This window comes from Pseudomonas sp. LBUM1673 (assembly GCF_059695645.1).
The window spans coordinates 3,777,036-3,892,378 of sequence record NZ_CP166780.1; the positions used below are offsets into that span (position 1 = coordinate 3,777,036).

At 59.1% G+C, this 115,343-nt stretch carries 91 protein-coding genes, 3 tRNA genes, 7 pseudogenes and 2 riboswitches (2 of these 103 cut by a window edge); of the genes and pseudogenes, 48 read left to right on the forward strand and 53 right to left on the reverse strand.

Annotated elements, in window-relative coordinates; all coding sequences use genetic code 11:
• From ACA044_RS17310 to ACA044_RS17325, 4 genes and pseudogenes are all read left to right on the forward strand, one after another.
• Positions 1 to 6,912, forward strand: partial view of a GH36-type glycosyl hydrolase domain-containing protein gene (locus tag ACA044_RS17310; RefSeq protein ID WP_497442499.1) — the 3' portion only. The gene continues 1,749 nt to the left of window position 1, outside the view; the window shows 6,912 of its 8,661 coding nt (coding positions 1,750-8,661); its start codon lies beyond the left edge, outside the window; it ends in the stop codon at positions 6,910 to 6,912.
• 76 nt (positions 6,913 to 6,988) lie between these two features.
• Positions 6,989 to 7,714 (forward strand): Crp/Fnr family transcriptional regulator, encoded by a 726-nt coding sequence (locus tag ACA044_RS17315; protein WP_497442500.1) that lies wholly within the window; start codon positions 6,989 to 6,991, stop codon positions 7,712 to 7,714.
• Positions 7,715 to 7,926: 212 nt separating this feature from the next.
• Positions 7,927 to 8,028, forward strand: a pseudogene (locus ACA044_RS17320) (type II toxin-antitoxin system ParD family antitoxin); the annotation flags it as partial.
• Between the two features lie 2 nt (positions 8,029 to 8,030).
• Positions 8,031 to 8,386 (forward strand): annotated as a pseudogene (locus ACA044_RS17325) (type II toxin-antitoxin system RelE/ParE family toxin).
• 301 nt (positions 8,387 to 8,687) lie between these two features.
• Here ACA044_RS17325 and ACA044_RS17330 read toward each other — a convergent pair.
• From ACA044_RS17330 to ACA044_RS17360, 7 genes are all read right to left on the reverse strand, one after another.
• Positions 8,688 to 8,987 (reverse strand): Arm DNA-binding domain-containing protein, encoded by a 300-nt coding sequence (locus tag ACA044_RS17330; RefSeq protein ID WP_497442501.1) that lies wholly within the window; start codon positions 8,985 to 8,987, stop codon positions 8,688 to 8,690.
• A 213-nt stretch (positions 8,988 to 9,200) separates the two neighbouring features.
• Positions 9,201 to 9,276 (reverse strand) — tRNA-Gly (locus ACA044_RS17335).
• Between the two features lie 63 nt (positions 9,277 to 9,339).
• On the reverse strand, positions 9,340 to 9,900 hold the full coding sequence (gene pgsA, locus ACA044_RS17340) for a CDP-diacylglycerol--glycerol-3-phosphate 3-phosphatidyltransferase (RefSeq protein WP_497442502.1): 561 nt from the start codon (positions 9,898 to 9,900) through the stop codon (positions 9,340 to 9,342).
• A 33-nt stretch (positions 9,901 to 9,933) separates the two neighbouring features.
• Complete coding sequence (gene uvrC, locus ACA044_RS17345) at positions 9,934 to 11,757, reverse strand: excinuclease ABC subunit UvrC (RefSeq protein ID WP_497442503.1); 1,824 nt, start codon at positions 11,755 to 11,757, stop codon at positions 9,934 to 9,936.
• 2 nt (positions 11,758 to 11,759) lie between these two features.
• Positions 11,760 to 12,401, reverse strand: a complete 642-nt coding sequence (gene gacA / locus ACA044_RS17350) for a response regulator transcription factor GacA (RefSeq protein ID WP_008015884.1) — start codon at positions 12,399 to 12,401, stop codon at positions 11,760 to 11,762.
• A gap of 127 nt (positions 12,402 to 12,528) precedes the next feature.
• Positions 12,529 to 12,972 carry a GNAT family N-acetyltransferase gene (locus ACA044_RS17355; protein ID WP_497442504.1) on the reverse strand — a complete coding sequence of 148 codons (444 nt, stop codon included), beginning with the start codon at positions 12,970 to 12,972 and terminating at the stop codon, positions 12,529 to 12,531.
• A complete protein-coding gene (locus ACA044_RS17360) occupies positions 12,973 to 13,731 on the reverse strand; it encodes a carbon-nitrogen hydrolase family protein (protein ID WP_497442505.1) in 759 nt (252 codons plus the stop codon).
• Positions 13,732 to 14,359: 628 nt separating this feature from the next.
• Between ACA044_RS17360 and ACA044_RS17365 the strand changes: the two genes are divergently transcribed.
• Positions 14,360 to 15,448, forward strand: a complete 1,089-nt coding sequence (locus ACA044_RS17365) for a 3-deoxy-7-phosphoheptulonate synthase (RefSeq protein ID WP_497442506.1) — start codon at positions 14,360 to 14,362, stop codon at positions 15,446 to 15,448.
• A 59-nt stretch (positions 15,449 to 15,507) separates the two neighbouring features.
• Here ACA044_RS17365 and ACA044_RS17370 read toward each other — a convergent pair whose 3' ends face one another.
• A complete protein-coding gene (locus ACA044_RS17370) occupies positions 15,508 to 16,560 on the reverse strand; it encodes a hypothetical protein (protein ID WP_497442507.1) in 1,053 nt (350 codons plus the stop codon).
• A 340-nt stretch (positions 16,561 to 16,900) separates the two neighbouring features.
• On the opposite strand from ACA044_RS17370, the gene ACA044_RS17375 reads away from it, so the two are divergent.
• From ACA044_RS17375 to ACA044_RS17420, 10 genes are all read left to right on the forward strand, one after another.
• Complete coding sequence (locus tag ACA044_RS17375; protein WP_497442508.1) at positions 16,901 to 17,782, forward strand: lipase family alpha/beta hydrolase; 882 nt, start codon at positions 16,901 to 16,903, stop codon at positions 17,780 to 17,782.
• 121 nt (positions 17,783 to 17,903) lie between these two features.
• Complete coding sequence (locus ACA044_RS17380) at positions 17,904 to 18,185, forward strand: peptidylprolyl isomerase (RefSeq protein WP_007984657.1); 282 nt, start codon at positions 17,904 to 17,906, stop codon at positions 18,183 to 18,185.
• A gap of 135 nt (positions 18,186 to 18,320) precedes the next feature.
• Entirely contained in the window at positions 18,321 to 20,189 is a 1,869-nt protein-coding gene (locus ACA044_RS17385; RefSeq protein ID WP_497442509.1) for an extracellular solute-binding protein, read from the forward strand.
• Positions 20,189 to 21,250: a microcin C ABC transporter permease YejB gene (locus ACA044_RS17390; RefSeq protein ID WP_497442510.1), complete on the forward strand. Its 1,062-nt coding sequence runs from the start codon at positions 20,189 to 20,191 to the stop codon at positions 21,248 to 21,250. The genes ACA044_RS17385 and ACA044_RS17390 overlap by 1 nt, the downstream gene beginning before the upstream one ends.
• On the forward strand, positions 21,250 to 22,272 hold the full coding sequence (locus ACA044_RS17395) for an ABC transporter permease (protein ID WP_497442511.1): 1,023 nt from the start codon (positions 21,250 to 21,252) through the stop codon (positions 22,270 to 22,272). Before ACA044_RS17390 ends, ACA044_RS17395 begins: the two co-directional genes overlap by 1 nt.
• A gap of 27 nt (positions 22,273 to 22,299) precedes the next feature.
• The gene (locus ACA044_RS17400) at positions 22,300 to 23,874 is read left to right on the forward strand and encodes an ABC transporter ATP-binding protein (protein ID WP_497442512.1); all 1,575 of its coding nucleotides are present in this window, start codon (positions 22,300 to 22,302) and stop codon (positions 23,872 to 23,874) included.
• Positions 23,875 to 24,015: 141 nt separating this feature from the next.
• Positions 24,016 to 25,431, forward strand: a complete 1,416-nt coding sequence (locus tag ACA044_RS17405) for a sigma-54 interaction domain-containing protein (protein ID WP_497447251.1) — start codon at positions 24,016 to 24,018, stop codon at positions 25,429 to 25,431.
• A gap of 287 nt (positions 25,432 to 25,718) precedes the next feature.
• Positions 25,719 to 27,110: a GntP family permease gene (locus tag ACA044_RS17410; protein ID WP_497442513.1), complete on the forward strand. Its 1,392-nt coding sequence runs from the start codon at positions 25,719 to 25,721 to the stop codon at positions 27,108 to 27,110.
• Between the two features lie 7 nt (positions 27,111 to 27,117).
• Entirely contained in the window at positions 27,118 to 27,891 is a 774-nt protein-coding gene (gene hbdH, locus ACA044_RS17415) for a 3-hydroxybutyrate dehydrogenase (protein WP_497442514.1), read from the forward strand.
• A gap of 148 nt (positions 27,892 to 28,039) precedes the next feature.
• Positions 28,040 to 29,995 (forward strand): acetoacetate--CoA ligase, encoded by a 1,956-nt coding sequence (locus tag ACA044_RS17420; RefSeq protein WP_497442515.1) that lies wholly within the window; start codon positions 28,040 to 28,042, stop codon positions 29,993 to 29,995.
• Positions 29,996 to 30,121: 126 nt separating this feature from the next.
• Here ACA044_RS17420 and ACA044_RS17425 read toward each other — a convergent pair whose 3' ends face one another.
• Positions 30,122 to 31,231: a PilT/PilU family type 4a pilus ATPase gene (locus ACA044_RS17425; RefSeq protein WP_497442516.1), complete on the reverse strand. Its 1,110-nt coding sequence runs from the start codon at positions 31,229 to 31,231 to the stop codon at positions 30,122 to 30,124.
• Between the two features lie 120 nt (positions 31,232 to 31,351).
• Here ACA044_RS17425 and ACA044_RS17430 point away from each other — a divergent pair, with 120 nt between their 5' ends.
• Both ACA044_RS17430 and ACA044_RS17435 read left to right on the forward strand, forming a co-directional pair.
• On the forward strand, positions 31,352 to 33,889 hold the full coding sequence (locus ACA044_RS17430) for a PAS domain-containing hybrid sensor histidine kinase/response regulator (protein ID WP_497442517.1): 2,538 nt from the start codon (positions 31,352 to 31,354) through the stop codon (positions 33,887 to 33,889).
• Between the two features lie 66 nt (positions 33,890 to 33,955).
• Positions 33,956 to 34,231, forward strand: coding sequence for a peptidylprolyl isomerase (locus ACA044_RS17435; protein ID WP_497442518.1), 276 nt, complete (start codon positions 33,956 to 33,958; stop codon positions 34,229 to 34,231).
• A 181-nt stretch (positions 34,232 to 34,412) separates the two neighbouring features.
• Here ACA044_RS17435 and ACA044_RS17440 read toward each other — a convergent pair whose 3' ends face one another.
• Both ACA044_RS17440 and ACA044_RS17445 read right to left on the reverse strand, forming a co-directional pair.
• On the reverse strand, positions 34,413 to 35,348 hold the full coding sequence (locus tag ACA044_RS17440; protein WP_497442519.1) for a sugar kinase: 936 nt from the start codon (positions 35,346 to 35,348) through the stop codon (positions 34,413 to 34,415).
• A gap of 132 nt (positions 35,349 to 35,480) precedes the next feature.
• Entirely contained in the window at positions 35,481 to 36,698 is a 1,218-nt protein-coding gene (locus tag ACA044_RS17445) for an amino acid deaminase (RefSeq protein WP_497442520.1), read from the reverse strand.
• Between the two features lie 198 nt (positions 36,699 to 36,896).
• Here ACA044_RS17445 and ACA044_RS17450 point away from each other — a divergent pair, with 198 nt between their 5' ends.
• Entirely contained in the window at positions 36,897 to 37,346 is a 450-nt protein-coding gene (locus ACA044_RS17450; protein ID WP_497442521.1) for a thioredoxin family protein, read from the forward strand.
• A gap of 180 nt (positions 37,347 to 37,526) precedes the next feature.
• On the opposite strand, the gene ACA044_RS17455 is transcribed toward ACA044_RS17450, so the two are convergent.
• Positions 37,527 to 37,601: transfer RNA gene (locus tag ACA044_RS17455), tRNA-Gln, on the reverse strand.
• Positions 37,602 to 37,911: 310 nt separating this feature from the next.
• Here ACA044_RS17455 and ACA044_RS17460 point away from each other — a divergent pair.
• From ACA044_RS17460 to ACA044_RS17475, 4 genes are all read left to right on the forward strand, one after another.
• Positions 37,912 to 38,718, forward strand: a complete 807-nt coding sequence (locus ACA044_RS17460) for a BtpA/SgcQ family protein (protein ID WP_497442522.1) — start codon at positions 37,912 to 37,914, stop codon at positions 38,716 to 38,718.
• Positions 38,719 to 38,747: 29 nt separating this feature from the next.
• Complete coding sequence (locus ACA044_RS17465; protein WP_497442523.1) at positions 38,748 to 40,340, forward strand: class I adenylate-forming enzyme family protein; 1,593 nt, start codon at positions 38,748 to 38,750, stop codon at positions 40,338 to 40,340.
• A 67-nt stretch (positions 40,341 to 40,407) separates the two neighbouring features.
• Positions 40,408 to 41,547 carry an SIS domain-containing protein gene (locus ACA044_RS17470; protein WP_497442524.1) on the forward strand — a complete coding sequence of 380 codons (1,140 nt, stop codon included), beginning with the start codon at positions 40,408 to 40,410 and terminating at the stop codon, positions 41,545 to 41,547.
• A gap of 186 nt (positions 41,548 to 41,733) precedes the next feature.
• Positions 41,734 to 42,549 (forward strand): hypothetical protein, encoded by an 816-nt coding sequence (locus ACA044_RS17475; protein ID WP_497442525.1) that lies wholly within the window; start codon positions 41,734 to 41,736, stop codon positions 42,547 to 42,549.
• Here ACA044_RS17475 and ACA044_RS17480 read toward each other — a convergent pair.
• The 12 genes from ACA044_RS17480 to ACA044_RS17535 form a co-directional block, all read right to left on the reverse strand.
• Complete coding sequence (locus ACA044_RS17480) at positions 42,527 to 43,546, reverse strand: aldose epimerase family protein (RefSeq protein ID WP_497442526.1); 1,020 nt, start codon at positions 43,544 to 43,546, stop codon at positions 42,527 to 42,529. The two genes, ACA044_RS17475 and ACA044_RS17480, sit on opposite strands and share 23 nt — an antisense overlap.
• A 10-nt stretch (positions 43,547 to 43,556) precedes the next feature.
• Positions 43,557 to 44,612, reverse strand: a complete 1,056-nt coding sequence (locus tag ACA044_RS17485) for an NAD-dependent epimerase/dehydratase family protein (protein ID WP_497442527.1) — start codon at positions 44,610 to 44,612, stop codon at positions 43,557 to 43,559.
• Between the two features lie 13 nt (positions 44,613 to 44,625).
• Complete coding sequence (locus ACA044_RS17490) at positions 44,626 to 44,898, reverse strand: phosphopantetheine-binding protein (protein WP_497442528.1); 273 nt, start codon at positions 44,896 to 44,898, stop codon at positions 44,626 to 44,628.
• Between the two features lie 134 nt (positions 44,899 to 45,032).
• Positions 45,033 to 47,489 (reverse strand): aminotransferase class I/II-fold pyridoxal phosphate-dependent enzyme, encoded by a 2,457-nt coding sequence (locus ACA044_RS17495; RefSeq protein ID WP_497442529.1) that lies wholly within the window; start codon positions 47,487 to 47,489, stop codon positions 45,033 to 45,035.
• 112 nt (positions 47,490 to 47,601) lie between these two features.
• Positions 47,602 to 48,120 carry a GNAT family N-acetyltransferase gene (locus ACA044_RS17500; RefSeq protein WP_497442530.1) on the reverse strand — a complete coding sequence of 173 codons (519 nt, stop codon included), beginning with the start codon at positions 48,118 to 48,120 and terminating at the stop codon, positions 47,602 to 47,604.
• 52 nt (positions 48,121 to 48,172) lie between these two features.
• Positions 48,173 to 49,264, reverse strand: a complete 1,092-nt coding sequence (locus tag ACA044_RS17505) for a GNAT family N-acetyltransferase (RefSeq protein WP_497442531.1) — start codon at positions 49,262 to 49,264, stop codon at positions 48,173 to 48,175.
• The gene (locus ACA044_RS17510) at positions 49,261 to 49,524 is read right to left on the reverse strand and encodes an acyl carrier protein (RefSeq protein ID WP_497442532.1); all 264 of its coding nucleotides are present in this window, start codon (positions 49,522 to 49,524) and stop codon (positions 49,261 to 49,263) included. The genes ACA044_RS17505 and ACA044_RS17510 overlap by 4 nt, the downstream gene beginning before the upstream one ends.
• Positions 49,517 to 51,088, reverse strand: coding sequence for an amino acid adenylation domain-containing protein (locus ACA044_RS17515; RefSeq protein WP_497442533.1), 1,572 nt, complete (start codon positions 51,086 to 51,088; stop codon positions 49,517 to 49,519). The genes ACA044_RS17510 and ACA044_RS17515 overlap by 8 nt, the downstream gene beginning before the upstream one ends.
• A gap of 90 nt (positions 51,089 to 51,178) precedes the next feature.
• Entirely contained in the window at positions 51,179 to 52,972 is a 1,794-nt protein-coding gene (locus tag ACA044_RS17520; protein WP_497442534.1) for a hypothetical protein, read from the reverse strand.
• Positions 52,973 to 53,409: 437 nt separating this feature from the next.
• Positions 53,410 to 53,619 (reverse strand): hypothetical protein, encoded by a 210-nt coding sequence (locus tag ACA044_RS17525; RefSeq protein WP_497442535.1) that lies wholly within the window; start codon positions 53,617 to 53,619, stop codon positions 53,410 to 53,412.
• Positions 53,620 to 53,855: 236 nt separating this feature from the next.
• Entirely contained in the window at positions 53,856 to 54,419 is a 564-nt protein-coding gene (locus tag ACA044_RS17530; protein ID WP_497442536.1) for a hypothetical protein, read from the reverse strand.
• Positions 54,420 to 54,432: 13 nt separating this feature from the next.
• On the reverse strand, positions 54,433 to 56,226 hold the full coding sequence (locus tag ACA044_RS17535; protein WP_497442537.1) for a glutamine--tRNA ligase/YqeY domain fusion protein: 1,794 nt from the start codon (positions 56,224 to 56,226) through the stop codon (positions 54,433 to 54,435).
• 127 nt (positions 56,227 to 56,353) lie between these two features.
• On the opposite strand from ACA044_RS17535, the pseudogene ACA044_RS17540 reads away from it, so the two are divergent.
• Positions 56,354 to 56,521: pseudogene (locus ACA044_RS17540) on the forward strand (hypothetical protein); the annotation flags it as partial.
• 159 nt (positions 56,522 to 56,680) lie between these two features.
• Here ACA044_RS17540 and ACA044_RS17545 read toward each other — a convergent pair.
• The 6 genes and pseudogenes from ACA044_RS17545 to cobW form a co-directional block, all read right to left on the reverse strand.
• Positions 56,681 to 56,842 (reverse strand): annotated as a pseudogene (locus tag ACA044_RS17545) (MerR family transcriptional regulator); the annotation flags it as partial.
• 24 nt (positions 56,843 to 56,866) lie between these two features.
• On the reverse strand, positions 56,867 to 58,513 hold the full coding sequence (locus ACA044_RS17550; protein WP_497442538.1) for a phospholipase D-like domain-containing protein: 1,647 nt from the start codon (positions 58,511 to 58,513) through the stop codon (positions 56,867 to 56,869).
• A gap of 185 nt (positions 58,514 to 58,698) precedes the next feature.
• Positions 58,699 to 59,244 carry a vWA domain-containing protein gene (locus ACA044_RS17555; protein ID WP_497442539.1) on the reverse strand — a complete coding sequence of 182 codons (546 nt, stop codon included), beginning with the start codon at positions 59,242 to 59,244 and terminating at the stop codon, positions 58,699 to 58,701.
• A gap of 119 nt (positions 59,245 to 59,363) precedes the next feature.
• A complete protein-coding gene (locus ACA044_RS17560; protein WP_497442540.1) occupies positions 59,364 to 60,371 on the reverse strand; it encodes a magnesium chelatase ATPase subunit I in 1,008 nt (335 codons plus the stop codon).
• Between the two features lie 154 nt (positions 60,372 to 60,525).
• Complete coding sequence (gene cobN, locus ACA044_RS17565) at positions 60,526 to 64,392, reverse strand: cobaltochelatase subunit CobN (RefSeq protein ID WP_497442541.1); 3,867 nt, start codon at positions 64,390 to 64,392, stop codon at positions 60,526 to 60,528.
• Positions 64,393 to 64,395: 3 nt separating this feature from the next.
• The gene (gene cobW, locus ACA044_RS17570; RefSeq protein WP_497442542.1) at positions 64,396 to 65,457 is read right to left on the reverse strand and encodes a cobalamin biosynthesis protein CobW; all 1,062 of its coding nucleotides are present in this window, start codon (positions 65,455 to 65,457) and stop codon (positions 64,396 to 64,398) included.
• 102 nt (positions 65,458 to 65,559) lie between these two features.
• Positions 65,560 to 65,774: riboswitch (cobalamin riboswitch) on the reverse strand.
• Positions 65,775 to 66,003: 229 nt separating this feature from the next.
• Positions 66,004 to 66,230: riboswitch (cobalamin riboswitch) on the forward strand.
• A gap of 122 nt (positions 66,231 to 66,352) precedes the next feature.
• Here cobW and ACA044_RS17575 point away from each other — a divergent pair.
• The 4 genes from ACA044_RS17575 (at position 66,353) to cobM (ending at position 68,508) form a co-directional block, all read left to right on the forward strand.
• Positions 66,353 to 66,556 (forward strand): CbtB domain-containing protein, encoded by a 204-nt coding sequence (locus ACA044_RS17575; RefSeq protein WP_497442543.1) that lies wholly within the window; start codon positions 66,353 to 66,355, stop codon positions 66,554 to 66,556.
• An 11-nt stretch (positions 66,557 to 66,567) separates the two neighbouring features.
• Positions 66,568 to 67,272, forward strand: a complete 705-nt coding sequence (locus tag ACA044_RS17580) for a CbtA family protein (RefSeq protein WP_497442544.1) — start codon at positions 66,568 to 66,570, stop codon at positions 67,270 to 67,272.
• A complete protein-coding gene (locus ACA044_RS17585) occupies positions 67,269 to 67,682 on the forward strand; it encodes a cobalamin biosynthesis protein (RefSeq protein WP_497442545.1) in 414 nt (137 codons plus the stop codon). Before ACA044_RS17580 ends, ACA044_RS17585 begins: the two co-directional genes overlap by 4 nt.
• A 79-nt stretch (positions 67,683 to 67,761) precedes the next feature.
• Positions 67,762 to 68,508 carry a precorrin-4 C(11)-methyltransferase gene (cobM, locus tag ACA044_RS17590; RefSeq protein WP_497442546.1) on the forward strand — a complete coding sequence of 249 codons (747 nt, stop codon included), beginning with the start codon at positions 67,762 to 67,764 and terminating at the stop codon, positions 68,506 to 68,508.
• Positions 68,509 to 68,713: 205 nt separating this feature from the next.
• Here the strand turns inward: cobM and nfuA are convergent, their stop codons facing one another.
• Both nfuA and ACA044_RS17600 read right to left on the reverse strand, forming a co-directional pair.
• Positions 68,714 to 69,298: a Fe-S biogenesis protein NfuA gene (nfuA, locus tag ACA044_RS17595; protein WP_007898222.1), complete on the reverse strand. Its 585-nt coding sequence runs from the start codon at positions 69,296 to 69,298 to the stop codon at positions 68,714 to 68,716.
• A 295-nt stretch (positions 69,299 to 69,593) separates the two neighbouring features.
• Complete coding sequence (locus tag ACA044_RS17600; RefSeq protein WP_497442547.1) at positions 69,594 to 71,879, reverse strand: fatty acid cis/trans isomerase; 2,286 nt, start codon at positions 71,877 to 71,879, stop codon at positions 69,594 to 69,596.
• A gap of 155 nt (positions 71,880 to 72,034) precedes the next feature.
• On the opposite strand from ACA044_RS17600, the gene metH reads away from it, so the two are divergent.
• Together metH and ACA044_RS17610 are read left to right on the forward strand one after the other, a co-directional pair.
• Positions 72,035 to 75,745 carry a methionine synthase gene (metH, locus tag ACA044_RS17605; RefSeq protein WP_497442548.1) on the forward strand — a complete coding sequence of 1,237 codons (3,711 nt, stop codon included), beginning with the start codon at positions 72,035 to 72,037 and terminating at the stop codon, positions 75,743 to 75,745.
• A gap of 156 nt (positions 75,746 to 75,901) precedes the next feature.
• A complete protein-coding gene (locus ACA044_RS17610) occupies positions 75,902 to 76,120 on the forward strand; it encodes a DUF2970 domain-containing protein (RefSeq protein WP_497442549.1) in 219 nt (72 codons plus the stop codon).
• A gap of 17 nt (positions 76,121 to 76,137) precedes the next feature.
• Here ACA044_RS17610 and ACA044_RS17615 read toward each other — a convergent pair whose 3' ends face one another.
• Positions 76,138 to 77,223 (reverse strand): ABC transporter substrate-binding protein, encoded by a 1,086-nt coding sequence (locus ACA044_RS17615; protein ID WP_497442550.1) that lies wholly within the window; start codon positions 77,221 to 77,223, stop codon positions 76,138 to 76,140.
• Between the two features lie 521 nt (positions 77,224 to 77,744).
• Here ACA044_RS17615 and ACA044_RS17620 point away from each other — a divergent pair.
• Together ACA044_RS17620 and ACA044_RS17625 are read left to right on the forward strand one after the other, a co-directional pair.
• A complete protein-coding gene (locus tag ACA044_RS17620; protein ID WP_497442551.1) occupies positions 77,745 to 79,403 on the forward strand; it encodes a nitrite/sulfite reductase in 1,659 nt (552 codons plus the stop codon).
• Complete coding sequence (locus ACA044_RS17625) at positions 79,387 to 79,881, forward strand: DUF934 domain-containing protein (RefSeq protein WP_497442552.1); 495 nt, start codon at positions 79,387 to 79,389, stop codon at positions 79,879 to 79,881. Before ACA044_RS17620 ends, ACA044_RS17625 begins: the two co-directional genes overlap by 17 nt.
• A gap of 69 nt (positions 79,882 to 79,950) precedes the next feature.
• Here ACA044_RS17625 and sohB read toward each other — a convergent pair whose 3' ends face one another.
• Positions 79,951 to 80,973, reverse strand: a complete 1,023-nt coding sequence (gene sohB / locus ACA044_RS17630) for a protease SohB (protein WP_497442553.1) — start codon at positions 80,971 to 80,973, stop codon at positions 79,951 to 79,953.
• 202 nt (positions 80,974 to 81,175) lie between these two features.
• Between sohB and ACA044_RS17635 the strand changes: the two genes are divergently transcribed.
• Complete coding sequence (locus tag ACA044_RS17635; RefSeq protein WP_497442554.1) at positions 81,176 to 81,886, forward strand: histidine phosphatase family protein; 711 nt, start codon at positions 81,176 to 81,178, stop codon at positions 81,884 to 81,886.
• Between the two features lie 64 nt (positions 81,887 to 81,950).
• Positions 81,951 to 82,265, forward strand: coding sequence for an SCP2 sterol-binding domain-containing protein (locus tag ACA044_RS17640; protein WP_123356684.1), 315 nt, complete (start codon positions 81,951 to 81,953; stop codon positions 82,263 to 82,265).
• A 79-nt stretch (positions 82,266 to 82,344) separates the two neighbouring features.
• Here ACA044_RS17640 and ACA044_RS17645 read toward each other — a convergent pair whose 3' ends face one another.
• Positions 82,345 to 82,941, reverse strand: coding sequence for a hypothetical protein (locus ACA044_RS17645; protein ID WP_497442555.1), 597 nt, complete (start codon positions 82,939 to 82,941; stop codon positions 82,345 to 82,347).
• A 322-nt stretch (positions 82,942 to 83,263) separates the two neighbouring features.
• On the opposite strand from ACA044_RS17645, the gene ACA044_RS17650 reads away from it, so the two are divergent.
• From ACA044_RS17650 to ACA044_RS17670, 5 genes are all read left to right on the forward strand, one after another.
• A complete protein-coding gene (locus ACA044_RS17650; RefSeq protein ID WP_497447252.1) occupies positions 83,264 to 85,111 on the forward strand; it encodes an amidohydrolase in 1,848 nt (615 codons plus the stop codon).
• A gap of 283 nt (positions 85,112 to 85,394) precedes the next feature.
• On the forward strand, positions 85,395 to 87,122 hold the full coding sequence (locus tag ACA044_RS17655; RefSeq protein ID WP_497442556.1) for a hydrogenase maturation protein: 1,728 nt from the start codon (positions 85,395 to 85,397) through the stop codon (positions 87,120 to 87,122).
• Positions 87,123 to 87,331: 209 nt separating this feature from the next.
• Positions 87,332 to 88,195 (forward strand): LysR family transcriptional regulator, encoded by an 864-nt coding sequence (locus ACA044_RS17660; protein ID WP_497442557.1) that lies wholly within the window; start codon positions 87,332 to 87,334, stop codon positions 88,193 to 88,195.
• Positions 88,196 to 88,309: 114 nt separating this feature from the next.
• On the forward strand, positions 88,310 to 89,455 hold the full coding sequence (locus tag ACA044_RS17665; protein ID WP_497442558.1) for a sterol desaturase/SRPBCC family protein: 1,146 nt from the start codon (positions 88,310 to 88,312) through the stop codon (positions 89,453 to 89,455).
• Complete coding sequence (locus ACA044_RS17670) at positions 89,452 to 90,549, forward strand: SMP-30/gluconolactonase/LRE family protein (RefSeq protein ID WP_497442559.1); 1,098 nt, start codon at positions 89,452 to 89,454, stop codon at positions 90,547 to 90,549. The genes ACA044_RS17665 and ACA044_RS17670 overlap by 4 nt, the downstream gene beginning before the upstream one ends.
• A 185-nt stretch (positions 90,550 to 90,734) precedes the next feature.
• Here ACA044_RS17670 and ACA044_RS17675 read toward each other — a convergent pair whose 3' ends face one another.
• Positions 90,735 to 90,977, reverse strand: coding sequence for a hypothetical protein (locus ACA044_RS17675; RefSeq protein ID WP_497442560.1), 243 nt, complete (start codon positions 90,975 to 90,977; stop codon positions 90,735 to 90,737).
• Positions 90,978 to 91,195: 218 nt separating this feature from the next.
• Here ACA044_RS17675 and ACA044_RS17680 point away from each other — a divergent pair, with 218 nt between their 5' ends.
• The gene (locus ACA044_RS17680) at positions 91,196 to 91,717 is read left to right on the forward strand and encodes a DUF4142 domain-containing protein (RefSeq protein ID WP_497442561.1); all 522 of its coding nucleotides are present in this window, start codon (positions 91,196 to 91,198) and stop codon (positions 91,715 to 91,717) included.
• Positions 91,718 to 91,858: 141 nt separating this feature from the next.
• On the opposite strand, the gene ACA044_RS17685 is transcribed toward ACA044_RS17680, so the two are convergent.
• The 8 genes from ACA044_RS17685 to lexA all read right to left on the reverse strand — a co-directional run bounded on the left by ACA044_RS17685 (position 91,859) and on the right by lexA (position 101,788).
• Positions 91,859 to 93,970, reverse strand: a complete 2,112-nt coding sequence (locus ACA044_RS17685) for a hybrid sensor histidine kinase/response regulator (protein ID WP_497442562.1) — start codon at positions 93,968 to 93,970, stop codon at positions 91,859 to 91,861.
• Between the two features lie 173 nt (positions 93,971 to 94,143).
• Positions 94,144 to 94,803, reverse strand: a complete 660-nt coding sequence (locus ACA044_RS17690) for a DUF799 domain-containing protein (protein ID WP_497442563.1) — start codon at positions 94,801 to 94,803, stop codon at positions 94,144 to 94,146.
• A complete protein-coding gene (locus tag ACA044_RS17695) occupies positions 94,800 to 95,171 on the reverse strand; it encodes a DUF4810 domain-containing protein (protein ID WP_497442564.1) in 372 nt (123 codons plus the stop codon). The genes ACA044_RS17690 and ACA044_RS17695 overlap by 4 nt, the downstream gene beginning before the upstream one ends.
• Before the next feature lie 30 nt (positions 95,172 to 95,201).
• Complete coding sequence (locus ACA044_RS17700; RefSeq protein WP_497447253.1) at positions 95,202 to 95,876, reverse strand: CsgG/HfaB family protein; 675 nt, start codon at positions 95,874 to 95,876, stop codon at positions 95,202 to 95,204.
• Between the two features lie 180 nt (positions 95,877 to 96,056).
• Positions 96,057 to 99,155 carry an error-prone DNA polymerase gene (locus tag ACA044_RS17705; protein WP_497442565.1) on the reverse strand — a complete coding sequence of 1,033 codons (3,099 nt, stop codon included), beginning with the start codon at positions 99,153 to 99,155 and terminating at the stop codon, positions 96,057 to 96,059.
• Positions 99,131 to 100,546 (reverse strand): Y-family DNA polymerase, encoded by a 1,416-nt coding sequence (locus ACA044_RS17710; RefSeq protein WP_497442566.1) that lies wholly within the window; start codon positions 100,544 to 100,546, stop codon positions 99,131 to 99,133. The genes ACA044_RS17705 and ACA044_RS17710 overlap by 25 nt, the downstream gene beginning before the upstream one ends.
• Positions 100,547 to 100,553: 7 nt before the next feature.
• A complete protein-coding gene (imuA, locus tag ACA044_RS17715; RefSeq protein ID WP_497442567.1) occupies positions 100,554 to 101,171 on the reverse strand; it encodes a translesion DNA synthesis-associated protein ImuA in 618 nt (205 codons plus the stop codon).
• A complete protein-coding gene (gene lexA, locus ACA044_RS17720) occupies positions 101,171 to 101,788 on the reverse strand; it encodes a transcriptional repressor LexA (protein WP_305412160.1) in 618 nt (205 codons plus the stop codon). Before lexA ends, imuA begins: the two co-directional genes overlap by 1 nt.
• A gap of 48 nt (positions 101,789 to 101,836) precedes the next feature.
• On the opposite strand from lexA, the pseudogene ACA044_RS17725 reads away from it, so the two are divergent.
• Positions 101,837 to 103,092, forward strand: a pseudogene (locus ACA044_RS17725) (amidohydrolase); the annotation flags it as partial.
• A 193-nt stretch (positions 103,093 to 103,285) separates the two neighbouring features.
• Here ACA044_RS17725 and ACA044_RS17730 read toward each other — a convergent pair.
• Together ACA044_RS17730 and ACA044_RS17735 are read right to left on the reverse strand one after the other, a co-directional pair.
• Positions 103,286 to 104,254 (reverse strand): Gfo/Idh/MocA family protein, encoded by a 969-nt coding sequence (locus ACA044_RS17730; protein ID WP_497442568.1) that lies wholly within the window; start codon positions 104,252 to 104,254, stop codon positions 103,286 to 103,288.
• A 17-nt stretch (positions 104,255 to 104,271) separates the two neighbouring features.
• Positions 104,272 to 105,159 (reverse strand): Dyp-type peroxidase, encoded by an 888-nt coding sequence (locus tag ACA044_RS17735; protein WP_497442569.1) that lies wholly within the window; start codon positions 105,157 to 105,159, stop codon positions 104,272 to 104,274.
• Between the two features lie 209 nt (positions 105,160 to 105,368).
• On the opposite strand from ACA044_RS17735, the gene ACA044_RS17740 reads away from it, so the two are divergent.
• Together ACA044_RS17740 and ACA044_RS17745 are read left to right on the forward strand one after the other, a co-directional pair.
• Positions 105,369 to 106,994 (forward strand): NADP-dependent glyceraldehyde-3-phosphate dehydrogenase, encoded by a 1,626-nt coding sequence (locus tag ACA044_RS17740; protein ID WP_497442570.1) that lies wholly within the window; start codon positions 105,369 to 105,371, stop codon positions 106,992 to 106,994.
• 68 nt (positions 106,995 to 107,062) lie between these two features.
• Entirely contained in the window at positions 107,063 to 108,082 is a 1,020-nt protein-coding gene (locus ACA044_RS17745) for an FUSC family protein (RefSeq protein ID WP_497447254.1), read from the forward strand.
• Between the two features lie 8 nt (positions 108,083 to 108,090).
• Here ACA044_RS17745 and ACA044_RS17750 read toward each other — a convergent pair whose 3' ends face one another.
• Positions 108,091 to 108,984 (reverse strand): DMT family transporter, encoded by an 894-nt coding sequence (locus ACA044_RS17750; RefSeq protein ID WP_497447255.1) that lies wholly within the window; start codon positions 108,982 to 108,984, stop codon positions 108,091 to 108,093.
• A 135-nt stretch (positions 108,985 to 109,119) separates the two neighbouring features.
• On the opposite strand from ACA044_RS17750, the gene ACA044_RS17755 reads away from it, so the two are divergent.
• The 3 genes from ACA044_RS17755 to ACA044_RS17765 are packed head-to-tail and all read left to right on the forward strand — an operon-like array spanning position 109,120 to position 110,349.
• Positions 109,120 to 109,557 (forward strand): Lrp/AsnC family transcriptional regulator, encoded by a 438-nt coding sequence (locus ACA044_RS17755; RefSeq protein ID WP_008006559.1) that lies wholly within the window; start codon positions 109,120 to 109,122, stop codon positions 109,555 to 109,557.
• 58 nt (positions 109,558 to 109,615) lie between these two features.
• Positions 109,616 to 109,945 carry a YceK/YidQ family lipoprotein gene (locus ACA044_RS17760; RefSeq protein WP_497442571.1) on the forward strand — a complete coding sequence of 110 codons (330 nt, stop codon included), beginning with the start codon at positions 109,616 to 109,618 and terminating at the stop codon, positions 109,943 to 109,945.
• Between the two features lie 11 nt (positions 109,946 to 109,956).
• A complete protein-coding gene (locus ACA044_RS17765) occupies positions 109,957 to 110,349 on the forward strand; it encodes a VOC family protein (RefSeq protein WP_497442572.1) in 393 nt (130 codons plus the stop codon).
• Positions 110,350 to 110,492: 143 nt separating this feature from the next.
• Here the strand turns inward: ACA044_RS17765 and ACA044_RS17770 are convergent.
• Both ACA044_RS17770 and ACA044_RS17775 read right to left on the reverse strand, forming a co-directional pair.
• A pseudogene (locus ACA044_RS17770) lies at positions 110,493 to 111,514 on the reverse strand (transposase).
• A gap of 109 nt (positions 111,515 to 111,623) precedes the next feature.
• Positions 111,624 to 112,295: a Bax inhibitor-1/YccA family protein gene (locus ACA044_RS17775; protein WP_007898177.1), complete on the reverse strand. Its 672-nt coding sequence runs from the start codon at positions 112,293 to 112,295 to the stop codon at positions 111,624 to 111,626.
• A gap of 123 nt (positions 112,296 to 112,418) precedes the next feature.
• Here ACA044_RS17775 and ACA044_RS17780 point away from each other — a divergent pair.
• Positions 112,419 to 112,506 (forward strand) — tRNA-Ser (locus ACA044_RS17780).
• Positions 112,507 to 112,664: 158 nt separating this feature from the next.
• On the opposite strand, the gene ACA044_RS17785 is transcribed toward ACA044_RS17780, so the two are convergent.
• Positions 112,665 to 112,964: a hypothetical protein gene (locus ACA044_RS17785; RefSeq protein WP_497442573.1), complete on the reverse strand. Its 300-nt coding sequence runs from the start codon at positions 112,962 to 112,964 to the stop codon at positions 112,665 to 112,667.
• A gap of 138 nt (positions 112,965 to 113,102) precedes the next feature.
• On the opposite strand from ACA044_RS17785, the gene ACA044_RS17790 reads away from it, so the two are divergent.
• Together ACA044_RS17790 and ACA044_RS17795 are read left to right on the forward strand one after the other, a co-directional pair.
• Complete coding sequence (locus ACA044_RS17790; protein WP_497442574.1) at positions 113,103 to 113,795, forward strand: SOS response-associated peptidase family protein; 693 nt, start codon at positions 113,103 to 113,105, stop codon at positions 113,793 to 113,795.
• A 176-nt stretch (positions 113,796 to 113,971) separates the two neighbouring features.
• The gene (locus tag ACA044_RS17795; protein ID WP_497442575.1) at positions 113,972 to 114,415 is read left to right on the forward strand and encodes a hypothetical protein; all 444 of its coding nucleotides are present in this window, start codon (positions 113,972 to 113,974) and stop codon (positions 114,413 to 114,415) included.
• Between the two features lie 135 nt (positions 114,416 to 114,550).
• Here the strand turns inward: ACA044_RS17795 and ACA044_RS17800 are convergent, their stop codons facing one another.
• From ACA044_RS17800 to ACA044_RS17810, 3 genes and pseudogenes are all read right to left on the reverse strand, one after another.
• The gene (locus tag ACA044_RS17800; RefSeq protein ID WP_497442576.1) at positions 114,551 to 114,811 is read right to left on the reverse strand and encodes a hypothetical protein; all 261 of its coding nucleotides are present in this window, start codon (positions 114,809 to 114,811) and stop codon (positions 114,551 to 114,553) included.
• Positions 114,808 to 115,182, reverse strand: coding sequence for a hypothetical protein (locus tag ACA044_RS17805; protein ID WP_497442577.1), 375 nt, complete (start codon positions 115,180 to 115,182; stop codon positions 114,808 to 114,810). The genes ACA044_RS17800 and ACA044_RS17805 overlap by 4 nt, the downstream gene beginning before the upstream one ends.
• Positions 115,179 to 115,343: pseudogene (locus ACA044_RS17810) on the reverse strand (cell wall hydrolase); its annotated part runs 120 nt beyond the window's last position; the annotation flags it as partial. The gene ACA044_RS17805 and the pseudogene ACA044_RS17810, both read right to left, overlap by 4 nt.

Here is a 115,343-nt window from a genome sequence, read left to right on the forward strand (position 1 = left end):
CTGCTGCATCGGCCGCGTCGCTGGAATGCGAGCGAACGTGTGTGGATGGGCCACGAGCGCAAACGCGGCAAGCTGATTGAACTCAACGCCCTGTTGCGTGGCCATGGAGAGGAACGCTTCAACGCCATCGTCGGCGACATCACGCCATTGCGCGGGGTGCGTTACGTGATCACGCTGGACACCGACACCCTGCTGCCGCGCGATGTCGCGCGCCAATGCGTGGCGGCCATGATGCACCCTTTGAATCGTCCGTTGTTCGACAGTGACGGTGAGCAGATCATTTTCGGCTACGCGGTGTTGCAACCGCGAGTGGGCATCAGCTTGACCAGCGCCACGCGCTCGATCTACGCCCGGCTGTTTGGCAGTGATGCCGGCGTCGATCCCTACACTCGCACGGTATCGGACGTTTACCAGGACCTGTTCCAGCAAGGTTCCTTCATCGGCAAGGGCATCTACGACGTGGACGCATTCACCTGCGCCCTGGAAGGTTGCTTGCCGGATAACCAGATTCTCAGCCACGACCTGATCGAAGGGTGTTATGCACGATCCGGCCTGCTCAGCGACGTGCAAGTCTACGAGCAATACCCTTCGCGTTACGGTGCCGATGTCAAACGACGGCATCGCTGGGTTCGCGGCGACTGGCAACTGCTGCCGTGGACATTGCCCTGGGCGCGCAATGCCGACGGTAAGTGGGTGCGCAACAGGCTGAGCGTCATGGCACGCTGGAAGATTCTGGACAATCTGCGACGCAGCCTGGAACCGCTGGCGCTGTTGCTGATGTTCGCATGGGGCTGGTTTGCCAGCAGTCAGCCAATGAACTGGACCCTGACTGTCATCGGGTTGATGGTGATTCAACCGTTGCTGCGAGCGGTGACCGATCTGATGCAGCTCCCCGCTAATGTGTCCTATGGGCAGTACCTCAGGGCGCTTCTGGGTGATCTGGCACAAGACCTCGCCCGGGCTGGTCTGACGCTCGCCTGGCTGCCCTTCGAGATGTTCTACAGCGCTGACGCCATCCTGCGCTCGCTCTGGCGAATCAGCTTCAGCAGACGCCGGCTGTTGCAATGGCAGCCCTCGCGCGAGGTGGAGCGCACCACCGTAAACCGGCTGTCCGGCCTCTATCGCCAGATGTGGATCGAGCCGGTATCGGCCCTGATCTCACTGGCCCTGCTGGTGAAGGATCCGCAGACGCTGGCCATCGCCAGTCCGCTGCTGCTGTCGTGGTTAGTGGGCCCCTGGATCGCTTGGTGGCTCAGTTCGGCACCCAAGCAGTCGGTGTTCGTACCGTCGACGGATGATTTGCGCTTCCTGCGGTTGCTGGCGCGCAAAACCTGGGCGTTCTTCGATCAATACGTCGGGCCCGAGGATCACTGGTTGCCACCGGACAACGTGCAGGAAGACCCCAGGCCTGCCATTGCCCATCGCACCTCGCCGACCAATATGGGCATGTCGCTGCTCGCCCACCTGGCCGCTCACGATTTCGCTTACTTGAGCACTGAACGGCTGCTGTCCCGGCTGGCGGCGTCGCTGGACAGCATGGAAGGTCTGGAGCGTTATCGGCAGCATTTCTATAACTGGTACGACACGCAGACCCTCGAGCCGCTGCGTACGCATTACGTCTCCACCGTCGACAGCGGCAACCTGGCGGGCCTGCTGTTGACCTTGAGCACCGGCATTGCGCAGCTGGCAGACGCCCCGATGTTCGGCCCTGCCGTGATCAAGGGCCTGCGCGATACCCTGGACATCCTTGCAGATTCCCAACACGCCTCGGGGGCGGATGAATACGCCCTGCCACTGAGAAAAGGCCTTGAACCGGTCTCGCAAATTGCGACCCCTGAGGCGCTGGCAGACCTGCTGCACACGGCTCGCATCATGGTCACCAGCCAGCCAGCGGACACCGACGAGGAAAGCCTCTACTGGCGAGAAGCGTTTACCCGTCAATGCATCGACTGGACAGAAGAACTGCAGCGTTATCGCCTCCCTGCCCCCTCGGTCACGATTGAATCGCCTCGCACCTTGCGTCAACTGGCCGGCCTGAACCCCGCCGACTGGGCCGCCGAGCATCACCCTGAAATCGAGCGGGTCCGCAGTGACGCCGCACAGCGTCTGGAAACCCTGAAGCGTCTGGCTGTATTGGCGACGTCGCTGGCGCAGATGGATTTCTCGTTGCTTTACGACCACCAGCGTGACCTGTTTGTCATCGGTTACAACGCCGAGGAGCGCAGGCTCGACACCGGTTACTACGACCTGCTGGCGTCCGAGGTGCGGCTGACCAATTACGTGGCCATCGCTCAGGGACAAATCCCCCAACGCGCCTGGTTCACCCTGGGAAGGCTGCTGAGTGAAAACGCGGGCGTACCAACGTTGCTGTCCTGGTCGGGCTCGATGTTCGAATACCTCATGCCGATGCTGGTGATGCCCAACTTCGAGGGCAGCCTGCTGGACCAGACTTGCCGCGCCGCCGTGTCGGTGCAGATCGAACAGGGCAGCAGGCTGGGCATTCCCTGGGGCGTTTCGGAGTCGGGTTACTCCACCGTTGACGCGCACTTCAATTATCAATACCGCGCCTTCGGCGTTCAGGCCCTGGGGCTCCAGCGCGGGCTGAGCAATGACGTCGTGATAGCGCCCTACGCCAGCGCCCTGGCGTTGATGGTCGATGCCGATGCCGATGCCGATGCGGCCTGCAAGAACCTGCAACGCCTCGCCCTGCAAGGCTCTGCCGGACGTTTCGGTCTGTATGAAGCCGTGGATTACACCGAGGCCCGCTTACCGCGCGGCAAACACTTCGTCGTGGTCCGGTCGTTCATGGCTCACCACCAGGGCATGAGCTTGCTGGCCTTGACCAGCCGACTGCTCGATCAACCCATGCAACAGCGATTCGAGGCCGACCCGGCACTGCGATCAGCCCTGCTGCTGCTACAGGAGCGGGTGCCGAAATCCGCCGCGCCGTACCTGCAAACCGCACAGTCGCCGGTACTCGGCGATGTCGGCCAAGGCCAGGATACGGGGCTTCGGGTGTTCTCTGATCCGGGACGCAAGCGTCCGGCCGTGCAGTTGCTCTCCAACGGTCGCTACCACGTCATGCTGACCAGCGGCGGCGGTGGTTACAGCCGCCGTAATGAAATGGCGATCACCCGTTGGCAGGAGGACACCTCACAGGACAATTGGGGGATGTTCTGCTACCTGCGCGATGTCCAGAGCAACACGGTCTGGTCGGCTGCGCATCAACCGACGATGCATCAACCCGAGAGCCACGAGGCGATCTTCTGCGATTCCCGTGCAGAGTTCCGTGCGCGCAACCAGGATTTCGACACACACTTGGAGATTGTTGTCTCGCCTGAAGACGACATCGAACTGCGCCGCCTGCATGTCACCAACCGAGCGTCTTCGGCCAAGACACTGGAGATCACCACCTACGCCGAAGTCGTGCTGACAACCCCGGTCAACGACGCGATGCACCCGGCGTTCAGCAAGCTGTTCGTGCAGACCGAATTACTGCCTGCGCTTCAGGCTATTATCTGCAGCCGCCGACCACGGGCCAGCGATGAACCGACGCCGTGGATGTGCCATTTGCTGGCGGCACACGGGGTGGACATCGATGCGATCTCGTACGAAACCGATCGCGCCCGGTTCATCGGCCGAGGACGCAGCCTCGTGTCACCCGCCGCCCTTGATGCCGATTGCCAGCGCTTGTCAGGCAGTGCAGGCCCGGTGCTCGATCCGGTGATCGCGATTCGCTGCAGGATTACCCTGCAACCCGGCCAACAGGCCACCATCGACTTGGTCACCGGTGTCGCCGACAGCCGTGATGACTGCCTTTACCTCATCAACAAGTACCGCGACCGCCACCTCGCCGACCGCGTGTTCGACCTGTCCTGGACCCATAGCCAGGTGCTTTTGCGTCAGCTCAATGCCTCGTTGTCCGATGCCCGTCTGTTCGAGCAGATGGCCTCGTCGTTGCTTTATGCGAATGCCTCGATGCGCGCCAACCATGCGGTGCTGATTGCCAATCGCCGCAATCAGCCGGGGCTTTGGGGGCAGGCCATCTCCGGCGACCTGCCCATCGTGTTGCTGCAAATCCAGAGCCTGGACAACATCGCCCTGGTGCAGCAATTGATTCAGGCCCACGCCTACTGGCGGCAAAAAGGGTTGGTGGTCGATTTGCTGATCTGGAACGAAGATCAGGTGGGTTATCGCCAGCAACTGCAAGACGCGATCCTCGGCCTTATCACCTCAGGCAGTGAATCCACGCTACTGGATCGTCCGGGCGGGATTTTTGTGCGCCCCGCGCAGCAGATGTCGAATGAAGATCGCGTGCTGTTCCTCTCGGTTGCCAGACTGGTGCTGAGCGAAGATCTGGGCAGCCTGGCCGAACAGATTCACCGCCGCAAAGTATCACCGGTGCACGCGCCGTTTGTGGCGACCCGGCTTTTTCAGGCTCGGCCGGCAGCGGTACGACCGAACCGTCCCTTCCTGCTGTTGAGCAACGATTATGGCGGCTTCAGCGCCGATGGCGGTGAGTACATCATCACCGGGCTCGCGCCCGATCCGACACCCGCGCCCTGGGTCAACGTGATCGCCAATGCGCATCTCGGCACGGTGGTCTCGGAAGCCGGCAGTGCCTATACCTGGGCCGAAAACGCCCATGAATTTCGCCTGACGCCCTGGCATAACGATCCGGTCACCGATCGCAGCGGCGAAGCCATTTACCTGCGTGATGAAGAGACCGGGCACTTCTGGTCTGCAGCGCCTCAACCCTGCCCCGGACAAGGCACGTACCAGACCCGTCACGGTTTCGGTTACAGCGTGTTCGAACATGAAGAAGACGGCATTTACAGCGAGCTGTGGATCTACGTGGCGCTGGATGCGCCGATCAAATTCTCGCGGCTAGTGTTGAGCAACCGCTCGGGACGCCGCCGGTCATTGTCTGTCACAGGGTACGTGGAATGGGTGCTGGGCGATCTGCGCAGCAAATCGGCGATGCATGTGGTCACCCAATCAGATCCCGCCAGCGGGGCCTTCTTCGCCCGCAACGCCTACTCGGTGGAGTTTTCCGAGTGGGTGGCGTTCTTTGACACCGACACGATCGATCACGGTGTCAGCGGTGACCGTACTGAATTCATTGGCCGCAATGGCACCCTCGCCTCACCGGCAGCGATGCAGCACGCCGGTCTGTCCGGGCGCGTGGGCGGCGGTCTGGACCCTTGTGCCGCCCTGCAAGTGTCGATCGAACTCGGCGAGGGCGATACCCGGGAAGTCATCCTGCGTCTGGGGGCGGCGTCTTCCAGTAACGCCGCCACCCAGCTGGTGCAGCGTTATCGGGGCAGCCTGGTGGCCGCCGAGGAATTGCATAAAGTACGGGAACACTGGCGCTCATTGCTCGGGGCGATTCGTATTGAAACGGGCACCCCTGCAGTCGACGTCATGGTCAACGGCTGGTTGATGTATCAGGTGATCGCGTGCCGTTTCCAGGCCCGAAGCGGCTACTACCAGTCAGGTGGCGCCATCGGTTTTCGCGATCAGCTGCAGGACAGCATGGCGATGATCCATGCCGATCCGGCAGCCGTGCGCGCGCACCTGTTGCTGTGCGCCGGCCATCAGTATGTGGAAGGCGACGTGCAACACTGGTGGCACCCGCCGATGAATCGAGGGGTCCGCACCGCCTGCTCCGATGACTTTTTGTGGCTGGTGGCCGCCACCAACCGCTATGTCGAAATGACCGCAGACGTGGGTGTGCTGGAAGAGGTCGCCGGGTACCTGGAAGGACGCCAACTGGTGGCCGGCGAAGAGTCCTACTATGACCTCCCCGGTGAATCGCCCCTGCGAGAGTCCCTGTATCAACACTGCGTGCGTGCCATCGAACACAGCCTGCGCCGCGGTCATCACGGGTTGCCGCTGATGGGCTCCGGTGACTGGAACGACGGCATGAATCGCGTCGGCCACCTGGGTGCAGGTGAAAGTGTCTGGCTGGGCTTCTTCAGCTATCAGGTGCTGGAGCAATTTGCGGTGACCGCTCGCCTGAACGGTGATCACGCATTTGCCAAACGCTGCAGTGACAGCGCGGTGACACTGCAACGCAACCTCGATCAAACGGCCTGGGACGGCGCCTGGTATCGCCGCGCCTGGTTCGATGACGGACAAATGCTCGGCTCGGCGAGCAATGAAGAATGTCGTATCGATTCCATTGCTCAAAGCTGGTCAGTGCTGTCGGGGGCCGGCTCTGCCGTCCGCCAGATTAAGGCCATGCAGGCATTGGATGAGCATCTGATCAAACGTGACATCCGCGCCGTGTTGCTGCTGGATCCCCCGTTTGACAAGGGCGCCCTGGACCCCGGCTACATCAAGGGCTACGTGCCAGGCGTGCGCGAGAACGGAGGTCAGTACACCCATGCTGCCGTTTGGGCGGGCATGGCGTTTGCTCAGTTGGGTGAAGCCGGCAAAGCCTGGGAACTGCTGGATCTGATCAACCCCGCCGCGCCTGCCAACAACGCTCAAATCGAGACCTATAAGGTCGAGCCCTATGTCATGGCCGCGGATGTCTACGGCACCGCCCCCCATGCCGGCCGAGGTGGCTGGACCTGGTACACCGGTTCTGCGGGCTGGATGTACCGGCTGATTGTCGAGTCGTTGCTGGGCGTACAACGCAGCGGCCGCACGCTCAGAATCGAACCGCTGATACCCGTCGACTGGCCGGGCTTCCTCTTGCACTACCGCTTCGGCAAAACCCTCTACCACTTTGATGTGCGTCAGGGCAGTTCGACCTTCACCTCCATGACCCTCGATGGCCAGCCATTGAGTGACGCTGCGCTGACACTGGATGACGGCGGTCAGGAGCATTGGGTCCGGGTAGATTGTCGCGCCCGGTCACCCAGGCCTCAGGCGCTGGAATTCGAGCATGCCGCCGATGAATAGACATTGATCACCAGCCATGGCGTGCATGGGAGTACCCTGAGCGGGCACGCCCCTGTTGCGCCACGGATGCTCTGCTATGCATGCCTCCCCCGATCCAAGCCACAATCATCTACTCGCGGCGCTCCCGGCCGTCGACCTCCAGCGCCTTGTTCCGCACCTGGAGCAGGTCAGTCTGGCGCTGGGCGATGTGCTGTATGAACCGGGGGACACCTTGCGGCACGTTTACTTCCCGACCGACGCCATCGTCTCCCTGCTGCATGTCACGGAAAACGGCTCGTCAGCAGAAATCGCCGTGGTCGGAAACGAGGGTTTGATCGGCATTGCGCTGTTCATGGGCGGCGAAAGCACCTCCAGTCGGGCGGTGGTGCAAAGTGCCGGCGGTGCATTTCGCCTGCCGGGGCAAAAACTCAAGAAAGAGTTCAACCGTCATGGCGATCTGCTCCTGCTGATGCTGCGTTACACCCAGGCGCTGATCACGCAGATGTCACAGACCGCCTTGTGCAATCGCCACCATTCGATCGATCAGCAATTGTGTCGTTGGCTGCTGTTGTCGCTGGATCGCCTGCACGGCAATCGCCTAAACATGACCCAGGAGCTGATCGCCAACATGCTGGGCGTGCGCCGCGAAGGCGTCACGGAAGCGGCGGGCAAACTGCAGCGTCAAGGCGTCATCGAATACAGTCGGGGCCAGATCACGGTTCTGGATAGAGCGCGCCTTGAACGGCTCAGCTGCGAGTGCTACTTGGCGGTCAAGACCGAAACCGATCGGCTGTTGCATTACACCCGTCGTCAGGACGAGTGATGCGGGTAATGGCTATGCATCAAATGCAGGGTGATTTACTGTCACACTAGACTTCAGATGCACTGCTTTCTTGAGCTTAACGCTGGGAGCTTCATGGGGTCTGGGGAGCAATGGGACAGGAAAGTCAGTTAAGCCCGGCGAACTCGCCTGAAAGAAGGCGGCGCAACCGGCCATGCCCAGTGCCACGGAGCGGTGCTTTAACAGCTTGAGGACTTGAGCACGGGCGCTTTACTCAGTTGAACGAAGGGGATCTGGAGCACTACCTCGAGGGGTTGAGTCTGGAGGCAGCCCTCCCCATGCGGGAGAAACACTGAGCATGCCGCCGTATCGGATTTCCAACGCGGCGCGCGCCGACATTGTCTACATCCTCAGGCTCTCCCCGACGCAGTTCGGCGATCAAGCACGCCAGCGCTACCAGGCGCTGATCCTCACCGCGCTGCAAGCTATCGCCGGCACGCCTTATCGCATTGGCAGCCACGACCGTGATGAGCTTGCACCGGGCCTTCGCAACTATCACCTCATCTATTCACGCCAGCAGGCCAAACAGCCCATGGAATGGTCAAAGGCCCACGCCATATCGTGTTCTATCGTGTGGTAAACGACGACGTGATCGAGGTCGTCCGACTCCTTCATGACGCCATGGAAGTGCAGTTGCACTTGCCTAATGACTGATCACAGACCCGGCCCAAAGGGTTAACTGGCCATGAACAGCGAAGCTGAGGCACATCCCTCTACGCCTCAATCTGAGCGCCCAGCGCTGTCGCCCGATTCGGCGAAGCACTGCCACACTATCGAGTGTCGGCGGCCGGATTGGTCTCGAGCCCTCCCGCGACGATGACGTACCGGAGAGCAGACTTGGTTCGGCACTTCTCCGCCGCCGTCAGTGCACCACGACGTTTAAATTTGCGCACCACCTCCAGCACATACTCAGACTCAACGCCTTTAAATCACGTCAATGCTGAAAGACCGCTTCTTAGGTGTTTTCCGTGGCCAGACGCCTGGCATTATGCTCCTGCCGTCGATGAACGCGCGGATCGATGCCCTTGGCGACCAGCGCCCTGGCAACATCACGCAGAACGCGAGCATCTCGTAAGCTAATTTCAGGATAGGTGCCGAGAGAAATACGAGGTTGCTTATCCGCCCAGGAAAAGCGGAAGTGCCAGCACTTGGCGCCTTTCGTATTCACGAAAAGAGCGAGGCCGTCGTAGTCAGGAAGGGTGTAGTTCTTGACACGGGGTTTGGCGTGTCGGACCGCGGTATCGGTGAGGGCCATCGTACAGTCTCCGTCTCGTTTGGATGGAGGAGATTTGTACGGTTTCCAATAAGTTAAGTCCCACGAAAAAGTGATCTACCAAGCGCCGGATTAATGTACTAAAAAATCGTGGCTGCTAGTACTTTCGAGAAGAAATTACTGGAACTAAAAAAGAGGCCGAAGCCTCTTTTTTCAGTTTCTGCAGACTTCAATAGAAGCCTGTAGAACAATATTTGGAGCGGGAAACGAGACTCGAACTCGCGACCCCGACCTTGGCAAGGTCGTGCTCTACCAACTGAGCTATTCCCGCGTCTTGGTGAGGCGCATTCTATAGAATCCAGATGCCCCGTCAACCCTTTGATTCAAAAATGTTTTATTTATTGTCCACGTCCGTTTTCAGATGCGGCCAGGCTGCCCGCAAGTATTGGACCATGGACCACAATGTCAGGCCAGCGGACACCAGCAGCAAGGCGTACCCCATCAAGACCCAGAAGCTGAAGCTCGACGGATTGGCCAGCAGGATCACCAGCGCCAGCATTTGCGCGGCGGTTTTCCACTTGCCCAGGTTCGACACCGCTACATGGGCGCGGGCACCGAGTTCGGCCATCCACTCGCGCAGTGCCGAGACGACAATTTCACGACCGATGATGACAGCGGCCGGCAGCGTGAGCCACAGGTTGCCATGCTCTTGCACCAGCAGAACCAGCGCAACGGCGACCATCAGCTTGTCCGCAACAGGATCAAGGAAGGCCCCGAACGGTGTGCTTTGTTCCAGACGACGGGCCAGATACCCGTCCAGCCAGTCGGTTGCGGCGGCAAATGCAAAGACCGAGGCGGACGCCAAATAGCTCCAGTGGTAAGGCAAGTAAAACAGCAAAATGAAGATCGGGATGAGCAGGACGCGTAAAACGGTAATCAGATTAGGGATATTCATCGGCACAACTGGCTACGAGGTGAGTTGGGCATTCTACTCGCTGTGCAGGTTTGCATAAATCAACTCTGCGAGCTTTTTACTGATCCCGGGTGCTTTGGCGATCTCTTCGATGCTGGCACGAGACAGCTCCTGCAATCCACCAAAATGTTTCAACAAATCGCGGCGACGTGTCGGTCCGACCCCGGCAACGCCCTCAAGTGTGGAGGTACGGCGAGTTTTTCCACGACGTGCGCGGTGCCCGGTAATGGCGAAACGGTGGGCTTCGTCGCGGATCTGCTGAATCAAATGCAGCGCGGGGGAATCGCCGCGCAAGGTGAATTCATGGGCCGCGTCATTGAGGTACAGGGTTTCGAAACCGGCCTTGCGCGTCGCGCCTTTGGCAACGCCGAGCAGAATCAGGTCGGGTACGGCCAGCTCATTGAGCACGTCACGCGCCATGGACAGCTGACCTTTACCGCCGTCGACCAGCAGGATGTCCGGCAACTTGCCCTCGCCGTCCTTCAGTTTGCTGAAGCGGCGGGTCAGGGCCTGATGCATCGCGGCATAGTCGTCGCCCGGCGTAACGCCTTCGATGTTGTAGCGGCGGTAGTCGGATTTGATCGGGCCTTCCGGGCCGAACACCACACAGGACGCCACGGTGGCCTCGCCGCTGGAATGGCTGATGTCATAACACTCGAGACGTTGCGGCGGTTCGTCCAGGTTCAGTACTTCGGCCAGGGCATCGAAACGGGCCGCGACGTGTTGCCGGTTCGCCAGTCGCGCACCCAACGCCTGCTCGGCATTGGTGACCGCCAATTGCTGCCAGCGCGCTCGGGTGCCGCGTACTCGATGGCTGATGGTCAATTCACGACCGCGCAGCTCTTCGATGGCTGCGATCAAGGTTGGAAAGTCCTCGTGAACCACGTTGACGATCAGCTCGCTCGGCAAGTCGCGCTCGGGGCTGCTGATGAAATATTGGCCGAGAAACGCTGCCATGACTTCGGAAACGTCTTCCTCAATACCCACCTGCGGAAAGAAGTTCTTGCTCCCCAACACTCGGCCACCGCGCACGCTGATCAAGTGCACACAGGCGCCACCCGGGTTGACGAACGCCGCAATCACATCGACATCGCCCGTCCCGCCTTCCATGCTCTGCTGGTCCTGGACCCGACGCAGCAATGAGATCTGGTCACGCAGCTCGGCGGCACGCTCAAACTCGAGGTTGACCGCCGCCTCCTCCATGGCCGCAGACAACTCGTCCGCCAGCGCGTTGCTGCGCCCCTCAAGAAACATCACCGAGTGGCGTACATCTTCGGCATACACCTCGGGTTCCACCAGGCCGACACATGGCGCCTTGCAGCGCTTGATCTGGTATTGCAGGCAAGGTCGCGTACGGTTCTTGTAATAGCTGTCTTCGCACTGGCGAACAAAAAAAGCCTTTTGCAGCAGGCCCAGGCTTTCGCGAATCGCACCCGCGCTGGGATAAGGGCCGAAATATTTGCCCTTGGCCTTTTTTGCCCCCCGATGGATGCTCAAGCGTGGGAACTGGCCATCCGAGAGAAAGACATAAGGGTAGGATTTGTCGTCGCGCAGCAGGATGTTGTACGGCGGGCGCCACTCCTTGATCAGCGTCTGCTCAAGCAGCAAGGCTTCGGTTTCATTGGCCGTGATGGTGGTTTCGACCTGGGCGATACGGCCTACCAACGCAGCGGTCTTGGGGGCAAGACCGGCTTTGCGGAAGTAGCTCGCCAAACGCTTCTTGAGATTTTTGGCTTTGCCGACATAAAGCAGCCGCGCATCGCTGTCGAACATGCGATAGACACCCGGCCGCCCACTGACCGTCGACAGAAAAGCGCTTGAATCGAAGATTTCAGTCATTTTCAGAGGCTGGCATCAACCATGCCGTGACGAACCGCCAACAGCGTCAATTCGACATCGCTGCTGATCGAAAGCTTCTCGAAAATACGGTAACGGTAGGTATTCACTGTTTTTGGCGACAGGCACAGCTTGTCGGAGATGATCTGCACCTTCTGACAGCCGACAATCATCAACGCAATCTGGATCTCCCGTTCCGACAACGCGTCGAAGGGCGAATCATTGGTTGGCTGGAACGACTTGATCGCCAGTTGCTGGGCAATCTGCGGGCTGATATAGCGTTGCCCGGCAAACACCAGGCGAATGGCCTGGACCATTTCCGGCAATCCGGCGCCCTTGGTCAGATAACCTGCGGCACCTGCCTGTAGCAGCCGGGTAGGAAACGGATCTTCTTCGCACACTGTGACCGCGACGACTTTTATGTCCGGATGACTGCGCAATAATTTGCGCGTGGCTTCAAGACCGCCGATCCCGGGCATCTTGACGTCCATCAGCACCACATCGGGTTTCAATTCACGCGCTTTGAGCAGGGATTCCTCCCCTGACTCAGCCTGGCCGACTACTTGCAGGCCATCGATGTCAGCCAGCATTCGTGTAATGCCCGTACGAACGAGATCATGGTCATCGACTACTAGCACCCTAATCAAGCAGACACCTCGCGATTTGGTCTTATTGGGTTGCCGGACACCTTAGCAAAAAGCGACTGACAGACCTAGCGGCAAGCAGCATATAAAAAGTTTCAATTCATCTGGCAAGGCTTGCCGCCTGCGTGTTTCAGCGATGCAGTTCATTGACATCACGCTGCATTCTCAGGAAACACTCGTCTTCGCCGACCACCTTCAAGCCCTTTTTCTCGTAAAGCATTTTCGCCGGATTATTTTCAAAAACGGTCAGACGCAATGCCGGGCGTCGCTCCTGGCACGCCATGGCGAATACCTGATCGATCGCCCAGGAACCGGCGCCCTGCCCCTGGAACGCTTCAAGTACATGCAATTCGCGGATATACAAGGCCTTGGCATCACGGCTCAGGCTGACATAGCCCATCAGCGTGTCATCACGCACAATCAGCCAGTTCTCACGGCCCTCCCAGGCGACATCGAAGGCCTCGTCCAGCCACAACAGCTCATGTTGAATGTAGTAGCGAAGCATATTTCGACAAGTCAGGTTACGAGCGAAGTCCAGGTCCCGAGACGTTGCCGGACGTAATTCGAACCCCATTCAAGCCTCCGCGACAGTCACGATTTGCCCCTTCCAACCGTCAGCATTGCGGCGAGCAACGACCATGAGGTTCCCCGTACCCGGCGCCGCCGTAATTAACGCCCCGTCCGCCGCCCAGATCGCACTGCGCCCTGCCGACTCCCAGCCACCCGTTGCGCCACCATGGTTGGCCATCAGTACCGCCATCGAATGGGTACGGGCATAGCCTTGCAAGAGTGCGGTATCTGGAGCGTAGCCGTTTTCTGTGATCAGCACGCCCGCGGCATAAAGATCAGCGCCCTGCCGTGCCGCAGTCGCCGCATGACTGGGGTGAGAGAAATCGGCGCATACCGCCAGCGCAACGGTGTCGGTACCGATCTCCAGCGTCGAACCGCCCGTTCCCGGGGCAAACGCCACCTCTTCGCCCGGGTGCAGATGTTGTTTGCTGTAAACCCCGAGCGAACCATCGGCGCCCAATACCAAAGCACCGATCAATACCTGCGAATCGTCCGACAGACGAATCGGCATCCCGACGACGCTGGTCACACCGACTTCCCGTACGAAATCGCGCAGTGGTTGCAGCACTCTGGCGTCTGGCGCTATGGCCAGCTCCGCCGCCAGGCCGCGTTCGTACCCGGTCAGCGATAACTCTGGAAACACCAGCAATTGCACGCCCTGCTCCGCGGCAACCTGCATGAAACGCTGGTGCCGGGCAATATTGGCGGCCAAGTCACCGGCAATGGAGATCGATTGAGCGGCGGCGATGGTCAGTGTCGTCATGGTTCGTCCTTGTGACGGTATGGTTGTTGGGCGCAGCGCAAAGTGTGTCACAAACCCCGACGCACTCAAGCGATAGAAAAGCCCATGATCATCGATAGCATTTTCTGATTGAATCCGCGTACCGGCCTCTAGTAAGCTCGGCGCATTCGTCGGAGACAGACCATGCTCAACGCCCTCTCACAGCCTCGTACCGCCAGCGCCCCGCGCTCGGTTGCGGCTGCCCGGGCGAATGACGTTTGTGCTTCGGTCAATTTTTATTTTGGGTATTGGTTTAGCCACTGGCGCGCCTGATACCCACACGGCGCCCACTTTAAACGGGTCGCCACCAGAGAATTCTCAACCCCCGGTCGGCCTCCCGACCGGGGGTTTTGTTTTTTCAGCCCTGAACATTTTTAGCGTCACACCAGACACCCAGGAGTTTTGAACATGAACTACGCCACTTATTACCGTTACGACAGTTTTACCGCCTGGCGATTTACCAGCCTCCGCTCGGGACAGCCTGCCGCCTCCGATCGGTCACCCACAGGTGGCAAGCACACACACGCAGCCAATCCGGCCAATTGTCGAACACCCCAGTAGGGCCGAGCGCGCGGGAACGAACCCGCCGCCAGCCCCAGGAAGCCCGAATATGAACTCGTCCATCTCTGCTCTGCCGCTGTCCACCCTGTGCCCTGCCAATGAAGCGCTGACCTTGCGTCTACCCAGCTCATTGCAACTCAAACAGCAATTGCCACTCAGCAACGCCCTGACCCAGCAAGTCGCCGCCCACCGCCAAGCGGTTAGCGCGATCCTCAACGGTGAAGATTCTCGTCTGTTGGTGATCGTCGGCCCTTGCTCGATTCACGATCCCCGCTCAACCCGCGAATACGCTGCCAACCTGGCCCGTCTGTCTGCGCAAGTCAGTGATGAGATGCTGCTGGTGATGCGCGCCTACGTCGAGAAACCCCGCACCACGGTTGGCTGGAAAGGTTTGGCCTACGACCCGCATCTGGATGGCAGCGACGACATGGCGGGCGGTTTGACGCTGTCCCGCGAATTGATGCGCGACATGCTGCAACTGGGCTTACCCGTTGCCACTGAGCTGCTGCAACCGATGGCCGCCGGCTACTTCGACGACCTGCTGAGCTGGGTCGCGATTGGTGCCCGTACCACCGAATCACAGATCCACCGGGAAATGGCCAGCGGCCTGAGCATGCCGGTAGGGTTCAAGAACGGCACCGATGGCAGTGTGGCTGTCGCCAGCGACGCCATGCGTTCGGCCGCTCATCCGCATCGCCATTTCGGCGTCGATAGCCAGGGGCATCCTGCGATTATTCAGACACCGGGCAACCCCGACACTCACCTGGTATTGCGGGGTGGCCATCGCGGGCCGAACTACGATCGCGACAGCGTTGCCAAGGTGCACAGCGATTTAACCCGACTCAAGATCCCGGCACGGATCATGGTCGACTGCAGCCATGCGAACAGCGGTAAAGATCCATTGCGTCAGCCAGCCGTGTTCAATGACGTGCTTGAGCAGCGCCTGCAAGGTGATCGCTCGCTGGTCGGCATGATGATTGAGAGCCATCTGTTCGAAGGTTGCCAGCCGTTGAGCCCGTCACTGCGTTACGGCGTCTCGGTAACGGACGGCTGCCTTGGCTGGACCGGAACGGAACAATTGTTGCTGCAGGCTGCCGAACAACTTCGGGCGCGACGCCATAGCCAACAACCGAAGTGACCAATGCCAGCCTTCCAGTTTTCAATCGAAAACTGGAAGGCGGTTGACGTTAAATCAGTTTACGACTGCACTTGCACCAACGTGGCTTCAGACTGCTGGCTCACGTCGTCAAGACGCTCGACCGAATAGGCTACCCGGACCGTCAAGCCCCGATGCTCGCGCCAGAACCTGTAGGGAACGATGAACACCAGCGGTTGACCGGCCATTTCCCTGGAAATCTCACGATCATCGCGATGATTGAAATGCTCTCCGTCACATTTCAGATAAACCAGCTCGCCCTCTTCGACCCGGGCATTGTCGATCACGACGGTGACACCATCGATCGCATCTTGCAGATCCAGCCAACCCTCATCGGCTTCCAGCACGGAGGGTGGCAAAAGCGCTCCTCGTTCCAGCGGCCCGATCAACAGCGGTGCAGGCTCCGAGAAACGAGGCACTTGCCCCTTTTGCTCGACGCAGTAGCTGACCGTGACGACTGCCCCGAGATTGGGTGCAATACAGTCGGGACTTACCCAGAACGACAGTTCGCCACCCACAGCAAAGGATTCGACTTTCAATGTGTCCTTGAAGCTCGCTTGAGGCGTAACACCTGCCCAAGACAGCAAGACCCGGTCTCCAACCGCCATCCGGGCATACGGTCTGATCGTTATGCACGCGCCCTCGGCGACCCTGTCCGGGTCGAGCGTGCCGCCCACCGCATCGTCCACAATCGCAGGCAGCAAATCTGGCCGTGCGTCACCGACGTACAGGTGTAAACGCTCGGACTCCACTGGCTCACAAAGGAGGGCACTGTAGAGCCTGTAGTAAACCTCGAGCGATCCTCCATCCAGTGCGGCGATGTGTTCACCCGATACACAAAAGACCACCGCCCTGCCCACCTGAGTTTCGCTGACGAAACGCGACACGTCATGCCAATACGCAACTCCCTCTGCATCGATACCTGACCAGAACATTTCCAGTTTGTCTCCGCAGGCCATATACGGGTAAGGCGCGACGGTGACGATGGCTTTACTTTCAGACGGATCGAGCACCGAGTTATCCGCCTGATCCAGCTGTGGTGCCGCCATGCATTGCTCTACAACATTCAGGTGATCTGCTTCATAAGTAGTCATTCATACGCTCCAGTCCTTGGAATAAACGCCGCCTTGAAGGTCAGCATCTGACAAAGCCTATTGAAACCCGCGGCACGGATCCGCGATGCAGGGCAATCGCGTCGGCTGGCACGGAAAAAAGACGTATCAGAGGTAGGTCATTGAGAAGAAGCGCGCTGTCATCGTTAAAAAGATGTCCAGATATTCCGACCAAGACCTCATGCTCATCCGAACTTTCGTACCATTTCTATTCCGTTTTCATCAGGTTACAGCGGCTTTTTCATACATCGCCGAGTAGCTGGCGTGCTTTAGAGTGGCCCCCTGAAGCACACACCTGACCTACTGCGAAAAAGGAATGCACATGCTACGGAATGCAACCACTCACTATCCGATCCTGTTGGTTCACGGGCTCTTCGGCTTCGATCGAATCGGCAATCTGGAATTTTTCCATGACGTCAAACAGGCGCTGAGAAGCGCCGGTGCCAGGGCCTTCATCCCCCATCTGTCGGCTACCCACAGCAATGAAACCCGCGGCGAACAACTGTTGGCACAGATCAACCGGGTACTGGAAGGAACCGGTACAAGCAAAGTCAACCTGATCGGTCACAGCCAGGGCGCTCTGGCTGCACGTTATGCCGCCGCGCTAGCGCCGGAGGCGGTTGCTTCGGTGACATCGGTCAGCGGGCCGAACCATGGCTCGGAACTGGCCGATTTCCTGCGCAAGGCGCTGACATCCGGGCGCCTGCCGGAACATGTCGCCGGTACCGTGGCCACCCTGTTCGCCGACTTCCTGTCGTTGCTCAGTGGCAACCGGCAATTGCCGCAGAACGCCATCGCTGCGCTCAATGCACTGACTACCGAAGGCGTCGGCGCATTCAACGACAAATACCCTCAAGGGTTACCGAAAACCTGGGGGGGCAAGGGTCGCGAACTGGTTAACGGCGTGCGCTACTATTCCTGGAGCGGCACCCTGCAGGGGAACATCCTCGACGAGGGGCTCAATGCACTGGATCCGCTGCACGGGTTCCTCCGGGCCTTCTCCCACTACTTCACCACCGAGGCCGACCAGAACGACGGCATGGTTGGCCGATTCAGCTCCCACCTGGGAAAAGTGATCCGTTCGGACTACCCACTGGATCATCTGGACAGCCTCTGCCAGACAACCGACCAGGTCCGCAAGGGCATCGACCCGATCGCCCTGTATGTGCAGCATGCCGAACGCTTGAGAAATGCCGGCCTTTGAGCAAGGCCAGTAAGGCCACACGATATCGACGCAATGATATTGACGGAACTTTGAGAGAGAAATAGCCCACTGAATCCGGTAGGCTCCGCACTTTAATTGAACATTGAATGGAGTATTTACCATGGCCAAAGCCACTGCCCGTCACATCCTGGTTGCCAGCGAAGCCAAGTGCAACGAACTCAAGGCCCAAATCGAGGCCGGCGCCGACTTCGCCGAAGTAGCCAAAGCCAACTCCACCTGCCCGTCCAGCCGCCAGGGCGGTGACCTGGGTTCGTTCGGTCCTGGCCAGATGGTCAAGGAATTCGACACCGTGGTCTTCAGCGCACCGATCAACGTGGTGCAAGGCCCGGTCAAGACCCAGTTCGGTTACCACCTGCTGGAAGTGACCAGCCGTCAGGACTGATCAACGCTTGAGTTTTCTACACAACGGCCCGCCTTTTGGTGGGCCGTTGTGTTTTCGTTACGTGATACGGCTGGCGAGGGACGCGCCGCTAGCGTACAAATTGTGGTTATCGACCACCCGGCTTTAAGGCTGACAATGCGACTGGCTTTCCCCACTTTGTTGTTCACTGCCGTGGCCCTGTTATTGGGCGCCGCCGGTGTGAACGCTGCACCGCCACAGGCGTTGACCGTGTACGGTGAACCGGCGAAGTATCCCGCTGGCTTCAGCCATTTTGCCTACACCAACCCGCGAGCGCCCAAGGGCGGCACGATGCGTCGCTCGGCAATGGAAATCGGTCATTTCGACCATGTCCTGCCGTACATCGACAAGGGCATCGGGGTCACGCAAATCGACGGCTTGATCTACTCCCCGCTGGCCCAGCGCTCGCTGGACGAGCCCTATACCGTGTACGGCCTGGTGGCGCAGCAGATGGAGCGTTCCGACGACGGTTTGTCTCTGCGTTTCTACCTGAACCCGAAGGCCCGTTTCGCCGACGGCAAGCCGATCACCGCCGAAGACGTGCGCTATACCTTCAACCTGTTGATGAGCCAGGGCAGCCTGCGCTATCGAACGCAATTCGCCGACGTCAAAGGCGTCGAAGTGGAGTCGCCGCGAATCGTTCGGTTCGACTTCAAGAGCAACGAAAACCGTACCCTGCCCCTCGACATCGCCACTTTGCCGGTGCTCCCGGAGCATTGGTGGAAGACCCGCGACTTCGCCAACGGTGGCGGTTACGAGCCGCCACTGGGCAGCGGGCCGTATCGCGTGAGCAAGGTCGACTCCGGGCGCAGCATCACCTTCGAGCGTAACGCCGACTGGTGGGCCAGGGATTTACCGGTCAGCCGCGGCCTCTACAACTTCGATCACTTCAGCATCGAATACTTCGGTGATACCGACGTCGCCCGCCAGGTCCTGCGTGGCGGTGCCTATGACTACAACCGCGAATTTTCCGCCACCGCCTACTCCATCGGCTACGACAGCCCGGCCCTGCGCGACGGTCGCCTGCAAAAGGCCCACCTGGCCAAAGAGGCGCCGCAATCGGCCCAGGGCTTTGTGTTCAACCTGCAAAACCCGATATTCCAGGACCGTCGCGTGCGCCAGGCCCTGGCCATGCTCTGGGATTTCGAATGGAGCAACCGGCAGATGATGCGCGACCTGTACATCCGCCAGCAGAGCTTCTTTTCCAACACCGACCTTGCCGCCCGGCGACTGCCTGACGCGGGTGAACGGGCGATTCTCGAACCGCTACGCGGGCAGATCCCCGACGAAGTCTTCACCCAGGTATTCGAAGCGCCGAAAACCGATGGCAGCGGCGTGATTCGCGACAAGCAGCTGCAAGCCCTGGACTTGCTCGAACAGGCCGGCTGGAAACCCGATGGCGATCAACTGGTCAACGCCGAAGGCCAACCACTGAGTTTCACCTTCCTGATCAGCCAGAACGGCATGGACCGATTGCTGCTGCCTTATAAGCGCACCCTGAAACAAATCGGCATCGACCTGAACATTCGCCGCATCGACGCCTCCCAGTACGTCAACCGCCTGATGTCCCGGGACTACGACATGATCGTCACCGGCTACCCGGTCACCACCTCACCGGGTAACGAGCTGTACAACTACTTTGGCTCGGCGGCGGCCAACGATCCAGGTTCCAACAACTATATGGCGCTGAAGAACCCGGCAGTCGATACGCTGGTCAACGGCCTGGTTCGCGCCACCACCCAGGCCGACATGCTGCACTACGCCCATGCCCTGGACCGTGTTCTGCAATGGAACTTCTATTGGATTCCCAACTATTACCCGCCAGGCAGCTCGACCGTGTGGTGGAACCGCTTCGGCATTCCCTCTGTGCAAGCGAGCAATGACGAAGCCATCGAGAGTTGGTGGGAAGTGAGCTCCACCCCCCTGACCAACCAACAGATGACCGCCGAACTCATCAAGCGCGGTAAACCCGGAGGGCCGCACTGATGTGGGCTTACATACTGCGGCGCTTGCTGCTGATCATTCCAACATTGGTGATCATTCTTCTGGTCAATTTCGTCATCGTCCAGGCCGCGCCCGGTGGCCCGGTGGAACAGGCCATCGCGCGCTTGCAAGGCATCGGCGGCGCGAGTGTCGGCGGCGATTCCAGCGAAGCCATGCACGGCAGTTCGCGTGCCAGCCGTGGGCTCGACCCGCAGCTGATCAAGGAGATCGAAAAGCAATACGGCTTCGATAAACCCGCGCCGGAACGCCTGTGGCTGATGCTCAAGAGCTACGCCAGCCTCGACTTCGGCAAGAGCTTTTTTCGCGGAGCCACCGTCACCGACCTGATCCTGGAAAAAATGCCGGTGACCATTTCTCTCGGGCTCTGGGCGACGCTGATCACTTACCTGGTGTCGATCCCGCTGGGCATCCGCAAGGCCGTGCACCATGGCAGTCATTTCGATATCTGGAGCAGCACCGCGATCATCATCGGTTACGCCATGCCGGCATTCCTGTTCGCGATGTTCCTGATCGTGGTGTTTGCCGGCGGCACCTCATTGAACTGGTTCCCGGTGCGCGGCCTGGTCTCGGACAACTTCGAGTCGCTGTCGACCGTGGGCAAAATCGCCGATTACTTCTGGCATCTGGTGCTGCCGGTGACAGCGCTGGTGGTCGGCGGTTTCGCGACCCTGACCATCCTCACCAAAAACTCCTTCCTCAATGAAATCACCCGCCAGTACGTGGTCACCGCCAGGGCCAAGGGCTTGAGCGAACGCCGGGTGCTTTACGGCCATGTGTTTCGTAACGCGATGCTGCTGGTGGTGTCGGGAATTCCGCAGGCCTTCATCAGCGTCTTTTTCGCCGGCTCGCTGCTGATCGAAGTCATTTTTTCCCTCGACGGGTTGGGTCGCATGAGTTACGAAGCCGCGGTCTCACGGGACTATCCGGTGGTATTCGGCTCGCTGTTCATCTTCACCTTGTTCGGTCTGCTGATAAAACTCATCGGCGACCTCTGCTATACCCTGGTCGACCCGCGTATCGACTTCGCCGCGAGGAACGCCTGATGTTCAAGCTCTCGCCGCTGGGCCGTCGCCGTTTCGACCGTTTCAAGAAAAACCGCCGGGGCTGGTGGTCGCTGTGGTTGTTTATCGGTCTGTTCCTGCTGACTCTGGGCGGCGAGCTGATCGCCAACGACAAACCGCTGATGGTCAGTTATCAGGGCTCGCTGTACTTCCCGGCCTTCAAACGCCATACCGAACAGGAGTTTGGCGGGCAACTGCCATTCCAGGCCGATTACCGCAGCGATTACGTGCAGAAGCTGATTCATAAAGATGGCGGCTGGATGCTGTTTGCGCCGATCCCGTTCAGCGACGACACGCCCAATTACGACCTCAATCAACCGGCACCGAGCCCGCCGTCGAGGGTCAACTGGCTGGGTACCGACGATCAGGCTCGCGACGTGCTGGCTCGAGTGATTTTCGGGGCGCGGGTGTCGATTCTGTTCGCGCTGGCGCTGACCTTCATCAGCGCGTTGATCGGCATCGCCGCCGGTGCACTGCAAGGCTATTACGGCGGCTGGGTCGACCTGCTCGGTCAGCGCTTGCTGGAAGTCTGGTCGGGGCTGCCGGTGCTGTACCTGCTGATCATTCTCTCAGGCTTCGTCGAGCCGAATTTCTGGTGGCTGCTGGGGATCATGGCGCTGTTTTCCTGGCTGGCGTTGGTGGACGTGGTGCGCGCCGAGTTCCTGCGCGGGCGCAACCTCGAATACGTCAAAGCCGCCCGTGCGCTGGGCCTGACCGATCGCAAAGTGATCGTGCGGCACATTCTGCCCAATGCGATGAACGCCACCCTGAGTTACTTGCCGTTCATTTTGACCGGGGCGATTTCCACCCTCACGGCATTGGACTTCCTCGGGTTCGGCATGCCGGCCGGCAGTGCGTCCCTGGGCGAATTGATCGGTCAAGGCAAGCAGAACCTGCAAGCACCGTGGCTGGGGCTGACGGCGTTTTTTACCCTGGCACTGATTCTTTCTTTACTGGTGTTCATTGGCGAGGCGTTGCGTGATGCCTTTGATCCACGATCCTGATTCCCGATCATGAGACGGACTGTTGATATGAGTGACAACCTGATCGAAATCCGTGACCTTAACGTGGCCTTCAGCGGCCAGGCCGTGGTGCGCAACCTGTGCCTGGACATCCGCCCCGGCGAATGCCTGGCGCTGGTGGGCGAGTCGGGCTCCGGCAAGTCGGTGACCGCACACTCGATCCTGCAACTGCTGCCCGAAAGCGGTACTGAAACCACCGGCAGCATTCGCTATCGCGGCCAGGAGCTGATCGGTGCCGACGTCAAGATCTTGCGCGAGCTGCGCGGCAACCGGATTGCGATGATCTTTCAGGAACCGATGACCTCCCTCAACCCGCTGCACAGCATTGAAAAGCAGATCGGCGAAACCTTGCTGCTGCATAAAGGTCTGGGCGGCAAAGCGGCGCAAGCGCGGATTCTCGAGTTGCTGCAACTGGTGGGCATCCAGAAACCCGAAGAGCGGCTCAAGGCCTATCCCCATCAATTGTCCGGCGGTCAACGGCAACGGGTGATGATCGCCATGGCCCTGGCCTGCGAGCCGGAATTGCTGATCGCCGACGAGCCAACCACCGCGCTGGATGTGACGGTGCAGCGCAAGATCCTGCTGCTGCTCAAATCCCTGCAACGGCGGCTCGGCATGTCGCTGCTGCTGATCAGCCACGACCTCAATCTGGTGCGCCGCATCGCCCAGCGGGTGTGCGTGATGCATGCCGGGGAAATCGTCGAGCAGGCACCCTGCGAAACACTGTTCACCGAGCCGAAGCATCCTTACAGCTGCGTACTATTGAACGCCGAACCGGAAGGCGAAGCCCTGCCCCGGGACGAGCGCGAAAAAGTGCTGGTAGTGGATAATTTGCAGGTGCAGTTCGCCATCGGTGGTGGCCTGTTTCAGCGTAAAACTTACCTGCGCGCGGTGGATGGCATCAGCCTGAACGTCCAGCGCGGCAAGACATTGGGTATCGTCGGCGAGTCCGGTTCGGGCAAGTCCACGCTTGGTCAGGCGATTCTGCGCTTGCTCGACTCGGAGGGCAGCATTCGCTTTCAGGGTGAGGCCCTGGATGGCCTGACGCAAAAACAGCTGCGACCGTGGCGCAAGAAAATGCAGGTGGTGTTCCAGGATCCCTTCGGCAGTCTCAGCCCGCGGATGTCGGTGGCGCAGATCATCAGTGAAGGCCTTGAGGTTCACAGCCAGTCCACCCCGAAAGAATGCGAAGCCCAGGTAATCCGGGTGCTGGAAGAAGTCGGCCTCGACCCGCAAAGCCGTCATCGCTACCCGCACGAATTCTCCGGCGGCCAACGCCAGCGCATCGCCATTGCTCGCGCGCTGGTGCTGAAACCGGCGCTGATCCTGCTCGACGAGCCGACCTCGGCGCTGGATCGCACAGTGCAAAAACAAGTGGTCGCCCTGCTCCGCCAGCTTCAGGAGAAACATGGCCTGACCTACCTGTTCATCAGCCACGACCTGGCGGTAGTGCGCGCCCTGGCCCACGACATGATCGTGATCAAGGACGGCAAAGTGGTGGAAAGCGGCGCGAGCCACGACGTGTTCGACTCACCGCAGCATCCGTATACCAAAGAGCTGTTGGCGGCGGCGCATCCGGGGTAGGCATAATCGGCGTCATGCCGCTGGACCGCGTCGCGGCCTTCGCGGGCAAACCTCGCTCCTACAGGTCGAGGTGATCCGTAGGAGCGAGGCTTGCCCGCGAAGGCGCCCGCCCAGACACCCTACATTCTGGACATGAAGCCCATGAACACCACCGAAAGCCTCAAGGACTACCAGCGCGTTCGCACCCTGGCGATCCGCTCGCTGTTCGAGATCATCGAGCAATCGAGCGAGGGCACGGTGATTGTCGATCGCGACGCGAACATCGTCTGGATGAACGAGCGTTATGCCCGGCGATTCGGTCTGGAATCAGCCGAAGGTGCCATCGGCAGAGCCTGTGAAAGCGTGATTCCCGGTAGCCTGCTACGTGAAGTGGTGCGCACCGGACGGCCAATCCTGCTGGACATGCAGGACACCCCCAAGGAACCGCTGATAGTGATGCGCCTGCCGATTCACGACGATGCCGGCGCGGTGATCGGCGCCATCGGTTTTGCCCTGTTCGACGAATTGCGCAGCCTGTCGCCGATGCTCAAGCGCTACCTGAGCATGCAGGAAGAACTGGCATCCACTCGCTCATTGCTGCGGGCGCGGCAGACCAAGTACAACTTCGCTCATTTCATCGGCACCAGCGCCGCCAGCCTGGAAGTCAAACGCCGCGCCCGGCGCAGCGCCAGTGCCGAGTCTCCGGTGTTGTTGCTGGGCGAAACCGGTACCGGCAAGGAGTTGCTGGCCCAGGCGATCCACGGCGCCTCGCCTCGGGCGCACAAAGCCTTCGTCAGCATCAACAGCGCGGCAATTCCCGAGTCGCTGCTGGAAGCCGAATTCTTTGGCACCTCTCCCGGCGCATTCACCGGCGCCGATCGCAAGGGCCGCGCGGGCAAGTTGCAGATCGCCCAGGGCGGCACGCTGTTTCTCGATGAGATCGGCGACATGCCGTTGCCGTTGCAAAGCAAGTTGCTGCGGGTGCTGCAGGAAAAGGAATTCGAGCCGGTAGGCTCCAACGAAGTGATCCAGAGCGATGTGCGGGTGATCGCGGCCACCTCCACCGATCTGGAAGCGGCGATCAAACGCGGCGAGTTTCGCGCAGATCTGTATTACCGCCTCAACGTACTGCCGATTCAGGTCCCGCCCCTGCGCGATCGCCTCGACGACCTGCCGGCGCTCAGCGAGGCGATCCTGGAAGAGTTGCGCAGTCAGCATGAACTGAACCGCGAAGCCTTGGGATTGTTGGGTCAACACGCCTGGCCGGGGAACATTCGTGAACTGCGCAACGTCCTGGAGCGCGCGGCGTTGCTCAGTGATGATTTGATGCTGAACGCGGCGGATATCCGCGCGGCGATTGGCAGTTTTACGCCGGTGGAGCGTGTGGTGCCTCTGCCCCTTCAACCGATTGCCCATGAAACCTTTAGTGAGGCTCGGGAGCGGTTTGACCGGCAATTGATTGAATCCGCCCTCGCGCAATGCGGCGGGAAGGTGATCGAGGCGGCGGCAAGGTTGGGGCTGGGGCGGTCGACGTTGTACAAGAAGATGGTGGCGTTGGGGATTGCCGAGTCTCCCTAAAGAGACATTAATCTCCATTTGTAGATATGACCTCTTCGCGGGCAAGCCTCGCTCCTACAGATGTTGCATTGGCGCAAACAACCCCATTCCCCGTAGGAGCGAGGCTTGCCCGCGAAAGCGTCAGCCCAGCCACCAAAAATCTCAATACAGAGACAAAAACCCAGACACCCATCTCACTAATTAATAATTCCTTTAAATTTCAATAGCTTACCTTCTGGCACGAAACTCGCTATAGCCCTTCCCACAAAGCTTCACCCTACAAAAATAACAATCGAAGGAGACACACCATGAGTGTGATCATTGCCTTGGCAGCTCTCACGCTGCTGATGGTGGCTGCTTATCGTGGCTACAGCGTTATCCTCTTTGCCCCGATCGCCGCCCTCGGCGCCGTCCTGTTCACCGACCCTTCCGCCGTTGCCCCAGTCTTCACCGGGGTGTTCATGGAAAAAATGGTCGGCTTCGTCAAACTGTATTTCCCGGTGTTCCTGCTCGGTGCCGTGTTCGGCAAGCTGATCGAGTTGTCGGGCTTCTCCCGCTCCATCGTCGCGGCAGCGATTCGCGTGCTCGGTACTCGCCAGGCGATGCTGGTGATCGTGCTGGTCTGCGCCCTGCTCACTTACGGCGGCGTGTCGCTGTTTGTGGTGGTGTTTGCGGTCTACCCGTTTGCCGCCGAGATGTTCCGTCAGAGCAACATCCCCAAGCGCCTGATCCCGGCGACCATCGCCCTCGGCGCGTTCTCGTTCACCATGGACGCCCTGCCCGGCACTCCGCAGATCCAGAACATCATTCCCAGCACCTTCTTCAACACCACCGCCTGGGCGGCGCCGTGGCTGGGTGTGATTGGCACGATTTTCGTGTTTTGCGCCGGCATGCTGTTTCTTCAGCGCCAGCGCAACAAGGCCCAGCGCACCGGTGAAGGGTATGGTTCGGACCTGCGCAACGAGCCGGAAACCGCGCCGGACATCCAGCTGCCCAACCCGTGGATCGCGCTGTCCCCGCTGTTGATGGTGGGTCTGATGAACCTGCTGTTCACCCGCTGGATTCCAGTGTGGTACGGCAAGACTCACAGCCTCTCGCTGCCGGGCATGGCAGCCCCCGTGACCACCGACATCGCCAAGCTGACAGCGATCTGGGCGGTGCAGGCGGCCTTGCTGGTCGGCATCATCATGGTGCTGGTGTTCAGCTTTCAGACGATTCGCAGACAGTTGGCCGAAGGCAGTAGAAGTGCGGTCAGCGGCGCACTGCTGGCGGCGATGAACACGGCGTCGGAATACGGTTTCGGTGCGGTGATCGCATCGCTGCCAGGCTTTCTGGTGTTGTCCGACTGGCTCAAGAGCATTCCCAACCCGCTGGTCAACGAAGCGATTACCGTGACCCTGCTGGCCGGTATCACCGGCTCGGCGTCGGGCGGCATGAGCATCGCCTTGGCGGCGATGTCCGAGACGTTCATCAGCGCCGCCCACGCTGCCAATATCCCGCTGGAAGTGCTGCACCGGGTCGCCGCGATGGCCAGTGGCGGCATGGACACCCTGCCACACAACGGCGCGGTGATTACCTTGCTGGCGGTCACTGGCTTGACCCACCGCGAGGCCTACAAAGACATTTTCTGTATTACGCTGATCAAGACACTCGCTGTTTTTGTGGTGATCGGTACTTACTACGCCACTGGCATTGTGTGAGGTATTCATGACGACTCTTTCGGGCAAGACCGCACTGGTCACCGGTTCCACCAGCGGCATCGGCTTAGGGATCGCCCTGAGCCTGGCCAAGGCTGGCGCCAACCTGATCCTCAACGGTTTCGGCGATGCGTCCAAAGTGATTGCCGAAGTAGAGCAATTCGGTGGCAAGGTCGGCCATCACCCCGCAGACGTCAGCGACCCGGCGCAGATCGCCGACATGATCGAGTACGCCGAGCGTGAATTCGGCGGCGTGGATATTCTGGTCAACAATGCGGGCATCCAGCACGTGGCTTCGGTGGAAGATTTTCCGGTGGAGCGCTGGGATTCGATCATTGCGATCAACCTGTCGTCGGTGTTTCACAGCACCCGTTTGAGCTTGCCGGGGATGCGCACCAAAGGCTGGGGACGGATCATCAACATCGCTTCAGTGCATGGCCAGGTCGGTTCCGTGGGCAAGGCAGCGTATGTCGCGGCCAAGCATGGCGTGATCGGCCTGACCAAAGTGGTCGGCCTGGAAACCGCCACCACCCACGTTACCTGTAACGCCATTTGCCCAGGCTGGGTGCTGACGCCGCTGGTGCAGAAGCAGATCGATGATCGCGCCGCGACCGGGATCGACCCGCAGCAGGCGCAACACGACTTGCTGGCCGAGAAGCAGCCGTCCCTGGAGTTCGTGACGCCGCCGCAGCTGGGTGAGTTGGTGCTGTTTTTATGCAGCGAAGCCGGTAGCCAGGTGCGTGGCGCTGCGTGGAATATAGATGGTGGGTGGTTGGCGCAGTGAACCACCGGTAACCCCTGTGGCGAGGGAGCTTGCTCCCGTTCGGCTGCGAAGCAGTCGTAAATCGGTTTTGGGACAGCTTCGCTGTCCAGCGGGAGCAAGCTCCCTCGCCACAGTAGACTGTGTACACATAAGAAAAAGAGGCCAAGCCATGTCCGACATCCTCTGGCAACCCGGCACCGAGCGCATCGGCAAGACCCGCATGGAGGCCTTCCGGCGCTTCGTCAATCAGCGACACACCCTTGAGATCGCCGACTACCCTGCCCTGCACCAGTGGAGCATCGATCAGCGGGAAGCTTTCTGGCAGGCCATCGTCGACTTCTTCGATATTCGTTTTCACGATCAACCGGACACTGTGCTGATCGAGGGCGCGCAAATGCCCAGCGCCCAGTGGTTCCCCGGGGCCACCTTGAACTTCGCCGAACACTTGCTGCGCCGTCGCGACGACGCCGTGGCGGTGGTGGCCATCGGCGAAAACGGCCAACGGGAACAACTGACCTGGGCCGAACTGGCGAGCCACGTTGCCGGTTTTCAAAACGGCCTGAAAGCCGCCGGTGTCGGCCTCGGCGACCGCGTCGCCGCGTGCATGCCGAACACCTGGCAAACACTGGTGGCGATGCTTGCCACCACCAGCATGGGCGCGATCTGGTCCTGTTCTTCGCCAGACTTCGGCACCCACGGGGTGATCGACCGTTTCGGCCAGATCGAGCCCAAAGTGCTGATCACCTGCGCCGGTTACCGCTATGCCGGCAAGAACATCGACCAGACCGCCAAGGTCAATGAAATCCTCGGGCAACTGCCGTCGTTGCAGCAGTTGATCGTTGTGCCTTACGCACGACCAGAGGCGCGCATCGAGGATTTTCGCAGCCAGGCCAACGTGACATTGTGGAACGATTTCTACGACCTGGGTGGCGAACCGCAATTCGTTCCCGTGCCCTTCGCCCATCCGCTGTACATCCTCTATTCCAGCGGCACCACCGGCGTGCCGAAGTGCATTGTTCACAGCACCGGCGGCGTGCTGCTGCAACACGTCAAGGAACATGGCCTGCATTGCGATCTCGGCCCCGGCGACCGATTGTTCTACTACACCACCTGCGGCTGGATGATGTGGAACTGGCTGGTTTCGGCCCTCGCCGTCGGCAGCGCCGTGGTGCTGTACGATGGCTCGCCATTTCATCCCGGCCCGGAGCGCTTGGTAGACCTGATTGACGATGAACGCATCGACGTCTTCGGCACGAGCCCCAAGTTCCTCACCTCGCTGGAAAGCAACGGCGTGAAGCCGTGCGAAAGTCATGACCTGAGCAGCCTGAAAACCATGCTTTGCACCGGTTCCGCGTTGTCCCCGCAAAGCTTCGATTACGTCTACCGCGCGTTCAAGTCCGATCTGTGCCTGTCTTCGATGTCCGGCGGCACCGACATCGTTTCGTGCTTTGTGATCGGCAACCCGGTCCTGCCGGTGCGCCGTGGTGAAATGCAGTGCAAGAGCCTGGGCATGGCGGTCGAAGTCTGGAACGACGCAGGGTTGCCTGTGATCGACGAAAAAGGCGAACTGGTGTGCACCCGACATTTTCCGGCTATGCCCATCGGCCTGTGGCATGACCCTGACGGGGAGAAGCTGCGAAAGTCCTACTTCAGCCTGTTCCCCGGCGTCTGGGCCCAGGGCGATTACGCCGAACAACTGCCCCACGGCGGCATGCTGATCCATGGGCGTTCCGATGCCGTGCTCAACCCCGGCGGTGTACGAATCGGCACCGCGGAGATCTACCGTCAGGTGGAGAAAGTCCCGCAGGTGCTGGACAGCGTGGCCATCGGTCAGCAATGGCAGGATGACGTGCGAGTGGTGCTGTTCGTGCGCATGCGCGACGGCGTCGAACTGGATGAACCGCTGCAACAGCAAATTCGCCAGGTAATCCGCGCCAACACCACGCCACGGCATGTGCCGGCGAAGATCGTCGCGGTCACCGACATTCCGCGCACGATCAGCGGCAAGGTGGTTGAACTGGCGGTGCGCAACGTGGTGCACGGCGAGAAGGTAAAAAACACCGATGCACTGGCCAACCCCGAAGCGCTGGAGCAATTTCGAGACCGCCCCGAACTGAACGACTGACACCGGATATCTACTGTGGGAGCGAGCCTGCTCGCGATGGCGCCGGGCCAGTCAATATTGATATCGCCTGACACACCGCTATCGCGAGCAGGCCCGCTCCCACATTTTTGATCAGCGTCGGCCCCTTCAGTCGACTAATCCCCATTCACCCGGCGGTGTATGGGGGCCGGGCGTGGCCTCGGCATGCATTTTTAGCCGCAGTCGCAGGTTGTTCACCGAATCCGCATGTTTCAACGCCTGCGCCTCATCGATCGCGCCCTCGGCAAACAGCTCGAACAGCGCACCATCAAACGTCTGCATCCCCGCCTCTGATGACTTCTCCATAATCCCCTTCAGTTCGCCAAGCTCATTGCGCCGGATCAGGTCGCCGATGGTCGGCGTGCCCACCATCACTTCCACCGCCGCCCGGCGCTGCCCATCGCGGGTGCGCACCAACCGCTGGGAAACGAATGCCTTGAGGTTATTGCCCAAGTCATGCAGCAGTTGCGCCCGGCGTTCCTCGGGGAAGAAGTTGATGATCCGATCCAGCGCCTGACTGGCGTTGTGCGCATGCAAGGTGGAAATCACCAGATGACCGGTATCGGCAAACGCCAGCGCGTGTTCCATGGTTTCGCGGTCGCGAATCTCGCCAATCAGCACCACGTCCGGTGCCTGGCGCAGGGTATTTTTCAACGCGGCATGAAAACTGCGGGTATCGACGCCGACTTCGCGCTGGTTGACGATCGACTTCTTGTGCCGATGGATAAATTCGACTGGGTCTTCGATGGTGATGATATGGCCGCTGCTGTGGCGGTTGCGGTAATCGATCAACGCCGCCAGCGAGGTCGACTTGCCCGAGCCGGTCGAGCCGACGAACAGTATCAGGCCTTGTTTGAGCATCACGGTTTCGAGCAGCACCGGTGGCAGCTTGAGGTCTTCGAAGCGTGGGATGTCGAGTTTGATGTTGCGCGCCACGATGGACACATCGTTGCGTTGCTTGAAAATATTGAGCCGAAAGCGCCCGACCCCGGCCAGAGAAAGCGCCAGGTTCATTTCCAGTTCCCGATCGAACTCCAGACGCTGTTCGGCATCCATGATGGATGCAGCGATGGCCGCGATTTCTCCCGGTTTGAAGGGTTGATCGGTCAGGGATTTGAGCACACCGTCAAACTTCGCACTGGGTGGCGCGCCCGTGGACAGGTAAAGATCGGAGCCATTGCGGCTGGCCAGAATCTGCAACATCGCATCGATTTCCATGGCAAAAAGCACCCGCGAAGCATTCAATGAAAAAAAATGACCCAAAACGGATCATCCAGCGTCTACTGCCTTGCAAGGATAGTAGACGCCGCCACACCGACTGACGCGCAGGACATGTTGATGAACGCACCACCGACCGCCAGCGATGCCCAGGCCCTGATTGCCCGAGTGGACTGGACAAACAACCCGCTGGGCGCCGCCGATAACTGGCCGCAGAGCCTGCGCACCGCCGTGGACATTGTCATCCACTCGCCGATGCCAATGCTTTTACTGTGGGGCCCACAGCTCACCCAGATCTACAACGACGGCTTCGCCTTCCTCGCCGGCAGCAAGCACCCACACGCTTTCGGACAACCGACGCACCTGATCTGGCCAGAACTGAAAGACTTTACCGACCCCATTTACAGCGCCGTCCTACAAGGCCAGGTGCGGAGCTACAGCGAACAGCGCTTTACCTTGCAGCGTGACGGTCGGGATTCCGACTTCTGGCTGGATTTGACCTACAGCCCCATTCGCAATGAAAGCGCCGAAGTCGCCGGGATTCTGGTCACGGCCATCGAAACCAACGAACGCCGCCGCATCGCCCTGGAACTCGAACAACGCTCCGCCGCCAGCCTCAAGGCCCAGCACGAAACCGAACAGCGTCTGCAACTGGCACTGGCCGCCACCGATGCCGTCGGCACCTGGGATTGGGACATCGGCGAAGACCGTTTCATCGCCGATGCCCACTTCGCCCAATTGCATGGCGTCGACGCAAGCCTGGCCAGCCAGTTGCCCATCAGCGAATACCTCCACGGCGTGCACCCCGAAGACCGCGCCATGATTGCTCGCAGCATCAAGCACTGCATCACCCATGGCAGCGAGTACGCCGAGGAATATCGCTTGCTGCAACCCGACGGCCAATTACGCTGGGTGTTTGCCCGGGGCCGTTGCTACAAGGGTCACCATGGCCGGCCGATCCGTTTTCTTGGCGCCGCACTGGACCTGACCGAACGCAAGCACACCGAACAAGCCCTGCGCCAGAGCCAGACCGAGCTGCAACTGATCATCAACGCCATGCCGATCCTGATCAGCTACGTCGACAGCGAGGAGCGTTTTCGCCTCAACAATGCCGCTTACCTGGAATGGTACGGCCTGACGCCCCAGGAGCTTTACGGCCGCACCATCCGTGAAGTGCTGGGCGACGAAGCCTATGCCCTGCGCGCCGAATACATTGCCGAGGCGCTGAAAGGCAAGGCCTGCTGTTTCAGCATCAGCGCCGCGCACCGCGATGGCAGCACCCGCCAGGCCCTGATGAACTACCTGCCACGCCATGGCGCGGACGGCGCGGTGAATGGTTTCTACATCTTCGTGATCGACGAGACCGAGCGCAAACAGACCGAAGAAGCCCTGCGCAACCTCAACGAAACCCTTGAAGAACGTGTGAGTGCTCGCACTCAACAACTGGCCGAGGCCAACCAGCGGCTGCAGAACGAGATGTTCGAGCGTGAGCGCGCCGAAGACGCGTTGCGGCATGCGCAGAAAATGGAAGCGGTCGGACAGCTCACCGGCGGTATCGCCCATGACTTCAACAACATGCTCACCGGGATCATCGGCAGTCTCGACTTGATGCAACGCTACATCGCCAATGGTCGTGCCGGCGAGATCGGTCGTTTTACCGATGCGGCCGTGTCCTCGGCCCACCGCGCCGCTGCCCTGACCCATCGGCTGCTGGCGTTCTCCCGGCGTCAGTCGCTGGATCGCAAGCCGCTGAATGCCAACCAGCTCGTGCATTCTCTGGAAGATTTACTCAGCCGGACCAAGGGCGATCACATCGAGCTCAAACTGAAGCTGGCCGACGAGGTCTGGCCAGTCAGCACGGACGTCAGCCAACTGGAGAACGCCCTGCTCAACCTCGTCATCAATGCCCGGGATGCGATGCCCGAGGGCGGCGAGTTGTTGATCGAAACCGCCAATGTTTACCTCGACGGCAGCGACATCACCCCCCTGGAACCGGTCAGGGCCGGGGATTTCCTGATGATTGCCGTCAGCGACAACGGCACCGGCATGACGCCGTCAGTGTTGGCCAAGGCCTTCGACCCGTTCTTCACCACCAAACCCATCGGCCAGGGCACCGGCCTTGGGCTGTCGATGATCTATGGTTTCGCCCAGCAGTCGGGCGGGCACGTCAGCCTGCACAGCCTGCCGGGCCAGGGCACCAGCGTTCGCCTGTATTTGCCACGGTTGCACGTCGCGGTGCCGGAACACACTCAGGTGCCGGTCATCGGCGAAACACCGGCAGCGGTTGCCGGTGAAACCGTGGTGTTGGTCGAAGACGATCCGGCGGTGCGCATGCTGGTGCTCGATCTGCTTAATGAGTTGGGCTATCACGCTCATGAAGCCGAAGACGCGAAAGCTGCCCTGCCCTTGCTGGAGTCCGACCTGCGGGTCGATCTGTTGGTGACCGATGTCGGGCTGCCGGGCATGAACGGTCGACAGCTGGCGGAAATCGCTCGTCAGCACCGCCCGGACCTCAAGGTGCTGTTCATGACCGGTTATGCGGAGAAAGCCGCCGAACGCCAGGGCTTTCTGGAGGAAGGCATGGACATGGTGGCCAAACCCTTTTCCATTGACTTTTTGGCCAGCAAGATTCGCACGATGATCGGCCAAGCGAACTGAGTTAGGGCATAATCGCGCGCCCCACGCTGGCACCAACATAGCCACCACCGTTGCAAGGTACTGCCAATGAAAGCCCAAGCCCGCCATATTCTGGTGAAAACCTCGGAAGAAGCCGAGCAGCTCAAACAACGCATCGCCAAGGGCGAAGCCTTCGATGTGCTGGCCAAGAAATACTCCACGTGCCCGTCCGGCAAACGCGGCGGCGACCTGGGCGAAGTACGGCCCGGGCAGATGGTCGGTGCGATCGATGCGGTGATCTTCAAAAAACCGCTGCGGATGGTGCATGGGCCGATCAAGAGCAAGTTTGGCTATCACCTGGTGCAGGTGTTTTACCGGGATTGATCGGTTGGCTTCAGGGCCCTGTGGCGAGGGGGCTTGCCCCCGTTGGGCCGCGTAGCGGCCCCAAAACCTGTGACCTTGATCTACCTGACACACCGAGTGCGCAGGATTTACGACTGCTTCGCAGCCGAACGGGGGCAAGCCCCCTCGCCACAAGGATTACAACAACCAGAAGGATTGCATTTCAATCTTTGGGAATGAGGGCCCCCGGCACCTGAATCACCCGACTCGCCAACCGATGCCCCGCCTCGGCAGCCTCGACCGGGCTACCGCCCTTGAGCCGACAAGCCAAATACGCCGCGCTGAACGAATCCCCCGCCGCCGTGGTGTCCACCACCCGTTCGACCACCTGCGCCGGCACTTCGAACGACTCACCGTCACAGCGAATCAGACACGCCTCGGCGCCGCGCTTGAGCACCACTTCGGGCGTGTCCATTTGCTCGTAAGCGGCAAACACCGCCGCGCAATCGGAAAAGTCGAACAACGCTTGCTCGTCGTCAACCGTCAGCAACGCCAGGTCGATATAGGGCAGAACACTGCGATAAGCCGCCCGTGCGTCCTCGACCGAAGCCCACAGGCGTGATCGATAATTGTTGTCGAACACGATCCGCGCATCCCGCTGCCGGGCTTCGATCAGGGTTTCCAGGAGTTTTTCCCGCCCTTGCACACCGAGCACCGCGAGGGTGATGCCGCTGAAATACAACACGTCGTAATCCGGCAGCGCTGCCAGAGTCGGCGCGGCCGCCGGGGTGGTGAAGCAATCGCGCACTGCCGCTTCGTTGCGCCAGTAGAGAAAACGCCGCTCGCCAGCCGCGTCGGTCTGGATGCAATACAGGCCAGGCAAGCGACCGGGCAAACGCTGGACCATGCCCAGCCCAATGTGTTCGCTGGCCCAACTCTGGCACATCGCATCGCTGAAACTGTCATCGCCCAAGGCAGTGACGTAATCCACCGTGCCGCCATCGCCCAGCTCTCGGGCCAGATAGACCGCGGTGTTGAGGGTATCGCCGCCGAAGCTTTGTTGCAGAGTGCCGTCGGCGCGCTGTTGCAATTCGATCATGCACTCGCCGATCAGGGCGATGCGCGGGGTGTTGGGGCCGAGGGGGCTGATGCTGCTCATTGTTTTTGTAGTCTCTGGTGTTTCTGAGTTGTCTGGTATGGCCCCATCGCGAGCAGGCTCGCTCCCACAGGGAAAACGCACTCCATTGTGGGAGCGAGCCTGCTCGCGATGGCCGCACCTCGGTCTGGCACCTTAAAAACAGGTTTCCATGGTTTCAATCACCTGCAACTGCTCATCCACCAGACACCCAATGCGCCACTTGTCGAACGTCAGGCACGGGTGCGAAGTGCCGAACGAGATGATATCGCCCACCTGCAACTCAACCCCCGGCGCCACGGTCATGAACGCATGCTGGTCCATTACCGCCGTTACCTTGCAGGCACTCACATCATCGCCGATCGCCGGCACCACGCCGGCCTTGTAGCGCAGCAACGGCACCGGTAAACCAGCGTCGTAGGCCACATCGCGTTTGCCCAGGGCGATCACCGCAAAACCCGGCTCCGGCAACGACTGCACATGAGCCCAGACTTCCAGCGCCGGGCGCAAACCTTCGTGCAGGTCGCTGCGACGGTCGAGCACGCAACATTGCGCTTCTTTGTAGATGCCATGGTCGTGGGCCACGTAACTGCCGGGGCGCAGCACACTGAGAAAACGCCCGCTGGCATTCTGCGCTTCGAAAGACTCGGCGATCAGGTCGTACCAGGCCGAACCCGATGCCGTGATGATCGGCTTGGCAATGGCGAACGCACCGCTGTCCTGCAACTGCACAGCCAGACGCACCAGGGAGGCGGCAAACTCGCGGATGCCGCTCACGGCGTGATCGCCGTGAATCACCCCTTCGTAACCCTCGATGCCGGTCAGCGCCAACGCCGGTTGAGCGGCGATAACCTTGGCCAGCGCCAGCACTTCGGCTTCGGTGCGACAACCGCAACGACCGCCGACTACGCCGTACTCGATCATCACGTTCAGGCGCACACCGCGGGAGGCGAAATACGCGCCGAGGTCCGCGACGTTATCCGGGTGATCGACCATGCAATAGAAATCGAAGCTCGGGTCTGCCAACAGATCGGCGATCAGCGCCATGTTCGGCGTGCCGACCAATTGGTTGGCCATCAGCACCCGGCGCACACCATGGGCGTATGCCGCGCGGGTCTGCGTGGCACTGGCCAGGGTGATGCCCCAGGCACCGGCGTCCAGTTGGCGACGAAACAGCGCCGGGGTCATGCTGGTTTTGCCGTGGGGCGCCAGTTCCGCGCCGCTGTTGCTGACAAAGTCCTGCATCCAGCGAATGTTGTGTTCCACCGCGGCGCGGTGCAGCACCAGCGCCGGCAGGCTGACGTCACGCACCAGGTTGGCGCCGGTTTGGGCGGTGCCCTTTTCCACGGCGGCGGTATTGATGGCAGTAGACATGGTCGATCTCCTCACACACGCGGCCGCAGGCAGCCGCTGTTATTCGTTGATACGCCGGGCGAGGCTGTTGGCGCTGTCGGTAGGAGCTGTCGCAGGCCTCCCGGCATCGAATCCACCTGTAATTTCTGATAGTAGACCCACCTGCTCGCCTCCTTTAACGTCAACAGGCCTTCGATTGTCTTTGAAAAGGAGATTTCAATGAGTGCGATGAACACCCACCCGACCATGGCTGCGGTCTACCGCAAGGCGCTTAAAACCTGGCGCCCGGTGATCCTGTATTTCGGCAACAAAAACTGTTACGCCTGCGAAATGGCCGAGCCGGTTTTCCGCACAATCGCCGAGCAGTATAAGGATCATGCGCAGATCTATGTGCTGAGTACGAGCGAATCGCCTCGGCATCCGCAAGTCACCGGCACCCCCACCGTGCTGTTCTACAAGGAAGGGAAACTGCTGAAGAAGCTCAAGGGCATTGGCACCCGCCAAACCCTCGAACAAGACTTCATCACGCACATCGGCAAGCTCAGGCCCAAACAGGTTGCCCGCAAACCTCGCCACGACTTGCCGTGGTTGCAGAAAACCCTGAGCACTTCATGCACCGTGCCTCGGGCACGGAGGCTGTTGAATGTACGTTTGATGAGTGATGTTTAACTCGCGTTACAGATCGCATCGCGAGCAGGCCTTGCCCTACGGGAGTGCAAGTCGCCTGAATGTTGAAGACGTCATCCAGAGGGATATGCAACTGACAGAAAAAACGCCGGACCGGATCGGAGTTGGCGTTCCCCTAAAGACAATCATCCTGAGTTCAGACCTGGATGACTATAAGGAAAATGGCAGGGGCGGCTGGATTCGAACCAACGCATGGCAGGATCAAAACCTGCTGCCTTACCGCTTGGCGACGCCCCTGTATCTGTTGCGACAAGTGCTCAGCATTCTCTTCCTGATTTTGCAGCTTGCGAGCAAGACGAGATACTGCCTCCTTTTACTACAAGCCCTGTAAGGGGCTCTGAAGACTGCACAAAAACCTATCAACTTTCGTTTCGCTTTGGAAGCCCTAATAAACAAATTCATTTGAAAACCGCGACTTACTATTGATCGAGGTTACGCGGTCGGGATCAACGAGAACGCAATCTGCTCCCCAAGTATTTTATTCTATACCAATCGTGTACTGGGGCTATTCTCTTGCCATATGCGATTTCGTCGCCGAGGATAATCCATGTCCATAATTGACATAAGCGGAAAGAGCAAGAAGATCATCGGCATGATCCATCTTCAGCCGCTTCCAGGAACGCCTTTTTTTGAGAGCGGTAGCATGGAGCAGATCCTCGATACTGCAGTCTCTTCGGCCATGGCGCTGCAGGTCGGAGGTGCAGACGGTTGTTTGATCCAAACCGTTGATCGCACCTACAACGTCAAAGACGAGTCGGACCCGGCCAGAACTGTCGCTATGAGCATGATCGTCGAGGCGGTGGCGCGGGCCACGAATGATAGTTTCAAAGTCGGATGCCAGTTGATGCGTAACGCAGCTAAAGCCTCACTGGCTGTCGCCAAGGTCGCCAAAGGCGACTTCATTCGAGTAGGAGCTATGGTCGGCTCGACTCAGACTTCCAGCGGGCTCGTCGAAGCCAATCCCCACGAGCTCGCAGAGTACCGACGCAAGATTGATGCTTGGGACATTGGCATCATCGCCGACATTCATTCGATGCAATTCAAGTGGTTCGGAGAGTCAAAACCTGTTTCGGAAGTGGCACATGCCGCAAGACTTGCCGGGGCTGACGCAGTAGCACTTGGTAGCCGCGATGAGGAGATCACGATTGGCTTGATCGAGTCCGTGCGCATTGCTGAGCCGGGGTTACCGATCTTCCTGGCCGGATTCACGAACCTGGCCAACGCGGAAAGACTCTTGTCCCGGGCCGATGGTGTTTTTGTCGGCACTTGTCTTGAGCGAAACAGCTGGGGGGGCATAATCGATGTCGACAAAGTTAGAGCCTATGTAGAAATAGTTCGTTCTCTGACTGCGTAACTTACATGATCGCTGACGGATTGTTACCTATGTCGAATGCGCAAACGGAAGATTGGCAAGCACATTGTTTCCAAAATCGTCATGTCAACTCGGCCCCAGAATGCCATCTCACGGTATTGAACGCGTTGGCCTCTCAGGTAGCACGCTATCCCGACGCGCCAGTGTTTACCGAGGTTGAACCATCGGGACGGCAGCATACCCTCACATTTCGTCAGCTCGATAACCTAAGCCTGGCCGGTGCCGCATGGCTGCATGAATCAGCGGGGGTTCGCTGCCAACAAGTACTGGGACTAGTCCCGCTGAACGATCTGCGAAGTATCGTGGCGATCTTCGCTGCACTGCGTCTTGGCGCCAAAGTTGCCTTTCTCGATCCCTATGCGCCGCCTGGTAGACATCTGGCTATTTTGGACCAGCTCGGCATAACGACTGTTATTCGAAGTGAACCAGATGACCACGGAGTCAGATCCCGTCTGTTCCCACAACTTTCTGCACTTCCCATACACCGCAAGGTGCCACACTGGGTACATCTCGATGCAGAAGCTCTTTACTTCCCGACCTCCGGGTCAACAGCTGCGTCGAAGATCGTGGCCCAGACGCACCGCGCAATCACCTCTAATGCGCTCGCCATGAGACAGCATCACGGACTACGTCATGGTGATCGGTTTCTCGGCTGCCTTCCCATTCACCATGTTAACGGACTTCACTTTACGGTCTTGGCGACTGTGTTCTGTGGATCACATGCCATATTGCTCCGTGGATTTGACCCGTTCCAGTACCCAAAACTGCTGTCTGATTTCTCTCCGAAGGTGGCCAGTGTGGTTCCAAGTATTCTCCAGGCTTTACTGGACACTTGGCGCGACACTAATGTGCCCAATGGTTTTCAGTACTTCGTCTCGGCCGCAGCTCCGCTGACTCGCAAGACTGTAGAGTCCGTGTGGAATCGCTGGGGCCTGCAAGTGCTTCAGGGGTACGGTCTGACGGAGACGATCAATTTCTCGACTACCCTGCCGACGGGACTGAACCGCGCTTCGTATGCCCGACAGATGCTTGATCCTGACATACCGAGCATCGGGGTTCAACTGGCAGGAAACGAGGTTGCCATTCTCAGGCCTGACGGCACCCTGGCCGATCCGGGCGAGAACGGCGAGATCTGTGTCAGGGGGCACAATGTGATGGCGCGTTATGTCGGCAATTGTGAGGAAACCGCGCGTGCCTTTCGACACGGTTGGTTTCATAGCGGTGACATTGGTCACACTCGCGATGATGAAACAGGCCTTAGTTTCGTGGTGATCACGGGACGTGAAAAGAATATTGCCAAGATTCGGGGAGAATCCGTCTCTTTGGATGAGATGGAACGGATTCTGCTGACAATCCCCGGCGTGAGGGATGCCGCATGCTCAGCGCTACCAGACCGACTTCTCGGTGAAAGCATAGTTGTGGCGTTGGACGCCGACGCATCCGTTCGAGATACAGAGGTTCTTGCCCAGCTTCGCTGTCACTTCTCCGAGGCCCTGCTGCCAAGAAGGATACTGCGAGTCGAGAAGATTCCAAGAACACAGACCGGCAAGCTGCTTAGACCCCAACTCAACGAGCAGCTCTGTACGGCGTTGATATCGAATTAAAAATGCAGGCACTCAGTAGCATTCTGCCTAATGATGCTAGGCAGGTCCGAGCTCATGTTTGGCCGGGATGATGGTCTATTCTGAGTACTTATCCTGTGTGTACTTCAATACCACCAAAATGAGCGAGTTCTTCTGTCCTATGAGGCCTGATGTCATGTTGCGACAAGTTCAGCATCTTGCTTGCGATCTGAGCGAGAACCTGGATTTATACGACCACCAAGCCAGACTCGCAATATCCGCACCTAACCGCCAAGGTGTGAGTACGGTGTATTTAGTAGGATGCGGTGATTCGCTTCATGCAGGATACGCCGCGCGAATGGCCTTTCATACGATCGCCGGCGTTAAGTGTATTCCTGTTAGCGCGCAGGAGTTTGTCGGATACAGCGCGTTACAACTACACAGGGCTGCGGCAGAGCGAGTCATTGTGATTTGCACTTCAGCATCGGGAATCACACAGCGGGTGGTGGAGGCCATCGAGCATGCAAAAGCGCATGACATGCTGACCGTGGCGATCACAGGCAATCCCGACAGTCCGGCAGCGATGGGTGCAGATGCAAGTTTGATCGTCGCCTTGCGGCACACATGGCCCTCGCCGGGTGTTCGTACGTTCCAGGCCAGTCTCATGGGCATGTTGCTGCTAGCCATCTCTCTGGGCGAAATGAATGTCAACCTGACGGGTTCGGATGCAGCAGCATGGCGCAATAGGCTGGCACGTATGGCCCCTGTTCTGGAAACTGTCAGACAAAGCTTTCTGGAACCCTGTGCGGAACTCTCCAAGGCGATCTCGGTAAGCCCTACACTCTACTTCTTGGGAAGTGGACCCAGCCTCGGTACTGCGCTATTCAGCGCAGCCAAGATGGTGGAGGTCTGTGGAGTGTTTTCAGTCGCTCAGGACATAGAAGAATGGTGGCACGTTGAGCGCTTTGCCTATCCAGTCGAAACGCCAATATGCATCATAGCTCCTCCAGGCGCATCCCAATCTCGCGCGCTTAGACTTGCAGAACAAGCCAGTCAATCAGGACGACACGTCATTCTCGTCACAGCAAAGGGGGCGATACCCGAAAGCTTGAATACGCTCCCGTGCTTTTTTGTACCCGATGACGTTTGCGAAGAGTTTTCGCCTCTTGTGTACTCGGTCTTTGGAAGTTTGTTGTCTCACTTCACAGCTGCTCGCTTGGGCCGTGGACCGTTTCAGACTTTGGAATAAAGAATGAATAGATGCGGGGGAGCGCACTGCACTTCACATGAATTCAAAGCGGATCACTGGCAAAGCGGTTACAGGAAGGCGGGAGCGAAATATTTTTTTGATATATCCGGATCTTGCTGCTAGCGTCAACCGTGATGAAAATCACGCAGTCCTTGAAGAGTTGTGACATATAGGATGGATGCCAATATGGACCTCAAAAGAATGGAAATCGACTCGACTTATTTCAAATCCTGGCGGACTTACCACGGGCTTCTGTGCGAGGCGCAAGAACGCAACGTCGTCACTAACGAGCCGATGAATACCCGGTTATTTGGTTTCGAGACCATCAGTGATCCGACGGCTGAAGTTGGGATGGTTCCTGTTGGGGGGGCCACATACGGTTTCATCATGGAGGGTACCGTCGAGCTCCGTTTACCTGGACAGACTGCACTCTATGGTTCACTCACAGAGGGTCAATGGTTCTCCTTGCCTGATGGTGTATCGTTACGGCTGGGCCCGTGTTCGCGGGTGATGGTTGCGCAGAGCGTGGGGTTCCGAGGTTTGGCTGCGCTAGGTGGGCCGATCGAAACCGTGGGGCGACTACGGTACATTGACCGCTGTTCGGACACATTATTAATGTGCCCACCGCTTCTGGGAGACCCCTGCCTAAATCATCTTCACTTTCCCACCGATATCTCACAAACCGAACACACGCATCCGTCAGGACGCTTTGGTGCCATGGCTCGCGGGAAAGGACTTTGCGAAACCCCTTTGGGTCAGTCGGAGCTTTTGGCGGGGAGTATCTTCTACATTCCGAATGGCGCCAGACACAGGTTCTGCACTGAAGAGAATTTCATGGATGTCATTGCGTTTCACCCAGACAGTGACTGGGGTCCAACTGATCGCGACCACCCAATGATAAATCGCACCTGGGTTAACGGCACCAAGATGGACAATTCAACTTCAGAGCATCAGAGTGCCTCAGTCATTCCGAGACAGATCACCTCTCTGGAAGATGACTAGATGCTGGCAATCTACCGAATCTGTAGCGCGTCACACGCTGGTATATTTCATTAGGCCTGAGCACTGCCGAAGGAAACTCTGGCCGGTTGGGGGCATCGGGAAAGTCCGTTGCCTGAATGGCAATGCCTCCTCGGCGCAGGGGCAAATTTTCTCCGGTATGCAAGGCAAGTACGGGGTGATCGGTATCAACTTCTAATACTCGCCCGCTGATCGGATCCTCGATCCGCATGCACCAACTTCTATCTTTGAGCACAAAGCAGTTATCCAGTGAATGCGATCCTACATTGCGCATCATTCGGAAATCAAGATCGGTCTCAGCAACGGCTGCAAGTCGCCCGGTAGGAATGTGATCAGGACCGGACTCGACATGTACGGCAGAATTGACCTGCAGCCGATGCTGGTCAATAGATCCCTCTCCACTCAAGTTCCAATACGCATGGTTAGACAATGCAACTATCGTCGGCGCATCCGTGACCGCAAAATGCACGATCATGAGTTCACCATCAGGGCTAAGTCGATACTCGACGGCTGCTTCAACCTGACCCGGATAGCCATCTTCACCGTTTACACTTGTGTGGGTTAGCCGCAGGATTGATTCATCGCCTTCGTCGTCCATTTGGGCGCTCCAAACCCGAGTGCTGAATCCGTGATGACCGCCATGAAAATGATGCGGCCCGACGTTACGGGAAAGGTTGTGTACTTTGCCATCGATAGAAAACGTCCCGTTAGAAACGCAGCGTGCGAAACGCCCTGTAGTAGCGCCAAGGTATGATGGATTGGCGCTTCGACTCTCGTAATTGACGAGTTTTGGCAAACGCATGACGACGTTCGTCCATCGACCTTCGTCATTCAATAGATTGACTTCCACAAGCGCCGCACCGTAGGTCCATACGGTAATGGAAACACCTACTGCACAGGTCATCTTGTAGGCATAAACGGGTTCTTGAAAACCAACTTCCAGGCTGGTCAGGCCTACAAATGAGCGATCAAGAATCATTGATAGCCTCTCATTTGCGCAATACGTATGGCGGCGGCCTGCCGTGCTCCAGTGCTTCGAGCAGAGCATCCTCGTGGCGATAGTCGACCGCAGGAAGTGCCGCCGACAGCAAGCTTTGAACAGTCATCCAAAGTGCGTCATTCATCGTCACGGTCTCGACGTAACCAAGCTCATTCCGAATACGAGAACTATCCATCCTAAGATGTTGAGCGAAGTTGCTTCGCACGGGAAGCTCACTGATGCAAGGACGAGCCCTCCAATCCAGGTCATTGGGGATGATGCGCACAGTACCTGACCAGTTGACCTCTCGACCCAATGCTTGAATCCAGTCGGCCTCAGTTAAATCGTCAGGCTCGGCTACGTTGTAAATCAATCCGGGGCTTTCATGCATCACAACCCTGGCTATCGCTTGAGCGACATTGGTGACGAACGCGCGCGAGTTTTTCCAAGTGGCGCCGGCCTGATGAAGGACTATCGAATCGCGGCGATCCATCATGCGTCGAAGGTATAGCGACAGCCGTGAGTCCGAATCCCCCGGACCGTAAACCATCGGAAGACGAATAATGCTGACAGCAAGCGCTTGCTGCTGAAGGTAAGCTTTCTCCACCAAAATCTTTTCGAACTCGTCAAACCAGCGCTTCGGATCATCGTGCGCGCGTAGATCTGACCCGCGATACGGGTAAAGACGGCTACGCAAGGGAGAGTCTTCTCGAGAAGGTGTGTTATTTACGTCGCCGGATTCAACGCCTGCCAGAATACCGAAACTGCGATACACACTGCCGCTACTGACTACAACCACTCGCCCGGCCACTCCCGAAAAGCAATCGATAACGGTCTTCGAGTCGCCCCCGTTTATCGCGGTCATGTCAAGTACCACATCTGGCCGGATCTTACTCAGCGAATGCCTGTGAACATGAAGATCCTGCCGATGGCATTGAATGTGATTTACTCCAGCGAGGACCCCATTCGTATGCCCTCGATGCAAAACCCACAGTTCTTGCCCTGCAAGTGCACGACAGACTTCACAACCGATGAACCCTGTACCGCCAATAATGAGAATGCGCATGGACTTTGCTCTTCTATCGCTGGCTCGAAGATCGAGCTGATACAACCAAGTCCTGTATGGCATCGCAGATCGTACGCACAGACCAAAACGCCTGCCTTGTGATTCTCTCCGAGGGAAACGTCAACCCGAACGTTTCTTCTATGCTCACAATGACGCCAGCGACGGCTAACGAATCAAGTCCTAATGCTTTTAACTCTACGTCTGAATCAAATGTCTTTGCAAATGATTCGGCAGGTAAGTGATTCCTGACGATCGTGTAGACGCACGCAGTGATGTCGGTGTTCATACACTCAGCAACTCCATAGTGAGTTTAAAAGTTACCTGGCTCGCACATGGACCGACATGTCCTGGCAAGAGCTACAGTTGCGATTCAAGCCCTTTTTATTACCGGTGACAGCAATTGGGATGACCTGTCGAAAATCACTCTAACCCGGAGCGCCAGCTCATCAGCCGTTCGAGCCCCCTATGCAGATCGCCCCATTTGCGGGCTGTAGTCACGCGAAAGCCGCCGCCTGCAAGATGAAAACTCAGAATCCCGGGATAGACAGACACACCCGTGCTCCTAAGCAGGTTTCTGAAACTAAGATACGAGTCCTCTGAACCTGGTATCTCCGCAAATACATTGATGGAGCACCTTGGCGTTTTCACTCTCATTGAAGCCTGACGAAGGTAACTTGTCGCTCCTTCTCTCAATTCAAGAAGGATTTGTTCACGCGCCCGTCTCTCGGCAACATAGTTTTCATAAGTTTGTGAAAGGCTGCCCAGTTGCAACCCATAGCTGGCCGAGAACTCCCGGAGCTCAGCAATACCAATCGTTGTGCGGCCCTCGACAAGCCATCGTTCGAAGCGGGCAAGCACCTCAACCAAGGTGTACAAAAAGGATTGCGGACCACCGTATGACGTCGATGCAAACTCGTAGTACCGAGCGACAAATGCAGGATCAGCAAGAAACCAACCTAGTTTCAGTCCCGGCGCCGACCAGTTTTTGGACAGGCTACTCACGCGAACCACATTCGCACGCTGACGGGCTGGGCTACAGCGCCGTGGCGCGCCCAGCCATTCATGGCATTCATCAAGTACAACAATAGTTGCCGGGCTCGTCGACTCGATAAACCGTTCCAGTTCCTGCTCGTCGACCAGAGAACCACAGGGATTCGTTCCAGTCTGCAACAGAACCATTGGCGTGCCGGGCGAAACTGCCCGGCTCAATGCCTGCAACGATGTAGTCCCATTGTGCGACGGTGTTGGCACGAGTTGAACCGAATGGCGCCATGCGATGGCCTGAACGAGCGGTGGGTAATTCGGAATGGCGCATACCGCAGGCTCGGCGTGCTGATTGTTTCGGAAAATAAAATCGGCAAGTGAAGATATGGTGTGAGTTGCCCCCATCGTCAAGGCAACGGACGCGGCTGTATAGCTTCCTTGCTGCATTTTGGCCGACTCCATCGCTGCCAGCGCATCTCGCGCCGGCTCACGCCCAAGAGAATCTGAATAGCCGTAAAAATTTCGCGCCAAGGCGAAACGAATCGTTTCCTTTAACGCAGCCGACAGTCCGTACTCCTCTTCGTCAACGGCCCCGCTAGAAAGAATAATGTTTCTCTTCGAGCTCAGATCGCCATACAGGTCATCACGGAAAAACGTATTAAACAGTTCCTTCACCATGCCCACGGTAGCCGTAGAACGCAAAACTTCCTCTGCCGAAACGGACCTGCGGAAACGAGATTTGCGCCACAAATCGGCGAGCTCAGGACGTAGAGCATTTGGACCAAGCTCGGCTTCGACGCGTCCCAACCAGAGGTCACGCAGTTCATTATGGTTCGTGGGATTTAATGCACGGGAAAATATTTCAAGCGTCCGTTCGTCGATAAATGAACCCTCCGTCTCTTCGGGCCCGTTCAACGCCATAAGTAAAGGAGCAGGCCGAAATTTGATAGGGAGATGCGGCGATTGACCAGGTACTGGTCGCGCGAACAGCACCCTTGCGTCAGAAGAATCCGGCGCTACAGCAGCGTTATCGTCGGTACAAGGTGAGCGAACACGGGCTCGTAAAAGATGCCGACACTGCTGGCCAGGCACAAAATGGCCCTTACTTCTCGCATGCAAGTATCTCTGGTTGTCGAAAACCACGAACAGACCGCGGGTCCAACGCACGGCGCATGCCCCTTCCGGAGAGTACATTGAAGCCAATAGATCGCGGATCGCACTCATTACATCGCTGGGGTGGGTGGGCCCCTCATGTACCCAAGCCAAATGCTGATGCTGAAAGTCTCGGAAACTGATCACCCAGTGCTTGCCATCATAGCGCAGCAGAGGAGGACTCTTCCGATCCGCGTCATAGTAAGTCCGCGCCAGGATGTTGATGCTATACGGCGCAAGGCGCGCAACGATTGATGCCATCCCGGTCAAGATAGTCTGAGGCGCGCAAGCAAACTCGCCAGGCTCTATACACTGAAATGCGAGGTATCTCGGCTGATCGGCAATTGCATTACCACTGCTCTCCGAATGCATCGCGAGGGCGTCGGATGAGAACGGTTGGAGTCCCACCATTTCGGTCGGACCGAAACTGGTGCGCAAGTGCAGAAGCTCGCCCTGTTCGACATAAGGTTGAACATACTCGTCACCTTCAGGAATAAGCGAGCCTAACCGCTTCGCAAAGATCGCGAACTGATCGGAACCCAATGGCTCGTCCATTTGCACTATGGCCAAGCCGTGCGCGCCCAGAGAGGCCTCAACTAGCGGAAAAGCCTGGTCAAGGCAGGACGCCGAGAGGCTTTTTATGATGGGTATACTTGGGAACGGATGTTTAATCGAACCAAGCAACGATGCCCGAAGTTCGACATGAGGATCGGCAGCGGTCTCCAAGAATGTTCCATTCACAGTTGTGACTCCTTGATTGCTCACCTGCCGAAATGAATACGGCAACATTTTCCCTAATGTGCAAGATCACACTAGACCACGATGTCTGTGGGGGCAAATGTTGAGAGGCTGCTCAGCTGAAATCGGAGATGTCTTTTTCATTGAGGGAGAGCTCCATCGGTTGCACCAATAGCGGTGAGTACGGGCGCAGTGCCTCGGTCTGCCCGACCTGTCTGAAACCTTCATCAAGGTAAAGCCTCATGGCTGGAGTATCCTGCAGGGTTACCCCAAGATGAACGGCTACGGCTTTGTTCGTCTTTGCCCATTCAATGGCGTAGCGAAGCAACGCTCGACCAACCCCTTGACCGCGGAACTCAGGAGCAACCCACATCTGGTAAATATTGATACGGGAGGCATCCGAAGGATCGATCTTTGCCCAGACGATGCCAGCAGGTTGCCCGCACATTTCCGCGATAAGCGGCAGATCAAAGTTCGAACTCATACCTGCTGAAAGACGCTCTTCCCATTCAATGGACGTACGACTTTGCTCAGCCGCCAACGTGCTACTGAAGGCATCGGGTGACTCTTCCAACGCACGAAGCCGTAGATTACGGTAGGTGCGCCACTCAGAGGCTTTGAGTTTACGAACCATAGGTGCAAAACCTCGTCAGGGTGTTCAAGTCATAGCGATTTTTCTCAACGGGCTATCTCCAGCTTCGTCCGCATATGGACCTCAGATCCCAAACAGACGGATTGCTCAGGTCACCTAATACCTGGTTTGCGAACGGAGCACCTGTTGGGAAGATCAACAGATTGGGAAGGTCAATGTCGGCAGTCAGCCTCCCGGTTGTGCGCTTGACTGTCATTTTCAAGTGATCAAGCATGGTCAGCCGCGCAGGCGTTAGATCGCGAACCCACATAATCACCTCCCTACCGGGAAGCCAATTGAGCGCCTCTTCAATGAGATCAGCCCAAATTTCGTCATTAACCGCCTCACAATCCATTATGGTCGTGGGTGTATCACCCCAAACGCTATCAACACCCGCGCGATGCCCAGCCAGATATCCCTGCAGCATCCCCCTTCCAGCCGTAAAGTGGTAGTAGTTAGCCAAAGGATTCTGAAAACGCCAATCAAAGTACGACCTGTCCCGGACATGCCGAACCCGGCTGGCAGGTCCTGCACGAACGATCAGATCTGCAACAGCGCAAGCGTCGACCGTAGATGATCCGTCTATAGTCAGCCCGGATCGAAGACCTCTTGTCGTTCGTGGAAATGTCCATGCTTCGCAAAGATTGTCGCGCGATACTCTAGCGCTGGAAGTAGCGATCGCCCATGGCCCGATTGCCTTCCAGCCCCGCATCAGCATTGCGGGTCCCGCAGGCTGATCACCAAAGTCCAATAACCAAGGAACACCGTCTGCTGCCAATCGATCGGTCATCAAATCCAGCATACGTCTGAATAAGGAAGTCCCTCGATGACTTGGAGCTATGACAGTGTCCGCAAGGCACGGCAACATAGTGTGTCCCGAACCGGGTATTTCCCAGCAAGCACCAAAAGCACCAATCATTCCGACGAGCTTTCCCTCCTCCCAGGCAAGCACAAGGTAACGGCCATCGAGGTATGGATTCTGGAAATATTTCCATTTTAGGTATTGGGCGTTTCCAAGCGACCCACCTTGCCAGAGCAACTGCTGCAGCTCGGCTACAGCCGCCTCGTCACTATGCGAATATATCGTGATCGTGCAGTTCATATATTCGAACCCGAAAGTTAATGGCATAAGGAATTGCGCCGTCATCCGTTATATTTCGCTTCCTGCTTAGCTTGTTTTGACATAATAAATTCTGCAATTCGGTTAATCGTCCGAAAATTCTCAAGCTCAAGATCAACGGCCTTAACCTCAATGCCAAACTCCTTCTCAAGCAAGAAGAACAGCTCCATAAACCCGGCCGAATCAATGACCCCGCTTTCCACCAGGTCCATTTCAATACATTCAACTGGCACAAACAAAAAAGTTTCGAGCAAATAGCGGATGCGGTCATGAATAAAATTAGTCATCGGTGAACAGATCCTTCAAGCGAGTTAGATCTGTCTTTCCGTTCACGTTCTTGGGCATCTTTTCCAACTGGGCCCATCGTCGTGGAAGCATGTAGCCCGGTAGCATCTGCGCTAAATCAGCCCGTAGCCTCGCAGCTGAAATGTTACTGCCAGGGGCACTTACATATGCGGCGCAGATGCGCGCGCCCTCGAATCCGCCGACCGGCACAGCCACAACGGCACTGTCCTCAATTTGAGGCAACCGGCTCAGCGCCGCAGCCACCTCGTCCAGCTCAATACGATAACCACACGCCTTGATTTGCCGATCCGACCGGCCATGAAAATGATAAACACCATCATCATCAACATGCGCCAAGTCACCGGTTCGATACCAGCGTTGAGCTGATCCCTCCGGGATGTTGAAGAACGAAGCTGCGGTCTTGGTAGTATCACGCCAATATCCCGGACTCAACCCTTGGCCACCGCTGTACAAAGTGCCGATCTGACCGGGTGGTACTTCTCGTCCGTTCTCATCAAGAATTCTCAGAAATCTCCCCGGAATCGGGTAACCGATCGGAACTTTCACGGCAGGATCATCTGGTATCTGCTGCACCGTGTAATACGTGCAGTTGATAGTTGTTTCCGTTGGGCCATAAACATTCGTGAAAATAGTATGAGGAAGTCGCTTCATCCAATATTGCAGTGCTCGTACAGGAAGTGCTTCCCCACCCCAAATAACCCTCTCCAGCCTTGGGAAGTCGTCCTGTCTCAGTACGTCACGACTTGCCATTGCGACCAGGACTGACGGCACCGAGTACCACTGAGTCAGCTCGGACCTCCTAATGAAGTCGGCCGTCAGGGTCGGGGTAAGGTTGACCTCGGAAGGAACCAGGTAGAGCGTTGCACCCGCGGCCAGGCTTCCAAATACGTCCCACACTGACATGTCAAAATGCAACGGCGAATGGCTTGATATGTGATCTCCTGGCTTGACTCTAAAGTACTCATTAGCCCACGCGATATACTCGACAACATTCCGATGCGGGATGGGTACGCCCTTTGGCTGCCCTGTCGAGCCCGAGGTAAACAGGATATAGGCAAGATCACGAGGCACAGAATCGTCGACTTCGGTGCCATATCGAAGTGTTTTAGAAGAGCTGCCATTGGCTGCTGTGAAGGTAAATGGAAAATGGAGATGGAACATCCCGTGGATGGATAAACCTTGCAAACGCTCAAATATCTCCGCTGCCACACCCGTTCGGGCCGAATCAACGACCAGCCAGCATGGAGCGCAAGAGGAAACCATGGATGAAAGCCTCTCGACCGGACTTGCGCAGTCAAGTGGAACGTAAACGCCGCCAGCCTTCAGAACCCCCAGGATAACCGCTATGCCGTCAGCCGACTTGGGGATCAGCAGACAAACACGGTCGTCCCGCTGTAGCCCCCCGGCGACCAGTATCTCAGCGACGCGACTACTCCGCTCATCGAGTGTTTGGTACGTCAACGAAAGGTCACCATCAACGACAGCAATGATGTCCCTATGCCGATTGAAGCTCGACTGAAGTACGTCTTCGACTCGAAAACTCATCTAATACCTCCTTTTACCAGATGGACCAATGCACGAGCTCGAAGACCGGTACAAGAAGCTGGTGGACGTCCGAAAGCCCGAACCTTTGGATCATGTGTTCAGTTGGACTCTCTCCGTCGATGTGCTCTGAACGTCGACATCGAAAGCAAACAGACAAACTCTGCCGCCCGCTGTGAATGTCAGTGCTGCCCAAGCCAGACCTACAGGCCAATCGACCGGGATGTTCAGCACGACAGTCATTGCGCCACTGGATTCGAGTTCGACAGAATCAGTTACAACTTGTCGGGTCCGGAACGGATCGAAGAGCGTGGCACAGGCAAATCCATGGAATCGATCCTGCGAAAGTCGCTCAACAGACCATTGAAGACTGTGTCCAGACACAAGAGAGCGCTCCCGTATCGATGCTCTAACCATGGGGCGCGGCTTTGCTTCTGATGGTGAGCCCTTGAACTCGGCAGCCGTGTCTCCGATCAGACTGCAAGTCGGGCAACTGAGCTCGATTCGAAGCAAGTCATGGAGAGGGTGTCGACGAACATGCCCGACCATCACACAGCCGCAAAGACATCTTTCGTCAACGTCTGCATATCCACTGTGCAGCCATGGAGGTGACCATAGATGAGCCAATCTGGCTCCTGCAAATGGAATCGCTCCTCCCACAGTCATCGCAGTGACCCGATCCAACCGGCCCAAGGCATGCACCAAATGTTCAGTGGAGGCATCCAATCCTGCCGCGATCTCTAAATCTCTAAAGGGCGTAGCGGCATAAGCGGCTTGCTCGATTGAGATGGCTAGTTCTTTTCGAACGGAAACGATCTCCAGAATTGGTGTGTTGTCCAGTTCTCGCTTGGCCACGCAATCCGCCATGCCGCAAAGCCACTGTGAACCCGCGTGCAGCCAGAAAAGACACTCTCGCCATGCTTTGGGACCCGACATGGGACGCGGAGATAATACGATACGAGTTTCGGCAGTTACGCCCTCCTCGCTCGCTGGCTGCGCGCCGGGAGAGCCTACCCAAAGGTAGGCATGCCCGTCATCGTGCAACGCACCGTGAGCCCACGCATGCGGGAAGCACGCGACGTCACGGGCTCCTTCCATTACAGTGACGTGGTCAAGCGAAACAAGTCTACCCGTACTAGCCGAAGAGGGGTCTGCTGGCAATACAAACTGCAACCTGCCGTCACGGGTTCGCTCGGCAGCACACTCAACTATTGGTATTCCAGTCACAACGGCAGCCGGGTTTCCAACAAGAATCCACGGCGCTGCTGCAACCTCTTTTATTGATGCAGGACTCGCAACGTCACGCCGATGGGTGTTGGCGTGCAAAATAGCCTGCGCCAGAGTACAACCACGCGCCATCATTGCCATAAACAAGACGATAACCGAAAACGGGGTGGCGCTAACGCCTACCGACAGCACAGACGCTTGAACCTGACTGAGCATCAACCCTCGCAGAAGGCTCTGCTCATAACGATACAACGAGCCAGGCACCGGAAATGTCCCGCAACCATCGACAACCACAAGAGAAGATTTTAGCTGCCTGGGATCGATCAACCCCTCGGAAGAAGTGTCAGAGCGCCCCTGTGCCGATTGCCGGAAGCAACGCTCAGTACCTGCACAGGGATAAAATGCAGGCATACCAGGAATATGCAATCCTCTACTGCACAAGGTAAGCCAGCGGCCGAACGATCCATCCATAGGACCCGAGTGCCCCTGTAGAAATAACAGATCGGCCTGATCAAGATCATCGCTCACGATCACCGGGCTGTTGTGAGCAGTTCTACTCAAGATGGGTGGGGCGTCGGGCTCGTTCGTCGAACTGCCTCGGTGAAATCTGCAGCATGAGAAGTTAATCTCAAGGCGGTCGCTGCCGAGAAGACGCGTCAAGTTCCTATCCTGGTTATCGCCAGAAAAGACGGGAATGACTCCCACCGGCACACCCAAGCCACTTGCGCAAGTTAAGGCATCGATAAACGCTGACGGTGTGGTACGGACTGGATCAAAGAGTACCAGCAACGTATCTGTGACGTGTAATCGCCCATTAATCTCGTCTGCCTTCCATATTTTCGCAGCAAGCTCGACGACTGCGGGATCTACACTCTCCATAGCGATAAGATGTCGCACGACTTGCATTGCTCCAGTCTGAGAACTGAAATAGCGACAGGACCCGCTCCACCAGGCGGCAGCCATGACAGACGTAGTCAGGCTTAGGAGCTATCCGAACCTATTTCCGTTTACAACATGCCTGCGCATGAGACCAAAAAGCTTACATCCTGTTGCTCAGACTCATGCGCGGCACGGAACTAACCCGATGCAATAGAGCACTACCAAGCGGCCAAATAGGTCTCAATATGGCGGCTCAGCTCTGCAGTACTTACCCTCTCGGGGCCTGACAACACATGCTGAATATGGGCTTTTGCCACATCAGCCTTGAGACTTTTAATGTTACTCTCGGCTTTCCTGAACTCAGACATGGCTTTGTCCAGTGCATCTATGCGCTGCAACAGCGCCTGACCATTTTGATTATCCATCATCGTTCACTCTCGTCTTGTTGAGTTACTTAAGGTGACACGAAATTTAGCGTGGTATGGGTCATGACTTCTGTCAAGGAACGCAGGTGGTAAAAAGATCGCGTGAATCCATGGAGCACGTCTGGCGTAAGACACATGCCTGTGTCTTCACGACGAACGGTTCAGAACGTTGACTTATTTTGACGGCTTCTGAGTCAACGCTCCCGAAAACAAGAAAAAAATCATACCATCTGGAAATGTCAAGAACTTTCAGAACAAGAAGTATCGGACCTTGAACCAAAGGTTCGTTGCATATTCACTCGGTGATGACCGTTTGCCTCGCCATAAATTGGTCCAACCTGCTTAAACCCTAGAGCCAGCAAAAGTTTGAACACATACTGCAAGATCGGGTTAACTTCAGCCCTAATGACCTCGACACCTTTGTCACGAGCAAGTTCGCAGGCGCGCATGACACACCGCACTCCCACCAACTCACCCTGCACTTGTGATTTTTGGGCCACAACGAGTCTTTGTAAGTAGATCGCACGGCAATTGCCACCAAAAGCCTTCGGATCCAGACCATAGGGTGCAGCGTCAGTAAGTGTGAATGTACCGACTAATGCGTCACCTCTATAAAGTTCATGCACCGCACCGGCAAGGACATGCATTTTGGTTGTTTCAGGATTGCGCTTAGGCGCAGGACTGGTCGCTGTCGCGTGATACGCATCAGAGGTGCAAAGTAATTCATGCGCGCGCAAATAATCAGTAGCGACCCTCCAGTGCCACGGATTATCTTCCATCCTGTTACACGGTTCGTTTTCCACGCTGACCCTCCACCTACTTACTCCAACTGTCCTTTAGCTCGACAGCCAAATTGAATACCGGACTTCCCTCTACTGAGTCCTTTCGATCGGCGACAAAGTAACCATGTCGTTCGAACTGGAATTTGTCGTCTGGTTGTGCAGTCGCGAGGCCGGGCTCTAAATAAGCGGTGATCACCCGTTTGCTGTGGGGGTTGATCGACTCAATGAAATTGCGACTTCTGGTATCCGGCTGAGCGTCGATGAACAGGCGGTCATAAAGGCGGACCTCCGCGTGCAGACATTCGCTGACCGAGACCCATGTGATTGCACTCTTTACCTTCACTCTGTCGGCGCCAGGGGTGCCGCTCTTTGTGTCAAGTATGAGTTCGGCAAGCACAGCAGTGACATGGCCATCGACATCCTTTTCGCAACCGTTGCATATCACAACGTAGCTGTACTTGAGACGCGCCATGTTGCCGGGGTAAAGACGACGGTAACCCTTGGGTGGAACTTCCTGGAAGTCATCCCTGTCGATCCAGATTTCTGGCGTGAGGTGGAAGCGGCGGCTACCCATTTCCGGGTGGTGTGGATGAGCAGGGGCAGCACAGGCATCACTGTGGTCGCTGCCAAAAACCGCTTCCCAGTTCGTGAGTTTCAGCTTGACCGGGTCGATTACCGCCATAGCACGGGGAACCTTTTCTTCCAGGTCATCACGCAGCGCGATCTCGAGCCAACTGTAGTCGATCCAGCTATTGGCCTTGGAAGCGCCCGTACGCTCTGCGAGCAGCCGCAGGCTTTCAGGTGTGTAGCCGCGGCGGCGCAGCCCGACGAGTGTGGGCATCCGTGGATCGTCCCAACCGTCTACTACCTTTTCGTCCACCAACTGCTTGAGTTTGCGTTTGCTAGTAACTATGTAGGTCAGATTAAGTCGCGCGAATTCGTATTGGCGGGGTAGCGGGTGGGACAGCAACCCAGTGTCAGCGAGGTGCTCTAACAGCCAATCGTAGAAGGGTCGTTGAGCTTCGAACTCGAGAGTGCAGATAGAGTGGGTGATCTGCTCTAGAGCGTCCTCTATCGGGTGGGCAAAGGTATACATCGGGTAGATGCACCATTTGTTGCCGGTGTTGTGGTGCTCGGCGAAGCGGATGCGGTAGATCGCAGGGTCACGCAAGTTAATATTGGGTGAGCTCATGTCAATCTTCGCTCGCAAGACCATGCTCCCCTCGGCGTGCTTACCCTCTCGCATCTCACGGAAGAGCCGCAAGTTCTCACCCACAGGGCGCTCCCGCCAATGTGAGTCCTTGCCCGGCTCGGTGAGGGTGCCGCGATTGACCCGCATCTCCTCGGCGCTTTGCTGATCGACATAGGCGAGACCTCGTTCGATCAACATTTCTGCGGCTCTGAACATATAGTCGAAGTAGTTACTTGCATAGTAGAGGTGCGAGGTTCCCCTATCTTCCCAGGAAAACCCCAGCCAACGGATCACATCGAGGATCGAGTCAACGTATTCCTGCTCTTCTTTCTCAGGATTGGTGTCATCGAAACGCATATGGCATACGCCGCCGTAGTCCTGCGCCAAGCCGAAGTTGAGGCATATACTTTTTGCATGGCCGACATGGAGGTAACCGTTCGGCTCGGGCGGGAAGCGAGTGCGAATCCTTGCCGGGTCGGGGGGGGCCAATAAGTGATGAGCCGCATCACCCGGGCTGCCACCCCAGCGGCGGCCCGCGTAAAGACCATCCTCGAGGTCGCGTTCTATGATGTTACGCAGAAAATTGGAAGCCGGCGCGACGGCCGATGCGGTCTTCTTCTCAGTGGGAGCAGGCATGGTCTGTTTCCTGGATGTGAGGTCGACTGAATCATTGTAGCCATGGAAAGAATAACGCACAGAGGATCGAGAAAGGCTCCAGTGCAGCGCGTACCGCGCTACTGCCGCGAAAGCGAGTCCCTACTTTGGCACTGGCATACACGGACTGGTCTACAGCTTCGCTCAAGGCGAGGCCGGCAAACGCCTGACCCGCTATCGGATTTTCCTGCGTCAGTAACTGACCCATCGCGTCAATCAGCGCATCTTCGAGCAGATGACCACACCGCAGATCATTGCCCAAGCGAAAGTTGAGTATGTCGTTGGTGGAATCGCTCAGGGGGATCTACGTGAACACAATCAAAAGATCGCAGCCTTCCGGCAGCCCCTACAGGTGTACGCCGATCTTATGCAAGAGCCGCCGAAGGCTGCGATCTTTTAGAATTCACCCGCGATTCTTGATTCGTTGATCGAGCGGTTAATGCTTGAACGACGCCGGTACCCGCTCGGCATTCGCACCGCACCCCATGCGCTCAGGCCGCATCTGGATATTCTCGATTACCTCCAGCAACTGTGCCTTGCTCTGGGCCAGGTGCAATTGTATTGCTTCAATCTGTTTGATCTTGCGCCCAAGGCTCGCTCCCACAGCAACCCGTCAGCCTGTTTATCGTCCGGCAAAACGCAACCGCGACAACATGCGCAGATCGCCTTCGAGGTAATAATCATCAGTCCAGCTGTCATCCGCCGCCAATGGCCGGACCTGCTTGAGTTGCAGTTTCTTTGCAAAGTAGCGGAACCGGTAATGCTCGTAAAAGCGCAGCAGTTCGAGCCCGTAACGATCGGCCAGGTCGGTGTCGCCACGGATGATGAGGTAGTTCTCGTCATTGCCGTTGCTGGCCGCGGCGCTGAGGTTGTGGCTGCCGCTGATGATGGTCGGTGAGTCGCTGGTGAAGTCGACGACGATGGCTTTGGTGTGCACCAGCAGGTTGCCCTTCTGGCCTTTCATGTTTTCCTTGAGCCAGCCTTCCAGGCCGGTGTTGAGCAGCGCAGTGGCGGCGAACTGAGCGGTGCGGTCGGCGTGGAAACCGGTGATGCGGCTCACGGTGTTTTGCAGGCCGTAACGCAAGATGTCGTCGTGAGGCTGACCGAGCAATGCATTGAGCACTTCGTCCGGCAAGGCAAACGCCGTGACAAACAGCAGGTCTTTTTGGGCGGAGTCGATGATCTCGACGAACTCACGCAAGTCGCCCTGGCCCGAACGCGGTGAAAATCCGGCGAACAGCGGCTGGTCCGGCTCCATCGGATTGTGTTCCGTGAGCCAGTCCCGTGTGGCGCCGACGTCCGCCGGTGTAGCCCAGACCTGTTCGAAGGTTTGCAGATAACTGGCGCCGATCCGAGCGTCGTCCAGCACGTGCACGACATTGGCCTGACGGTAAACGCCGTTGGGGGTGAAATTGGTGCTGCCACACAGCACCGCTTCGGGCTGATGCTGCCCCGCTGCGTCGAGCCGGCTCAGGATGATGAACTTGTTGTGAAAGATGTTGTGAGTGACCCGCCCGCGCTTGTTCGCCGCCGGGATTTTTTCCAGGCTGGCTTCGTTCAACGCCGTGGTGTCTTCGTCGGGTTGGGCGTGGTACAGGACCCGAACCTTTACGCCGCGCTCGAAAGCTGCGTTCACCGCATCGACGATCACCTCCAACTGGTACTCATAGATCGCGATGTCCAGCGCCCATTGGCCATCCTCGGCACGTTCGATGAACCCTAGCAAGCGGGCGAGCAGACCATTTTCCAGCCATTGCCGTGGGGCGTCGGGCCAGGCTTCGATGGGCAGTTTTTTGTTGGCGCTGAGCAGCGCATCAAGGTCGGCAAACTTGCGCTGGAATGCCTGGCTCGCGGCCACCGCCCGGTTGAAAATCACGCTCTGCCCCATGGACAGACCATTGTCCGTGGTGACCGTCACTTCCAGAAACTCACCCAGCTGAGGCACGTCGGCGGTGCCGTAGGCCAGGTGCACCCGATAATGCATCGTCACACCCGGATTGACCGCGTAATCGGCCCAGCGAAATTTCTGCAACGGCGCGGTATCGCTGGGAGTGGCGTGGAACTGGGGGAACGTATGAGCCTTGCCGGGGAAGGTCAGGCTGTTGAACAGAAACAGCCAGGGTTTGCTGCCTTGCTGTTTTTCGATGGCAAAACCCAGTAGACCTTTGCGGCGGTGTTCGGCCACGTCGATGGCCAGCAGCACGCCGTTGGTACCCGCGTAGGCTTTGACGCGGAAATCGTCCTGATCGTTGCGGGCTAGAACGCGCATGGGTCACTCCTGTGATGGGCTTGCTTACAACAGCATAGGGGCAGCGATGCAGATGAGCTGCGATTATCCGATTCCGAGGTGATGCCATCGCGAGCGGGCTCGCTCCCACATGGGATTTGTGAACGCCCAGATCAAATGTGGGAGCGAGCCTGCTCGCGATGGGGCCAACACTGTTAGCACAAAACTCAACCTGAAATCAGCTCATCGATATGTCGATAATCGACCTGCAGCTGCGCTGCCAACACCTTTGCCCGGCCAAGATGAATCGGCCCGCGCTCAATGTCGATCAGCAGCCCCGGGCAATCCAGTGCCGGCAACGTTGACCACTCCTTCAACCGTCCATCCGTCACCAGCAACAACCGTTGCTGTTCTGCCGGAAAGCGCTTTTGCCGTGCCGTCAGCCAGTGCCCCGCCTCACCCAGCGCCGCCAGCATCGGCGTACCGCCGCCGGCCCCGAGTGCCTCAAGCCAGTCGCGCAAGCCCGCGCAGGCTTTCAAACCTTGCACCTGCCACTTCGGCACATGGCCGCTGGCGGTCAGCAAAGCCAAGCGCGCACGCTGTCGATAGGCATCGTCGAAGAGTTGCGCCAGCAGGCCCTTGGCATCGCTCAATGCTTGATGGCGCCGGGTCGAGGCCGAGGCATCGACGATCACCAGCCAAAGTTCATGAGGGGTGCGGGTGCGCAGGTGAAACAGCACATCGTCGCGTTGACGCGGCCGGCCATTGAGCAAAGTGCCGGGCCAATTGATCGATCCGCTGCGCGCAGCGTGACGCTTACCCTGCTTGCCACCCTCCAGCCGTCCTGCGCGGGGTCTGGCATTCGCACCCGCGTCCGATCGAGGGCGAATGCCTAGGGCTTTTTTGGCCAGCTCGGCACTTCACGTCGAGCGCCGACCGGCAGCGCCTGGGCGGGCATTTCGCCCCACTGGCCCTGACCTTCGCTCGGGTTGGGGTTCTGAGTGGAGGGTCGCTGCGCTGCATGGGAGGATTGCGGCGCCGCAGGCGAGTGTTCACGACGGCGATGACGCAAGGCAAACTCGGCAACCGCGTCGATGTCTTCTTCGGCAATGGTGTTCACGCCGCGCCATGCCGCGTGAGCCCGGGCCGCGCGCAACCAGACCAGGTCCGCCCGCAGGCCATCGACGCCGGCAGCGAAGCAGCGCTCGGTGATCTGCGCCAGCGCGGCATCGTCGAGGGGAATGCTCGCCAGTGCCGAGCGCGCCTTTTGGCAACGCTCGCGCAGTGCGTGTTGCTGGCTTTCCCATTCGACGCAAAACCCTTGCGGGTCGCTGTCGAAATCCAGTCGACGACGGATGATCTGGCCGCGCTCGGCGGGTGCGGTGTGGCCACTGAGGGCGACGTTCAGGCCAAAGCGGTCGAGCAATTGCGGACGCAGCTCGCCCTCTTCCGGGTTCATGGTGCCGATCAGCACAAACTTCGCCGAATGCCGATGGGAAATCCCGTCGCGCTCAATCAGGTTGGTGCCGCTGGCGGCCACGTCGAGCAGCAGGTCCACAAGGTGATCGGGCAGCAGATTGACTTCATCGACATACAGCACGCCGCCGTCGGCCTTGGCCAGCACACCGGGAGAAAATTGTGCGCGACCTTCACTCAGGGCTGCATCGAGATCGAGGGTGCCTACCAGCCGTTCCTCGGTGGCGCCCAGGGGCAAGGTGACGAACTGACCGCTGGCCAACAGGTCCGCCAGGCCCCGGGCCAGGGTCGACTTGGCCATGCCACGCGGGCCTTCGATCAGCACGCCACCGATTTTCGGATCGATGGCGGTCAGGTACAGGGCGAGCTTCAAGTCATCGGCGCCGACCACGGCGGAGAGCGGGAAATGGGGGGTGTCGGTCATTTTTAAATCTCAGTCATGGTCGGTGGCAGGCACACCTTGTACCTGTGGGAGCGTGGCTTGCCCGCGAAGGCGTCCGCTCAGTCGAAATCAATGTTGATTGTGAGGGCCTCTTCGCGGGCAAGCCACGCTCCCACAGGTTAACGGTGCCACAGATTTACCCGTCTTCTTCTATATCCAGCAACAAATTCTCCAGCGCCTCGCGGTACTCACCTGGCTCTTTCCACATACCCCGTTGCTGCGCTTCGAGCATGCGTTCGGTCATGTCGCGCAGGGCATGGGGATTGTGTTCGCGGACAAACTCCCGGGTCGCCGGATCGAGCAAATAGGCCTCCGCCAGCAACGCGTACTGGTGATCATCGATCAACTGCGTGGTGGCGTCGAACGCAAACAGGTTATCGACCGTCGCCGCCAGTTCGAACGCGCCTTTATAGCCATGGCGCTTGACCCCGTCGATCCATTTCGGATTGGCTGCTCGGGAACGGATCACCCGGTTCAGTTCTTCCTTCAAGGTGCGAATCTTCGGCAAGTCCGGCTGACTGTGGTCGCCGTGATAACTGGCCGCCGCTTCACCGCTGAGGCTTTCGACGGCCGCCAGCATGCCACCCTGGAACTGGTAATAGTCGTTGGAATCGAGCAGGTCGTGCTCACGGTTGTCCTGATTTTGCAGCACCGCCTGCACCTGGCTCAGACGCTGGGCGAACTGTTCGCGGGCGGCGGTGCCTTCATCGGAGCCGCCGTAAGCGTAGCCGCCCCAGTTCAGGTAAACCTCGGCCAAGTCTTCACGGCTTTGCCACAAGCGACCGTCGATGGCGCCCTGCACGCCCGCTCCGTAAGCACCCGGTTTGGCGCCGAAGATGCGCCAGCCGGCCTGCCGCCTGGCTGCCTCTTCATCCAGACCGGATTGCAGCAGCGCTTGCCGCTCGGCGCGAACTTTGGCCGCGAGTGGGTTGAGATCGTCCGGCTCATCCAGCGCAGCGACCGCTTGCACGGCGGCGTCGAACAGCCGGATCAGGTTGGCAAAGGCATCGCGGAAGAATCCGGACACGCGCAAGGTCACGTCCACGCGCGGCCGGTCCAGCAGGCTCAACGGCAAAATCTCGAAGTCGTCGACCCGCTGACTGCCCGTCGCCCAGACCGGACGCACCCCCATCAGCGCCATGGCCTGGGCGATGTCGTCGCCGCCGGTGCGCATGGTCGCGGTGCCCCAGACCGACAGGCCGAGCTGACGCAGATGATCGCCGTGGTCCTGCAAGTGCCGCTCAAGAATCAGGTTCGCGGACTGAAAACCGATGCGCCACGCGGTGGTGGTCGGCAGGTTGCGTACGTCCACCGAATAGAAATTGCGCCCGGTGGGCAGCACGTCCAGACGACCGCGACTCGGCGCACCGCTGGGTCCGGCCGGAACGAATCGACCGCTGAGAGCATCCAGCAGGCCGCGCATTTCCGCCGGGCCGCAGGCGTCCAGGCGTGGGGCGACAACGTCACGGAGGCTGTCGATGATGGCATGCACCTCGGACCAATTTGCTTTCTGTGGGAGCGAGCCTGCTCGCGAAAGCGGTGGGTCAATCGACATCAATGTTGAATGATCAACCGCTTCGCGAGCAGGCTCGCTCCCACAGGGATCAGGGTTGGTTTGGGGCGTGCTCAGTGCCTGCGAGATCAGCTGCGCGGCGAACAGTTCAAGACGTTCACGGGTATCGCCCGCCGTGCGCCAGACTTCATCACTGAGCGACAGCAATGCGTCCGGTCGAGGACCGGTCCACGGCTCGGCCAACGCACAATCCAATGGATCAAACCCCAACCCGAACGCCTTGGCCAGCGCCCGCAACAGACTCGATTGCGCCCCGCGACCATCGCCACGAGGAATACGCAGCAAGGCCAATAAAGTGTCGATGCGCAATCGCCCGGCCGGCGACTCGCCAAACACGTGCAGGCCGTCGCGGATCTGCGACTCCTTCAAGTCGCACAGGTACGTGTCCAGACGCGGCAACCAGATCGCCGCGTCGGCATCGCTGTCGAGTTTCTCGTCCAGTTGCAGTTCACGGTCGATGTGCGTGTCCCGCACCAATTGCAGAATGTCGCGCTGCAACTCCCGGGCGCGGCGCGGATCGAGCAATTGCGCTTCGTAATATTCGTCGGCCAACAATTCGAGATTACGCAGCGGACCGTAGGTTTCAGCGCGGGTCAGCGGCGGCATCAAGTGATCGATGATCACTGCCTGCGTACGGCGCTTGGCCTGGGCGCCCTCGCCCGGGTCATTGACGATGAACGGATAGATGTTCGGCAGCGGTCCGAGCAATGCGTCCGGCCAGCAGTTTTCCGACAACCCAACGCCCTTGCCCGGCAGCCATTCGAGGTTGCCGTGCTTGCCAACATGGATCACGCCATGAGCACCGTAGGTGTTGCGCAACCAGAAGTAGAACGCCAGATAGCCGTGAGGCGGCACCAGGTCCGGGTCGTGATACACCGCGCTCGGGTCCACCTGATAACCCCGGGCCGGTTGAATGCCGACGAAGGTCAGGCCGAAGCGCAGACCAGCAATCATCATTCGTCCACCGCGGAACATTGGGTCGCTTTCGGGTGTGCCCCAACGTTCCAGCACGGCTTGGCGATTGGCCTCGGGCAGCGCGTTGAACATCTGGTTGTAGTCGTCCAGCGCGAGGCTTTGATGGCAGGGACGCTGGTCGAGGGTGTCGAGGTCATTGCTGACACCGCCGAGCAATTGCTGGATCAGCGCGGTGCCGCTGTCCGGCAACTCGGCTGGCAGCGGATAACCTTCTTTGTGCAGGGCACGGAGGATATTCAATGCCGCAGCCGGAGTGTCGAGGCCAACGCCATTGCCGATGCGCCCATCGCGAGTCGGGTAGTTGGCGAGGATCAGGGCGATGCGTTTTTCGCCATTGGGCACTCGTGCCAGATCGATCCAGCGTCGTGCCAGTTCAGCGACAAAATCCATGCGTTCCGGTTGCGGCCGGTAGCAGACTACGTCGGACTGACTGCGCTCGCTGCGCCAGGCCAGGTCCTTGAAACTGATCGGTCGGCTGATGATCCGCCCGTCCAGCTCCGGCAGTGCGATGTGCATCGCCAAGTCACGGGGACCAAGGCCCTGTTCGCTGGCACGCCAGCCCGGTTCGTTGTCCTGAGCGCAGATCGCCTGGATCACCGGAATATTGCGGCGAAACGGCCGCAGGTGCGGCGCTTCGGGGCTGGACTGGGCGAAACCGGTGGTGTTGAGAATCACCCCCGCCTCGACTTCATCCAGCAAGTCCTCGACCATCGTCAGGCAGCCGGGCTCTTTCAAACTGGCCAGCGCAATCGGCAACGGGTTCAACCCCGACGCCTGCAAACGCTGGCAGAACATATCGATGAAACCGGTGTTCGCCGCCTGCAAGTGCGAGCGGTAAAACAGCACCGCCGCCACCGGCTGATCAGCTTGCCAGTCGGCTTGCCAATCGCTCAGTTCAGCGGGACTTTTTTGCGGATGGTAAATCGCGGTGCGTGGCAGGGTTTGCGGCTCGGACCATGGGTAGTCGCGGCCCAGCCAGCGATTGGCGAGGCAGCGAAACAGGTCGAGTGCGTTGGCCATGCCGCCCTGACGCAGGAAGTGCCAGAGCCGGTCGCGGTCTTGCGCGGTTACGGTGCTCAGGTCACTGAGTTCCGGGTCCGGGCGATCATCCCCCGGCACCAGGATCAGCTGCACGCCACGCTCGGACAATTCCACCAGGCGCTCGATGCCATAACGCCAATAGGCGATGCCGCCGTGCAGCGAGATCAGAATCACTTTGGCGTGACGCAGCACTTCGTCGACGTAGAGATCGACCGAGGCGTGATTCTGCACCTGCATCGGGTTGGCCAGGCGTACGCTCGGGTAATCGTCGGGCAACTGCTGCGCCGCTTCGGCGAGCAACGCCAGGCTGGAATCGCCGCTGCACAGGATCACCAGCTCGGCGGGGGTTTGTCCAAGGTCGGCAATGTTGTCATCCGACACGAAACCGCCGGGCTGGGTCCTGAGCAGGTGCATGGTTTAAACGCTGAGCGCAGCGCGCAATTGCGCTTCGAGCGCAGCGGCGTCCAGATCCTGACCGATCAACACCAGACGGGTGGTGCGCGCTTCTTCAGCGCCCCACTGACGGTCGAAGTGCTTGTCGAAGCGCGTGCCCACGCCCTGGATCAGCAGGCGCATCGGCTTGTTCGGCACCGCTGCAAAACCTTTGACCCGAAGGATGCCGTGCTGGACCACCAATTGAGTCAGCGCATCCATCAGCAGGCTTTCGTCGGCTTGTGGCAGCTCGATCGAGATGGAATCGAACGCGTCGTGGTCGTGGTCGTCTTCACCTTCATGGTGATGATCATGATGGCTGTGGCGGCTGTCGATGTGTTCTTCCGAACCGGCGCCGAGGCCGATCAGCACGTCCAGTGGCAGACGCCCGCTGCTGGCTTCGATGACTTTCACCGCTGCCGGCAGTTCTTCGGCGACTTCCAGGCGCACACGGGCCAGGTCTTCAGCGCTGATCAGGTCGGCCTTGTTGAGGATCACCAGGTCGGCGCTGGCCAGTTGGTCGGCGAACAGCTCGTGCAGCGGCGATTCGTGGTCCAGGTTCGGGTCGAGTTTGCGCTGGGCATCGACCTGATCCGGGAACGCAGCGAAGGTGCCAGCAGCGACGGCCGGGCTGTCGACTACGGTGATGACCGCGTCAACCGTGCAGGCGCTGCGGATTTCTGGCCACTGGAAGGCTTGAACCAAAGGTTTTGGCAGGGCCAGGCCCGAAGTTTCGATGAGGATGTGGTCGAGGTCGCCGCGACGAGCGACCAGTTCGCGCATCACCGGGAAGAACTCTTCCTGAACCGTGCAGCACAGGCAGCCGTTGGCCAGTTCGTAGACGCGACCGTTGGCTTCTTCTTCGGTGCAACCGATCGAGCACTGCTTAAGGATTTCGCCGTCGATGCCCAGCTCGCCGAACTCGTTGACGATCACCGCGATGCGACGGCCCTGGGCGTTGTCGAGCATGTGGCGCAGCAAGGTGGTTTTGCCCGAGCCGAGGAAGCCGGTAACGATGGTGACAGGGAGTTTGGCCAGTGTTTTCATCGGATGCCCTTTGGCAAGGTGGCGGGCATACGGGACGACAATCGCAGCGGCAGATGCACGCGCGCAAGAGTTTCGCCACCGGATCACCCCGCCCGGTTGAAAGTGAGAATCTGTTTCGAGGCAGGTCTCCTGGCTGACGGTGTGCCGGCTTTGTTGGCCTGGCATTCGCTGCGCCTTCCCGCGACCCCGTTGGACAGAGTAGGCAGTGGCGTAGCAGCGAACATCACCGTTCACAGTTGCGGGGGCAGCCGCGGCATCGACCGCGTTCCCTTCTTAGCTTCGGCAGACACCGAAGAACCTCGAAAGCGCAAGGCTACGCATCGCGTGGGGGCGGGTCAATGTTCCGTGAGGCACTCGTGATCCCTCGTGGCGAGGGAGCTTGCTCCCGCTGGGTTGCGAAGCGACCCCCGACATTCCTTCAGACATACCCCGCAAGCAGATTTTGCGACGGCTTCGCCGCCGAGCGGGAGCAAGCTCCCTCGCCACAGGTGTTTGGCGTCAATTGAGAACCCTTGCCAATTGACGCCCAACCCCCGCCCATGCTCTCCTACACGCCTTGTTACGGGTGCCCTTCACAGGGTGAAACGGGAAACCGGTGAATCATGTGCTTTACTCAAAGCCATGTCAGTCCGGTGCTGCCCCCGCAACGGTAAGCGAGTGAAGCGTCAGATCCACTGTGCCTGTTATATGGCATGGGAAGGTGATGCTTGCAGGTTTCGGCGTTAGCCCTGCCCCTCGCGAGCCCGGAGACCGGCCCGCAACACAAAGTGACTTTTACGGTCACTGAATAACAAACCCGCGGTGGGCGGGCGCTGTTCGAACTCTCTGCGTGCCCTGGCGTGCGGAGGTTTTCATGCGCTCTATATCACCCGCTGACAGACCAGAGGGAAGCGCCATGTCGATCATCAGCAGTACCGGCTCCAGCACCGATAAGAGCACCGCCAGCACCACCACGACCATGACTCAACGCCTGACCGCCGCAGTGTGTGCGTCGATCCTGGGCATTAGCCTTGTGTATTTCGCCGGTTTCTCGCACATCGAAGCGGTGCACAACGCCGCGCATGATACCCGTCACAGTTCCGCCTTTCCGTGCCATTGAGACCTGCTGACATGATCAAGCGTATTGCGCAAACCGCAGGTTTCACCGGTCTGCTGGCCGCCCTGCTATTGACCCTGCTGCAAAGCTTTTGGGTCGCTCCACTGATTTTGCAGGCCGAGACCTACGAAAAATCCGAGCCGGCCGCTGTTGAAGTCCACGAGCACGCCGCTGGCGCTGTCGCTCACACCCACGATGCCGAAGCCTGGGAACCGGAAGACGGCTGGCAGCGCGTGCTGTCCACGACAGGCGGTAACCTGGTGGTTGCCGTCGGTTTCGCCCTGATGCTCGCCGGTCTCTACACCTTGCGTGCTCCACGTCGTACCTCCCAGGGCCTGCTCTGGGGCCTGGCCGGTTACGCGACATTCGTGCTGGCGCCAACCCTCGGTCTGCCACCTGAGCTGCCGGGCACTGCCGCGGCGGACCTGGCGCAACGGCAGATCTGGTGGATTGGCACTGCCGCGTCCACCGCTGTCGGCATCGCGCTGATTGTGTTCAGCCGCCATTGGCTGATGAAGATCCTCGGCGTGGCGATTCTGGCCGTGCCTCATGTGATCGGTGCACCGCAACCGGAAGTCCATTCGATGCTGGCGCCGGAAGCCCTGGAAGCGCAATTCAAAATCGCTTCGCAGCTGACCAACGTGGCGTTCTGGCTGGCCCTGGGCCTGATCAGCGCCTGGTTGTTCCGCCGCAAAAGCGATGGCCATTACTCCGCATGACTGACGTCAGCGCAGCGCCGACCCTGGTGGTCGGCCTGGGCTGCCAGCGCGGCTGCCCTGTCAGCACGCTGCGGGCGCTGCTTGATCAGGCGTTACAGGCCCATCAAATCGAACTCCGTGAGATCAAGGCCTTGGCCAGCATCGACCTGAAGCGCGAAGAACCTGGCCTGATCGAACTGGCCGAACAACTCGCATTGCCGTTGATGTATTTCAGCAGCGAACAGTTGGCCGGTTATGAACCGCAACTCAGCCACCACTCGGACATCGCGTTCGAGCGCACTGGCTGCTACGGCGTGGCGGAAAGTGCCGCCCTGGCACTGGCCGAACAATTGGCTCAGGCACCGGCAAAGTTGCTGATTGCGCGACAAAAATACGCCCAGGCCACCCTGGCATTGGCCAGCGCCGCGTAAAATCCCCGATAATCCCCGCCTTCGATCATGAGCAATCTTCATCTGAAGCGTGCCCATGCCTTTTTTGACAGGAAACGTGATGACCGTCTATTTCATTGGCGCAGGCCCCGGCGACCCGGAACTGATCACCGTCAAAGGCCAGCGGCTGATTCGTAGCTGCCCGGTCATCATCTATGCAGGCTCCCTGGTCCCCACCGCCGTGCTGGAAGGCCACCGGGCCGAACGGGTGGTCAACAGCGCCGAATTGCACCTGGAACAGATCATCGAGTTGATCAAGACCGCCCATGCCAACGGCCAGGACGTGGCCCGGGTGCATTCCGGCGACCCGAGCCTGTACGGCGCGATTGGCGAGCAGATTCGCTACCTGCGTGAACTCGACATCCCTTTCGAAATCATTCCCGGCGTTACCGCCACCGCGGCCTGCGCGGCCCTTTTGGGCGCCGAACTGACCTTGCCGGACGTGTCACAGAGCGTGATTCTGACCCGCTACGCCGACAAGACCGCGATGCCGGCCGGTGAAGAACTCGGTAGCCTGGCGCAGCACGGCGCGACCATGGCGATCCATTTGGGGGTCAATCATCTGGAGAAGATCCTTGCCGAACTGCTGCCGCACTACGGCGCCGACTGCCCGATCGCGGTGATTCATCGGGCGACCTGGCCGGATCAGGATTGGGTGGTGGGGACGCTTAAGGACATTGCCGGGAAGGTTGAAGCCAAGGGATTCAGGCGTACGGCGTTGATTTTGGTGGGGCGGGTGTTGGGCAGCGATCACTTCAGTGAATCGTCGTTGTATCGCGCGGGGCATGCGCATTTGTACAGGCCCTGAAGCACTTGTGGCGAGGGAGCTTGCTCCCGCTGGACCGCGCAGCGGTCCCAAAAACAGCCAACGCATTCATCACGGGAAAATGCATCGGCTGGATTGCGACTGCTTCGCAGTCGAGCGGGAGCAAGCTCCCTCGCCACAGGTTATCGATCATCCATAAAAAAACGGCACTCACGGGTGCCGTTTTTTCGTTTCTGCAGCGAACACCTTAGTAGTAGGCGTTTTCTTTCTGCGTGTGGTCGGTCACGTCACGAACACCCTTGAGCTCGGGAATACGCTCGAGCAAGGTGCGCTCGATGCCTTCGCGCAGGGTGACGTCTGCCTGGCCGCAGCCCTGGCAACCGCCGCCGAACTTCAGCACGGCGATGCCGTCTTCGACCACATCGATCAGGCTGACCTGACCGCCGTGGCTGGCCAGCCCCGGGTTGATCTCGGTTTGCAGGTAGTAGTTGATGCGCTCGTTGACCGGGCTGTCGGCGTTGACCATCGGGACTTTGGCGTTCGGCGCCTTGATGGTCAGCTGGCCGCCCATGCGGTCGGTGGCGTAGTCGACTACCGCATCGTCCAGAAACGCTTCGCTGAACGAGTCGATGTAAGCGGTGAAGCTTTTGAGCCCCAGCGCCGTGTCTTCAGGTTTTTCTTCGCCCGGCTTGCAGTAGGCAATGCAGGTTTCGGCGTACTGGGTGCCAGGCTGGGTGATAAAGACGCGGATGCCGATACCCGGGGTGTTCTGCTTGGAGAGCAGATCAGCCAGGTAATCGTGGGCGGCGTCGGTAATGGTAATAGCGGTCATGGAAACTCCTCGCAGGCTTGGACGCAGTTTACGCCAATCATCGCGCCGGACAAAGTCCTAGTATTTTTGTCGGGAAAGATGCACCTGTCGATGATCCTCTGATCACCGCAGCCTCCCCTGTAGGAGCGAACTGTGGCGAGGGGGCTTGCCCCCGTTGGGTTGCGAAGCAGCCCTCTACATTCTTCAGATACACCGAGTTGTCTGGTTTACGACTGCTGCGCAGCCGAACGGGGGCAAGCCCCCTCGCCACAGGTCGCTCCTACAAGGGTTCGGCGGTGCGTGTTCAGGCCCTCAATCAGAGATTCTCGTAGCGATTCATGTCGAGCACACCCTCTTCCACCGGGTCGGTGTCGTGGATGTAGCGGCTCAGATCATGGAAATACTCCCAGAACTGCGGATGGCTGCGGCGAATACCCCAGCGTTCGACGATTTTCTCGAAGCTGGCGGCGTCCCTGGCGTTTTCCATCTCGTCGACAAATGCGGGCACTTGCCCGGCCGGGATGTTGAACATGAAGTTCGGGTAGCTGCTGAGCACACCCGGATAGATAGTCAACGTGTCGAGCCCCGGCTGATAGCGCAGTGACTCACCGAGCAGGAACGCCACGTTACTGTGGGCCCGATTGCGCAACAGGCTGTACACCTCGCGCTTGCCGCTTTGGGTTTCGATGCGCAACATCGTGGCTTCCGGCAACTGATCGATGACTTTCAGCCCCGCAGCCGGACGCGAAGTCAGGCGGCTCAGGGCCTGTTCGGCGTTCTGCAACGCCAGATCGATGTTCGGCCGCGAGCAATAAGCGCCGTCGCAGCGGTTGATCGGGTCGGGTTTGGCGTTGAGGTCGCCGTAACGGGACAGCAACTGCAAGGCGAAGTCGCGTTTCGGGTCTGATTCGTCCATCGTCAGCGCCGTGGGTTTGTCGTTATCGATGTACTCATAATCCAGCCACATCTTGAATTTGCCGCCGTTCTGATACCAATCGTCGAGGTAGCCGTCCCGTGAGTCGGCCGGCATCAGTCGCAAGAAGTTCTGCTCGGCACCGTTGCGGATCAGGTCGAAGTACAAGCGGGTCTGGGCCTGATGGGACACGTTGCCGAACACATCGAAGTTGACCGCCAACTGGTAATACGTGCGTTCCAGCAACGGGAAATCGAACAGCCACATCGTCTGCGGTACGTCACCGATCAGGCCCTTGTTCACCGAGGCGCTGTCGAAATGGCGGAAGATGCTCAGCAGCGCGTTGTCATTGCCGGCCCACAGGGTCGACCAGCTCGGTGCCGGCAGGTCGGCGTAGCTGTCGCGGCGCAAGGCTTCGTACTCGTTGCGTTTGTCGCGGTAGTCGTGCCACAGGCTCAGGACACTGCCGACGTCATCGTTCTGCCCCGGCATCGCCAGCAATGGCGTGGCCTGGCCGCGATAGTTCGGGTCGGTGATGTAAAGGTCATGCTCCGGGGCCTGGAACAGCGCCCAGAAGTTGTCGCGAATCACGTCGGTAGCGATCTGACCACGACAGACCGGGCCACGAATAAAGGTGCGCACAAAGTACTCGGCGTTATCGAGCATGAACTGGTAACGCGCCTGAGCCGGGATTGCCTCAAAGGTCGTGAACGGATTGGCCCGCCGCTGCGGCCCGTAACCCGGCAAGGCGTTGACCTGCCAGTTACCGCTGTAAAACAGGCTTTTGATCCGCGCCATCTTCGCCGCGCTCAGCGGATAGGTGATGTGGGTTTTGTGCACGATCACCCCTTGCACCGGCCACAGACGGTAATAGACCTGAGTGCCCGGATCGTCATTCGGACGACGAGTGTTAATCAGATCGATGGGCTGCCCCGTCGGCGTGCGCGAACGCACCCACTGAAAGAAATGCCCCGGCTCGCCGTCCTTGAAATAGAGATGCGCCAGAAACCAGTGCTCGAACAACCAGCGCCCCACCAGGCTCTCCCGGGCACCCGGCGCGTTGAGCAGGTTTTCCCACTGCACCACCTGCAAGGCTTCCTTGGCGCTGGGCACCAGACCCTGCTCATCGATCGGCGCGCCGGAGGCCAGCCAGCGCTGCAACGTCTGGTATTGCTGATCGGTCAGGCCGGTGACCGCCAGCGGCATGCCTTCTTTCGGGTGAGCACTGGCATAGCCATTGAACTCCACCGGCATGGCGCACATGTTTTCCCGGTTCAGGCCCAGAACGATGTCTTCCGGCACTTTGGCGTTGGGTTGCAACGGAGTTTTGTGGCCCAGTTCGAGCATCCGCGTCATCAACGCCGCCTGACTGCCCTGGGCGTCGAGCACCGAATAGAAGCCCTTTTGCTGCCAGGCACGCTGGCCGAAGGCGTCATAAAACAGCCGGGTAGGCGCTGCGGCTTGGCTGCGTTCGCCATCGTAGACCGGCGCTTTCGTTGCACCTCGGGCCGCCCCTTCGCCACTGCCCAGATTGAGCTGACAGGCGGAGTCGTAGCAGGCATGGCAGGCCACGCACTTTTCGGTGAAGATCGGTTGAATGTCCCGGACGTAGGAAATATCCGGACCTTGTGCAGCGGCGCCCCCGCTTAAAAACAGCATCAATAGGCTGGTGACGACGCGATAAGGCATATCCCTGGTCCTGATCATGAGAAAACGCCGCGATTCTACCGGTCTGGCCTGCGCCCCAACATGAACGATATTCATGCAAAAGCGGCACATGCTCTAAAAGCGCACAGGTTTGTTATTATCCCGGCCCTTCGTCATGGCCTTACCGAGTAGTCCAAATGTCCGATCGCAGCGTTCGCCTTCAAGCTCTCAAGCACGCCCTCAAAGAGCGCATCCTGATTCTCGATGGCGGCATGGGGACGATGATCCAGAGCTACAAGCTCGAGGAACAGGACTACCGTGGCAAACGTTTCGCCGACTGGCCGAGCGATGTCAAAGGCAACAACGACTTGTTGGTGCTGACGCGTCCGGACGTGATTGGCGCCATCGAAAAAGCCTATCTGGATGCCGGCGCCGACATTCTGGAAACCAACACCTTCAACGCCACACAGGTGTCCCAGGCCGACTACGGCATGCAGGGCCTGGCGTACGAACTCAACGTAGAAGGCGCACGACTGGCGCGTAAGGTGGCGGACGCCAAGACCCTGGAAACCCCGGACAAGCCGCGTTTCGTCGCCGGCGTGCTCGGCCCTACCAGCCGTACCTGCTCGCTGTCGCCTGACGTGAACAACCCCGGCTACCGCAACGTAACCTTTGATGAACTGGTGGAAAACTACACCGAGGCCACCAAAGGCCTGATCGAAGGCGGCGCCGACCTGATCCTGATCGAAACCATCTTCGACACCCTCAACGCCAAAGCCGCGATCTTCGCCGTGCAAGGGGTTTACGAAGAGTTGGGCATCGAGTTGCCGATCATGATCTCCGGCACCATCACCGACGCCTCCGGCCGCACCCTCTCCGGCCAGACCACCGAAGCGTTCTGGAACTCCGTGGCCCACGCCAAGCCGATCTCGGTCGGCCTGAACTGCGCCCTTGGCGCCAGCGAACTGCGCCCGTACCTGGAAGAGCTGTCGAACAAGGCCAGCACCTACGTGTCGGCGCATCCGAATGCCGGTCTGCCGAACGAATTCGGTGAGTACGACGAGCTGCCATCGGAAACCGCCAAGGTCATCGAAGAATTCGCCCAAAGCGGCTTCCTGAACATCGTCGGCGGCTGCTGCGGCACCACGCCGGGGCACATCGAAGCCATCGCCAACGCCGTGGCCGGTTACGCACCGCGCGAGATTCCGGACATCCCCAAGGCCTGCCGCCTGTCGGGCCTGGAACCGTTCACCATCGATCGCAGCTCGCTGTTCGTCAACGTCGGCGAGCGGACCAACATCACCGGTTCCGCCAAATTTGCCCGCCTGATCCGTGAAGACAACTACACCGAAGCCCTGGAAGTCGCCCTGCAACAGGTCGAAGCCGGTGCCCAGGTGATCGACATCAACATGGACGAAGGGATGCTCGATTCGAAGAAGGCCATGGTGACCTTCCTCAATCTGATTGCCGGCGAGCCGGACATCTCCCGCGTGCCGATCATGATCGACTCCTCCAAGTGGGAAGTGATCGAAGCCGGCCTCAAATGCATCCAGGGCAAGGGCATCGTCAACTCCATCAGCATGAAGGAAGGTGTCGAGCAGTTCATTCATCACGCCAAACTGTGCAAGCGCTACGGCGCCGCCGTGGTGGTGATGGCCTTCGACGAAGCCGGCCAGGCCGACACCGAAGCGCGCAAGAAAGAAATCTGCAAACGCTCTTACGACATCCTGGTCAACGAAGTCGGCTTCCCGCCGGAAGACATCATCTTCGACCCGAACATCTTCGCCGTGGCCACCGGCATCGAAGAACACAACAACTACGCTGTGGACTTCATCAACGCCTGCGCCTACATCCGCGACGAACTGCCGTATGCCCTGACCTCCGGCGGCGTGTCCAACGTGTCGTTCTCGTTCCGTGGCAACAACCCGGTGCGCGAGGCGATTCACTCGGTGTTCCTGCTGTATGCGATCCGAAATGGCCTGACCATGGGCATCGTCAACGCCGGGCAACTGGAGATCTACGACCAGATCCCTGCCGAGCTGCGCGATGCCGTCGAAGACGTGATCCTCAACCGCACCCCGGAAGGCACCGACGCCCTCCTCGCCATCGCCGACAAGTACAAGGGCGATGGCAGTGTCAAGGAAGCCGAGACCGAAGAGTGGCGCAACTGGGACGTGAACAAGCGTCTGGAACATGCGCTGGTCAAGGGCATCACCACGCACATCGTGGAAGACACCGAAGAGTCGCGCCTGTCCTTTGCGCGCCCGATCGAAGTGATCGAAGGCCCGCTGATGTCCGGCATGAACATCGTCGGCGACCTGTTCGGCGCCGGCAAAATGTTCCTGCCGCAAGTGGTGAAATCCGCCCGCGTAATGAAACAGGCCGTGGCCCACTTGATCCCGTTCATTGAACTGGAAAAAGGCGACAAGCCGCAAGCCAAGGGCAAGATCCTCATGGCCACGGTCAAGGGCGACGTGCACGACATTGGCAAGAACATCGTCGGCGTGGTGCTGGGCTGCAACGGCTATGACATCGTCGACCTCGGCGTGATGGTGCCAGCGGAGAAAATCCTGCAAGTCGCCAAAGAACAGAAATGCGACATCATCGGCCTGTCCGGTTTGATCACGCCTTCGCTGGACGAAATGGTTCACGTGGCCCGCGAGATGCAGCGTCAAGACTTCCATCTGCCGTTGATGATCGGTGGCGCGACCACCTCCAAGGCGCACACCGCGGTGAAGATCGAACCCAAGTACAGCAACGATGCGGTGATCTACGTCACCGACGCCTCCCGCGCCGTGGGCGTGGCGACGCAGTTGCTGTCCAAGGAACTGAAGGCCGGTTTTGTCGAGAAGACCCGCCTGGAATACATCGACGTTCGCGAGCGTACCGCCAACCGCAGCGCCCGTACCGAACGCCTGAGCTACCCGGTGGCCATTGCCAAGAAGCCGCAGTTCGACTGGGGCAGCTACACACCTGTCAAACCGACGTTCACCGGCGCCAAGGTGCTGGACAACATCGACCTGAAGGTGCTGGCCGAATACATCGACTGGACACCGTTCTTCATCTCCTGGGACCTGGCCGGCAAATTCCCGCGCATCCTGCAGGATGAAGTGGTCGGTGAAGCCGCCACCGCGCTGTACGCCGATGCCCAGGAAATGCTTGCCAAGCTGATCGACGAAAAACTCATCAGCGCCCGTGCGGTGTTCGGCTTCTGGCCGGCCAACCAGGTGCGCGACGATGACATCGAAGTCTACGGCGATGACGGCAAGCCATTGGCCAAGCTGCATCACTTGCGCCAGCAGATCATCAAGACCGACGGCAAGCCGAACTTCTCCCTCGCCGACTTCGTCGCGCCCAAAGACAGCGGCGTGACCGACTACGTGGGCGGCTTCATCACCACCGCAGGGATCGGCGCCGAAGAAGTGGCCAAGGCCTATCAGGACGCCGGCGACGATTACAACTCGATCATGGTCAAGGCTTTGGCCGACCGTCTGGCCGAGGCGTGCGCCGAGTGGCTGCACCAACAGGTGCGTAAAGACTACTGGGGCTACGCCAAGGACGAGACGCTGGACAACGAGGCGCTGATCAAAGAGCAATACACCGGCATCCGCCCCGCTCCGGGCTACCCGGCGTGCCCGGATCACACCGAAAAAGCCACGCTGTTCAAGCTGCTGGACCCGGAAGCAGAAGAGCTCAAGGCAGGCCGCAGCGGTGTGTTCCTCACCGAGCACTACGCCATGTTCCCGGCGGCAGCGGTCAGCGGCTGGTACTTCGCTCATCCGCAGGCGCAGTATTTTGCCGTGGGCAAGATCGACAAGGATCAGGTGCAGAGCTACACCTCGCGCAAAGGTCAGGAGCTGAGCGTGACCGAGCGCTGGCTGGCGCCGAATCTGGGTTACGACAACTAACCCCCATCCCCTGTGGGAGCGTGGCTTGCCCGCGAAGAACGATTACGCGGTTTCCCTGTGAGACCGCGTTATCGTTCTTCGCGGGCAAGCCTCGCTCCTACGGGATTTGCGTGGATTGTCTATGCTTGCTTAACATGCATGGGTGACGAGGGATTTATGGACGATCCGGGTGACAACAAACCGCCGACCTTCTGGCAGATGCTGCACAGCGTCATGGCGGCGGCGTTCGGGGTGCAGAGCGGAAAGAACCGGGCCCGGGATTTCGCTCACGGCAAGCCCAGCCATTTCGTGATTCTGGGGATTGTGTTCACGGCAGTGTTCGCATTGACGCTGTTTGTCATCGTGAAACTGGTGCTGCATCTGGCCGGGATTTGAGCCTGCTTCCGGGCAAATCAGTGCAACAGGGTCTGCAAGTTGAACGGGTAGCGATACGACGTCGTCCGCCCTTTGGCCGAGAGTTTTTGAAAGTCCACGCCGTAATCCTGAGTGGTACTCAAATCCAGCAGTCGCCTGGCTTGCGCATGATCGATCAGCTGCAACGCTGAAATCTGTCGGTCGCGCCCACCATACCGGCTGACGTCCACGCCCTGATCGTAGTCATGCAACAGCACCATGGCCCAACCACCCAGACTGAAGTGCCCGCCCAACAGCACACTCAACCGTCCCTCCAATAGCGCCTGTAATGCGGCCGGTGAACTGTTGACGGCGCTGAACAGCGCGTCCCTGCCAGGCTGGCCTCCCGTTTCGGTGTACGCCTGCATGGCGCCAAAGGCCATTTCATCATTGGCCGACCAGACCAGCGACGTTTGCGGGTAACGCTTGAACAATAACCGGGCCTGTTCATAGGCACGCTCGCGGGTCCAGCCGCCATAGACCAACTGGCGCAACCGCACTTCAGGGTGTTCGGCCAATGCCCGCATCATGCCCTTCTCACGCTGTTGCGCGGCTGGCGTGATCTTCAGGCCGGAAAAGGCCACGAGATCAATGACCTCGCCGGGCGCGACCGGGCGATGCAGACGAATCAGCTCCTTGAGCATCAGGTAGCCGCTCTCTTCATTGTTGGGCACAAGGCTGCCCAGCCAGTCGGGATACTTGTCCGGCTGGGCGCCGAGCAGGCGCTTCTGGTCTGCGGTCAGGCCGTTGTTGACCAGAAACAGCTTCACGCCGCTGCCTTGAGCCAGGCGTAGGATTTCGGGCGCGACGTACAGTTCGTTGACGAACACCAGATAGTCCGGCCGATTCGGCCCTTGCAGGGCTTCGCGGGCCTGTTTGAGTGTGGTTTCAGAGTTTCGCTCGGAATACTGGATGTGCAAATCCATGCCCAGGTCCTTGGCTGCGGTCTGCATGAACTGCGAGTAACTGGCCCAGAAAACCTCTTGGGTGGTCCCTGGATTCAGGAACAATACGGACGCCGCCTGGGCGCACGGTCCCAGGACCGTACCCAGCGCCAGCACTACACCACAGAAAAACTTCAACATTGATCGTCCGAGCCCCCGAAAATTCGCCGCGCATTATAGCCAGCGAAGTCCCTTGAAACGGCGCTTATTCCGGCTTTTATCCGACGATCGTCGGTGCCAGGCCCGGACGGGGTCGTTTATTGATGGCTGACCCAGAACACGGCTGTGCCCACGACCAGGATGATCAGGAACAAAATCGCCCAGGCATCGACCGTGCTATCGCTTTTCCTTGCTTTGGTTGGGTTGCTCATTGCATCGCCTCTTGTCGGTTTTATCGGTGATTGCATAAAGACTCGAGCACAGTTAAGACGATGATTGCCCGCACCACAAACGTGGGTTTTACCTTTACGAATTTCATTAGTCGTTTTGGTTCTTTACATATACTCAAACATCACTTTTGCGCATAACTGCAAACTGGTATCTTGCATCGGCTCCGTTGGGAGTGCGCGGCCGTGCGCGCAGAATTGCCGAGGCAGAATCGGATTCCAGCAAGCGATCACGCAGCTGTATCCGACCGGCCCAAGCCTGAGAACAGGACTTATATGTACGTATACGACGAGTACGATCAGCGGATCATCGAGGACCGCGTCAAGCAGTTCCGTGATCAGACCCGACGCTATCTGGCAGGCGAGCTGAGCGAGGAAGAGTTCCGTCCCCTGCGCCTGCAAAATGGCCTTTATATCCAGCGTTTTGCCCCGATGCTGCGGGTAGCGGTGCCTTATGGCCAACTCACTTCGCGCCAGACGCGAATGATGGCCAAAATTGCCCGCGACTATGACAAGGGCTACGCCCACATCAGTACCCGGCAGAACGTGCAGTTCAACTGGCCAGCCCTGGAAGACATCCCGGACATCCTGGCCGAACTTGCGACCGTGCAGATGCACGCGATCCAGACCAGCGGCAACTGCCTGCGCAACGTCACCACCGACCAGTTCGCCGGTGTCGCAGCCGACGAGTTGATCGATCCGCGCCCATGGTGCGAAATCGTCCGTCAGTGGACCACGTTCCACCCGGAATTCGCCTACCTGCCGCGTAAATTCAAAATCGCCATCAACGGTTCGACGTCCGACCGTGCGGCCATCGAAGTCCATGACATCGGCCTTGAGCCGGTGCACAACGCCGCGGGCGAGCTGGGTTTCCGTGTGCTGGTCGGCGGCGGCCTGGGCCGTACCCCGGTGGTGGGCGCGTTCATCAACGAATTCCTGCCGTGGCAGGACCTGTTGAGCTACCTCGACGCCATCCTGCGGGTCTACAACCGCTACGGCCGTCGTGACAACAAATACAAGGCGCGGATCAAGATCCTCGTCAAGGCCCTGACGCCTGAAGTGTTTGCGCAAAAAGTCGATGCGGAAATGGAGCACCTTCGCGGTGGCCAGACCACGCTGACCGATGCCGAAGTGCATCGCGTGGCCAAACACTTTGTCGATCCGGACTACAAAGCGCTGGACCACCAGGCCTCTGAGCTCGCCGAGCTCGACAAGCAGCACCCAGGCTTCGCCCGCTGGCGCACCCGCAACACTCTCGCGCACAAAAAGCCGGGTTACGTCGCCGTGACGCTGTCCCTGAAGCCGACCGGCGTTGCGCCGGGCGACATCACCGACAAGCAGCTCGATGCCGTTGCCGACCTCGCCGACCGTTACAGCTTCGGCCAGCTGCGCACCTCCCACGAACAGAACATCATTCTGGCCGATGTCGAGCAAAGCCAGTTGTTCACCCTGTGGGGCGAGTTGCGCGAGCAAGGTTTCGCCACGCCGAACATCGGTTTGCTGACCGACATCATCTGCTGCCCGGGTGGTGACTTCTGCTCCCTGGCCAATGCCAAATCGATCCCGATCGCCGAATCGATCCAGCGCCGTTTCGACGACCTGGATTACCTGTTCGACATCGGCGAGCTGGACCTGAACATCTCCGGTTGCATGAACGCCTGTGGTCACCACCACGTCGGCCACATCGGCATTCTCGGGGTGGACAAGAAAGGCGAAGAGTTCTACCAGGTTTCCCTGGGCGGCAGCGCCAGTCGCGATGCGAGCCTGGGCAAGATCCTCGGCCCGTCCTTCGCCCAGGAAGCCATGCCTGACGTGATCGAGAAGCTGATCGACGTGTACGTCGAACAACGTACCGAAGACGAGCGCTTCATCGACACCTATCAGCGTATTGGCATCGACCTCTTCAAGGAACGCGTCTATGCAGCGAATCATTAAGAACAACGAGGTTGTCGACGAAACCTGGCACTTGCTGCCCAAGGACTTCAACATCGACGAGATCAGCAACTGCGACGACCTGATCGTCCCGTTGCAGCTGTGGCGCGAACACAGCCGCATGCTCAAGGCCCGCGATGGCGGCCTGGGTGTGTGGCTGGACGCCGATGAAGAAGCCGAAGAAATTGGTGACGATGTCGCTCAGTTCCAGGTCATCGCCTTGAACTTCCCGGCTTTCACCGATGGACGCAACTACTCCAATGCTCGCTTGCTGCGTGACCGTTATGGTTTCAAAGGCGAATTGCGGGCGATTGGCGATGTGCTGCGCGACCAGCTGTTCTACTTGCGTCGTTGCGGTTTCGACGCCTTTGCATTGCGCGCCGATAAAGACCCGTACGAAGCCCTGGAAAGTCTCCAGGACTTTTCGGTGACCTATCAGGCCGCCACCGACGAACCGCTGCCGCTGTTCCGTCGCCGCTAAGTACGTAGCCCAACAAAAAGCCCTGAACCGGAATCCCGATTCAGGGCTTTTTTGTTTGTCGAGCGGTGTTTACCAGAAGCGCTGCTGAGTCAAACGACTCCACCAACTCAACAGTACACGATCGATCGAACCACTGGCTGCGATCCCGATACGTTCCTGCAGGCTTTTGCGTTCGGCGTAATGCAAGTGATAGAGTTCGGACTGCTTGGCGCGTTCGGCAAGGTATTCATCGCTGGTCTTGAGTTCATCCACCAGGTGCTTGTCCAGGGCCGAGACACCCAGCCAGATTTCGCCCGTGGCCACTTCGTCGATGGCCAGTTGCGGGCGATAGCGGGAAACGAAATTCTTGAATAGCTGATGGGTGATGTCCAGGTCTTCCTGGAATTTCTCCCGGCCCTTCTCGGTGTTTTCGCCAAACACCGTCAGCGTGCGCTTGTACTCGCCGGCCGTCAGCACTTCGAAGTCGATGTCGTGCTTTTTCAACAGGCGATTGACGTTGGGCAACTGCGCCACCACGCCGATCGAACCGAGGATCGCGAACGGCGCGCTGATAATCTTCTCGCCGATGCACGCCATCATGTAGCCGCCGCTGGCTGCGACCTTGTCGATGCACACGGTCAACGGCACGCCGGCTTCACGAATCCGTGCCAGTTGCGAAGACGCCAGGCCATAGCTGTGAACCATGCCGCCACCGCTTTCCAGACGCAGGACCACTTCATCCTTTGGCGTGGCGAGGGTCAGCAGCGCGGTAATTTCGTGGCGCAGGCTTTCAGTGGCTGACGCCTTGATGTCGCCGTCGAAATCCAGCACGAACACGCGCGGTTTGGCTTCGGGCTTCTTCTTTTGCTTTTTCTCGGTTTTAGCCTGGGACTTGCGCAAGGCTTTGAGCTGGTCCTTGTCGAGCAAGGTCTGCTCCAGGCGTTCGCGCAGCCCTTTGTAGAAATCATTGAGTTTGTTGACTTGCAGCTGCCCGGCCGATTTGCGCCGACCTTTGCTGCGCAACGCCGCAAAACTGGCCAGGACCACCAGAATGGCGATCACCAAGGTTACGGTCTTGGCCAGAAAAATGGCGTACTCGGACAAAAGCTCCACAGGGACTCCTTCAATCAATGCGCGGGTTAAACACGCGCGGGATACCTCCAGCATACCCATCCGCCGGCCTGACGACCAGCCGTGAAACCTCTGGCAACAAGCCTGTAACGGGCATTTCAAACAAGCGTATGTTTTTTCATTGACAGCTCACCGCCATCCTCATAACCTCGCCAAACCTTCAACGTACCGGGATGACGCGGACGTGGGCAGCATCTACTTGATTCGACATGGCCAGGCCTCCTTTGGTGCAGACGACTATGACGTTCTGTCGCCGACCGGTGTTCGCCAGGCAGAAGTCCTTGGCCAGCATCTGGCCGAACTGGGTGTCAGCTTCGATCGCTGCCTGTCGGGCGACCTGCGCCGTCAGCAACACACCGCCAACAGCGCGCTGGAACAGTTCGCGGCCGTCGGTTTGCCAGTGCCGACACTGGAGATCGATTCCGCTTTCAACGAATTCGACGCCGACGCAGTGATCCGTGCCCTGCTGCCGGCCATGCTGGAGGACGAGCCCGAAGCGCTGGACATCCTGCGTAACGCCGCGCAAAACCGTGCCGAGTTCCAACGCATCTTCGCCCTGATCATCGAACGCTGGCTCGTCGGCACCTACGACACTCCGGGCCTGGAAAGCTGGCTGGGTTTTGTCGAACGCGTGCAAGCGGGCCTGCACCGGCTGCTCGAACATGCCGACAACACCCAGAAAATCGCCGTGTTCACCTCCGGCGGCACCATCACTGCCCTGCTCCATCTCATTACGCAAATGCCCGCCAAGCAGGCCTTTGAATTGAACTGGCAAATCGTCAACACCTCGCTCAACCTGCTTAAGTTTCGGGGTCGCGAGGTGGCCCTGGCTTCCTTCAACAGTCATGCGCACCTGCAACTGCTGAAGGCCCCGGAACTCATCACGTTTCGCTGAGTCCGGACTATTGTGACCCTGGCTGTATTCACCCAGCTCTTATTACCCAAGAAAGGATCGAACCATGACCTCCGTAGCTGATGCCGTACAAGCAATGAAAGCCAAGTTCAACCCAGCCGCTGCTGCCGGTCTGGACCTGGTATTCGGTTTCCGCATCGACGACACCAAGAACTTCTCGCTGATCGTCAAGGACGGCACCTGCGAACTGCAAGAAGGCGAAAACCCGGACGCCCAGGTCACTCTGGTGATGGATGGCGAAACCCTGGAAGGCATCGTCGATGGCTCGACCGACGGCATGCAAGCGTTCATGGGCGGCAAACTGCGCGCTGAAGGCGACATGATGCTGGCCATGAAACTGTCCGAGCTGTTCCCGGCGTAAGACGACGGCTCCCGCTTTCGGGAGCCTCTCTGGCTGCATACGAATCCCGCCTATATGGCGGGATTCGTCGTTTCCGGGCTCAACGCGTACCCGCGTCATCCATTTCTTCGAAGACTTTGAGATGCGCTTCCTGCTCCGGGTCTACGCTGTTGACCTCGGTCACTTCACCGTCATAGGTCAGGTTACCGTCATCTCCGTCGAGCTGAACGCCGATGACATACTTGCGATAACTCACCTGCAGATAAAGATTGTAAAGATCCGCCGGCTTATCCGGGGCACTGAAGAAGCTGTAGTTGTAGCGCACACGCCGGGTCAGCACCGGCCATGTATCCCAGACCGGCTGAGTATTCACTTCAGGCCGAACATCCTCCAGCGCCTCAATGGCCGCCTGGATCAGAAATTCGTTGTCCTTGGCGGTGAAAACAAAGGGTTTGCTGCGAGTCATGATGTACGGATTCAACTTGCCGTCGAGCTCCTGGGGCACATACATGCCATTACCAAACCACTTCGTGGCATCGAACGTTGGCCCACTGACCCCCGTAGCACGAGTCGTCATCATGACGGTGTCGGGGATGCTGCTGCCCTGACTGGCGTACAGATAAGTCCCGACCAGGCCGACGGCTATCAGCGCCGCCACCAAGAGACCTTTCGGGTTACTGACTTTAAGAGATGTCACTGGGCAGTTGTCCTTATCCTTCGGATCGAGCGGCAGCGTTTGCCATCGTCTACGTCCGTGTTTGAGCCAGGCGGGGAATCTAACCGATCTGTCAGGTAGTTAAAACAGGCCGCCGGCGAATTTGCGGTCTATATTCCTTGCTGGCCGCATGCGTCAGACATCGGCTGTTTGCCCTCGCTTCTTTTATGAAGACTTTGTGGAGAACACTGCCATGAGCCCACCTGACGAGCACAATGACTTCAGTCGCCGCCGTGTATTGCAAGGCCTTTCGGCAGGGGCCGTCGGTGCCTGGGTCAGTCCGCTGATTGCAGGGAGCAAAACCATGCCCGACACCCCCGCCGACCTGATTCTGTACAACGGACGCCTGCACACGGTGGACCGCAAGAAACCCCAGGCCAGTGCCGTCGCGATCAAGGACGGACGTTTCGTGGTGGTCGGCAGCGATGCCCAGGCGATGGCCCTGCAAGGCCCAGGCAGCCAAATCATCGACCTGCATGGCCGAACGGTGATTCCCGGTCTCAACGATTCCCACCTGCACTTGATCCGTGGCGGCCTGAACTACAACCTCGAACTGCGCTGGGAAGGCGTGCCATCCCTGGCCGATGCCTTGCGTATGCTCAAGGATCAGGCCGATCGCACACCCACACCGCAATGGGTGCGAGTGGTCGGCGGCTGGAACGAGTTCCAGTTTGCCGAGAAGCGCCTGCCGACGATTGAAGAACTGAACAAAGCCGCACCGGACACTCCGGTGTTCGTCCTGCACCTCTACGACCGAGCGCTACTCAACCGTGCGGCGCTGAAAGTGGTCGGGTACACCCGCGATACGCCAAACCCGCCGGGCGGCGAAATCCAGCGCGATGCGAATGGCGACCCCACCGGCATGCTGATCGCCCGCCCCAATGCGATGATCCTCTACTCGACGCTGGCCAAGGGGCCGAAGTTGCCATTGGAATACCAGGTCAACTCGACCCGCCAGTTCATGCGCGAACTCAATCGGCTGGGCGTCACCAGCGCCATCGATGCCGGCGGCGGTTATCAGAATTACCCGGACGACTATCAAGTCATCCAGCAACTGGCCAAAGACCAACAGCTCACGGTGCGCATTGCCTACAACCTGTTCACCCAAAAACCCAAGGAAGAGCTGACCGACTTCAAAAACTGGACCAGCACCTCCCAGTACGGTCAGGGCGACGACTTCCTGCGGCACAACGGTGCCGGGGAAATGCTGGTGTTCTCGGCAGCGGATTTCGAAGACTTCCTCGAACCACGTCCCGACCTGCCCAAAACCATGGAGCAGGAGCTGGAACCGGTGGTGCGGCATCTGGTGGAACAGCGCTGGCCCTTCCGCCTGCACGCCACCTACAACGAATCCATCAGCCGCATGCTCGACGTGTTCGAGAAGGTCAACCGGGATATTCCATTCGACGGTTTGCCGTGGTTCTTCGATCACGCCGAAACCATCAGCCCACGAAACATCGAACGGGTCAAAGCCCTGGGCGGCGGCATCGCTATTCAGGATCGCATGGCGTTTCAGGGCGAATACTTCGTCGACCGTTACGGCGCGAAGGCGGCTGAAGCGACACCACCGATCGCGCGCATGCTCGCCGAGGGTGTGCCGGTGGGCGCTGGCACCGATGCCACGCGCGTCTCCAGCTACAACCCCTGGACCTCACTGTACTGGCTGGTCAGCGGCCGCACCGTCGGCGGGCTGGCGCTGTACCCGCAAGGCTTGAGCCGCGATACCGCACTGGAACTGTTCACCCACGGCAGCGCCTGGTTTTCTTCCGAACAAGGCAAGAAAGGCCAGATCAAGGTCGGCCAACTGGCGGATCTGATTGCACTGTCGGCGGACTATTTCCACATCGAAGACGAAGCCATCAAATGGATCGAATCAGTGCTGACCATTGTCGACGGCAAGATCGTCTACGGTAGCGTCGAGTTCGAAAAACTGGGGCCTGCGCCCGTGCCCGTGATCCCCGAGTGGTCACCCGTGGTTAACGTACCGGGGCACTGGAAACCACTGGCACCGCTGACGGCGCAAGTGCACCAGTGTGTGGGCGCTTGCGCGGTGCATGCCCACCGCCATGAACGGGCGCGGTTGTCCTCGGCCCCGGTCAGTGACTTTCAAGGGTTCTGGGGCGCGTTTGGCTGTTCCTGTTTCGCGTTCTGAACGAAATACCTCCAAACACCCCTCCATCCAATGTGGGAGCGGGCTTGCTCGCGAAAGCGGACTGACAGTCAACATCACTGTTGAATGTTAAACCGTCTTCGCGAGCAAGCCCGCTCTCACATTAAATCACTGTTATTCCTTTTGCCCCGAAACACTCCCTGACACAAGCTTGATCTCGATCAGTTGTTCGCCCCCCCGCCATCACTACTATCGCGCTTCCATCGAAGGCCACGGACGGCTCATTGGGAGCCTGCGGCCCGTCATTCTCAAGGAAGAGTCAATCATGCGGTCATTGAAAATCATTCTGCTGGCATCGGCGTTCAATAGCCTGACCCAACGGGCCTGGCTGGACTTGCGCCAGGCCGGTCACTCGCCCAGCGTGGTGCTGTTCACCGAGGCACACGCGGTGTGCGAGCAGATCGAAAATTCTGGCGCTGACCTGGTGATCTGCCCGTTTCTCAAGGACCGGGTACCGCAACAGTTGTGGAGCAACCGCCAGCGCCCCGTGGTGATCATTCATCCAGGCATCGTCGGCGACCGTGGTGCCAGCGCGCTGGACTGGGCGATCACCCGTGAGCTCAGCCGCTGGGGCGTGACGGCGTTGCAAGCGGTGGAGGAAATGGATGCGGGGCCGGTCTGGGCCACCTGTGAATTCAACTTGCCCCAGGGCCTGCGTAAATCCGAGTTGTACAATGGACGCGTCAGCGACGCGGCAATCTGCTGCATTCGCGAAGTCGTGGAGAAGTTCATCGCCGGTTTCGTTCCGGTGCCCCTGGACTACAACCAACGCCAGGTGATTGGTCGCTTGCAACCGAACATGAAGCAAGCCGACCGATCCTTCAGCTGGCACGATAGCTCACATTTCATCAAACGCTGCATCGACGCCGCCGACGGCCAGCCAGGGGTCTTGGCGAGTCTGGCCGGCGGTCAGTACTACCTCTATGACGCCCATCTGGATTCACGCAGCGGCACACCGGGTGAGATTCTCGCGGTGCATGACGATGCGGTGCTGGTGGCAACCGGTGATCACAGCCTGTGGATCGGTGCGCTGCGACGCAAACCCCGGCCCGGCGAAGAAACCTTCAAGCGCCCGGCCCGACATGTGCTCGCCGAACGGCTTGCGCAAGTGCCGCCCCTTGATTGGTCGATCGCCTCTCGGCCCTTTAACAACGAGTCCTATCAACCGATCCGCTATCGCGAATCGGGGCATGTTGGCGAGCTGACCTTCGAGTTTTACAACGGCGCCATGAGCACTGAACAGTGCCAGCGATTGGTGGCTGCTCTGCGCTGGGCCAAGTCCCGGGACACCCGAGTGCTGTTGTTCAAGGGTGGGCGCGGCAGTTTTTCCAACGGTGTACACCTCAATGTGATCCAGGCCGCAGCGGTTCCGGGGCTGGAGGCCTGGGCCAATATTCAGGCGATTGACGACGTCTGTCAGGAACTGTTCAACGCCCGGCAACTGGTGGTCAGCGGCCTGACCGGCAATGCCGGGGCCGGCGGCGTGATGCTGGCGCTGGCGGCCGACATTGTCTTCGCCCGGTCCGACATCGTGCTCAACCCTCATTACAAAACCATGGGCCTGTATGGCTCCGAATACTGGACCTACAGTCTGCCCCGCGCTGTCGGCCCGGCGATGGCGGAAAAGCTTACGGAAGACTGTCTGCCGATCAGCGCCATCCAGGCCTTGCAACTGGGCATGGTCCAGGAAATCGGCCCGCGTTGCCCCGACGAGTTTGGTCTGTGGTTGTTGCAGCGGGCCAATGGTGCGTTGAGTGATCCGGCGTACCAGGCGATACGTCAGCGCAAAAACCAGTTCGATACTCAGCTGATGCAGCACTGTCGCAATGCCGAGCTGGAAGAGATGCAGCTGGACATGGTGCAGAACCGCAAACAGTTTGCCGAGAAGTGCCGTCATTTTGTGTTCAAGCGCAAGGCGTGTGGCACGCCGCAGCGGTTGGTGGCCGATTGGGCGGTGGTGAAGGAAGTTGAGTGGGTAGATTGTTTGGCATGAGGTAATCAGGTCGAGCAGTGAAATCTGTGGCGAGGGAGCTTGCTCCCGTCCGGCTGCGTAAACCATCCGATGAGGTGCATCTGAAGAACTGCAGTGGCAGGTTTTGGGGCCGCTTCGCGCCCCAGCGGGAGCAAGCTCCCTCGCCACAAACGGTATCGGAAGACAAATGCTGCTCTTACAATGCCCGCACCTCCCACATCGGCCTTCCCATGGACATCGACCTCGCCCGCACCTTTCTGGAAATCGTCCGCCACGGCAGCCTGGCCGCGGCGGCCGAAAAGCTTCACGTCACCCAGACCGCGATCACCGCCCGCGTGCAGAAGCTCGAAAGTCAGCTGGGTAGCACGTTGTTCGTGCGTAACCGCGCCGGTGCGCGCCTGACGCCGAACGGTGAGGCCTTTGTGGTTTACGCCAATCAACTGGTGCAAACCTGGGAAGCGGCACGCCGAGACTTACCGCTGCCCGAGGGCTACCGTGACGTGCTGCACATCGGTGGCGAGGTCAGCCTGTGCAACCCGTTGATGCTCAGTTGGGCCGGTGAGCTGCGCGAGAAGATTCCCAGTCACGCTCTGCGTATGGAAATCCGCGATGGCGAAAACCTGCTGCGCCAATTGGAGCTGGGGGTGCTGGATGCGGCTCTGGTGTATCAACCCGAGTACTGGCCAGGCCTGCAAGTCGAGCAGGTGCTGGAAGAAAAACTCATCCTGGTACGTCTGTCCGGACGGCCCGATCCTTACGTGTATATCGACTGGGGCCCGGACTTCCGTCGTCAGCACGATGCCGCCCTGCCGGAAAAGGCCAAGGCGGCCTTGAGCTTCAACCTCGGACCGCTGGCCCTGCAATACATCCTGGAAAACGGCGGCAGCGGCTATTTCCGCACACGCGTGGTCCAGAGCTATCTGGAAAGCGGCGTGCTGGAGCCAGTGCCCAAAGCTCCGGAGTTCAGTTACCCGACCTACCTGGTTTACTCCCGGGACCGCGACTCGGCGACCCTGCAACGGGCGTTCGACCTGCTGCGTGAAGTCATCAAAACAGACGACGACTGGTCCCAGCGCTGGAACCCGTTGACCTGACGCCAAACAGGCGTCCTGCACCGGAGCCTGGCGCTTGTGTCCTCAAGGTTCGGCGCGCCTGTGCGGCGGGATCGGCTAATCTGCTGGTTATAACAATAATCACAGGTGAACTCAGTGAGGCAGACCACCGAAGCATTCCGCGCGCGCTACCGTGCCGACATTCATCCGCTCTACAACCCTTGGTTGCACGGCGTGTTTGTGTTGCTGTTCGGATTGCTGGCCATCGGCGCGTTCTGGAGCACCGTGTATCAGGTACAACCCCTGGAATGGCTGGCGGTGCCGCTGACCCTGTTGTTCTTCAACTTCGGCGTGTACGTCGTGCATCGGCATCTGGGGCATCACAAAAAGCGTCTTGCGCGAATGTTCTACGTCCGTCACGCTGGTGACCATCACAGCTTTTTCACCCCTGGCCACATGACTTACAACAACGCGCGAGACTGGCGGGTGATTCTGTTTCCAGCCTGGCTGATCGTGTTGCACACCCTTGTCATCACAACGCCCGCCTGGTGGCTGCTGGCTCAACTCAATGCCAGTGTCGCGGGACTGTTTGGTGGCTGCATGGTCCTCGGCTACCTGACCTATGAGGTGTTCCACGCCTGCGAACATCTACCGCCCGGCAACCCGGTGACACGCCTGCCGTGGATCCGCCAGATGCGCCGTCTGCACGAACTGCATCACCGCCGCGAACTGATGCAGGAGCGCAATTTCAATATCGTGTTTCCACTGATGGACTACCTGTTCGGCACCCTGTACTGGGAACCGGAACAAACGCCCCTGCACCTGACGAGAACGCCGATGACCCGCCTGCAGCACGTGGTCGACATTGCTGGAAATCCAGTGGCCGTGCTCGCCTACGCCAGCACGGCGACACGTTGGCCGGAGTGGCATCCGTCCTCTCTCAAGGTCGATGGCCAGAGCGGTCCGCTGTATGCCGGGGCGCGGTTCGAGGAAGACATTCGGGCCGGCGGGCGTGAGGGGCATTTGCGCTGGGAGGTCGACGAATACCTGCCCGGTCGCCGCTGGAGCGCTCGGGCCCGGGGCGATCATGGGCTGTCGTTGGTGGTGACTTACGAGTGCGAGGCCGAGGGCGAGGGCACGCGGTTTGTCCGGACCCTGGAGTATTGCTTCAGCGGTATGGCAATGCGCATCGCCAATCGACTGCTGCTCAAGCGGCGCATCGAGCGTGAATCGGCGCAATCGATGCTGGCGTTACGCGAGATGGCGCAAAAACATCTGGCCCCAACAGGAGTCAGCGCGTGAAAAGAGCCCTCAAGTTTCGACATGTGTTGTTGCTGCTGATCATTGCCATCGGTGCCTTTCTGTTGTTATTACCGACCAAAGTCCAACCGATAGCCTGGACACCGCCCCCAGCCCCCTCTCTCACTGATGGCGTCTACGCCGACAATCAGCGCCTCAAAGGCGTGGAACGTGTTGGCGCCGCTGACATCGACGGCCCGGAAGCGTTGCTGCTGGAGGAAGACGCCCTCATCACCGGCTTGCATGACGGCCGAGTGATTCGCACCAGCCTCGATGGCAAAACCACCAAAGTGCTGGCCGATACCGGTGGCAGGCCGCTGGGCCTGGCGCGGCATCCCAATGGTTTGCTGGTGATCGCCGACGGGGTCAAGGGTTTGCTGTCGCTCGACGCTCAGGGCCGGTTGATTCCATTGACGACCACGGCCAACGGCGTGCCCTTCGGTTTTACCGATGACGTGACCATCGACAAGTCCGGGCATTACGCCTATTTCAGCGATGCTTCCAGCCGTTGGGGCTATGGCACGGATGGCGAGGCGATCATTGAGCACGGTGGCGACGGCCGCTTGCTGCGTTATGACTTCCAGACCGGCAAGACCGCAGTCCTGCTGGACAAGCTGGAGTTCGCCAACGGCGTAACCCTGGGGCCTGACGACGCGTTTGTGCTGGTCAACGAAACCGGCGCCTATCGCATCAGCCGCTATTGGCTGACCGGGCCGAAAGCCGGAACCCACGATCTGTTCATCGACAATTTGCCAGGGCTGCCGGACAACCTGGCATTCAACGGCCGCGACCGTTTCTGGGTGGCGCTGTATGCGCCGCGCAATGCACTGCTCGACACCACGGCGCCCTACCCTCTGGTCCGCAAAATGATCGTGCGCGCGCTGACGATTCTGCCCAAACCGGTGGAGAAACGCGCCTTCGCCCTCGGCCTGGATCTCGACGGTAAAGTGATTGCCAATCTGCAGGACGCCAGCAGCGGCAACTACTCACCCATCACCACCGTGCGTGAGTATGGGGACTGGTTGTATCTGGGATCGCTGAAAGCGCGGCACATGGCGCGGTTGCCATTGAGCGCAGCATTGCAGCAGTCACGGTGATCAAACTGTGGGAGCCCGCTCCCACACTGGATTCAGGTTGCCCGCGCGGTTTTGGGGAATTCTGGATGGGGCATGGGGCACCTCGCATGGAGCCGCAACGTCGGGCTCTGATCGTTCGAGGTGCCGGTATTTATCCCCCGTTTCAATTTTTCAGTCACCGGTCGTCGGTGGCTTAGTCCGGAGTGTCAGGACGGCGTCTGGAGCCGTTCAACGATCTTGTTCTTGACCTGCACGCGCTTCTCCTTGAGTTTCTTCAGCGCCTCATCGCTGGGCGCATCCGATTGTGCGGACTCGGCCCTCAACACCTCCGCGTCTGCCTGGGAGTACTTATTGATCAGTGAATCCAGTAACGGATCCTTGGTGCGTTTTTGCTGGATCTCTTCCTTCGTGCAGCTCAAGTCCTGATAAAGGTCATGGGTCACCGGCATGGAACACCTCCGTTTGTTAATCGGTAGCAAACGCGATCGATTGCGTTCGCCAACTATCAGAATGGCCTCGCTTACCTTGTTCTGTCGACCGTCTATCAGACCAGCGGTGTCCATTCGTCGTCCTGTCGCAAACGCGATAAAACCTTTGCCCGAGCCCCCGTCTCCATTGAATAACGATCATCTGGATCGCCCATAAGAACCTGAGTGGAGAATGATCAATGGACGGATTCACCCTGCGTCACCTCGCCCTGGCCGTCGCCTTGAGCACCAGCATGGGCACGGCATTCGCCGCCACTTCCAACGATTTTGTCGATGACGCGGCCGCCGGCGGCATCGCGGAAGTCGAGACCAGCAAACTGGCCCTGGAAAAAAGCTCATCGGCCGACGTCAAGGCATTCGCCAACATGATGATCACCGATCATTCCAAGGCCAACGATGAACTGGCGGCATTGGCGAAAAAGCATGACATCGAGGTGCCGGACACGACGACGCTGGTCAAACAGGCCAAGGAAAAAATTCTTGATCTGCGCGATGAGTCCTTCGATACAGCCTATGCCAACAATCAGGTGAAGGCTCACGAGGCAGCCATTGAACGGTTCAAGAAAGAAGCCAACACGGTGACAGACGACAGAGTCAAAGGCGCCACCGAGCTCAAGGCCTTCGCACAAAAAATGTTGCCGGCGCTGGAAAACCACCTGGAGATGGCGAAAAAACTCCAGGCTGCTCATCCCGACAAGTAACCCCACGCCTTGATGCCAGTCAGCCAAGGTGCGGAACTCTGTGGGAGCGGGCTTGCTCGCGAAGATGGCGGCACAGTCAACATCAATGTTGCCTGACACACCGCTTTCGCGAGCAAGCCCGCTCCCACATGGATTGCGCAATCAACCACCCAGCACGCTGCGGATCATGCTCAACAGCGCTTCAGGGCCATAAGGTTTGCTCAGCAGATAAGTGTCGGGACTGAGTTGGTGATTGCGCGAAATAATGTCCCGGGTGTGGCCGGAGGTAAACAGCACCGCCACCGGAGGATTCTGCACCTTGGCCCAGACGGCCAGGTCCGAGCTTTTGATCAAGCCGGGCATGACCACGTCGGTGAAGATCAGGTCCACCGCTACCCCATCAAGCAAGATCTGCATCGCCAGGTCACCGTTGGCCGCGGTCAGAACCTGATAACCCTCCTCACACAACAAGTCCACCGCCGAGCCACGCACCGCGTCGTTGTCCTCGACCACCAGAATGGTTTCGTGCCCGCCCCGGTGCTGCGGATCATGGCGCGTTGTTTCACCGAGCAACGGGCGCAAGCTACGCGGAAAATACAGCTGCACCCGAGTGCCCTGCCCGACAACGCTGGATATCTCGATATGCCCGCCGCTCTGCTTGACGAAACCGAACACCATGCTCAAACCCAAGCCCGTGCCCTGGCCGTCGGCCTTGGTGGTGAAAAACGGTTCAAAGGCCTGTGCGAGCACTTGAGGCGGCATACCAACACCCGTGTCAGACACCGCAACGCAGACATAGTCGCCGGCGACGATGCCCTTGCCTGCACAAAACTCGCGGTCGAGGGCGATGTTCTCGGCGCTCAGGGCAATGATTCCCTCGCCGTTCATGGCGTCTCGGGCGTTGATCGCAAGGTTGAGAATGACGTTTTCCAGTTGATTGCAGTCCACGTAGAGGTGCCATGAATCGTCAGGCGCCGTCACCTTGATCTGGATAGTTTCCCCCAGCGCCCGTTGCAACAATTCCCCCAGTCCTTCGAAAATCTGCCGTGGGTCGCAGACCGCCGGCGACAAAGGCTGACGACGGGCAAAGGCAAGCAATTGCGAAGACAGTTTGGCACCGCGTTCGACCGCGGCAATCGACGCACTGACCCGGCGTTGCACGTTGGCGTTGTCCGGCTCGTGACGCGCCAGCAAGTGCAGGTTGCCGGCGATCACCTGCAACAGGTTATTGAAGTCATGGGCCACGCCACCGGTGAGACCGCCGATGGCTTCGAGTTTCTGTGACTGACGCAACTGCTCTTCGGCCGCCAGTCGCGCTTCGACTTCGTCGGCGACTCGCTGCTCCAGGTTACGGGTGAATTTGAGCAAGGATTCTTCGGCAATCTTGCGTTCGTGGATGTCGATCAACACCCCCGGAAAGCGGAACGCTTCACCTTGCTCATTGAACTCGCAACACCCGCTGGCGAGCACCCACAGGTAACTGCCATCGGGACGCAGAACCCGATATTCGGCGTTATAGGGCATGCCGGTTTCCACCGACTGACTCATCCGCTCCTGAACCCAACTACGGTCGTCGGGATGAATCTGCATTTCGGCGATGAGGGGTGGCAGGTTAGCCAGGTCCTGGTCGGGCGGGCAGGAAAACGTGCGGGCGAATCGTTCGTCGGCAGACAGCACATCAGCCTTGATGTCCCAGACGAACGAGCCGAGCAAAGCCCCGGCATTGAGAGCCAGGCGAACCCTTTCGTTGTCGGCGCGATAAGCCCTTTCGGCTTCCTGGCGGCGAGACTCGGAAATCACATGGTCAGTGGTGTCGACCACCATTGCCATGACCCCGGCAGGGCACCCGTCATCATTGGCGACAGGGCTGTAGTAAAGGTTCATCCAGACGTCTTCGGGTACGCCGTCACGCAACAGCACCAGTGCTTTGTTGTGATAGGACAAGGTGCCACCCGCGAGGCAGGTGTCCACCACATGCCGATTGAATTCGGCGACCTCTGGCCAGCCCAGTTCCACCGGAGAGCCCAACAGGTAAGGATGGCGCCCACCGGCAAATCTCGAGTAGGCGTCGTTATAGATCATGTAGCCGGGCCGGCCCCACAGCATCACCATTGGCAGCGGTGAGGCGAGCAATAACTGCACCGCGCTGCACAGGCTCCCGGGCCAGGTATCGATGCGCCCGAGCTCGGTCAGGCTCCAGTCGAACGCACGAATGCGTTCGGCCATTTCGCCGCTCCAGCCGGTACATCCGTGGCTATTGTCTAGAAACTGCATCGACTGGCCTATGTCCTGTGAATGACATTTTTTCAGGCAGTGCAACGGCATGAGGAGACGGTGCGTGCCCGTTTGTTTCGAGCACGGCCGACGCCATTGGTTTCATAGAGGTATAGCTGATTCTCGACTGCCCCCTGTGACAAGCTGTCTCGCCACCGCTACAGGGAGGAGTATCAGTCGGTGCCGTATTTCGGCGAACGCGGCCCGTACAACAAGCCCGCCGGATGCCCTGCCGACAGCAGTCGTGCACTGGTAATGCCGGCAATCGGGTGACCGGCGTCGGTCGAGCTGTTGATGATCTGTTTGACTGCTGCGGTAATCAACATGCCGACCAAACCGCCACCACCGTTGTTGCCACCCTCTTCGCTCGACGCCCTGGCGGTACCGGTCCACAAGGTGGTGCCAGTCTTGAGGTCCACCAGTTTGGCGCTGGCGGTGACCACGGTTTCACTGCTGATTACTATGTAGCGGGTGCCGTATTCACTCACGGTGATGTAGAGCGCGGCGTCGGCGCCGAAGATCTCTTGCAGTTTGTTGGCCGGTGCCTGGTGGATGTCCGCCGGGGTGGTCAGACCGTTCTGGCGAAACGTCTCATCGACCAGCGTGATCGGCAACACGTAGTAACCCGCTTCAGCCAACGGATACGTGACCTGCGACAGCATGCTGTAGGACGCCTTGACGTCCGGCGAGTTGTTCAGCGGCGGCAGCACCAGAATGGTTTTTGGACGACTTTGTTTGTAAGCCGAATAGTCCACGGTCTTGGGACTGACACAACCGCCAAGGACTGCCAGCGCCAGCAGGCCGGCCATCAGTTTCAAGGAGCGCGCAATCATTGGGTGTCTCCAGTCTTGGCGTTTTTAAGCAGAAAGTCCATGTACGGCGTCGACTCGGGAAACAAAGTCTTTTCGGTTCTGAACTGCTGCACCATCTGATCGTCCTTGCCCATGCTCAGGTACAACAGACCCAAATGAGCGTGGTAACCAGGTGGCGGTGTCTTGCCGGTGGACTTGATCTTTTGCAAGTCGCGTTCCAGGGCTTCGGCCTGAGCTTCCCTGGGCTCTTCACCTTTGAAATACTCATAAACCTGTGGCTGATAACTTTCCCACTGGTAAAGGGTTTGCGGGCTGCTGCAGCCGGCCAACAGGCCACTCAACAGCAGCATGGACGCCATTGACGCCCACGACACATAACGCTTGAACATGCTTGTACCGCTCCTTGTCATCGTCCTTGATCAGTTGCCTGGTTTCCAGGCCCCGGAATTCATACCGTCCACCAAACGATTGATCGCCTCGCGCATCGCCAGGTCGAGCACTTTGCCGTTGAGGGTCGAGTCGTAGGCAGCGGTCCCGCCAAAGCCGATGACTTCGCGATTGGACAAGGCATACTCGCCCGCACCCTGAGTCGAATAGACGACTTCCGACGTGCTGATGTTGACGATATTCAGGTTGACCTTGGCGTAGGCCACCTGGGTCTTGCCGCGGCCAAGAATGCCGAACAACTGGTGATCGCCGGTCTCTTTGCGACCGAACTCGGTGACATCGCCGGTCACCACAAAGTCAGCGCCCTTGAGGCGCTGGGACTGGCCCTTGATCGCGGCTTCCTGCTGGATCTCGCCCATGTTGTCGCGATCCAGCACGCTGAAGCGGTTGGTTTGCTGCAAGTGAGTGATCAGGATGGTCTTGGCCTGACCGCCCAGGCGATCCACACCGTCGGAGAAAATCCCGCGCATGTAGCTCGAACGGTTGTCGAACTTGCCGACCGCCATGGGCACTCGAACACCCGTATAGGCGCGGCTGGCGCTTTCGACTTTTTCTACCGGCAATGCCCGGGAGCTTTCGGTCGCACAGCCGGCCATCGCACCCAATACTGCAATCGCGGCCCCTGATACCACCATCCGAGAAATCATTCTCACTGTGCGTTCCTTCTGAAAAACGGTTGATCCCGGCACGGCAATGGCCAGTACGTTGACGGCCGGCATTATGCCAAGGTGCTATCACTGAAGACAGTTTTAAAATATTTTGACGCCAGCGCATTGAGCGACACTGTTTGCCTACGCCGGTGACGTATTCGGTCAATGTCGCAGGGTTCAGCGAAAATCCCGGCTGCGCACATGGATACCGTCGAGTAATGCACTCAGGTCGCTCAAGCGTCCGGCAATCAGGTGCCGCACCTCGCCTTCCTTTTCCCAGCGCCCATCGACCTTGAGCAATTGCGAGCCGACCAATACCTGCCGTTGCCGTTCGGCCAGGTCACGCCAGACCACCACGTTGACATTGCCGAACTCGTCTTCAAGGGTCACGAAGGTCACGCCGCTGGCGGTCCCCGGACGCTGCCGACCGGTGACCAGCCCGGCGACGCTGACCGGTCGGCCGTGCTCGACATTCATAAGTTCTTTCGAACTGCGGCAACGCCGGACTTTCAATTCACCCCGCAGCAATGCCAGCGGATGCGGCCCGAGGGTAGTGCCGACACTGTTGTAATCGGCTTGCAGGTCCTCGCCCACGGTGGGTTTGGGCAGAGACACCGCCGGCTCTTCCTGGCTCGGCAAACCGGCAAACAAGCCAAGTTGTTTCTGCACCCCTGCCACTTCCCAGCGCGCTCGATGCCGGTCACCGGCCAACCCACGCAGCGCACCGGAATCGGCCAATTGCTCCTGGGCGCGGGCATCGAGTCGTGCCCGTTCGCCAAGGTCGGCGATGTCGACAAACGCCCCTTGCGACCTTGCCATCTCGATGCGCCGGGCAGCGTCTTCGCGAAAGCCCTTGATCATCCGCAACCCCATGCGAATGGCCGGTTGCGCGCCGGCGATCGGCTCCAGGCTGCAACCCCAGTCACTGGCTCGCACGTCCACCGGGCGAATCTGCAAATGATGCCGGCGGGCGTCCTGGAGAATCTGGTCCGGGCTGTAGAACCCCATGGGCCAGCTGTTGATCAGCGCACAGGCAAAGGCCGCCGGCTCGTGGCATTTCAACCAGCAACTGGCGTAGGTCAGCAAGGCGAAACTGGCGGCGTGGGATTCGGGAAAACCGTAATCGCCGAAACCTTTGATCTGCTCGAAGATCTGCGCGGAGAACTCTGCCGTATAGCCGTTTTTCTTCATCCCTTGCGCCAGACGCTCCTTATGCGGCTCAAGCCCGCCGTGGCGTTTCCAGGCAGCCATGGAGCGGCGTAATTGATCGGCCTCGCCGGGGCTGTAGTCGGCCGCGACAATCGCAATCTGCATCACTTGCTCCTGGAACAGCGGCACGCCCAACGTACGCTCCAGCACCTCTTCGAGTTCTTTCGACGGGTAGATCACCTCCTCTTCACCCTTACGCCGCCGCAGATAGGGATGCACCATCCCGCCCTGAATCGGCCCTGGTCGAACGATCGCCACCTCGATCACCAGATCGTAGAAGTTCCTGGGCTTGAGCCTCGGCAACATCGACATCTGTGCCCGGGATTCGATCTGGAACACACCAATGGTGTCCGCATGGCCAATCATCTCGTAGGTTTGCGGGTCTTCGGCCGGCACCGTCGCCAGGCTCAGATCAAGGCCTCGATGCCGGCGCAGCAGATCGAAACAACGGCGAATCGCGCTGAGCATGCCCAGCGCCAGAATATCGACCTTGAGCAGCCCGACCGCATCCAGATCGTCCTTGTCCCACTGGATGATGGTGCGCTCGGCCATGGCGGCGTTTTCCACCGGCACCAGGCTGTCCAGGGGCTGCTCGGAAATCACGAAACCACCGGGGTGCTGGGACAGGTGCCGAGGGAAACCGATCAACTGCCCCGTCAGGCTCAGCACCCGGCGCAACACCGGGCTATCGGGATCGAAACCACCTTCACGCAGGCGCTCGACGGGTGGCGCCTGATCACTCCAGTGACCGCAACAGTCGGCCAGGGCGTTGACCTGATCCGGCGGCAAACCCAGTGCCTTGGCCACATCGCGCACTGCGCCGGCACCATGGTAAGTGCTGACCACCGCCGTCAGCGCCGCACGGGCCCGGCCATAACGCTGAAACACGTACTGCAGGACTTCTTCACGCCGCTCGTGCTCGAAATCCACGTCGATGTCCGGTGGCTCGTTGCGCTCTCTGGAGAGAAAACGCTCGAACAGCAGCGTGCTCCGATCCGGGTCGATTTCCGTGATCCCCAGCACGTAGCACACCGCCGAGTTGGCGGCAGAACCGCGCCCCTGACAAAGAATGTGCTGCTTGCGGGCGAAGTTCACAATGTCATGAACCGTCAGGAAATAACTTTCGTACCCCAGCTCGGCAATCAGCTCCAGTTCCTTGTCGATCTGCGCCAACACCTCGGCTTTAGGACTTTTTTCCCAGCGCCACCGAATACCCTTTTCAGCCAGCGCCCGCAGCCAGGACGTGGCCGTGTGACCGTCAGGCACCAGCTCCCGGGGATACTGATAGCGCAACTGACCGAGGTCGAAAGTGCAGCGCCGGGCGATGCTCAGCGTCTCGTCGAGCAGTGCCTGCGGATAGAGATCGCGCAAGGCGTCGAGACTGCGCAAATGCCGTTCGCCATTCGGGTGCAGACGCAATCCGGCCTCGGCCACCGGCAGGTGATGGCGGATCGCAGTCATGGTGTCTTGCAAGGCACGCCGACCTCGGGCGTGCATGTGCACATCGCCACTGGCCACCGCCGGGATCCGCAACTCCCGCGCCAGGGTCAGCAGCGCCGCCAGTCGCCGGGTGTCGTCCTGCCCGCGATGTAGCTGAACGCTCAGCCACAGGCGCTCGGCGAAAGTCTGTTTCAGCCAGTGGCCCTGCTCAAAGTCATCGACGGCGTCCGGCACCCACAACGCCAACAGCCCCGGCAACGGCTCACTGAAATCCGCCCGCAGCACCTGATACTGGCCTTTCTGCGTGCGGCGCCGGGCACGGGTAATCAGGCGGCACAGGGTTTGGTAACCCTCGAGGTTTTCCACCAGCAGCACCAGTTTCGGACCATCTTCGATGCGTATTTCGCTGCCGATGATCAGCGGCAGCTCCACGGCCTTGGCCGCCTGCCAGGCCCGAACGATCCCCGCCAGGGTGCATTCGTCGGTGATCGCCAGTGCTTGATAGCCCTGCTTTTTCGCCCGTTGAAAAAGCTCAAGCGCACTGGAAGCACCACGCTGGAAACTGAAGTTCGACAGGCAGTGCAGCTCGGCGTAGTCGACACTCATGCGAACCAGCCTTGCAGCCACAACGGACCGTCTTCACCCACCGCTCGATAGGCCCAGCCCTGCTGGCCGGAACGGGTTTCGATCAGGTAGTAATCGCGGCGCACGTCATCACCGTCCCACCAGCCCGACTCGATGCGCTCCGGCCCCATGAGGATGCGCGTCGAGCCTTCGTGCACCGCCTGCGGTTCAGTCAGTAGCCATCCCGGTCGTTGCACGGCAGGCAGTACCCCACAGGTCTGGTTGTCGACACTGGCCTGCCACGCGCATTCCGGCCGGTGATCGGCCTGGAATCGCAAGCCCTGCACCGCCTCATCCCCCAGCCGTGCGCGCAAGCGTTCGCGCAGTTGCTCCCAGGGCAAGGACTGCTGCGGACGATCGTCGAACAGTTCCTGGTACTGGGGCACAAAGGCCGGTAGATCTTCGGCCCGCAGGCGAAAACCACGCACCGGGGCCTCGACCTGAACCTGTTCCAGCCTTCCTCTGGCCAGTTCGAACAGTATCGCCGGATCGCGCTCGGCACTGAGCAGGCCGACCTTGATCAGCGTGTCTGGCAGCCCGGCGTGCTCAAGGTGCAGATCGAAACGCTGTACACCGCTGTCTCGGCCGCAGAGGAACGCCGACAGATCGCCGGTCAGCCTGCGTAACGGAAACAGCAACGCCTGATGGGACTGCACATCGAAGTTGAGCTCGATACGCACATCGAAACGGTCCGGCGGCAGGTAAAACGCCAGCGCCAGCCGTCGCTCGCCGAACAGGCTGTCCAGATGCTTGAGCACCTGTGCCTCGAAACGCCGTGCCAAGCTATGCCGAGGCAGCGCCTGCACCTGACTCAAGGTGCGCAATCCCATGCGCGATAACGCCGTGGCAACGCTTGGCTCCAGGGCGATCCGGTCGACGGGCAACTGCCCCAGGTGATGCTGCAAGGCTTCATTGTCCGGCACCACCAGACCGTCATAAACGTTGGCCAGCACCCGCGCCGCCACCGGGTTGGGCGCGGCGACAATCCGGTGACGAAATCCCAGCTCGCCGAGCTCCGCCCGCAACCGCGCCTCGAACTGCGGCCAAGGGCCGAACAAGCCCAGGCTGGATTCGATTTCAAACACCACGGCGCGGGGGTAATGCACGCTGACCTGGGAGCTGAACCGATAGGCCCAGGCGGCCAGGAACTGCTGCCAGTGCTCGATCTCGGCGGCGTCGTATTCGGCGGTGACGAACCCTTTGCTCAGGGCCTGGGCGGCGGTCATCGACTGGCCGGGCCGCAAGCCCAGCGCCCGCGCCGAACCGTTGACCGCTTGCAACACCCGACGCTGGGCCGGACCGGTCAGCAGCGCCAGCGGTTCATCAGGATCGGGACGCTGACGCAGTACCGCGTCCAGCGCCAATTGCGGGAAGAGAATGCAAACCCATCGCATGGCAACCTCAATGCCCCACGGCAAAGGCAATCGGCGCCGAACGAGCCAACCCGCCCCGGCACTTGAGCACCCGCAATTGCGCAGGTTTGGCATCGATGGCGATGCGCAGGGCCGCGGGCGAAGGGTTGATGGCTTCACTGAGCGAGCGATAGGCGAACGCCAGGGTCTGGCCGGTTTCCGCCGCCACCTGCAAACGTCGCAACGCCCGATCGTCGGCCTTGTGCGGCCAGCACAACACCGCCCCGCAACTGCCCGAACGCAGGCATTGTTCCGCCGCCCACAGCGCATCGCGCTCGCTGGCCTGGATGATCGACAATTGCCGCAGATCGACCCCGGCGTTCTGCCAGGCCTGGGGATACGGCACGTAAGGCGGCGCCACCAGTACGATGCGCTCCCCCGCCGCCGACAGCCGCGCCAGCGCCGGCCATACCAGTTGCAACTCACCCACACCCTGCCCGGCCAGCAGGATTTCAGTCAGCGCCGCTTCCGGCCAGCCGCCAGTGGGCAATGCCGCATCCAGCGCCACATGCCCCGTGGGTTGAGGGCTGACGGCCGGTGGCGCAGGCCGGCCCTTCCAGACCTGGCCGCCATTGAACAGCGTATCCAACGCAACGACGGCGCCCATCACCCTTGCCTCACCAGACCGCAGAACACCCCTTCGATGGCCAGGTCCTGATCGGCTCGAACAATGATCGGCTGGTAAGCCGGGTTGCGCGGTAACAGACGAACAGAATCGCCGACCCGCTCAAAACGCTTGATGGTGACTTCGCCGTCGAGCCGCGCCACGACGATCTGGCCGTTGACCGCCTCGGGGTTGCGCCGCACGCCCACCAGATCGCCGTCAAGAATGCCGTCCTCGATCATCGAATCGCCCTGGACCCGCAACATGTAATCCGGTACCCGCGAGAAGATCGACGGATCGAGCAGCAAACGGCTGTGGACCTCGGCATCGGCACCGATCGGCGCACCGGCCGCCACTCGACCGAGTACCGGAACGTCCAGCAGCTCGGGCCGCGGCGGCTGGTTCAATAAGCGGATGCCACGCGCCTGATGCGGATTGACCTCGATGAAACCCGCCTCGGTCAGCGCCAGCACATGCTTGCGCGCCACGCTGCGGGAGGCGAAGCCAAAGGCCTCGCTGATTTCAGCGAGGCTCGGGGGTTGACCGTGTTCGGCGATCCGATCGCGGATGAAGGTCAGGATGGCGGTACGGCGGGGAGTTAAAGTCGTCATGGAGTACATTTGTACTCTTTCTGGTTTTTCATGACAAGTATTTGTAGGCGCTGTCGAGTGTTCACCGGCAGCGATCACCACACCGCCTGGGCCAACAACGTCATGCTGGCACGCGCGGGCATCGACACCGCCCTGCTGCAAACCCTGCCGGCCGCCGAACTCGACACCATTGGCAAGCTCGCCGATGGCAGCCCCAACGGTTTTCTGGTGGACGCTGGCTGGGATCGGGTCGCGAAAAAATGCCGGCGCCCAGTGCGGCCGATATGCTGAAGGCCGCGCAAACCGCCGTGCGCTACAACAACAGCCTGGGCATTACAGCCTGGATGGACCCCGCCGCCAACGCCACCCCTGGCGAGCCGGTGTTCGCCCTCACACCCACGGAGAAAACCGTCGGCGTATTGCCGGTGTATAAAGCGCTGTCGCAAACCGGTGGCATGACCGCCCACGTCGCGGCCCTGTTGGTGGCCAATTCGAAAAGCGTGCCGGCCGATCTCGACACCCTGGACAAGGTCCGCCAGCAATTTCAGGGCATCCCCAACCTGACCCTGCCCGGCATCAAGATCTTCGCCGACGGCGTGATCGAGTACCCGGCCCAGAGCGCGGCAATGATCGATCCTTATACCAACTCGCAAAAACAGGGCGAGTTGCTGATCGACCCGAAGCATTTCGGCGAACTGGTCAGCGCCATCGATCAACGCGGCTGGATGGTGCACATTCACGCCATCGGCGACCGCGCGGTGCGTGAGTCCCTGAACGGCATCGCGCAGGCGCGTAAAGACCGCCAAAGCGGCGTGACCCACTCGATCACGCACCTGCAAATCGTCAACCCGAAAGAGTTTGCCCGGTTCAAACCGCTCAACGTCATCGCCTCGATGCAACTGCTCTGGGCCACTGCCGAAAACTACACGCTGGACATGATCAAGCCTTACGTCAGTGCCCTGGCGTTCCGTTATCAATACCCGGCGCACTCACTGCTCAAACAGGGCGCGACCATCGCCGGAGCCAGCGACTGGCCGGTGTCCTCGCCGAATCCGTGGAACGCCATGGCCCAAGCGCTCACCCGAAACGGTCCGCTGGGCGTATTGAACGCGGACGAACGCATCGACCGCGAAACGATGTTCTACGCCTACACCCTCAACGCCGCCCGCACCCTGGGCCTGGATAAACAGATCGGCTCATTGAGCGCCGGCAAACAAGCCGACTTCATTGTGCTGGACCGCGATGCATTCAGCGTCGATGAGAAAGCCCAGCACGACACTCAAGTGCTGCAAACCTGGTTCGCCGGTCGCGAAGTCTACGCCCCGACGCTCTAAGAAAAATCGCCTGCCCCGCTAGTCCTGTGGGAGCGGGCTGTGGCGAGGGGGCTTGCCCCCGTTCGGCTGCGAAGCAGTCGTAAATCCATTACATGCGGCTTAACTTTGAAATGCCGGGGTCGCTTCGCGACCCAACGGGGGCAAGCCCCCTCGCCGCAGGAATCACTTGTCACAAAAACGCGGTGCTACCAGCTCAGCCGCGCTTGAGGATCTGGTCCATCACCCAATCGGTTTTCAACGCCTGTTCGGCCACCGCCGGGTGCTGCGCTTTGCCACGGATGTGAGCGTTCATGCCCAGCACGTGCTGCCACTGGATGTGTTCGTGATGGTCGATGTGCAGGCTGAGGTGTTCATCGGCTTCAAGCTGCACCGGGTGTTCGTCGAACACCGAAAAGCTGATCCGGCCTTGGCTGCCGATCAGCTCGACCCGGTCTTCGCGACGGTCCGCCACGAAGTTCCAGCAACCCATGCCCAACGCCCCGGACGCAAACCGCCAACTGGCGCTGACGGCGTCTTCGGCAGCATAGAGGCCAGCCTGATGCGCGGTAAAACCAGAGACCTCGACGATGTCGCCCAGCAGGTACTGGAACAGGTCAAAGCCATGGCTGGCGAGGTCGGCGAAGTAACCACCGCCGGCAATCGCCGGGTCGGTGCGCCAGTTGTCTTTGCCGCCACGATCGCTCGGTGAAGACGCTTTGGTCAGGGTCCAGGTCAGGTGCCGGACGTCGCCGATCCGCCCTTGCGCAAGCCATTGCCGCACTTGCTGGAAGCGCGGCAATGAACGTCGGTAATAGGAAACGAACAGGTGTAATCCGGCCTCGGCAAAGACCTTTTGCATCTCACGGCTTTGCCCGGCATTCAGCGACATCGGCTTTTCGACGCAGCAATGTTTGCCGGCGGCAGCCACTTGCAGGCTGTAAGCGTGATGGCTGTCGGGGGGCGTGGCGATGTACACCGCGTCCACCTCAGGGTCATTGATCAGCGCGCCGGCGTCGGTGTAGACCCGGGCAATGCCATGGCGCGCGGCGTAATCGGTCACCGCCTCCAGACGCCGCCCCATCACCGCCACCAGCGCCGAGCCGGGCGCCTTGTAGAACGCCGGCCCACTCTTGCGCTCGGCCACACTGCCACACCCGATCATGCCCCAGCGCACCACGTTCATAGCCACTCCCCTGATGTTTAGCCGATGCGCAATGCGCGCAAGTCGAGGCGAACGTCCTTGAGCGGCGGACACCAATAGTAGCCGCCAGTGATCGGTCGGCTGATGCGATACAAACCGTCGGTGATACCGTCTTCCAGACCGCTCATGCGTCGCAGCTGCGCTTCGAAGGCATCGAGGGAAAAACCGAAGGCCAGGAACATCAAGCCGGCGTGATCACCTTCTATCCACGGCATCGAGCGACGAACCACGAAGGCTTCGGGTGTGAAGCTTTCCTGGGCCGTGCGTTTGACGTGGGCGGAGATCGGCGCGTCGTCGAGTTCTTCGTTGTCGCTCAGGCGACGGCCCATGATGTTGTCCTTCTCGTGGGGCGGCATCGCGTGAAAGCCTTTCAAGTCATGCTGCCACTGCTGGATCGCGGCGAAGCTGCCCCCGACCAGCCCCTCAGCGCCCTCACCCAGCAGCGCGGCCGCTACAGCGGCTTCATCGTGCGGGTTTTCAGTGCCGTCTTCGTAACCGGTCAGGTCATGGCCGGTCATGTGGCGGAAGGTTTCGTTCATCTGCACCAGGCGCAGGGCCGGTGCCAATGCGGCTTCGATCGCGTGGCTGCGATTGAGCAATTCGCCACGGTCAACACCGTGCAGCCAGCACCAGAGCGCGTGCTGGGTCGACGGATTGTCGACGCCAACGCCGACCAGCGCAGGAAAGGCGCGCAGCCCGTCGATCTGCGCGTGCAGCGCCTTGACCAGGGATTCACCGAAACCGACCACCGCCGATTTTCCGTCCACCAGGCGCATCAGGTTATCCAGGGCAGCCGGTAGCGCCTCGACGGATTCAAGTGCGAAGAACATATGACGAGCTTGAGGCGGAACAGGGGTGGCGAGAATGCCCGGCTGGTAGTAACTCATATGAACTCCTTTAGAAAGAGCGTGAAGTTTAACCGGGGGATGGTCAGTTGTGTGCGCTCAGGTCAAAAGATCAGAACCCGGGAGCGGGTCATGACAATGTGTTGCGATCTTGGTAAAACGATTCAGCTATGCTGATCAAGCCTTGACCTAATAACGGAACGTAGCGATAACACCTTATCCGCATCACCCAATCCAGACGGGGTAGCGACATGACCACAGCACAGATCCTTGGCAACCTGTTTCCCACCGCCGACAACGTCCCGGAAAAATACCGCCTCAACGGCCAGACCGAACAGCGCGAATACCTGGTCGACGGAGAACTGAAAACCTGGTCCGGGCCCCTCGCCCAAGTCCGCAGCCCGGTGTACCTGAGCGGCGCGAATGGCGATGAACAAGTGATCCTCGGCAGCACGCCGCTGCTCGATGCCGATACCGCATTGACGGCTCTGGACGCGGCCGTGCGCGCCTATGATCGGGGCCAGGGCCTGTGGCCGACCATGCGCGTGGCCGAGCGCATCCAGCACGTCGAAACCTTCCTGGCTCGGATGCGCGAACAGCGCGAGGCGGTGGTCAAGTTGTTGATGTGGGAGATCGGCAAGAACCTCAAGGACTCGGAGAAAGAGTTCGACCGCACCTGCGACTACATCGTCGACACCATCAACGCCCTCAAGGAACTCGACCGCCGTTCCAGCCGCTTCGAACTGGAGCAAGATACCCTCGGCCAGATCCGCCGCGTTCCGTTGGGCGTGGCGTTGTGCATGGGACCTTACAACTACCCCCTGAACGAAACCTTCACCACGCTGATTCCGGCACTGATCATGGGTAACACCGTGGTGTTCAAGCCGGCCAAGCTTGGGGTGCTGTTGATTCGTCCGCTGCTGGAAGCCTTTCGCGACAGCTTCCCGGCCGGGGTGATCAACGTCATTTACGGCAGCGGCCGCGAGACCGTCAGCGCGCTGATGGCCAGCGGCAAGATCGATATCTTTGCGTTCATCGGCACCAACAAGGCCGCCAGCGACCTGAAAAAACTCCACCCAAGGCCTCACCGCTTGCGCGCAGCCCTGGGCCTGGATGCGAAGAACCCCGGCATCGTCCTGCCGGAGGTCGACCTGGACAACGCGGTCAGCGAAGCCGTTACCGGCTCCCTGTCGTTCAACGGTCAGCGCTGCACCGCACTGAAAATCCTCTTCGTCCACGAAGACGTGGTCGAGGCGTTCATCGAAAAATTCAACGCCAAACTCGCCGCCCTTAAACCCGGCATGCCGTGGGACAGCGGCGTGGCCCTGACGCCATTGCCGGAGTCGGGCAAGGTCGATTACCTGCACACCCTGGTGGCAGACGCGGTCAGTAAAGGCGCAGCGGTGGTCAACCCCAATGGCGGTGAAGCCCGCGCATCGTTCTTCTACCCGGCCGTGTTGTACCCGGTGACACCGCAAATGCGCGTCTACCAGGAAGAACAGTTCGGCCCGGTCGTGCCGATCGTGCCTTACCGTCATCTGGACACCGTGATCGATTACGTCCTGGAATCCGACTTCGGCCAGCAACTGAGCATCTTCGGCACCAACCCGGTGGCGGTCGGCAGGCTGGTGGACACCTTCGCCAACCAGGTTGGCCGGATCAACCTCAACGCCCAGTGTCAGCGCGGCCCGGACACCTACCCGTTCAACGGTCGCAAGAACTCCGCCGAGGGAACGTTGTCGGTGCACGATGCGCTGCGGGTGTTTTCGATTCGGACCCTGGTGGCCACCAAGTACCAGGAAAGCAGCAAAGAACTCATCAGCGAAATCATCAGCGGACGAAACTCGAGCTTCCTGACCACCGACTATATTTTCTGAGGACACCCAGCCTGAGCATCATCAGAGACCTTCGACTGCCACCGTTGTTGCGCCGAATACTGCGTCCGTTGCTGGACCCGTACCGGCGCTACCGCCATGCCAAACTGATCCATGCGGTGCGGGTTTCGTTGGGATTGCTGGCGACGATCCTGCTGACCACCGGCATCCACCTGCCCCACGGTGAATGGGCGTCGGTGACCATGCTGGTGGTAATCGGTGGCTTGCAACACCACGGTAATATCGGCAAAAAAGCCGCCGAGCGAGCCATCGGCACCTTGATCGGGGCCGGTGTCGGCTTGTTGCTGGTGGCGCAACAGGCCTGGCTCGGGATGCCGTGGCTGACCTATTTCGCGATGTCAGTGGTGTGCGGATTCTTCTCGTACCACGCCATCGGCAAGGGCGGTTATACGGCGCTGCTGTCGGCGATCACCGTGTTTATCGTCGCGGGGCACGGTGACAACCCGGTCACCGATGGCCTGTGGCGCGGGGTGGATATTCTGATCGGCATCGCCTTGGCACTGGCCTTCTCCTTCGCTCTGCCGCTGTACGCGGTGTACTCCTGGCGCTACAACCTGGCCGATGCGTTGCGCGACTGCGCGGCAATCTACGGCCGCATCATCAACGGCGAGTCCGTCACCGCTGACGAACACCTGAAGCTCATGAATCGCTTGAACACGGTCATGGTGCAACTGCGCTCACTGATGCCTTCGGTGTCCAAGGAAGTGCGGGTTTCCATGACCGAACTCGATGCGATTCAGCGCAATCTGCGGATGTGCATCAGCCTCCTGGAAATCCTCGGCAATAGCCGGCCGAATGCCGATGACTCCGAGGCAATGGCCCATCTGCAATCGGCATTGAAAGCCGAGCACCGACAGATCCGGATGCAACTGATCGGTATGGCTCGGGCATTGAAATCGGGCGCTTCGCAACGGCTCAGCCGGCCTGCCGAACCGCCATTGGACTCAACGCTCGATGCGCCGGTCTACAGTCCGCTGGATGGCTACCGATTGCTGACCCGACAGTTGACCGCGAACATCGGCGAGATGCGCCAGCGCCTGGCGAACACCGCACCGCGCTGGAACATCTGAGAGGCCGTTTATTGTGTAGCCACCCGCCGAAGCTTCAGGCCCCAACCCTGTTGCATCCCGGCGGCAGCCAACAGAATCGCGGCAACACCGATCCATTGCAGCGGCTCCAGGCGATGACCGAAGGCGAACCAGTCAACGAAAATCGCTGCAATCGGGTAGATGAATGACAGCGCGCCGGTCAGCGCTGTCGGCAGTTTTTGAATCGCGCCGTAGAGCAACACATACATCAGACCGGTATGCACGATGCCCAGGGTCACCAGGCTGGCCCAGGCACTGGGCGTTTGCGGTATCGCCGAGAAATGCGCAAAGGGCGCGAGCAACAGCACACCGGTGCAGACCTGGATCAACGCGATCAGATGCGGTGGCGTGCCGGTCAGGCGTTTGATGATCAACGCGGCAATCGCGTACAGAAAGGCAGCCCCCAGCGCCAGACCAATCCCCATCAGGTAATCTTTGCCGCCCTCGCCCTGCTCACCATGTGCGCTGACAATCGCCAGCATCCCGAGAAATGAAATGCCCAGCCAGAACAGTTTCTGCAGGGTGATCTTCTCTCCCAGAAACAGCGCGGCCAAACCCACCAGCATGAATGGCTGGACGTTATAAACCGCCGTGCCAATGGCAATCGAGGCGCGGGAGTAGGACGCGAATAACAGCACCCAGTTACCGACAATCGCCACACCGCTCAGTACCGCCAGCAAGAAGGTGGTGGACGTCAAAATGCCAGGGCGGAGAAAGCCGAACGCCGCGCAGATCAGCAATAAGGTGGCGGCACCGAACACGCAGCGCCAGAACACCACGTCCAGCACCGGTTGCCCGGACACCAGCACGAACCAACCAATGGTCCCGGAAATCAGCATGGCGGCGGTCATTTCGAATGACCCGCGACGTAGTGTTCTGTCCATCATCAACCTCCTGTGTTTGAGCCCAAAGTATGCCAATCCACCGGGGGGCTTCTCCAGCGCAAAAAGCAGGCTAAACTCGGCTTCTGCCTTTTTTATCAAGGCTTATTCAGCCAATTGCCTAACAGGGGATTCGCCATGACCGACGACATCGACCAAGTGCTGATCAGCGCGCTGATGGAAGACTCACGCCGCTCGCTCAAGGCCCTGGCACAGATCAGCGGCCTGTCCTCGCCCAGCGTCGCCGAGCGCCTGCGCCGCCTCGAAGAACGTGGCGTGCTCAAGGGCTATACCGTCGAGATCGACCCCAAATGCTTCGGCTATCAACTCCAGGCCATCGTCCGCATCCGCCCGCTGCCGGGCCAGTTGCAGGAAGTGGAGCGACAGATTCAGGCCATCCCCGAATTCACCGAGTGCGACAAAGTCACTGGCGACGACTGCTTCATCGCCCGCCTGCATGTGCGCTCGATGGAACAATTGGACACACTTCTCGATCGCCTCAACAGCCACGCCGAAACCAACACCGCCATCGTCAAGAAAACCCCGGTCAAGCGCCGACTACCACCGATGGCGTGAGTACTGTCAGGTTCGTAAAAACGTAGAATTGATCTTTTTCCGACGAAGGATAGGCGGTATGAAAACTCAGGCCATATTACTGGCGGCGGTGATGCTTGCAGGTTGCGGTACGTTCCAGACGGTGGTGCGCAGTGACGAAGCGGCGGTGAAGAGTCTCAAGGAACAGAACACCTACTGCGGTGCCGTTCCACGGATCTATAGCGGTGTGACGTATGACTTTTGCAGCCTGCATGCGCCTCCGGGCCCGGGCATCGATGAGTACCAATACAACAATCGCACGCCCCTTGTGCTGATCGACCTAGTCATTTCCGGTGCACTCGACACCATGCTACTGCCCTACACCATTTATCGGCAGCAGGCCGATGGCAGCATTGTCATTGCCGAATAAGGAGCAGATGCATGTTGTCCCACGTTTTTATCGGCATTACCGACTTTGACCGTGCATTGGCGTTCTACCAACCGATCATGGACGCACTGAATCTGCAGATGAAATTCTGCGATCCCGACAAATCCTGGGCGGCATGGATGAGCAAGGGTGCACCGCGCCCACTATTCGTCATTGGCACTGCATTCGACGAGCAACCGGCCACACCGGGCAATGGGCAGATGATCGCCCTGCTTGCGCCGAGTCGCGAGATCGTCAACCGCTGTCATGCACTGGCCATGGTTCATGGTGGATCCTGCGAAGGTCCGCCCGGCTTGCGTGCGCACTATCATCCCGACTACTTCGGCGCCTACATGCGCGACCCGGACGGCAACAAACTCTGCGTGTGTTGCCACGAACCCGAGTGAGCCCCACGTCCTGAGCCAAACCCCAGACGATAAAAAACCCGCCGAACAGACTGTGTGAAAACACGCTGAAGGCGGCCTAAGCAAACGCCCCGACTTGTTCGGGGCGTTTGCTTTTGTGCAGGTAACAGGCGAAAAAAGGCTTTTCAGCCCATCAACTCCATCATTTGACGTACACCCAGCACATTGATCGCTCTTTTGAGGTTGTAGGCGTTCACCGCCAGGGCAATTTCCGCTTTTGCCCCCTCTAACTGTCGCAGCAGGAAGCGGCCGTTTCCAAACAGCCATTGTTTAAGGTTGCCGAAGGGATGCTCAACGATGGACCTTCGGCTCACCATCATTTCGGGATGCGCCTGCATGTATCGTTGCCGTCTTGTGTCACGTCGTGATGCAGGATCAAGCAATGTTCAGCGTCCACGGCGGTTTGTACGTTGTAAGCCACCCGCGGACCTTTGGGCGTGCGCATCATTCGGGCATCGCTTTCGCCGGTGTTGAACTGCTCGATCCCCATCGACTTCATCAGCGCCTGGCAGGTCAGATTGTTCAGTTGCCGGGCTTCAAGTTGCTTCAGCGCTGTCTTGATGGCGCTGCGATCAATGGTTTCACCCGCTTCGGCTTTATCGGCCTCATCCAGTTCAGTCAGATATTGGGCGATGCGCTTATCCAGTTTTTCCTGCTGGCGTTTGAGTTGTTTCACGTTCAGATGGCGCCGCGACGAGGCTACCGCCTGGAATTTACTGCCATCAATGGCAACCAGGTCGCCAGCGATCAAACCGACCGTACGACAGAACTGAACGAAGACCCGGCACGTTGCACTGAACGCCTGTTTGTTGTCCTTGCGAAAGTCGGCAATGGTCTTGAAATCGGGTTTGAGGCGGTTGAGTAACCACATGACTTCGATGTTGCGCTGGCATTCGGCTTCGAGACGACGGGAGGAGCGGATACGCTGGAAATAGCCGTACAGATAGAACTTTAGCTGATCGGCCGGATCGTAAGAGGGGCGACCTGTGCTTTTGAGCACCGCCTTGTCAAACCCCAGACGTATGAGATCGAGCTTGGCAACGAAGGCATCAATCACGCGAACGAGGTGATCCTCAGGGATTAAATCTTCCAGCGAAACCGGAAAAAGGCTGGTCTGATCGCGCGCTTGGCCCTGGATGTAAGCCATAACAAAAATGCCCCGTATCTTTCGATACGGGGCATTTTCTTAAACCGCGATGCAGAATGCTAGGTTTTCACACAGTCTGCGAAGCGGGTTTTTTACTCAAGGCTGGCGATCAATCATCGCGGCTCATGATGCCAAACAGCTGCAACAAGCTGACGAACAGGTTGTAGATCGATACATACAGGCTGATGGTCGCCATGATGTAGTTACGCTCGCCGCCATGAATGATGGCGCTGGTCTGGAACAGAATGCACACCGAGGAAAACAGCACGAAACCTGCGCTGATCGCCAGTTGCAGCCCGCTGATCTGGAAGAACAAGCTCGCCAGTGTCGCGCCCAGCAGCACAAAGAAACCAGCCGTGATGAAACCGCCGAGGAAGCTCATGTCCTTGCGGGTGATCAGCACATAAGCCGACAGGCCACCGAACACCAGCGCAGTCATCGCGAAGGCCGAACTGACGACTTCAGCACCGCCCTGCATGCCCAGATAACGGTTGAGGATCGGGCCGAGCAGGAACCCCATGAAACCAGTCAGGGCAAATGCCGACACCAGGCCCCAGGCCGAGTCACGGAGTTTGTTGGTGAGGAAGAAAAGGCCATAGAAGCCGATCAGCACCACGAAAATATTCGGGTAGCCGACACGCATCTGCTGTGCGACAAACGCCATCACGCCGCTGAATGCGAGGGTGAGTGCGAGTAAGCCGTAAGTGTTGCGCAGGACGCGGCTAACCTCTAGCTGCTCAGCCTGCACGCTGTTATTAACTGCGTAATCCTGTTCGCGCATGGCGACACTCCTGTTGGTTTGAAACGTTCAGTCGCAAAGATCATAACAGACGCTCTGTAACAAGCCATGCAGAGAGTTTGACAGTGTGTTTCATTCAGGTATTATGGCGCCCGCAACGCAAACGGAGGTGTGGCCGAGTGGTTTAAGGCAACGGTCTTGAAAACCGTCGACTGTAACAGGTCCATGAGTTCGAATCCCATCGCCTCCGCCATCTTTATACGACAAAGCCCTGATTATTCAGGGCTTTTTCGTTTCTGGGGTTTGGTGAAAACCTCACCGCTCGGGATGTGTTCCATAACTATTATGGGCGCGTTCCATAACTCAGCCCGTTTCGACCCTACCTGTGGCGTCCTGCCGACCGAAACACAATCAAACCTCCCTGCAGTACCAAGACTGCGCATACAGCACTCCATCGACCTCCTCCAGACCACTCAGAGTGAAACCGAGCGTTGCCATGCTGGTCAGGCGAGCATCAAGAAGCGGCCGAAGCGGGGGCTCATCACCCGGCCAAGCGCCGTGCCGCAGAGACGCGGTGCTGGACGTTCTTTTGAGGATGTCAGACGGCGCACTGGAGAAAATGATATCGCCCTTTACGGGTTCAGCGCTGGCGATATCCCTTTTCGATCGGGCGACGCCGCGCTCTCTCATGGGTACGATCAGGAACTGCATTGCTTACTCATTACTGGACAAAAATACAGTATCAAAGCGATATGCTGATTGCTCAATTGGTCACTGACGATCGGTTACGTTTCATCTTGATGCCGCAGGGTCTGGTCTACGCTGAAAACAGTGGCGGAGGACCTAACCATGTGTGGACGCCTTTCCCAATACAGTGGCATTCACGACTTCGTCGCGGCGCTGAGCATGCCCAACGCCCTGATCAACTATGCAGACAACGAGCCTTTCAAGCTCTACAACGCCGCGCCATCCACTCCGCTCGCCCTCTTTCACCAGGAAGGTCAGTTTCTCCGGGCCGACATGGTTCGCTGGGGATGGCGGCCGCACTGGGCCAAGGACCGAGCTGCACCGATCAATGCCCGAGTAGAGAAAGTCGCCCACGGAGCGTTCTTCAAAGCGATCTGGCCACACCGGGCAATCATCGCGATCAACAACTGGTTTGAATGGGTCGACGAAGGCGGACCGAAGAAACAGCCCTACCTAATCCGTCGGAAAGACCGAGCGCCAATCCTGTGCGCCGCGATCGGCCAATACCCAAGCGCCGAGTTTGGGCCGAGTGAATATGACGGCTTCGTGATCATCACTGCCGACAGCAAGGGCGGCATGGTGGATATTCACGACCGGCAGCCGGTGACGCTGAGCCCTGAGCTGGCCCGGGAATGGTTGGATCCGGCCACACCAACCGAGCGCGCCGAGCAGATACTGCTGTTGCAGGGAGAGCCCGCCGAAGTTTTCGAGTGGTTTAAGGTCGACCGCGCAATCGGCAACGTGCGCAATCAGCAAAGCGGATTGATCAACCCTATCAGCGACTCACTACTCTGACGTAGGCGTAGCCCGCCGTTACGTTAATTGAATTTAGAATAAGTGTTATTCACTTTAATAATTTTAATTCACCCCAGCGAAAACGGTTTCGAAAAAATAGATACATTTACCGCTCGTCGCTTTTTTACGGGCTGAAAAATATCTGTTTGACAGTCGAATTTTCAGAACTATATTAAATGAGCAAAACCGCAACTAAAGCTCAACAAGCCGATATCAAATTACTTGAAAAGGAATTCAGCATGACTATTAATTTCGTCCCATCCAAAAGCGACCAAACATACCTAACCATCAATTGCCACTCAGTAGTCACATACAACTACAACAAAGAAAACCCAGTATTCTATGTAACACTTAATTATGGCCGCATCATTCTATGGACAGCCGTTCTAACACCTATCTCGCCCATACAAACATTACCAACTACAATAACCTCAGGCCCTGTTACCCTATACGGCGGCCTCAGAGTCAACCTACAGAATCTGGGCAATAGCTACAACATTCTGCTTACAGGAACTATTGGCGACATCAACGGCTATACTTCTTTCAACTCCAGCAATATTGGCAGTTTCCAAGCAGGCGCATTTGAGGAAGTGTCATTTAACGAAGCTGCTCCCGCTTAACATTTCACAAGCAAGCACTATTCAAAGCTTAACGTTTACTTGAAGCCCCGCCCCCCTCTATTAATTGCCATTATCTTAGAGGGGGTTTGACCTGATAAGTTTTACTTATATTTTTTGTGGCAAAGACTGGAGTGGTCAACTACGGCAGACCTTGATAGCTTCCATCAACTCCCGCTCATACCCAATCCGTTGTCGACGTTCAGCCAGCAGCGCCCTAACCTTCATTTCGAGCGAATCCGTTTTCTTTAGTCGTACTGCAGTAAACACTGGAGCCGAAACTTCTGGTGTCCGACAAGGAACCACAACCGGCACCTCCACCCTTATATTGCGCACCTCCGGCTCCCGGACGGCGCACCCCACCAGCAGAACCACTAACCCCATCAGACAGATCCTCATAGACCCAACTCCTGATCGATCACTATAACGGCAGCCGCGCACTGATCGCCGCCTATTCGCTCCTGCTGAATACGAATCGCTGCGGCATAATCCGGTTTTGCTTCCTCCTGAGCCTGAGTCATGGCTTTTCTGGCGAGCGCTTCCCGGTCCCTTCCGGCCTGTACCAACTCGCCGAGCTTTCTCCCCTGCTCGCCAACCAGCGCTTCGAGGTGGTCGCGGCCGGACTTTGCCGTGGTCAGGTCGCGATACGCCGTGTCGAGTAGTGGCCTATAGTGATCGGCAGCCAACCAGACACCGATGCCGGCGCCGGTGGCCAGCAGCAGGATAAGCGCCAAGCTAATAACAGCTAACTTCCACACCGCGGGACTCATAGCACATCCCTGAAGAAGACGTGGTGGCCGAGCTTCAGCGTCTGTTTCGCTCCCACAGTCCAGGATGGAGCCCTCGGCATGGTGGTCGCGTAGTAGTGCGTGGCGCCGCCGGTGGGATCTGGCTCGGCACCGGACATCACCAGATCGGCAGCCTTCTGCGC

Coding starts and splice junctions, on each gene's coding strand:
- ACA044_RS17585 (WP_497442545.1), top strand. CDS start 67,269: ATGACTGACGTCAGCGCAGCGCCGACCCTGGTGGTCGGCCTGGGCTGC.
- pgsA (WP_497442502.1), bottom strand. CDS start 9,900: ATGAATATCCCTAATCTGATTACCGTTTTACGCGTCCTGCTCATCCCG.
- ACA044_RS17430 (WP_497442517.1), top strand. CDS start 31,352: ATGAACGCACCACCGACCGCCAGCGATGCCCAGGCCCTGATTGCCCGA.
- ACA044_RS17790 (WP_497442574.1), top strand. CDS start 113,103: ATGTGTGGACGCCTTTCCCAATACAGTGGCATTCACGACTTCGTCGCG.
- ACA044_RS17525 (WP_497442535.1), bottom strand. CDS start 53,619: ATGATGGATAATCAAAATGGTCAGGCGCTGTTGCAGCGCATAGATGCA.
- ACA044_RS17750 (WP_497447255.1), bottom strand. CDS start 108,984: ATGGACAGAACACTACGTCGCGGGTCATTCGAAATGACCGCCGCCATG.
- ACA044_RS17760 (WP_497442571.1), top strand. CDS start 109,616: ATGAAAACTCAGGCCATATTACTGGCGGCGGTGATGCTTGCAGGTTGC.
- ACA044_RS17485 (WP_497442527.1), bottom strand. CDS start 44,612: ATGCGCATTCTCATTATTGGCGGTACAGGGTTCATCGGTTGTGAAGTC.
- ACA044_RS17535 (WP_497442537.1), bottom strand. CDS start 56,226: ATGCCTGCTCCCACTGAGAAGAAGACCGCATCGGCCGTCGCGCCGGCT.
- ACA044_RS17730 (WP_497442568.1), bottom strand. CDS start 104,254: ATGAACGTGGTGCGCTGGGGCATGATCGGGTGTGGCAGTGTGGCCGAG.
- ACA044_RS17505 (WP_497442531.1), bottom strand. CDS start 49,264: ATGACGGCGCAATTCCTTATGCCATTAACTTTCGGGTTCGAATATATG.
- ACA044_RS17500 (WP_497442530.1), bottom strand. CDS start 48,120: ATGGTTCGTAAACTCAAAGCCTCTGAGTGGCGCACCTACCGTAATCTA.
- ACA044_RS17735 (WP_497442569.1), bottom strand. CDS start 105,159: ATGAGTTACTACCAGCCGGGCATTCTCGCCACCCCTGTTCCGCCTCAA.
- ACA044_RS17620 (WP_497442551.1), top strand. CDS start 77,745: ATGTACGTATACGACGAGTACGATCAGCGGATCATCGAGGACCGCGTC.
- ACA044_RS17690 (WP_497442563.1), bottom strand. CDS start 94,803: ATGATTGCGCGCTCCTTGAAACTGATGGCCGGCCTGCTGGCGCTGGCA.
- ACA044_RS17625 (WP_497442552.1), top strand. CDS start 79,387: ATGCAGCGAATCATTAAGAACAACGAGGTTGTCGACGAAACCTGGCAC.
- lexA (WP_305412160.1), bottom strand. CDS start 101,788: ATGTACTCCATGACGACTTTAACTCCCCGCCGTACCGCCATCCTGACC.
- ACA044_RS17805 (WP_497442577.1), bottom strand. CDS start 115,182: ATGAGTCCCGCGGTGTGGAAGTTAGCTGTTATTAGCTTGGCGCTTATC.
- ACA044_RS17515 (WP_497442533.1), bottom strand. CDS start 51,088: ATGAGTTTTCGAGTCGAAGACGTACTTCAGTCGAGCTTCAATCGGCAT.
- ACA044_RS17465 (WP_497442523.1), top strand. CDS start 38,748: ATGTCGAATGCGCAAACGGAAGATTGGCAAGCACATTGTTTCCAAAAT.
- ACA044_RS17490 (WP_497442528.1), bottom strand. CDS start 44,898: ATGAACACCGACATCACTGCGTGCGTCTACACGATCGTCAGGAATCAC.
- ACA044_RS17470 (WP_497442524.1), top strand. CDS start 40,408: ATGATGGTCTATTCTGAGTACTTATCCTGTGTGTACTTCAATACCACC.
- ACA044_RS17380 (WP_007984657.1), top strand. CDS start 17,904: ATGGCCAAAGCCACTGCCCGTCACATCCTGGTTGCCAGCGAAGCCAAG.
- ACA044_RS17610 (WP_497442549.1), top strand. CDS start 75,902: ATGGACGATCCGGGTGACAACAAACCGCCGACCTTCTGGCAGATGCTG.
- ACA044_RS17560 (WP_497442540.1), bottom strand. CDS start 60,371: ATGACCGACACCCCCCATTTCCCGCTCTCCGCCGTGGTCGGCGCCGAT.
- ACA044_RS17420 (WP_497442515.1), top strand. CDS start 28,040: ATGTCCGACATCCTCTGGCAACCCGGCACCGAGCGCATCGGCAAGACC.
- ACA044_RS17685 (WP_497442562.1), bottom strand. CDS start 93,970: ATGCAGTTTCTAGACAATAGCCACGGATGTACCGGCTGGAGCGGCGAA.
- ACA044_RS17390 (WP_497442510.1), top strand. CDS start 20,189: ATGTGGGCTTACATACTGCGGCGCTTGCTGCTGATCATTCCAACATTG.
- ACA044_RS17480 (WP_497442526.1), bottom strand. CDS start 43,546: ATGATTCTTGATCGCTCATTTGTAGGCCTGACCAGCCTGGAAGTTGGT.
- ACA044_RS17400 (WP_497442512.1), top strand. CDS start 22,300: ATGAGTGACAACCTGATCGAAATCCGTGACCTTAACGTGGCCTTCAGC.
- ACA044_RS17740 (WP_497442570.1), top strand. CDS start 105,369: ATGACCACAGCACAGATCCTTGGCAACCTGTTTCCCACCGCCGACAAC.
- nfuA (WP_007898222.1), bottom strand. CDS start 69,298: ATGACCGCTATTACCATTACCGACGCCGCCCACGATTACCTGGCTGAT.
- ACA044_RS17375 (WP_497442508.1), top strand. CDS start 16,901: ATGCTACGGAATGCAACCACTCACTATCCGATCCTGTTGGTTCACGGG.
- ACA044_RS17510 (WP_497442532.1), bottom strand. CDS start 49,524: ATGACTAATTTTATTCATGACCGCATCCGCTATTTGCTCGAAACTTTT.
- ACA044_RS17450 (WP_497442521.1), top strand. CDS start 36,897: ATGAGTGCGATGAACACCCACCCGACCATGGCTGCGGTCTACCGCAAG.
- cobN (WP_497442541.1), bottom strand. CDS start 64,392: ATGCACCTGCTCAGGACCCAGCCCGGCGGTTTCGTGTCGGATGACAAC.
- ACA044_RS17395 (WP_497442511.1), top strand. CDS start 21,250: ATGTTCAAGCTCTCGCCGCTGGGCCGTCGCCGTTTCGACCGTTTCAAG.
- ACA044_RS17435 (WP_497442518.1), top strand. CDS start 33,956: ATGAAAGCCCAAGCCCGCCATATTCTGGTGAAAACCTCGGAAGAAGCC.
- ACA044_RS17410 (WP_497442513.1), top strand. CDS start 25,719: ATGAGTGTGATCATTGCCTTGGCAGCTCTCACGCTGCTGATGGTGGCT.
- ACA044_RS17440 (WP_497442519.1), bottom strand. CDS start 35,348: ATGAGCAGCATCAGCCCCCTCGGCCCCAACACCCCGCGCATCGCCCTG.
- ACA044_RS17660 (WP_497442557.1), top strand. CDS start 87,332: ATGGACATCGACCTCGCCCGCACCTTTCTGGAAATCGTCCGCCACGGC.
- ACA044_RS17755 (WP_008006559.1), top strand. CDS start 109,120: ATGACCGACGACATCGACCAAGTGCTGATCAGCGCGCTGATGGAAGAC.
- ACA044_RS17615 (WP_497442550.1), bottom strand. CDS start 77,223: ATGTTGAAGTTTTTCTGTGGTGTAGTGCTGGCGCTGGGTACGGTCCTG.
- ACA044_RS17675 (WP_497442560.1), bottom strand. CDS start 90,977: ATGCCGGTGACCCATGACCTTTATCAGGACTTGAGCTGCACGAAGGAA.
- ACA044_RS17580 (WP_497442544.1), top strand. CDS start 66,568: ATGATCAAGCGTATTGCGCAAACCGCAGGTTTCACCGGTCTGCTGGCC.
- ACA044_RS17640 (WP_123356684.1), top strand. CDS start 81,951: ATGACCTCCGTAGCTGATGCCGTACAAGCAATGAAAGCCAAGTTCAAC.
- ACA044_RS17405 (WP_497447251.1), top strand. CDS start 24,016: ATGAACACCACCGAAAGCCTCAAGGACTACCAGCGCGTTCGCACCCTG.
- uvrC (WP_497442503.1), bottom strand. CDS start 11,757: ATGACTGAAATCTTCGATTCAAGCGCTTTTCTGTCGACGGTCAGTGGG.
- ACA044_RS17785 (WP_497442573.1), bottom strand. CDS start 112,964: ATGCAGTTCCTGATCGTACCCATGAGAGAGCGCGGCGTCGCCCGATCG.
- ACA044_RS17765 (WP_497442572.1), top strand. CDS start 109,957: ATGTTGTCCCACGTTTTTATCGGCATTACCGACTTTGACCGTGCATTG.
- ACA044_RS17385 (WP_497442509.1), top strand. CDS start 18,321: ATGCGACTGGCTTTCCCCACTTTGTTGTTCACTGCCGTGGCCCTGTTA.
- metH (WP_497442548.1), top strand. CDS start 72,035: ATGTCCGATCGCAGCGTTCGCCTTCAAGCTCTCAAGCACGCCCTCAAA.
- cobW (WP_497442542.1), bottom strand. CDS start 65,457: ATGAAAACACTGGCCAAACTCCCTGTCACCATCGTTACCGGCTTCCTC.
- cobM (WP_497442546.1), top strand. CDS start 67,762: ATGACCGTCTATTTCATTGGCGCAGGCCCCGGCGACCCGGAACTGATC.
- ACA044_RS17800 (WP_497442576.1), bottom strand. CDS start 114,811: ATGAGGATCTGTCTGATGGGGTTAGTGGTTCTGCTGGTGGGGTGCGCC.
- imuA (WP_497442567.1), bottom strand. CDS start 101,171: ATGGGCGCCGTCGTTGCGTTGGATACGCTGTTCAATGGCGGCCAGGTC.
- ACA044_RS17330 (WP_497442501.1), bottom strand. CDS start 8,987: ATGGCCCTCACCGATACCGCGGTCCGACACGCCAAACCCCGTGTCAAG.
- ACA044_RS17315 (WP_497442500.1), top strand. CDS start 6,989: ATGCATGCCTCCCCCGATCCAAGCCACAATCATCTACTCGCGGCGCTC.
- ACA044_RS17600 (WP_497442547.1), bottom strand. CDS start 71,879: ATGCCTTATCGCGTCGTCACCAGCCTATTGATGCTGTTTTTAAGCGGG.
- ACA044_RS17795 (WP_497442575.1), top strand. CDS start 113,972: ATGAGCAAAACCGCAACTAAAGCTCAACAAGCCGATATCAAATTACTT.
- ACA044_RS17445 (WP_497442520.1), bottom strand. CDS start 36,698: ATGTCTACTGCCATCAATACCGCCGCCGTGGAAAAGGGCACCGCCCAA.
- ACA044_RS17680 (WP_497442561.1), top strand. CDS start 91,196: ATGGACGGATTCACCCTGCGTCACCTCGCCCTGGCCGTCGCCTTGAGC.
- ACA044_RS17355 (WP_497442504.1), bottom strand. CDS start 12,972: ATGGGGTTCGAATTACGTCCGGCAACGTCTCGGGACCTGGACTTCGCT.
- ACA044_RS17425 (WP_497442516.1), bottom strand. CDS start 31,231: ATGGAAATCGATGCGATGTTGCAGATTCTGGCCAGCCGCAATGGCTCC.
- ACA044_RS17695 (WP_497442564.1), bottom strand. CDS start 95,171: ATGTTCAAGCGTTATGTGTCGTGGGCGTCAATGGCGTCCATGCTGCTG.
- ACA044_RS17775 (WP_007898177.1), bottom strand. CDS start 112,295: ATGCGCGAACAGGATTACGCAGTTAATAACAGCGTGCAGGCTGAGCAG.
- ACA044_RS17475 (WP_497442525.1), top strand. CDS start 41,734: ATGGACCTCAAAAGAATGGAAATCGACTCGACTTATTTCAAATCCTGG.
- ACA044_RS17550 (WP_497442538.1), bottom strand. CDS start 58,513: ATGCGCGTTCTAGCCCGCAACGATCAGGACGATTTCCGCGTCAAAGCC.
- ACA044_RS17710 (WP_497442566.1), bottom strand. CDS start 100,546: ATGCGATGGGTTTGCATTCTCTTCCCGCAATTGGCGCTGGACGCGGTA.
- hbdH (WP_497442514.1), top strand. CDS start 27,118: ATGACGACTCTTTCGGGCAAGACCGCACTGGTCACCGGTTCCACCAGC.
- ACA044_RS17365 (WP_497442506.1), top strand. CDS start 14,360: ATGAACTCGTCCATCTCTGCTCTGCCGCTGTCCACCCTGTGCCCTGCC.
- ACA044_RS17360 (WP_497442505.1), bottom strand. CDS start 13,731: ATGACGACACTGACCATCGCCGCCGCTCAATCGATCTCCATTGCCGGT.
- ACA044_RS17650 (WP_497447252.1), top strand. CDS start 83,264: ATGCCCGACACCCCCGCCGACCTGATTCTGTACAACGGACGCCTGCAC.
- ACA044_RS17700 (WP_497447253.1), bottom strand. CDS start 95,876: ATGATTTCTCGGATGGTGGTATCAGGGGCCGCGATTGCAGTATTGGGT.
- ACA044_RS17370 (WP_497442507.1), bottom strand. CDS start 16,560: ATGACTACTTATGAAGCAGATCACCTGAATGTTGTAGAGCAATGCATG.
- ACA044_RS17655 (WP_497442556.1), top strand. CDS start 85,395: ATGCGGTCATTGAAAATCATTCTGCTGGCATCGGCGTTCAATAGCCTG.
- ACA044_RS17460 (WP_497442522.1), top strand. CDS start 37,912: ATGTCCATAATTGACATAAGCGGAAAGAGCAAGAAGATCATCGGCATG.
- ACA044_RS17575 (WP_497442543.1), top strand. CDS start 66,353: ATGTCGATCATCAGCAGTACCGGCTCCAGCACCGATAAGAGCACCGCC.